A 115,343-nucleotide genomic window follows, 5' to 3' on the forward strand; every position below is an offset into this window, starting at 1 on the left:
TGTGCCATCTTAACAAAAGATGTCGTAGGGAGATTAGGATTTCTCAGCGTTGTAACAAGATTATCATTAATATAGAAACTTGCCGTCTGATTTTTGTTGTTTTCAAGACGGAAGGAAATACGCTGCCCAGGAGATGGTTGACTCATTGCTGCGGTATAAGCATCAGATTTGCTATTATTAAGGAACTTGTGCCAAGGATTAGATCCCCATTTTTTCGAGTAAGAAACACCACCCTCCATATAGTCTTCACCAAAACCAAAGTAAAAATTGAAGTAATCTGCGCCGTTGTTTGTTACTGAATAGTTCTGAGGAAGAACTAAATCGCCTTTAATACCTGTCAAATCAGTACGTGATGATCTTACAACTACAATGTTATCAGATGGACTTAAAGCCATTTTACATCTCTCCCATTATTATAATTCGTTGCGTTTCATTACGTTATATATAATTAAAAAAATATAATTTAAGAATATATTAGGTCGATTTTGCAGATTTCGAGTTTAGAAGAAACTTATGCCCAGGAAGAAGGATTTACTGCCACCATGTTATACACAAGATTAGCACTGCCCAAATTGACAGGCTGGCTTCGATCAGAAGGTTTTGCCTTAATTTGCGAGGAACTTCCTGAATCAAGCATAACTCCAGTTGTACATCCTAATTCACGCAAAACGCCACGTGCATCAAAAACTTCAGCATTAGCAACATAAGCTAGCACAACCCGTTTATTCGATGGTTTATAGCCAATGAGTGTACGCGGTCTGGCTTGGCCTGGACCAAAACTTCCTATAGAATCCGTATGTTCTTCATCTCTTACCATGCTGTAGTATCGTCTCGAATTCAAATCTAGATCTAAATGGAGACTCAAGCCACCAATTGCCCAATTAATCCATCTAGTGAGGCCAGGATATTCATTTGGAAATTCAACTACATGACTTGAGCATGTAATATCTGCAGTGCTGTCTTCAGGGTTGTAGCAGAAGAAAGTACCTCGTCTATAGCCTTTTGGTGTTTTATGCCCCCCAGTTCTCACTGGATTACCTTGTCTCCCTACTGCAATGCCAAGTAGCTCTCCAGTAGTACCGTTAAAAAAAGTACCATTAACACCTGGGTAGGGGGAGGTTCTTACATTACCACTTATACTTTGTACTGAGACGTCTCTTACATCAGCGGAGATATAAGAAACATCATATAAACCAGCAATTTTTAAAGGTTCATTAAAAGTAGCTTGACCCATCTAAATCACACTCCTTATTATGAGTTACAAAGAGAGGGTAATCACTAATGAAAAGGTACCCTACCTTTTGTCAGCGACTCTTTGTATTTATATAATATCATACTACGTTACGTAACGCAATATAATATTCGAAACTTTTTTTCTTGTTCATCGTCTAATAAGTGTATCTATATTTGTAAGGAGTGGACTGATTTGCTTAAAAAATTCAAGATTTTGTGCTTATTGGCTTCAAGTATGTTAGTTTTTTCAGGATGTACCCCAAAAGAATCAGCTCTAAAGTCAAGTTCATATCAAACACAGACTGCCGAACACACAAAGACAGATACAAGTAATAAAATATCAGGTAATGAGATGGAAGGCGATGCTCCACAGAAAGAAAAAGAAGTACTCTATACTGCTGTTGACGATAAGGGAAATAAGGAACCTAATTCCCCCAAATTTAGAGAGGGGGTATTTATCAATTTTGACAACTACAAGAAGAGTTTTTTTAATGACGACATTATTGGTAAACTAAGTAGTAATTTAGATGCAATCGTCAAGGATAATAAGATTCAGTTCGAGAAGTACCTTTCAGAGGAGTTTAAAAAAGACCCAAATCATCTAGCATATTTTTTTGGTAATGGAAATAAATATATGTTTGATAATTTAGATACCATAGAGAAAGATGAAAATTCTGAGGTAATTAGGGTTGGAATTGTTTTTCGAATAAAATCTAAAAATAAGGTAGTAAATAGCGGAATTACTTATCATTTTACAAAAAACAGTTCTGGTACCTGGTTAATTCGTAATATTGATTAGATAATCAGGATGATTCTTTTCTTTATTCTATAGAACAAAATGTAACGGCACCAATATTTGTGTTAAATGATACCTTCGGCAGTATTGTTGCTTTTATGGTTGAAGGGGTACTTCTTGCGGGCTGACTTGCTTCCATATGAATCCTCTGTACTGGGGGGTTATCAACTTGTAAGCTCTGATACTCGTCTATTTTCTTGTCAAAAAGAACGAAATGATACAAATAAGATACGAGGAGTAAACAAATGAGAATAAGAAAATTTGCTACATTCCTAGCTTTAGCTTTCGTCATTGGCTGCGCAAACAATAATGGCGTTGCAATTGCCGGTACGACCAAATCAGCAGAAAAATCACAAAATGCTGCACCTACTCACATTTCACAAACATCAATAAATTTTAAACTTGTAGCACCTGAAAGTGATGGACAATTTCATGATGGGTTGCTGTTTTCTGAAAATGCAGATGGTACGCTCATGTATTATGATCCTAAAGGCAACAAGGCATTTTCCCTTCCTGATTATATTACACCATCTTCTGATTTCTACGATCAACGAGCAGTTGTCAAAAGCAAAAAAAACAATCTTTACGGATATATTGATACGAAAGGAAAGTTAACTATCCCTTTTCAATACGAAGAAGCTGGGACGTTTTCTGAAGGGCTAGCGTATGTTAAGGCTCCTGGTTCTAGTAATGTAAAATTAATTGACAGAGCAGGTAAAACCATTTCAAGCTTAAATGATAAATATGATTCTGATTATATTTTTACAAACCATTTGGCTTTAGCGTATGCACCAAAAGGAAATAAAATCGGGTATATAAATACATCTGGTAACCTCGTAGTCCCTCTTAAATATACTTTTGGCCGTGGGTTTTCTGAAGGGCTAGCGGTGATTCAAAACGATAAAGGTCTCTATGGCTACGTTGATACAAAAGGTATAGAGGTTATCCCTACGCAGTATAAACGAGCCTTAGACTTCTCAGAGGGTTTAGCTGCAGTTCAAAATGACAAAGGGAAGTGGGGGTTTATTGATAAAAGGGGGAAGGCAATAATCCCTTTTAAATATACTGGTGCCGACGGTTTTAGTGAGGGGCTGGCAAGCGTTAATAATGAAAGAGGGATGGTTGGATATATTAATAAAACAGGGGCGTTGGTTATTGGTTATCAAAAGTACAATAGTGCTTTTAAGTTTAAAGAAGGCATAGCCTTAGTCGGTATCGAATCCGGTTCCAACGGAAAGTTTGGGTATATAGATCATAAAGGTAAATTACTGACTAAGCTTGAATACAAAAAAGAATCTTCATCGTTTAATAATGGTTATGCTGTGGCTATAAAGACATCTGGAAATGCATTCATATTAAAGAAAATATAAATTAGTTTAGGATAAAGTCACCTGAACAGACCTACCAAATATTATAAGTAAAAAGGTGGAGCATATGAAACTGCGTCCACCTTTTGATTTTCTTGTACCAACTAATTGTGAGTGTAAAATTTCACATCGGGTAAAGCACTTGCTTTCCAGGACCAGTTTATTGTGGTACTGTTAAAGTTTTTACTACCCGCTTGAGCAACTTGTACATCTCTTATTTGGGTTATCGCTGTTCCTTTAGGTCTTACGACTACTACATGGCCATGTCCTGACGCTTTTAAAATGCCTATAGTTGGATAACCATTATTAGCTCTATTCTGAGCGTCAATGAAACTTACAGAGTACCAACCAGGAGTACCGTTACCGTATAATGCATCTGCCATATCATTTGCAGTACCTCCTGGTAGTGGGGTAGCAATAGATGAACTTTTCATTACATCTTGTGCAAAAACATTACAATAAGTAGTACCTCCAACTGGTTGATATTTTGAATCTTTCGCATCAACTTTTAAAGCATCAATTGCAGCAGCATAAATACTAGCACTTCTTACCATTGTAATTCCTCCTTAGAATTTTGAGGTAGGATCACAATAGGATAACAAAACATTTGGTGTATCCCTCACCTAATTTGTTTTGATTGTGTTCCTTGTCTACGTTTTCTATTATATTATATAGCGTGACGTAACGCAATATATATTTTGGTTTTATTTAATTATATTTTCTTTCATCTATTGACTAGGCATTAGCTCCAATCCTATAGAAAAGAATAGCGACAATACCACGTTGGCGTAGAGTGACGCTTTCGTCGGTATCGTCGCTTTTTGAGGTTTAAAGGGAACGATGGTTCTGGGGTACTTCATATATTCATTCATTAGCTATAATTATTCAAAATAACAGAATGGATGGGGCTTTCTGTAAACAAAATCTTTATTCTATCCGATACATACATAAGAATGGTTGGCTGTTAAAAATAACCTCTTAAACTCACAATTTGAATTGTGTGGTAGCTAAACACAAGGTAGCTGGCGACGTACCTTGTGCCGCTGGGAAGGAGATATGAAAGCATTTGGACGTACTGCAAAACGGAATAGGGTATGAAAGTCTACGCTTATACGGTCCTTTTCAACCTCAGCATATGGAACAATTGCGAATTACCAGGGCCGTTAACGATCATGTATTCCTATATGTGAGCGGCATGCTGTCGGAAGAACAGGGAGCCGCGTGCATTGGACAGGACATGGAGCAGGAACCGATTGTCATACGTCAGCTAGATGAGCAAGGGCAGTCGCTTAGACGTTTATTTCATGGATTAATTACACGCATGTCTGTGCACTGCATACGGGGAGTATACACTTTTGAACTGGAGGCGGCTTCGCATTCCTATCAAATGGATACCAAAACGAAAAGGCGCTCCTATCAGGATATTCACCGTACTTATGATGATCTAGTCACTACAATGGTTCGGAAGTACATGTATGGGGATGCCATTGATACGGTGACTAATTATGCTAAATTAGGTACTTTTGTTTTACAATATGAAGAAACCGATTGGGCCTTTTTAAAGCGTCTTGTCTCTCGCTTTGGTTCGGTACTTGTACCGGAGATCACGGCTGCATCACCTAAGATTTTCTTTGGAATGCCAGAAGGCAAGCAGTACAAGGTGGAACGAGATGTATTTTACAGGGTACGGAAAACATTTCATGAGTTAGATACAGGAAAACCAGGGAAACGTGTTGGCGCGTATGTCACCTATACGATTGAAAATCTGCAATACTATGCGCTGGGTGACTTGATTACGTTACCCATTGGACAAGGCAAAGAGCTGGTCGTTGTGAGGGCAGTGACAGAGTTAAAGGACGGTTTACTCCAAACTCGTTACGATCTCCAAGCCGAACAGGATATTCAGTATGCTCGGTATGAAAATGATCAAGCCATCGGGATTTCACTCACGGGAACGGTGTTGAAAGTACAACAGGATTTGGTACAACTTCAACTGGAAATTGATCCGAAGCAAGACCCAGCTAAAGCTTGTTGGTTTCCCGTAGCCACCCGTTATGTAGCGGAAGAGCATAGCGGCTGGTACGACATGCCTGAAATTGGGGAACAAGTGGAGCTGTATTTACCTACACACTGTGAACAGGAAGCCTATGTGACCGATTCCTTACGACAGCATCGCCACGCCAATGGACAACCAGATGTGAAGGTATGGAAACACGTACAAGGCAGCGGCATCGAAATGTCTGAGCAGGAGCTGATCCTGTCCACTTCCGATGGGTTTTCGATTACACTACATGAGGATACGGGCATCACTGTCAACAGTCCGGGGAATGTACAGATCCAGGGCGGTCATGTAAAGCTGGATGCAAGTCAGGAACTATCACTGGAAGCTGGAACTGCACTATATTTAAAAGGTGGAGCCAGCAGTATGGTGCTAGATGGTGAGACAGATACCAAAGCTCCAGTGATTTATCAGGAAGGTACGGTAAAAGCTCCAGTTTTCGTAGCTGATCTTCCTCCTGTACCTGAGCCTCCATTGATGAGTATTAAAGCCTATGAAGCGGCTCAAACTGCAGCAACAGCCAAAGCTCCATCCAGCAATACTCCTACCGCGAAAGTCACAAGTCCAGCGGCGCTTCAGCAGGCCAATGCTTTGCTGGGTACAGTATCCAAGCTATTAGGCTCTATTCCAGCAGTCGGGAAAGTAGCCAGTGTGATGTTGAATACATCGGGTGGAATAGCAGGTAAAGTGGCGGCAACGGTTTTACAAGTATCCGCAGCAATCCCTGTTCGGAGCAAAGGAACGCCTACCTTGGGAGCTTCTAAAGAAGCGGGTGTACATCCGTTGAAACATTTGGCAGGTCTGGCGCTTCAAGGATTGATTAGTCAGTATGAGCATGAGCAAGCGAAACAAGCCTATTATAGCAAGTGGATTTTAGGCAAAGTATATACGAGTGCACGCCATGTGGCGCATTCCGGTGGCCCCCTAGAGTTCGTTCAAAACTTGCTGAAAGAATCGAATGCTATGACTCATGCCTATCAGCAAATTCCTGCGGATTTGAGACAACGCTGGAGGGCGAACTATGACAGTTACATGGCTCAACAGTCGAAGCCGAAGCAAGAGAAAGAATCTCAGTCATGGTGGGATCTTATGGCGGAAGTCCAGCTCCAGAATGCGGAAAATGAAGCCATTATGGCGAAGCAGATGGCGAACGAGTTGGAGTATGCCGCAGATGTGAGTGGAGAAGTTGTATTAGGAGCAGCAGCAGCGGTTGTAGAAGATTATTCGTTTGGATTAATGAATAAGGAATATACCTCAGATCATCCGATGGCGCGTAAAACAGGTGAAGTGATCGGACATTCTTTGACAACTGTAGCCGGAGCCGTAGAAACGGTTGGTGCTGTGACGGAAGGATTCTTAGGTGGTTTGGTAACAGCTTCAGGAGTAGGGGCACCTGTAGGCGTCCTTGCTATGGCACAATCTGTCGTTTTGGGAGCACATGGGACGGCGGTAACGTATACGGGAGCATCCAATAGTGTGGAAAGTGCTAAGGACCTTTATCGAATGTCTAAAAGCGAGGGTCTAAATAGTTCAACGCCGTCTAAACCTTCTAGTGCGAAGTCAGGCAAGAGCGAAGGAACACCTAGCTCACAGAAACCGAGCAAACCAAACGAGAATCCGCCCGGAACTAAGGGGATGGATAAAGCTCCTAATAAGACTTCTGCCGATAATCCATTTGATGATGCAGGGAAACTTAAACCGAATGTGAAGTATAAAGCTGGTGAGCACCAATATGATTATGAAACAGATCATCTGGGGAGAATTGATAAGTTTAGTACAGATGATTTAAAATTAACTACAAGAGAAGAACGTTTACCACATAATCCGAAAACGCCAGGCAAAGAGCCAGGCGACCATGCCGGTCATTTAGCAGGAGATAGATTTGGTGGTTCACCAGATCTGGACAATTTGGTTTCACAGTCTAGTAATATAAATTTAAGTCAATACAAAAAAATAGAAAACCAGTGGGCTAAAGCCTTGAAAAATGGAAAACAGGTGAAAGTCGACGCAGAAGTTAAATATGAGGGGGATAGTTTGCGACCTTCCGAATTTAATGTACAGTATGAAATAGATGGTGAAGTTTTCGTCAAGAATTTATTGAATTGAAAAGGAGATTATTATGACTAAAGTTTTTGAAGATAGTTTTAGTGAATTACAAGCAGACATGGTTTCAATTTGTATGGAATATGTTGGAGATAAAACTGAAAAAATCTTTATATACTGTTCATTTGAAGAAAGAGTTATTTCAAACGATTTTTTTTATTGTATTAATGGGAAAGTTGTTAAGAAGCATAAGCTTAATGATGCAGTAGAGGCTATTACAGAAAATATGGAATATAATACTTCTGTAGAGCGTCAAAAGGCTGTTATGAATATTATTAATGATGATATTAAAAAAATATACAAGTTATGTAATGAATACAAAAGAGAAATGCCTACAGAGATTAAATTAGTCTATGATGTAAGGGAAAATAGTCTGAAAGCAGAGTATAAATATGATTTAGTATATTCCAATGATCCAGTTAAAACTGCTGATGACATTGCTATGGAGTGGTTTGAACAGATCGAAGCGGATTTTAACAATAAATGAGTCTTGTTGTATATATTAATCGGTGTTACCAGAAATTTTTTTGTGAATAGATCACAACTACAACAACAAGATCATGCAGACAGTATAATCAACAAACCAAACACTAAAAAAACTTGGTAAACACACTTGATAAGCTTTCAAAGGTTCATTCTAACTTGAACGGTTAAGAGGAATGAGCCTTTTTGCATGTCTGTATACGAAGAGGAAGCAAACAATGGCGAAACTCTATATGAATAAGCTTGAGGGAATATTTGGTCAGGAGGACGTTATAAGAAAAGTAGAGCCTTCAGATGGAAGTACGCCATTACATGTGTTTTTTTACTATGATTTGCCTGAAGAAGGTATGCTAACAGCGGTGACGTATGGTTTATCTGATGGTGAATTTATAGGCTGGAAGAACGCGAAGCCAGAACTAATCATAAGTCTAGAAACGCAAGATGAAAGTTGGGGGCTGGCTGCTGCTTATTTTGCTGCTGAATTTAGGGGAGTACAGGCATTCTCGTATGCAGATTTGTTTACTTTAGATGAACCTATATCACAAGAGTCTGATATGACGGGTTATTTTGTTTTTGCCTCTGCAATACTAGAAAAAGAGGACGCGGTGATTGAACTGCCCGATAAGACAATACAGTTAGTTGGGATGTATCCTTTGTACAAAGAGGAATTTGATCTAATGAAAAGAATAGGGATCAAAGATTTTTGGCATAGCAAGGACTATGATATATACAGTGTTAATAGGGTTAATCTAGCAAAGTCGAATAATTAAAAGACCTTAAAGGTGGAGAAGGCTCCTCTAACATCCAGAATAATTTTATGACTGTCTTCGAATTGGACTACGTTTTGAGATGGCCGAAAGCAAAAGCAGGGTGTACCTCTGTACCTCTTTTCTTTTGTTGCAGAGATTGCCTAGTAATTAAAAACATACTTAGAAAAATATAATGACAGATTAATTTCAATAGGGCTAAACCCACTATGATAAGACTGATCATAGTGGGTTTTCATTATGTACTCGGTATGGGACTATAACTTAGGGATGAAATAGAAGAGATAAAGCCAATTCAATTTCAAAACCCAAAAAAAGGGAGACCATAATGAAGCCTATAATGATAACTAAAGGATGGAATAAACATGATCTTTGGAAGGGATGTATACTTTCATCTATTGCGCACGCAATTATGGTGGCCCATTACCCTGAACTGTCCTATGAACATTCTTGGGATGGAATGAACTACAGTGTTATTGACGGAACAGGTGGGAGAGCAACAATTACATTCAGTGAAAAGTATTGTGTTGCAGCATTCAGAAATGACAATGTTACTCGTTCTGATGTTACAGCTGCTATTGATTATTTTAAAGGAGCACCCGATGAAGTCGTGGAGCTAGCTAAAAACGAAACTTTGGAGTATCTGCTGGAAGAAGGGGAAGATGGTGTGCCCATCCCTTCCATTACTACAGCTTTCTGGGGGGACCAGGATAATATGGTCTCTATAGATAACGTAGTAAGAATCATTTTAAATGGTGGCTATCTTTTAGAAATACAGTTAATGGAATATGATTCAGCGGTTGAATCTTGGCGAGATTATTATGAGATGACGGATGAACAAGTTGAACTTCTTAAATCAATATACACGAGAAAGGTTAAAGATTTAAGTAATGACATAATATTAACCAAGAAAGAAATTGAAGCGATTGGAACGAGTGATCCTGAGGGATTGAATGAAAGCGAAACTTCCTTTGGAAAAATTGGAATACGTTGGGGTGATTAGCGTGGGGTCTTTAGTAGGGATGAATTATTTGACAGTAATAACACGGTGTGAGAATATTGTTTTATAGAATTCCAATATATTGAAACATTATGGGAGGAGTTATGTATGAAAAAAATCGATAAGAGCCATAATAAATTGTTTGACCAGTTTGTAACTGAATACAGTAAAACAAATAATTTAACAAAAGCTATTGTAAATGAATCTATTGATCATATAAAAGCTATAGACACATATTTCCCTCAGATTGAAGTGTACTTCAAGGATGGAGAAGTATATACAGTAAACCAATCAACAGAGAAAGAAATAGCGTGGGCTAAAGGTAATGATTTTCTTCCAGGCCAGACAGGTTTTGAGGATAGAAATAAATCTAAATAAAATCCGTTAATCTAGCAGGTCGTTTGCTGAACTAACATTAGAACTGTAACTCCCCTCGGAAAACGAACCCCTTGTCCATATAAAACCACATTGGTCAATGCTGGACAGGGATTTTAGATGATTACATCCAGAATTAAACGACTCAATACTTATGGTAGAGAGGTCTGACTCCAAACATAGCTTTTTTGAACCTAAGTGGTCTGTCAGTTGCTCTTAGGATCAAATAATTCCAATAGGGGATGATATTTTGAGAACATTTTTAGAGTTGAGAGAGTATTCGAAGCAAAATTTACAGAACAGGGATTTATCTTTCAGACACGGTAACGCAAGATTTCAAGTATATGATAAGAGTGAAATCCAACTAAATATTTCGATTAACAATAGTCTGCCAGTTATTAAATTTGAAGAACGATGTCAAGACTTTTTTACTGTGGCGGTAGCTACTGATGAGAAAGGTATAATTAATTATGCAAAAAGCAGAAAGTTTTCAATGAATGACAACATTATTGAATTAATCAAAGAGTTTCCTGATGGGTTTTTAATTGATGATGTTGTATCTGCTTTATTAAGCATCAAATTTGAACAAGGTAATATTGCATAGTAAATCATTTGAAGTTATGTTGTGATATGCTATCGACATTATCTAATCACAATAAAAGTGAGGGCGGGCGAAGCTTCGCTGGAAGGTTTTGAAGTTAAGATTGGGGTAATAAATTACGGCATGGAGATTGACGGTATGCTTGGATTTGACTTCATTCATGCAGTTGGTTTGGTGATTGATTCCAAAGAATTGACTGGTGGGGTACTCTCCTAGAGCTAAGAAACCTCACCAAACATCCTCATCACAGCACATCCAATTGTCGACTTACCGTGCCACGGTTCAGATGTTAGAACCCTTGTCCAATTAAAACCATAGTGGTATTGAACAGGGGGTCTTCATACGAATGGTTAGTCTTTAGAACGGCATGTTCTGAAAATTATATTCCTTTACTAACCTTGATGCATAGGAAATACTTACACCATGATTTGCCCCGATTTTCTTAATAATGAAACGCTGAACAAGATTTAAATAAAACGGCGAGTAAGGAGAACCGAGATGAAAAGCTTACTGCTAGTTATTCATCTCGGTTTATTTCAATTGAGGAGGATTTATAGCTACAGTTTAGGAAATAAACTGATTTGCTCTTCGTTCTTTTCCTTTTTTTTTCTACGGTTAATTGCCAATGTATCAGGAAGCCAGTGATTATTTTTACGGCGAATTTTTTTGGTTTCGTCCGTAAATAAAGTATTTTTGGTTGATTGTATGTCCAAGATGACATCTTTATGAAAATCAATATCTTTAAAACGTTCCTGTATTGTTTCCACGGGACCAATTTCGCTTCCAATCCATCTTCTCTTGAGAATTTCACTAACAATGAATGTTGTACCACTACCACCAAAAGGATCAAATACTGTATCGCCTTCATTTGATGCCATAGAAATGATTCTCTCCAACAATTTTAGTGGAAGTTCATTACTTGCACGTGTCTTATATTTGCTATGCCTTACTGGTGAAATGTCATACCATACATCAGTTAGATTAATACCAAAAGGATGTAGTTTATCTTTATATCCTCCATAATCCCGGATGTCACCTCCGCAATGTCTGCAAACCTCCAAAGGAAGCCTTTCTCCATTAAAAGTATTAGGTTTCTCACCTTTTGTATAGTAGAGCAATGCATAATGTGATGGATATAACTTATTCTGAATTGGCAATCTATATTTAATATCTGTTGCAATCCAGTGTCTAAATGTTAGGTGTTTGTTGAGAATCTCTGAGATATGAGTGGCCCAAGCAGGTAAATTCCAAATGAAAAAAGATCCGCCCTCTTTTAGTAAATCAATACAACCTAGTATCCACTTCTCAGTCCATTCTAAGTACTCAGTTTTTGAGAGCTTGTCATTAATCCCCGACTCATAACTTTTGTTCAGGTTGAAAGGCGGATCAGCAAATATAAGGTCCACTGATTCGTTAGGAAGCGAGTTTATGAGTGGGATACAATCCTCTTGAAAAAGCTGGCCTAGTTGCGTTTCGAAAACAGGCTGAAAATTTGGTGTACTGCTGTCTGTCTGTTGTTCCCCGAGTTTAAGGATCTCCAATATTTGTGAAGAGTGTTCGGCTATAAGATTTTTAAGTCTGTTGTTTATATATCCTATGCGAAGTTGCAGCTCTACTTCACTGAGTTTCGATGTAGCCAAAATTTTATCTAAATCTGTTCCATGAGGATAAACCATCTCTTCCGCATAGTACTTGAGTTTTCCTAGTTTTACTCCAGAGTTTTTAGCGAATTCCTTTAGTTGTTTGTCAGATGTAATACCTAAAGCTTTATAAAAATTATTGTTCGTCATTAGAAAACCTCCGTAGATGTTATTGTAACAATTTTTGTTCGACAAGTCATTGACACCATATGACAAGAGCAGTATTATGGAATCCTGATGGTAATATTAAACATGCGGATTCCATGATGGGGGTATTTGATATGATAATTAAACAAACAGTACCATTGATTGAAAAGAAGGGATCTAACGAGTCTTTAATTACTAATCTTGTGAAACAAATTCAGGCCTCTATATCTCAGATGGTACACCCTGCAGGTTCAGGACAATTTCTTCTTTATAACGAGCGAAAAGGTAACGGAGTAAAGCCTATAAAAGACACGTTCTTACTTGATTTATTGCGGTATAATTGGATACTGGAGCACCGTGTAGATGTAGGAGTGACTAATACAAGGCCCGGTCCTATTGACGCTGTTTACCCTATCGGAAACCAATACTTTGCTGTCGAATGGGAAACGGGTAATATTAGTTCTTCTCACAGAGCTATTAACAAGATTGTGACAGGAATATTAAGGGGACAATTGCTGGGGGGAGTATTGATTCTTCCGTCAAGAAAAATGTATGACTACCTGACTGATAGAGTTGGAAACTTCCGAGAACTTGCGCCTTATTTTGATGTATGGAAAATGGCTAACTACGATGTGCAGGAAGGCTATCTGTATGTGATAGAAATAGAACACCATGGATTAACAGATGACCCGAGATATAGAATTATTAAGGGAACGGATGGCAGAGCTCTTGTGTAGATTTTATAACGGAGGAGTATAAAATGGGTATTCTTGAGGTAAATCAGATCAAAGCAAAACTTCATGAAAATTATGATAGTATTCTTGAATTGGGAGACTTGTCTTCTCAAAGAGGAGAGGAATTGGAAAGGAATTTTTTATCACGTGCTTTAGCAGCATATAGTATTAATATTCTTTATCCTCATTCAGATCAAACAGAAGTCGTGAAGTATATAGTCGATGGACCAGATGATAATGGGATTGATTTAATTTTCTACCATAAAGAAACTAATGAACTTTGTTTTACTCAGTCTAAGTTTAATAATAATGGCGACTCGGAACCCGATTTAGGTGAAATAAAAAAGTTTGTTACTGGGGTAAAAGACTTAATTAATGTTAAATTCGATAAGTTTAATGAAAAAGTAAATAATATGAATGATGAGATTACAGCATTTTTGAATAAAAGCGGATTGAGGTTTAAAATTATTCTTATTTATACCGCAATAAACTTGTCCACGCATGCTCGGCGTGAGTTTGAAGAGCTACTTGATGAATTAAATGATTTTAGACAAGTAGCTGAAGTAGAAATTATTAATCAAAAAAGAATCCATTCTTCTTTAAGTGATCTAAGCGTTGCTCGGAATATAGATGTAGAGGTTCAGCTAAAGCAATGGGGTCGTTATGAAGGTGAAATGGAATCTTTCTATGGACAAATTTCAGCTGATCAGTTAGCCGAGTGGTGGGAAAGTTACGGCAACGGTCTTTACGAATATAACCTTCGGAAGCTTTTGGGAACTACTGATATTAATAATGAAATGAAAGAGACGTTAGAAACTGAGCCCGAATTATTTTGGTATTATAATAATGGAGTCACTTTAGTTTGTGAGGAAGTTGATAAGAAACGAGTCTACGGAAATACAAGAGACTTAGGTTTATTTGAGTGTAAAGGAATCAGCATTGTGAATGGTGCTCAAACTGTGGGTGTCATTGGAAAATTTGGACAGTCCTCAGAAGAAAACAAAGAAACCTTAAGAGGTGTTTATCTTCCATTTAGAATTATTTCAATGCAAACAGTTGATGAAGAAGGCTTGCGGTATCTGGATGAAAATTTCGCATCAGAAGTTACCACTAAAAATAACAGACAAAACAAAATTGATAACAGGGATTTTGTGGTACTTGATCCAATACAGAAAACAATTGAGAATACTTTGGCGATTGATGGAATAACCTACCATTTAATGCGGGGCGAAGGAGAAGATATAAGTTCAAAAGACAGTTTCAATTTAAGGGAGGCAACCAGAGCCTTATCATTTGCTAAGGATATTGATGCCACAATATTAGTAAGTAGAGAAATTGGCGTTATTTACTCTGACTTAAATCATGCAAGATATAAAAAACTGTTTAACCCTGGTATAACAGGTTATTACGTTTGGAATTGTGTCCTCCTTCAAAGAAGGATTGAAGACTCTATTAATTCAACAATTAAACAATTAGGTGACACTGATAAGGCTATAATGATTCATGGGAAGGAGCTTGTCAGTAGGCTGATGTATGATCTAATAGGAACAAAAAATATTAGCAAGAACGAAATTGGTATAAAGGAGATCGAAGAAAAGATTGATTTTAAAGTCGAAGTTCAAAAAGTACTTGAATTAATTCTTCCTAATATTTTGACGTATGAAAAAAGTATTGTTAATATTTTCAAAAGCCCGAACGATATTAGATCGCTTTATGACAAGGTCTTTACACAGTTAGGTCATGGAAATCAAAAGATTGACACGCAACCTATAAACGATGGTGAGTTTGATGTCTCTGAAATTGAGTCATTACCTCGAATTGAACGTGTTGCCCTTATCAAATTTTACAACAAGATTAAAGAAGATGATTTAATAGCAAAAAAATTCTTTAAAAGATGGATCAAGGAGATTTACGACCCTCGCTATCATAATTTCACCTACAGTTCAAATATACAATTCTATTTTACGGACGAGGAAAAGCAAGCAAAGGAAAGATTTTTGTTCAGAATTGCTTATTACACAAAGCTAATTGTTTCTTTCGAGTTTAACGTATATGGTTCCCTATATAAAAGTATTCTTTTTGAACAATCAGATTTTGAAGAGTGGGCCAGAGAAAATACTGACTCTAAAGGTAGAGTTGTAATTAGTACTGTAGAAGATATTGAAAAAGTATTAGATATAGCTAAGCAATTTATTTTAACCAAAAGTCTGATCTAAGTTGGAATGAAAAGTCAATTCTAATTATTGCTCTTCATCTAAAAGGTGTTATTTTCTACTACTGAACTAAGCCACCTCCCCAAACATCCTGATTATTACAACCCGCCGAATTGTGGATTTCCGTGCTAGGTTCGTATGCCAAAATCCCTGTCCTAGAAAGGTTTTTAGCCAATTTTCACGACAGGGATTCATTGCCTCGCGATTCGATTGCTTGAATCCTTAATTGTGGTACTGTGGATGTTGTTACTAGATCGGAATGGCTTCCAGACAAGTTAGTGAGGGTGAAATAATAATGTTTATAAAATTTGTAGAGGCAGGATTATTCTTTTGCACCTTGGTTATTTCACTGGTGTTGTCGATTTTTCTTCATGAACTAGGGCACTATTTTGCATATCGTTACTATAAAGGAAATCCACATTTTGGCTATTACGGAAAATGGGCGAAAATAACAATTTTTGTTACCCCAATTTATGGCGACGACTTTTATTGGAATTTATATAATCGTGATCGAAAGAATGCTTGGAAAAAGCAAATTGTAATTAGTGGTTCTGGATTGTTTACTACGCTTCTAATTGCACTTACTACACTAGGTTCAGGGATATATCTTTTACTGTCAGAAAGTAAACCGTCTGAATTCCTAACTTTTATATTGATATCTGTTGGCTTTATAAACATATTTATATTTTTTGCGAATTTTCGCTCTATATCTTCTGATGGATATAAAATAATGATGGCGCTCAAATACCGTCAGACCTATTTAGAGCATATTGAGCAGATCGGTTATCAATTTACATTTGACAATTTGAAACCTGCGGTGGAAAAAATTCGCGCGAAGTACGATGAGTCTAATTGTTAGTTGGATTTGACAGTGCTTAGAGATTTAGAAATATGGATGCAGGTACACTAATTATAGAATTCAGTTACCTTGTGAGATGTATGGAAAATCGAAATAGATACTATATAGATGTAGATTATGCCACCTCTCCAAACCTCCTCAGCATTACAACCCGTCGAATTGTGGATTTGCCGTGCCACGGTTCGCCTCCATTTGAGTAAGACAAGAAAGCCATCAGCCCGTGATTCTGGTTGGTGGCTTTTTATTATGGCTCTAGTAATTGAGTTGAAAGGTTTTACACAACTTGTAGCTTAAAGGTGTCTCTAAGTGTTCTGGCTGCTTTTCTTTTCGAAAAAGTGTTGACACGGATAGAAAAGTATTATATCTTTATATCAAGATAAATAAATTAAAGATAAAAGCGATCATAAAATTTTGAATAGGGGGGTATATACATGATCACCATTTTAGAAAGAATTAATCAGCTTGCAAAAAAAGCAAAAGAAGTTGGGTTAACTGAAGTTGAAAAAACGGAACAAACGGATCTTCGTAAAGAATACCTTCAAATCTTTCGGGGCTCTGTACAAAGCATTCTCTTGAATGCTACGATCTATGATCCGAATGGAGATGATGTTACTCCTGAAAAACTTAGAAAAGAACAGGCACGAATCGCTAAACAATAGATTTAATTTTATCTAATATCTCTAATTTAATAATCTCTAAATAAATATAATATGGAGAGTGATTTTTATGTTGGCAAGTGGATTGTTATTGATACGTTTGGTGGTAGGATTGTTATTGGTGGGGCACGGAGCTCAGAAACTTTTTGGCTGGTTTGGCGGTTATGGTCCAAAAGGTACCGGCGGTTGGATGGAATCGATCGGCATTAAGCCCGGGGTGTTCATGGCAGTGGCTGCTGGGTTGATGGAATTGTTGGGAGGAGCTCTATTTGCTGTAGGATTGCTCACTCCACTGGCTGCATTGTTGATTACGGCGACTATGCTCGGAGCAATTTTCAAAGTACATGGCCAAAATGGGATCTGGGCAACGGCTAATGGCTATGAATATCCGCTAGTTCTTATTGCAGTTGTAATCGGTATTGCGTTGACAGGAGCAGGTTCATATTCCATTGATGCAATACTTAGATAAAACATGATGTTTAGGTCATTAAAAGTCATCAACAACAAAAAATAAAGGTTCCTACGATTAAAGGAGGGTTTCATATGTCACTTCAAACTACAGGTATCCATCATATTACTGCTTTTGCCGGTAATCCGCAGGAAAATGTCGACTTCTATGCCGGAGTCCTGGGACTTCGGTTAGTGAAGAAAACGATCAACTTCGATGCTCCTGAGGTTTACCACTTGTACTTTGGCAACGATGCAGGGAGTCCTGGAACGATCATTACCTTTTTTCCTGCACCAGGAACTCTCAAAGGGCGAATCGGAGGTGGCCAGGTGGGCATAACCTCGTATGTAGTACCCCCAGGTTCACTTGATTTTTGGCAGCATCGTTTGCAAAGCTTGGATATTCAAGTTACGAAAACGAGCCGTTTTTCTGAACAATATCTCCAATTCGAGGATAATGAGGGTTTACGTCTTGAGCTTGTTGAACGTGAAGAGGGAGCGAATAGTACTTGGTCTTACGGTGGCATTTCAGCCGATAAAGCAATTAAGGGGTTTGGAGGTGCCGTGCTATTTAGTGTCAATCCACAGAGAACGATGGATGCATTGGAGAGCATACTCGGATTTACGAAAATCGCTGAAGACGCCGAATATGCGCGTTATCAGTCCGTAGGAGAAATCGGCAACATCGTGGATGTCCCACTCGCCAAAATGGGTTTAGGCTTTGGTGGAGCAGGCACGGTACATCACATTGCATGGCGTGCAAAAGATTTCGAACAACATGAAGAATGGAGAAGCGCAGTCCAGCATTATGGCTATCAGCCGACTCCAATCATAGACCGCCAATATTTTAATGCTATATATTTCAGAGAAGCGGGCGGCATCCTATTTGAAATTGCTACAGATCCACCGGGATTTGCTAACGATGAACCTGCTGAATCTATGGGGCAGAAATTAATGCTACCAGAGTGGTATGAACCGCAACAGGCTCAAATCGAGGCGAATCTGCATCCTATTAAAGTGAGAACATTAACGGAAAAACAAAAGTAAGTAAAAGTTGCATACGACTCTTCCATAAGATAGCTTGCCGAGTTTGGCCTGCTCTCATATGGAGGAGTCTTTTTATTTCGGGAAAGATTCATGTGTCTCGGGACCTTCCGGCCTCTTGCTATTCCACCAGCTTTTCAGACTTCACTAGCATTTCTCGTAATACGTGAGCGACTCGACTTTTCCGGTTCGCTGCTTTCTTTTTTATCAAGTGTAATGACTTTTTGTATGCATGAGTATGGCTTTGATCGTAGAACTGTTTGGCTGCAATGTGTAGTGTTCTTCTTAATAACAGTGCTGATGAGCGTGTTAACCTAGAGCGGAATCCCCTGCGCAATACCCGCAACGTATTTTTGTAGGTCTCAAAATCCTCGGATGGAGGGATAAGGGCAAATAAATTTAACGAGGAGTCATGGAATCCGTAGGTTTCATACATGATTCTCAGATTTTCCGTATTTAACACGTTACCTCTAAGATAGGTTGGATGTTCCTGATGATATCCGACCACCTCTTTGATGCAATAAAAAGGAATCTTCAAGCGATGTAGTCTATAGCCAAGGTCCCAGTCCTCGAGTCCATAGAGCACAAACCGTTCATTGAAACCTCCAATACGAATCAAGTGACTGCGTTTGATGGCTACACAACGAGTAACCAGCAGCATCCAGGGGGCTACGTCCGTTGAGGCAAATTGTTTCTGCGTATTCGGAGGAACCCTTGTGGGACTAACTACTTTAGACAGTGCACCCGTTTGGTGAAGGATATCTTCTGGGGTTATGATCGGAGTAATTTCGTTTGCTGCTTCATAGTCAGCATTCCATAAGTTGGACTGCGTAAGTATGTTGCGACATTGTTCTTTTTCTTCAGGAGAAAAGTCAGGGTAATAATGGGTAAAAGCATCGTCCCACGAGTGAGGAATGCCTGAAAGCACGGACTTGGGATATTTACGGTGATAACGGCTCACGATCCTAATAAATTCCGGTAATACTACAAAGTCAGCGTCGCAGAAGATGATGTATAGCCCTCTTGCACGGCGCAGTCCCAAATTTCGAACGGCAGATCGACCGCGTTGTTCCTGATGTGACACATAGATAAGAGGATAGGATGCTTTGAAGTCTTCGACCATTTCTCTCGTTCCGTCTGTAGAACCGTCATCAGCTACAATGACTTCGAATAGTTGCTTTGGATAGGTTTGTGTCTCAAATGAAGCGAGTGTAAGCAACAATTGCTGGACTCGATTATAGGTTGGAATGATGACGCTGTAGCGGATAGCCAATATGATCTCCCCCCCACCATTTTTATTAGTGAACGTATGAACAAGATAAATAATAACAATGTATTCAAGGATTTTAGCCTGGTCTAGTCAAACATCCCTCAAGGTTCGAAACAGGCTTGGTCTTATCGCGGAAGTTAAGGTGGGAGTTCTGTATTTCCTGCTAATTTGCAGGTACGTTCAGTGGTGTTATGTATGTATAATCATGGTATTATGCATAGAGATGTAAAGTAAAAGCGCGGGCGTTTCCTATCCGCTGAAAGCCCACTCAGCATACAGAAACAAACATGAGATGAAATGGGCAAGTTATGGTAAACTATATGGAGTTATAGAAGACCTGAAAGAGGAGTACTATATGACACAATTTGTCTATAAGCAAATTATTGACGATCTCAAGATGAAAATCTTTGCTGGAAAGTTTGCAGATATGAGATTGCCAGATGAACGTAGTCTTAGTGAGACTTACCAGGTTAGTCGTAGTTCAATTAAACGTGCTCTGACTAAAATGGAGAATGTCGGAATTATTTTTAAAAAACAAGGTTCCGGGACATTTATTAATCCATTATACATAAGAAATGAATCTATCTTTAACTACGAAGGCTCTAATCTAGGAGTCACTGATAATTTTCAAATGCATGGTAAAAAGCCAAAAATCAAAGTACTGAGTTTTGGGGTCATTCCGCCAACAGAAGAATTACAGCGCGATTTGTTCTTGGAGACTCATGATTTTGTATACAAAATTGTCCGCTTACGTTTGTTTGATGATGATCCTTTTATGATTGAAACAGGCTATATCCCTATTAAAATTGTTCAGAATTTAAATCAGACTATTATCGAGGGGTCCATTTTTAATTATTTGGAAGACTCGCGGAACTTGGCCGTCACCAAATCTTTTTTATCCATTTTTGCAGAACCGTCCCAAGAGAATGATCAAAAGCTGCTACATTTAAATGAAAATGAGCCTGTAGGTATTATGGAAGGTGTGTTCTTTTTAGATAACGGTACGCCATTTGAGTTTTCTCATATGCGATTTCATTACAAATATTTAAAATTTAATACCTTTGTATCGGTTCACTAATGATAAGACTGGAGAATTCTCCGGTCTTTTTTTTATAATTTTGAGAAAAGGATTGGAGCCTGCGATTGCAACGGTTATTACAAATTTTATTGGTTTATACTTCTATATATTTTAATGTAAGAGCTTTTTTACTGTCTTTTTAATTTATATTTCATAGTATGTTCAAAATTTCACAAAATTGGACCGTATCACTTGTGAAAAAGGTTGAATTTAATCGGCGCGGCGTTATGATGTACATGTAGATGAAATTTCCGGAAATAAATTACAAACAATACTACTTAGGGAGTGGACACCATGTCATTATCACCCGTGTTAGCAGATTATTCATCTAAAACATATTTAGAAAAACTTGATGCATATTGGCGTGCAACGAACTACATTTCGGTAGGTCAGCTTTATTTAAAAGATAATCCTTTGTTGAGAGAGCCTTTAAAAGATTCAGATGTGAAGGTTAAGCCTATTGGACACTGGGGCACAATTCCAGGACAAAACTTTATTTATGCACATCTAAATCGTGTTATTAATAAATATGATTTGAACATGCTTTACATTGAGGGCCCTGGTCACGGCGGTCAGGTTATGGTTTCAAATTCATATCTGGATGGAAGTTACACCGAAATCTATCCGCAAATTACGCAAGATATCCCAGGTATGAAGAAATTGTTCAAACAATTCTCTTTCCCTGGCGGTATTGCTTCACATGCTGCTCCTGAAACACCTGGATCTATCCATGAAGGTGGAGAATTAGGCTACTCCCTTTCTCATGGTGTAGGTGCCATTCTGGATAATCCTGATCTGATTTCGGCTGTTGTTATTGGTGATGGCGAAGCTGAAACGGGTCCACTAGCCGCTTCGTGGTTCTCTAACAGATTTATCAACCCGATCACGGATGGTGCAGTGCTGCCAATCTTGCACTTGAATGGCTTTAAGATTAGTAACCCAACGATTATGTCTCGTCAATCGAAAGAAGAATTGACCTCATACTTTAAAGGTTTGGGCTGGGAGCCATTCTTTGTTGAAGGTGAAAATCCGGATCACATGCATCCAGAAATGGCGAAAGTATTGGATACGGCCATCGAGAAAATTGAAGCTATTCAAAAGAATGCGCGTGAAAATAATGATCTTACTCGTCCAGCGTGGCCGATGATTGTATTCCGTTCACCTAAAGGCTGGACGGGTCCAAAGGAATGGGACAACGTGCCGAATACAAATTCATTCCGTGCCCATCAGGTTCCAATTCCGGTTGATCAAAAAAATATGCAGCACGCACCTGCTTTGTTAGAATGGTTGAATAGCTACAGACCAGAGGAATTGTTCGACGAAAACGGTCGTTTAAACTCTGAGCTTGCTGAAATTCTGCCCACAGGCGATAAACGTATGGGAATGAACCCTGTTGCGAATGCGGGGAACCTCATTAAAGACTTGAAATTGCCGGATTTCCGTAACTATGCGCTGGATAATTCCGTACCTGGTAAAGTGATTGCGCAAGATATGTCGGTTTTAGGGAAATACGTTAAAGATGTGGTTGTCTTAAATGAACAAAATCGTAATTTCAGAATCTTCGGACCGGATGAAACAATGTCTAATCGCTTGGCTCCTGTTTTTGAAGTAACCAAACGCCAATGGATGGACCAAATTATTGAACCTAATGATGAATTCTTATCATCCTATGGTCGTGTAATTGATTCTCAATTATCCGAACACCAAGCTGAAGGATTGCTAGAAGGTTATGTGTTAACTGGTCGTCATGGTTTCTTTGCAAGTTACGAAGCTTTCCTGCGTGTGGTTGACTCAATGATCACCCAACACTTTAAGTGGCTGCGTAAAGCAACGGATCAAGGATGGCGTGCAGATATCCCATCATTGAATGTCGTAGCAACTTCAACGGTGTTCCAACAGGATCATAATGGGTATACACACCAAGATCCAGGTTTGTTAGGTCATTTGGCTGATAAAAAACCGGAATTTATTCGGGAGTATCTGCCAGCGGATGCCAATTCCTTGTTGGCTGTTTTCGACACCATTTTAAACGACCGTCAAAAGATCAATTTGATTGTTTCGTCCAAACACCCACGTCCACAATGGTTTAGTGCTGATGAAGCGAAAGAATTGGTGGATAAAGGGTTGAAGATCATTGACTGGGCAAGTACAGATCAAGGTGGAGAACCTGACCTTGTCATTGCTTCTGCTGGCACAGAACCAACGATTGAAAGTTTAGCTGCAATTTCTATTTTGCATGAAAAACTGCCTGAATTGAAGATTCGGTACATCAACGTGGTAGATTTGCTGAAACTGAGAAGTCAAAAGCTAGACCCGCGTGGATTATCTGACGCCGAGTTTGATCATTTTTTCACAAAGGATAAACCAGTAGTTTTCGCTTTCCATGGTTACGAAGGTCTGATCAAAGATTTGTTCTTTGATCGTCACAATCATAATTTACGTGTACATGGTTACCGTGAGAACGGCGATATTACGACACCATTTGATATGCGTGTATTGAATCAAATGGATCGTTTTGACTTAGTGAAGGAAGCTGTTCTCAACTTACCTGACGCTGGGAAGTACACCAACATTGTGGATGAAATGGATGCTACGGTTAAGAAACATCATCAATTCATTCGCGAAGAGGGCATTGACTTGCCAGAGGTAGAGAACTGGGTATGGAAAGGCTTGAAATAAAAATTAAGACGCTTCAACTTTGTGTTGGACAACCAAGCAATTCAGCATGAAGTGGAATATATGATTTGGTAGCGGTATACGAGTGCCTGACTCCTTGAATTCAAGTATGATTTCAACGGGGATCAGGCACTTTTTGATGTAGCATACAGAGAATTTAATAGGAAAGTCACGAACTGGTGGGTAATAAGTATAGGAGGAACCGAGTCATTTGCTGTATTTTTCTGAGCATTAAAGGTGTTGCGGTATAAGAGAATAGTAAAGGAGGCTGTTAATATGAACGATCCAATTCCGGAGAAGGTATTGAATGATGGCACTAAGGTGCCCGTCATTGGATTTGGGACTGCTGGATTGAAGGGTGCAGATGGAGTCAAGGCAATTACCAGCGCGATTGATGCAGGTTACCGTCTGATCGACACAGCGTTCAACTATGAAAATGAGGGTGCTGTCGGGAAAGCGGTCCAGCAGAGCTCTGTGCCCAGAGAAGAATTGTTGATTTGCTCCAAACTACCAGGTCGCCGACATGCTTACCAAGAAGCCATTGTAACGATCGAAGAGTCATTATATAGAGGAGGTCTGGACTATTATGATCTGTACCTAATCCATTGGCCGAATCCCCAAATTGATCGATATGTTGAAGCCTGGCAGGCGTTAATTGAGGCGAAGAAAAGGGGCTATATCCGTTCCATTGGGGTGTGCAATTTCTTGCCCGAGCATAATGAACGTTTAATTCGGGAAACAGGTGTCACGCCGAGCTTAAATCAAGTTGAATTGCACCCATTATTTAATCAGGAACATCAGCGTGCAAAAGATGCTGAACAGGGCATCGTGACGGAATCGTGGAGCCCCTTGGGTCGTGGTCACAGTATGCTGGAGAATGAAGAGATTGGGAAAATTGCTGCTGCTCATGGTAAAACGAATACACAAGCGATTTTACGTTGGCATATCCAACTTGGAGCAATCCCGATCCCGAAGGCCTCTTCTTTAAAACACCAAACGGAGAATTTGGATATTTTTGATTTTGAGTTGTCTCCAGAGGAAATGAACATGATTTCGGCATTTAGCAGTGAGGATGGACGGATCTGGGGGCAGGACCCCAAGTCCTATGAAGAACTATAATCAGGAACAATAAAATAAAGGGGTTCAAAAATCTGTAGCGGGTTTTTGGACCCTTTGCTTTTATCATAAAACGAACACACATCCGAAAGTGATCAGTGGGTCAGTATATAGAGCTATAATGAACATTTTTTACTGGATTTGATGTATGATATGGTGGAATGTAGTCCTTTCGAAGGAGGTCATCATGGGAATTTTGTCGAGGTTTAGGGATATTATGAAAATGAATGTTAACGCCTTAATGGATAAGGTGGGAGATCCGGAGAAAACCATTGACGATTATATGCGGAATTTGAACAGTGATCTAGGCAAGGTGAAAGCGGAGACGGTATCAGTATTGGCTGATGAGAGAAGGGCGAAAAGAGCACTGGATGAATGCAAAGCCGGGATCAAAAAGCTCCAGCATTATGCCAGTAAGTCTGTGGAAGCTGGTAATGAAGAGGAAGCTCGAAAGTTTCTGGAGAGAAAAGGTTTGCAAGCGGAGAAATTGGAACAATTACAAACGTCCTATGATGTAGCTTCGACAAACGCCGTAAATATGAAGATAATGCAGGAGAAGTTGGTGTCCGATATGGGGCAACTAGAAGCGCGGCACGCTGAACTTAAAGGGAAGATGGCGGTTGCCAAAGCACAGCAAACCTTGAATTCTATAGGTAGCAAGAATTCTGCTTTTGAGGTTATGGAAGAGCAGGTGAACAGAGCGTATGATGAGGCGATGGCTATAGCTGAGCTTCGGGCAGGAACGAAGGACGACCTGGATGCTTTATTTGCACAATACAAGAAGAGTACGAATACAGAAGATGAATAACAAGTATCTACATGAAGAGGTGAGCAGATGCCGGTTATCGAATACAAATGCCCCAACTGCGGCAGCGGTATGGTCTTTGACAGTGAGACAGGGAGGTTATCCTGTCATAGTTGCGGAAGAGAGGACAATATCGAATCTATTCCTGATCCTCTGATAAATCGTATTTTTTCAGAAGATGAGGCTCATGAGTATCATTGTAATAACTGCGGAGCGGTGATTATGACCGAAGTGGAGACGAGTGCAACGGTGTGCAGCTTTTGTGGTTCTGCCGTGGTTCTCGGGGATCGACTGACTGGGAAGCTGGCTCCAGCGCAGGTTATTCCTTTTTCAATCAGTAAGGAAGAAGCCATAGCTGCTTTCAAAAAATGGTGCAAGAATGGCCGTCTGACGCCGAATCGGTTCATGATAGCAGACCGAATCAAGGGAATAACCGGGATGTATGTGCCTTTCTGGTTATATGAATTACATAATAAAATTGAGGTTCAAGGTGAAGGTACCCAAGTGCGAACCTATACGAGTGGAGACTACGAATATACGGAAACGAAGCATTTTGATGTATATCGGAAAATCCGTTTGAATTATGTAAAGGTTCCGATTGATGCTGCGGAGAAAATGAACGACGAGCTGATGGATAAATTGGAGCCATTTCCATACGATCAGCTAAAACCCTTTAAAATGCCATATCTAGCAGGTTATATTGCAGAGAAATACAGTTATAACGAAGAAGAGCTTTTCCCGCGAGTGAAAGAAAAAGTGAAGGAATATATTGATGCTTATATTCATTCTACGGTGTCAGAGTATACGGCCGTGAGTTATACGGAAAAGCAAATTGATACTACATTAAAACAAGCGGATTATGTCCTGCTCCCCGTGTGGGTCATACACTATGACTATAATCAATTGGAGCATACGTTTGCTATGAACGGACAGACGGGCAAGGTAGTCGGTAAGCCTCCGATTAGCAAGTTCAAGGTGACGGCTTGGTTTGCAGGCATTTTCGGAATTACTCTCTTTTCATTAAGGTTAATCACTTGGTTGATGATGGGAGGAGAATTCTATTGAAAAGACATAGAGCCATTGTAGCCGTTTTGTTGTTCTTTGCTGTTTTTCTGGCGCTTCCTATGGAAATGAAGGGCGAACCAGCAACGACAGAAATGAAGTCATTGATTTATGACGAAGCGGGTTTGCTCAATCAGGAAGAGTATGATGTGTTGAACACGATGGCTAATCAATACGGAGCGGAAAGAGAAACGGACATTATTATTTATACAACCCCCAATCCCGACAATATGGATGTTATGAAAATGACGCAGGACTTTTATGATGACCATGGCCCAGGGTATGACAGAGCTCATGGGAACGCGGTTATTTTAACGATGGATATGAGAAATAGAGAGGTATACTTGGCTGGATTTTATAAGGCAGAACGGTATCTGGATGATGACAGGCTTACTAAAATACGCCATGAGATTAGCCCGGATCTGACGAACGGCAACTATGGGCTGGCATTTCAAAAGTATATTCTAGGCGCGCATAAATATTTGGCGATCCGTCCAGGGGTGAACCCAGACAGTATATTTTTTAAAGGCTGGCTTCATTTGGCGATTGCACTGGGATTGGCGGCGATGATCGTGGGCAAGATGGTTTCCAATTCTGGCGGTCGGGTTACGGTAAATCGACAGACCTACGAGGATGCGAACGCTTCAGGAGTTCTGGAGCATCGAGATCAGTATCTTCACACAACGACAACGAAACGGAAGATTGAAAAGAGCAGCAGTAGCAGTAGCTCAGGCGGTGGTGGCGGAACTACCAGCGGCGGTCATTCGCATAGCGGCAGCAGAGGATCATTTTAACTGAGGATTTTGCAAAAATCCTAAACGGAAAGGATGGATACAGTATGGGATTCTTCAGAAATCAATTTGCAAATGTTGTAGAATGGGAAGAATTTAGAGATGATATGATTTTCTGGAAGTGGAGTAATCGTGAAATTAAAAAAGGAAGTAAGTTAATTATCCGCTCCGGTCAAGACGCGATTTTTGTAAATAACGGCAAAATAGAGGGTATTTTTGAGAATGAAGGGTCATATAACATGGACTCTGACATTATTCCATTTTTATCCACCTTAAAAGGGTTTAAATTTGGTTTTAACAGTGGCATGAGGGTAGAGGTCTTATTCGTTAATACGAAGGAGTTTACTGTCAAATGGGGGACGCAGAATCCAGTGCTGATCCCGACTCCCCAGCTGCCAGGCGGGATGCCGATCCGTGCCAATGGCACATTTAATTTTAAAGTGAACGATTATGTTACGCTCATCGATAAGATTGCCGGAGTGAAGGACAGTTATCTCGTTGAGGATGTTAAAATACGCATTACTTCAGTATTGGATCAGTTATTGATGAAGTGGATCAGCAGAGAAGGAAAGGACATGTTCAATCTGCAGGCGAATGCTTCTGACATTTCAAAAGGTATTCAAGAAGATCTGGATATGCAAGTGATGGACAACGGTATGACGATTACTGGCTTTCATGTGATGAGCTTCAATTATCCTCAAGAAATCCAAGATATGATTACGAAGACAGCCTCTCATGAAATGATCGGTAATCTGCAAAAGTACCAACAAGTGACGATGACGGACGGGATTGCATCGGGTAATGTAAAAGGCGGCGGTGCAGCTTCGGATATGGCGAGTATGATGATGGGGATGAATATAGCAAATGAAATGATGAAAAATTTGAACCCGAACCCAAAGCCTTCGGCTGAGACTCAGCCTACACCTGCTGGTCCCCCTTCATCTGGAGACGGGAATAAGCCCAATTTTTGTCCGAATTGCGGTACAAAAAACGAAGGAGCTAACTTCTGTCCGAATTGTGGACAAAAATTGAACGGATAACATAGCTACGGCCAAGCTTCTTTACAAGTCAAAAGGCAGTTATCGCAGAGTATCTTCTGTGATAGCTGCTTTTTTATGTAGTTCGTTCAAGTATTTTCTTTATAAATCTGATTTATTGGATTGAAAAGGGTACTCAGGATAAGGTACTATAGCTGTATGGTATGTATTTATATTAACTAATTAGTTATTACATTAATAAACTATAGGTATAGGAGCAACGAAGATGACCAAATTCCAAGATCAAATCATTGCGCGTTACAAGTTTGATGATGCAGAGAACGTCGGCAAAGATAGCTCAGGGCAAGGTAACGATGGGGTTGCTTCAGGCACAGTAACACCCACAATTTCCCATGCTACCGGTAGAGCGGCATTGACGCTTGAGGGAGGCCCCAACGGTACCTCGTATATCCAGCTTCCTTCCGATCTATTCAAAGATGTAAGCGATAACACCGGTGTGACGGTTACTGCTTGGGTCAACTTCGGCAGATTCACAGATATGTGGGAACGTGTTTTTGATTTTGGTAAAGCCCATACAGGGCCATATATGTTCATGACACGGAATCTGCGCGGAACCCTTTTCACCGAGGCGGATTTGTCCGTAGACCCGGGAAGAGGTTTTGTCAGGGATGAGTGGATGCACATAGCCCTGTCTGTGATCGGCACGGAAGGCGGCACATTAAGCAGTGCAGGTCCGGTGGTATATGTCAATGGTGAGGTGGTAGCGGACGGTTCCATCAGCCAAACCTCTAGTGGTAACTATGCCAAGCTGCGTAAATGGTTCGAAACGTTTACAGACTCGTCCAACTACAGCAACAATTTTATTGGTCGCTCTCAGCATGCGGCGGATGTAGACTTTGCCGGCTCCGTTTCAGACTTTCGAATTTATAAAGCAGGCTTGTCGGCAGATGAAGTCATTGAGGTCATGTGCGATTCGTTGACAGATGAAGAGATCGTGAAGCTTGCCAGAGATAAATATTTGTCCTTTCCAACGGCGATTGTGACCAAGGACTTATCTCTGCCAACCGTTCTGATGGGCGGTAGAGTAGAAGTGACCTGGAAGTCCAGCGAGCCTAGTATACTCTCTGACAATGGTCAGGTGCAGGCGATTACCTCCGCACAAGGGGTTACCGTCACAGCTTTATTGACGAAGGGCCTAAGCCAGATTGAAGAAAGCTTTGAAGTATCCGTTCTTCCTGAACAGCTACCTCCGTACACGCTGACCATTCATGGAGATAAGGAAGTAGTGGATGTCAGCGAAGTGATGTACGGCTTGTTCTATGAAGATATCAATAACGCAGCAGATGGCGGGATTTATGCAGAACTCGTTCAGAATCGCTCCTTCGAATCTTTCGAGTTCGATACGTATTCCCATGCTTCCGGTGAATGCGGCTGTTCTACAGGACGGAACCGCAACCCGTTGTTCGCTTGGTCTGGTGATACGGACAAGATGACTCCACAACATAGCGGTGGATTAAATGAGTTTTTAGGCGCAAAAGACAAAGAAGTGAACTCTTATTATGTGACGGTAGCGGATGGTGCAACGATTCGGAACAAGGGTTTTTCCGACTCTAACCAGAATTGCGCCATGTCCATCCAAGAGGGTGCCAAGTATGAGTTTACCATTTGGGCGAAGGCCGATTCAGCGGGCACAATCACATTGCAACTGCAAGACTCGAATGAAAAGGCTATTAGTGATTCGGTTACGATACAGGTGGAAGGCGGTAACACGTGGAAGAAGTACGGCATCGATTCCAAGCTTGTGCTGACAGGCTCAGCTACGGTTCTCGGGCAGCTGGCGCTTACATTTGAAGGGGACATTTCGGTTGATATGGTTTCTTTATTCCCACAAGATGTATGGGGCGCAGGAGAGGAAGAGCAATCCCCATCGGCACATGCTAACTTCCAGGGAAATCCTAACTACCGATTGAGAAAAGATTTGGTGAACGCACTGGTCGGCATGCATCCGAAGTTTCTGCGTTTTCCAGGTGGTTGTATTTCCGAGGGTTCGTTTATATGGGAAAACGTATACGATTGGAAGGAATCGATTGGGGATATCGAGCTACGCAAGGAAAACTTTAATGTATGGGGCTATATGATGACCATGGGCCTTGGTTATATGGAATATTTCCAGTTGGCAGAAGACCTGAATGCAGTACCGCTTCCGGTTATGGCCTGTGGCGTTCTCTGTCAAGCCCGTTCCGATTACGCTCATCCGGCTGGAGGCGCATTAAGAGAATACTATATTAAGAACTTTACGGATCTGATCGACTTTGCGATTAGTGTGGATTTTGAACATAATGAATGGGCTGCTATGCGTAAAAAAATGGGCCATGAAGCACCGTTCGATCTGCGTTATTTGGGTGTGGGTAACGAGAACTGGGGCACAGAGTTCTTTGCCAACTTTGAAGTGTTCAAGACATCGATTGATGAGTACATGGAGAAAAACTATCCGGGTTATGAGCTGCATATCATCTCTACGGTTGGCGCTCAAGCGGACGACGATGCCTATCAGCAGGGCTGGAAGTTCCTGAGCGGTAATATGAAGGGCTCGGCTAAGGTTGCTTTTGCTGATGGTAACCAGGTGACGGAAGAGACTGTTACCTGGTATGAGAAGCAAAAGGACTATATGGACACCATTGCAGACGAGCACTACTATCGTTCTAACGAATATCTGCTGAATAACGTGGACCGCTATAACTACTACTACAGAGCTTATAACGCGGACGGTAGTATCAATTGGAAAGCGACATCAAAGGTTTTTGTCGGGGAGTACGCCTCAACCGATAAAAATACATTGGCAGGCGCTGTAGCAGAGGCAGCGGTGATGACGGGCTTCGAAAATAATGCCGATGTCGTTCGGTTGGCTGCCTATGCACCGCTGTTTAACAAGGTGCTGACAGATGGAACCTACAGATGGACTCCAGACTGCATCTGGTTCGATGACGAAACGGTGTGGTTTACGCCGAACTACTATGTACAGCAAATGTATGCTAAATATTTGGGAAATAAAGTATTGCGCACTTCTTTCTCTACTTACAAACATGGCAAGCCAACGGATCTCATTCCTCAGGGTGGCATTGAAATCGCGACAGGCAATGCCGACGTTATGATTAAGCGTGTCACCGTTACCTCTAACCAGGACGGCAGTGTGCTGCTGGATCAAGATTTCGCCCAGGAATTAAATTCGGCCTGGCAGGTCATTCCTGGTTCCGTGGGCTACACAGTGGAGGAAGGCAAGGGGCTTGTGCTCAAAGCTCAGGATAGCGGTCTGAATGGTCTGTACATCTTGAACGACAGCTGGAGCAATTACAAGGTAGAGGTGATCGCCTCCCGCATTTCCGGCACGGACGGTTTTTATGTGGGTGCGGGTCTCACGGATATTTCTGCGGAGAAAAAGGACGTTGTCGAATACGCGATCGGCTATGGCGGCAAGGCTACCGGCGTGAAGGTTTACAAGCAAGGCATAGAAGGCTACACATTGGGTGACTACTCTTCCAGTATAGCCGCAGGTAACTTGAGAGCGGCCAGCTATGAAGAGTTGGCCGACAACACGGACTACACCATAACAGTGAACTATGGCGGTGAAACAGGCAGCAACCTGATTTGCTCATATACCGACGGCGTGACAAACAGTAAAGTGCTGGATTATAAGCTGGAGGCTTACAACAGAGACGTGTTCAACTCGGTAACCCAAGATGCTGAGCATGTATATGTGAAGCTGGTGAATGCCGACAACGTGGATAAGGTAATACAGCTGAATCTACAAGATTTGAGTGTTGAGTCCATCGCTAAGCTGGTTACACTAACCGGCGATTCCTCGCTTGTTCATGTACCTAACGTGAACAAGAAGAATGATGAGAAGGTAGTGCCTACCGAACAGCAGATCACGCTTCAGACGGATTCTGTTCTCTTAGACTTACCAGCCAACTCGGTAAATGTGTTGGTGCTGGATCTTAAACCTTTTTCCGCTTAAAAACAAAAAGGGGTGTCCCAAGTAGCCGTTTTATGGCTTTTGGAACACCTCTTTTTTTATGAATAGAGCCGGAATGTTGAGTTGATTTCCCCGACAGGCATTACTGCGTGCTTCTGTTCACCAATTCACGTGGGTTAATGCCATCGTCTATCGTTAGCGGGGTAGGGGCTCCCGTAGCGATTCGCTCCCAGGGTACCATTTTAAAATTCTGATTTAACTTTTTGCCATTTTGAAGATTTTCGTCATCTTGTGCAACGAAGATACCATGAGGGAAATTCCTACCTAACCCGTAGCCAAGAACATCAATACCGTCTGTGACAGACGTACCGTCAACGATTGGGCTTGCGCTGATCGTGAAGTTGCTTATATATGCATTGTCGCCTTGTCGTTCATAGATCGCATAGCTACTGTTTCCTTGGCTGGAGGCCATAAGATATCCTTTGCCATCTTTACCGTAATACAATGTAAGTCCCTCTATGTCATCGTGAAGTCTGCGCCCATCTGCAATATCCACACGTCGCAGCGGCTCGGTTGAACCGTCTGGCTCGGCACTATACTTCCAAATAGCGTAATCCTCTTCAGCGATGTAGATCGTGCCATATTCATCATCAGCAACCATGCCTTCGGATTGCGTATTCAGCTTGAACTGGCGGACAAGCTTACCTGCAATTTTGCCGCTTCCGTCGTCAGTCAGCTCATATTGCTCAAATTCACCCTCTTTGCCCAAAACGAGCGCGTAAAATTTATCTGTCTTGAGGCTATGGTATAAGCTGAATCCGTACACTTCTTTCATAGATGCTTTAATAGGTTTGCCAACCACGTTGGTCAGCTTTCCTGATGCACCGTCAATGGCAAAGATATCGATCGTGTTGTTGGTTCGATTGGTCGCGCCTGCGATATCGATTTTTTTTCCGCCCAAGGTGAAACCGTAACGAAGATCCACGTTATTCATTTTTCCAACCTTCATGTTTTGCAGTTGCTTGCCTTCCAGATCATAGACTAAAATCCCGCCGCCTTTATTGGTTGCTAAAATGCTACTTTTCTCTGGATCGGCCGGGTTGAGCCAGATGGCAGGGTCGTCGGCTGCGTCTTCTCCATCCTCCACAGCTTCTGTTTCAGCAGAAGGGATCACTTTATAGGTGGGGACTGCGTCCTTAGGATCTGCATATTTGTTGTTCTCTGCTTCAAGCGCTGTAAGAAGTTTTGTAGGAAGATATACAGTTCCATTCATCATCTTAATTTCCTGGTCCGCTTTTCCGGTTAGTCCAGCTAGACGATATTCCTTCTCACCCACTGTAAAGGTTCCGACAATGCCATTTTTCAGTTTGACCAAAACAGACTGGTCATCACTATCCCATGTAATGGTCGCCCCCATTTTATCTGCCTGTGTTCGTAGTGGTGCATACCCGGACGGCTGAATGTTTGCCGCATGGGTCAGTTCTGGTGATATCAGAACCCCCGTTAACATGGCTAATAATGCTAGTTTAGTTGACTTCATATGTATGCCCCTTTTCTGAAGTGCAAATGATATAACCGACTCAGTATAAAGCGAGAATATCAAAAGGATACAATGAAAATGTAAAGAGAATGTAAAGGAGGTGTAAGCATTCAATGGACTGGTTTCCAGTATTGCTGTCTGTAATTCTTCGGAGACATTCCGAATTTTTCTTTAAAGCATTTGGAGAAATAGCTTGCTTGGGAGAAACCCGTTTCCTCGGTAATTTGTTGGACAGACCAGTCGGTTTGTAGCAAAAGACTACGCCCTTGATCCAGTCGATAATCCATTAAATATTCAAGCGGTGTGCGCTGGAAGGCGACCTTCATACATCTAGCGAGATAGTTCTGATGTACGTGAAAATGGGTCTCCAAATCTTTATTGGTGATTGTATTTTTGTAATTCTGTTTTAGGTATATTTCGATCTGTTCCGCCAACTTAGAGGAGCTGTCTTTATTATTCTGATCATACTCCAAACTCTGAAAAACATTCACAAACGTCTGTTGGGCCTCCCAGAGTGCCAGTTTTCTAGGTTTTAAAGTAGAGGCTAGTAAATAGTCTAATTTCGAAAATAGCTCATGTGGATTCACCACTTTTTGAATTTTAGGCAAATGAATGGTCGTATGTTCTGAATGAAAATGCAGCTCGGGAATGGGAGTGCTGGGTATAATAGGATTGGACGAGGATTGTGCGCACCACATGCTATTGGTTTGAAAATGGAACCAGTAAAAGGAGGTTTGTTCTGTACATGCCTCAATGGGAAAATGATGTTTATCCGGTTCAAGAATGAGAGCGTAATTTTCAGTTACCTTCCACACTTCGTCCTCTTCGCCAATGTGCAGCAACCCTTCTTTAATGATTATTACGTCAAAATAACCCAGATTATACCTATTTGGATGCCAATCCCCTTTTTGATATGTAGTAAAATTCCCCTCAATGAAATAAGGCAGCGGAGGGACAAGGAATGATAGAAAGTCTGTTTTGCTCATGGAAGCCAGCTCCTTTGTGTGTGAAATCGTATAAGTTTTAGTTAAAGATCGCGATTTTTTTTATAAATTCAGGTTGATAAAATAAGGACTGTAGCAAGGGAAGCTCAGGTTAACTTGTACGATATTATCATTACTTTATCCTTATTTTTTCAAAAATGAAAGCGTTCTATTTTCAGGAAGGGATGTTTATCCAATGAAAACGGCAAAGCCAGTTAAGCATGTCACCGTTGATGATTTATTTTGGAAAAAGTATAAGCAGGTTGTGGCGGAAGAGGTTATTCCTTATCAGTGGAAAGCATTAAATGATGAATTACCAGATACAGAACCCAGTCATGCGATTGAAAACTTTAGGATTGCAGCCGGGGAATCCAGTGGGGAGTATTATGGAACCGTTTTCCAGGACAGTGATCTTGCCAAATGGCTGGAGACGGTTGCCTTTAGCTTAAGGGATCATCCGAATCCCGCGCTTGAAGAGCGGGCTGATGAAGTGATTGAATTGTTGGGCAGAGCTCAAGCTGAGGATGGGTATCTGAATACGTACTATCTGCTTAAGGAACCCAATAATCGCTGGACGAACCTAAGAGACAATCATGAGCTGTATTGTGCAGGGCATTTTATAGAAGCGGCTGTTGCTTATTATGAAACGACGGGCAAAACGAAGTTTCTTCACATTATGGAGAAATACGTAGACCTGATTCAGCAGATTTTTGGTACGGAAGAAGGGAAACGTAAAGGCTACCCGGGACATGAGGAAATTGAGTTGGCCTTGATCAAATTATACGACGTAACGGCAAAGGATCAATATCTCAAATTAGCGCAATATTTTATTGAACAGCGGGGACAGCATCCTATTTACTTTGCAGAGGAACAAGAAAAGAGAAAACATATTCAAACAGAGCCCACCTGGAATGATGAGAACAACATTAATTTTGGTTTAGGCTTCGAATACCAGCAAGCACACCAACCTGTGCGGGAACAAAAAGAGGCAGTCGGCCATGCAGTAAGAGCGGTGTACCTGTATATTGCAATGGCGGACTTGGCCGCGAAAACAGGGGATGCTTCCCTATTACAAGCCTGTGAAACGCTGTGGGATGATGTAACGAATCACAAAATGTACATCACCGCAGGCATCGGATCTACTGTAAATGCGGAAGCGTTCACTTGCCATCACGATCTTCCTAATGACAGCATGTACTGTGAGACCTGCGCCTCTGTAGGGCTGGCCTTTTGGGCCAATCGTATGCTGCGTTTAGCGCCAGACCGGAAATATGCCGATGTGCTGGAGCGTGCGCTATACAACGGGACGATTAGTGGGATGGACCTGGATGGGAAACGATTTTTCTACGTGAACCCGCTGGAGGTTAATCCCTTTCAAAAATCCAGAAAAGATCAAGAGCATGTAAAAACAGAACGGCAAAAATGGTTTTTCTGCGCCTGCTGTCCGCCCAATTTGGCACGAATGATTGCATCGGTTGAGGACAATATGTACACCCAAACGGACGATACGTTGTATACGCATCTGTACATTGCCAGCAAGGTGAACATGACTTTATCTGGTCATGAGGTTGAAATTACACAAACTCATCATTATCCATGGGATGCGGATCTAACCTTTTCGATCCATGTAACAGAGCCAACTCCCTTTAAATGGGCACTACGAATTCCAGGGTGGTGCAAGCAGGCAGAGGTAAAGGTGAATGGGGAAACCATATCATTAGATCGTCTGGAAAAAGGCTATATCGAGATTCAGCGTACTTGGAAGGACGGAGATGTAGTTACCCTGCATTTGGCTATGCCGGTTGAGCGCATTCGGAGCAATCCGCTGGTCTCCATGAACCAGCAGCAAATTGCTCTCCAACGCGGACCAGTCGTGTTTTGCCTGGAAGAAGTGGATAATGGAGCGAATTTGGCAGGATTAAGATTGACGAAGGATAGTCTTATTACGGAAGAGTTCAGCGGAAACCTGCTGGGTGGCATTGTAAAGCTGACCATAGAGGGACACCGGGTAAAAAATTCGAATGCATTATACAGCTCGGAGCCCCCTGAATTTGTTCCTCAACAAATTACCGCCATTCCTTACTACGCCTGGTGCAATCGGGCTAAAGGGGAAATGCGTGTATGGGTTTATGAATCATAATTCATTCGCATGGGGAGAGGAAAGATCATGAGTACGAGAATTGTGAGTACAGAACCACCGGAAAAGGCAACCAGTACCGTTCCTTTTCATCGTAAAATCAGCTATTCATTAACGGATACGGCCGGCAATCTGTTGTACTGTGTCATTTCCAGTTATCTATTATATTTTTATACAGATGTATTCGGTCTTTCTATCGGGATTGCCGGGACATTACTATTTATCACCCGTTTTATTGATGCTATTGATGCCCCGATTTGGGGCATCCTGATTGATCGAACGAAGTCAAAATACGGCCAGAGCAGACCCTATTTTCTATGGTTAGCAATCCCGTTCGCTGTGTTCATGGTCCTTACGTTTACGACGCCCAATTGGAGTGAGTCGGGCAAAATTGCATATGCCGCCATTACGTATATCATAGCCGGCATCCTGTACACAGGAATTAGTACGCCGATTACGTCTATTCTGCCTAACCTGAGCACCAATTCTAATGAACGCGTCGTCTTGAACTCCTTCCGCATGGTAGGGGGGAATGTGGGCTTCTTCATTGCCACGACGTTTACGTTACCTTTGGTTGCTTTCTTTGGACAGGGGAATGATCAAAAAGGATTTTCCTTAACGCTTGTTTTATTTGGAATCATGGCGATTATTATGTTTTTCATAGCGTTTGCCGATTTGCGAGAAAATGCAGCAGTGAAAACGAAGTCCGTTCCCATTGCTAAAAGCTTCACAGCGATCAAACGAAACTGGCCCTGGATGCTCGTTGTAGCTGCCAACTTGTGTTACTGGATTGGTTTGAATATTCGTTCAGCAACGCTCATCTTTTATCTGCAATACAATCTGGACAGTAAGGACTTAGTACCTTTAATCAATGGACTGACCTCCTTACAGTTGATCTCGATGGTTCTGATTCCGTTTTTTGCCAGAAAATTAAGTAAAAATGCGATTATGATTATCGGATTGATATTAGCTGCGCTGGGTCAAGTCGTGATTTTAATGGGAAGTACAGACTTAACTCTCATTATTATCGGCTGGATTATTGGTGCGTTAGGATCAGGCTTTGCGTGTTCTATGCCGTTTGCGATGTTGTCAGATACAGTCGATTATGGGGAATGGAAAAATGGTATTCGGGCAAGTGGCTTTCTGACCTCCATTGGAAGCGCATTCTGTATTAAAGCGGGTAGCGGAATTGGCGGATTATTGCCAGCATGGATCATGGGCAGCACCGGTTACATCGCTGGGCAAGTTCAAACCCCTACGGCGTTGTCTGGCATTCAGTTTAGCTTTATCTGGCTGCCGTTTATCATCTTCTTGATCGGAATCATTCCTATGTTTTTTTATAAAAAGTTCGAAAAGAACGAAGCTTCTATTCAACAAGATTTAATTGCGAGAAGATCATAGGCATTCTTTTAACAAGGAATTAATGACATATTAAGACATTACAATGCTGCTGCAAAACCTGTTCACTGAGCTGAGCAGGTTTTTCTGTTATTTTCTATTCAAATGTGAGCAAGACCATTGACAGGATTTTCTTTTGGAGCAATACTTCTATGTAGAGAAAAGTGTACAGAATCAAGAACTAGACACATCTAGCCTTGCAACTTTATACATTTTTTCGCCATGAAGGCTCTTCTGTTGAAGGGTTTTTTTCAATTTGAGAAAAAGAATGTGATGATATGAGTCAACTGAGTGTAAGGATGAGAACACATGGCTTTCTGAATAAGCATTTTTCAGGAGAGTCTATTGATTATCGACAGATGATTGCGCTGTTTATCCCGCTGCTGATTGATCAGGCTTTTATCGTGGGTCTTAATTTGGTGAACACGGCCATGATTAGCTCGTCGGGGATGGCGGCAGTCAGTGCTGTAAATATGATCGATTCTTTGAATATTTTTCTGATTAATGTGTTTGTCGCAGTGTCTACCGGGGGAACGGTTGTCGTGGCACAGTATAAGGGGAGCGGTAACGACCTCATGGTCTCTAAAGCCGCATCCGGCACCATTTCCTCCGTTTCCTTGCTGGCTTTATGTATTAGTTTGTTTATGATCGTGTTGTACAATCCGATTTTGAGTGTTCTGTTTGGTTCCGCCTCGCCTGATGTATTAGCTAACGGTAAGGTATATTTACTGGGAAGTTGTATGTCTTTTGTGGGGATTGCAATCGTTGAGGCGGTGTGTGGAGCGCTGAGGGGGATCGGGAAGACGAGGGCATCGCTGGCTCTTTCTCTCATCATGAACCTCTCGTACGTGCTCCTCAATGTGGTATTCATTAATGTATTGGATATGGGTGTGCTGGGCATGACGATTGCCGTCAATGTGTCCAGATATGCAGGAGCAGTGTGCGCGCTGATCTATTTGGTCAGGGTAGATGATGACTTGCGTGTTCAGCTTAGAGATATGCTTTACTTTAATCTGGCCATGCTTAAAAAGATTTTGTTTATCGGGCTTCCCTTTGCAGCGGAGCAGATGTTTTTTAATGGGGGGAAAATTTTAACCCAAATTTTCATTGTGAGTCTGGGAACCAATGCGTTGGCGACGAATGCCATTTGCTCATCCCTAGCTAACGTGTTCCAAATCCCTGCGAATGCTTTGGCTCTTACGATTGTAACCGTGGTTGGTCAATGCATGGGACGTCGAAATGTCGAGGATGCACGCAAGTTTACCAAATCGTTTATTTGGCTGTCGTCTTGTTCGTTTATTGTAATGGGATTAATCCTGATGCCTTTGTTTGAGCCGATGGTGGGGCTGTTTCATCCGCCTGCCGAAATCGTAGATGACATTTTTGTTGTCATACTGATTAATACGTTGGCTCAGATTCCGCTTTGGTCCATTGCCTTTATTACACCCTCTGCGTTAAGGGCAGCAGGTGATTCAAAATTTACGTCCCTCACCTCAATGCTGTCTATGTGGTTGTGTCGGGTGGTGCTCGGGTATATTTTGGGCATTGTGTTTAACCTGGGGATTGTTGGTGTCTGGTTGGCTATGGATATTGAATGGGGCGTGCGGGGGATCGTCTTCCTTTGGCGCTTCCGGGGCAACAAATGGGTCCAGCATCGTTTGATCGACTGAATAGGTCCACTACCATAAAATTGACTTCTGGATGAAGGCATTTTACGGTAGTGGATTTTTTTATTTTCCTATACTTCGTTCAGACCCCTTACTCCATCCTGATCCCTATATTGCCTAACTGCGCTCCCTGCTGCATACGGTGGAAGGCTTGCGCTGTGTCTTGTAAAGGAAATACGCTATCTATAATCGGATGGAGTGCATGGCGCTCCATGAACTGAAGCATAGCTGCGAATTCCTCGCCACTGCCCATAGAGGTGCCGATGATGCTGATTTGAGGAAAAAATATAGACCGCAGTGGAATCTTTACTTGATCTCCTGAACTTGCGCCAAATGTAACAATCCGACCGTTTGGCTTGAGGACATCCAAATATTTATCGAACGTAGCAGGACCGATACTGTCAAGGACCAGATCCACGGTGTCTCCGTTCATATTTTCTTTCCATCCGCTATGGCTGTCGAATGCATGATGAGCGCCATGGGCGAGGGCAGCCTGCCTCTTTGCTTCGCTGCGTGATGTGACGCTGACCCGTGCACCTGCCGCTAAAGCCATAAGCATGGCATACGTGGCTACACCACCGCCAATACCGGGAATGAGGACGTGCTCACCCTCCTGCAATTGGCCTCTTGTGAAGAGCGCGCGGTAAGCGGTCAAAGCAGACAAAGGCAGTACCCCTGCTTCTTCCCATGAAAGGTATGCTGGTTTACTGACGGCATTTTGGACGGGGATGATAACCGATTCAGCGAATGTCCCATCCGAGGGTCCGCCCAGAATGGCTGGAACCAAGGGAACATGATGCGTATTCTCCCATCCGATACAGGGATTGATCATTACATCGGTGCCTACCAGCGAGGTTGGGACGCCAGCACCCACAGCCTCGATCACACCTGCTCCATCGGATCCGAGAATGAGTGGAGCATCGTTGGCAGCTCGATCTGCCATGAGGAATAAGTCTCGATGGTTCAAGCCTGCGGCTTTGAGTTTTACCCTCACCTCATCGTTCCCTGGCTGTCTGTCCGTAACGTCTGTATACATCAGACCCTCAGGGCCGTTTTTGCTGGCATGTATCACGGCTTTCATTTTAAAACCTCCCGTGGTGCGAATTTAGATGCAATTGCATGTATATTGAATTGTACAGAGCGGCAAGCATCCGGTAAAATGAACAAAATCGAACGTGAGTATCACAAATGATCATACCAAGCAGGTGACGTATACATGGAAAGCAGTGATTTGAAAATTTTTCGGGCCGTCGCTCGCGAGGGCAGTATCACGAAGGCTGCGCAAGTTTTGAATTATGTACAGTCCAATGTGACCTCGCGGATTCAGCAGCTTGAGGCACAATTGAACGTACCGCTATTTCGCCGATCTAACCGGGGAATGACGTTAACGCCAGCAGGAGAGAATCTGCTGAAATATGCGGATACCATACTGACCTTGCTAGACGAGGCTGTAAAGTCCACTCAATATTCAGACCAGCCCGCGGGACCTTTGCGACTGGGCTCGATTGAGACGGCGGCGGTTACGCATCTGACCTCTTTATTGATGGAATATCACGCTCAATATCCTGATGTCCATCTATCGCTTATGACAGGCAGCACCCATGATCTCGTACAAAAGGTATTAAATTACGAATTAGATGGAGCGTTCGTCTATGGCCCCGTCGATGATCCGCATATAGAGCATGTTGCGGCGTTTGAAGAGGAGTTGGTACTCATCTCGGAACCGGGAGAAAGTGATATGAGCAAGTTGCTTGCCAAGCCTATGCTGTTCTTCGACGTAGGCTGCACGCATCGTACAAGAGCGGAAAGCTTTCTGAGCGAAGCAGGTGTGGATGCGTATCAGGTTATGGAGTTTGGGACATTGGAAGTCATTTTGGGTGGTGTAGCTTCTGGCCTGGGAGTGTCCATGCTGCCACAATCGTCGATTGCAAAGGCAGAGGAGGCGGGAAGTATTGCTTCTCATCGTTTACCTGAGGAATATCGTAAATTAGAGGTGTGGTTTGTTCATCGGCGGGATTCGGTTTACTCCAGTGCACTGTCAGGCTTGCTCCATTGGATGAAAAAGGATGCTATACTTAACTAGGATTAAATTGACATCAGGGGTGTATCATTTGGAAGAACCTAATTTATTGAAAAATCCATCTACAGTAGCTCCGGGAGAATTTGTGAGGAATGGCGGTTATCAGCGACGAGAACCGGATAAGATGGCAGTATTATCAGAAACATACGGTGCCTCTATCTTTTTCAGAAGATGGGCGGCTTGGATGATTGACTTCATTCTTATCGTCTTTGGGTACGGAGGGCTGGTATATTTTACAGCGGAAAAAGTAGCTGAAGCGGAAACCCCAAATATGGGTATGGTAGTGATGCTCTTCCTGATCGGCTCCTTCTGCTATTATCTGTTACTGGAAGGACTTACAGGCTATACGCTGGGCAAGTTTGTACTTCGTATTCAGGTTGTGAATGGAGAAGGAAGGCCGCCAGGCATGGTTAAATCCTTGATCCGCACTCTCATACATCTGGTGGATACGAATCCGCTGCTTTTCATGGGACTGCCCGCCGGTATATGTGTGCTGGTGACACCTCGGAAACAACGGATTGGAGATATGGCTGCGAATACATATGTGGTTAAGGTAAGGGATTTGGGAAAGGTGGGCAGAAAGAAAACCGGGATTATTGCAGGAGCAATCATCCTGACGACGATCATTTCAATGGTTTTTGCTGTATCTTTAATTTCTATGCTCATTACGCAAATCATGAAGCCTGAGGTATTTACCAGTAAGGATAGCCAGTTTGCGGTTACGGCTCCCTGGAATTGGTCACGAGATAATAGGATTAATGAGGATGCGGACATCGCCATTAAAAATGAATTTACCGAAAGATATCTGATTGTATTGTCTGAACCGAAAAGCGATTTTGACAGCAGTATGACTCTTCAAGAATATAAAGGAATCATTGAGGATCATTTGGTGTCAGGAATTACGGACCCTGAATTGGGGACCGCTTCAGATATGGTGGTGAACGGATATCCTGCCATTGAGTTTACCCTAAAAGGAAAAATAGATGGGAATCTGGCCATGTATAACGTGACCACGATTGAAACACCTTCGCATTATCATCAAGTGCTTGCTTGGACCTACGCTTCCCGCTATGGTCGAGCACAGCAAGAGCTGCGCAAGATTAGAGACAGTTTCCGCGAAATGAACATGCTGTGAAGTGAACATGAAGCAATGACGATGAATCGAAGTTATAAGGAAGTAAGTGGAACAAGCAGACAGCTTATAGAAGCGTCTGCTTGTTGTTTTATAAACTTCCTTTAAAAAAACGAACATCAAAACGCAGTAGGCGGAATAGTAGATTTATATAGATAATTTGATCATACAATAGAGTGTCTAATCACTCGTAATCCAGCTACTTTCGCCACTTTGCCTTGTGGATGGGCCTTGAATTGAATCGTAACTTCATTCTTGTGGTTCGTCACAGATAGAGGAAGCTCATAGACGAACGTTTCGAATTTATTCATTTCCTCAGACTCCAGCTTGCCTTCCCCTAAAATCAGGCCATCCGCAGTGATGTCAAAGTCACTATGGGGACGGCTCAAGTCCTTCAAATAAGTAACCGCCAATTGGACAGGATCATCCGGAAGCACCTTCATGACAAAAGAGAACCAGCCCCCAGGCCAGGTATCGCGATATTTGCGGTTATAGATGGACCCTAGACCTACATGCTCTCCAGTAAAGGCATGATCCCGTTCAGGCTGCATTTCGGCAGGCTGCACAACGTCCACTGTAAGTCGTTCCAGCTCTAGCTGATACGCTAACGCGGTACGATATTCTGCCTCGGTTGCTGTCCATTCGTCCTTGGAAAAGAGATCCCAATAGACGGTATATGAACGATCATACATCTGATAAAACGGACGAAGCTGCAAGTCTCCGATATAGCCTAAGTCGGTCATATGGAATGTATTAGGCTCGTTCCCGTCAGCAATCAGCTTCGTTGTCAGGGAATCGGTCGATCCGATCAGAACAGACGCAAGCAGACGTTCCTCGTTGGACTCCTGTTCAACAGGGCCAAGGTCCCCAGCCAGTACAAGCGGGCCGTACATAAAAGCAATTCGGTGTGGATTATCCGGCATTTCCTCGACTCTCACGGTCATAGGAATATCGTACTCGATCGTATCCCCATTGCTCCATTCCCGTTCCATTACAACGTAGCTGGTAGGACAGGCCTCTGTGACGTACTCTTCCCCGTTGATTTTAATCAGCATCCCTTGCTCCGCCCAGTGCGGGCATCTTAGCTTGATTGCGAAGGATTTGGGCTGCTTGCTGATAACGCGCAGCGTTCCCCGTCCATTTTGCGGAAAGAGAGTGTCTTGTTTGAGCTGTACGCCCATCTCGTCCCATGTCACAGTAGAAGGGACATATTGATTGACATAGATCGCTTCTGGCGTGTGAAAATAAATTGCAGTGCCGTACATGGAGTGACTTTCCATACCGGACCCGACACAGCATGTGAAATCCTCATATTGAGAATTAAAGGACTTGTGTCCTCCCATTTCCAGCGATACAAAATAGCACACACGTCCATCTACAGGCTGCTGTGAAGCTAGAATATGATTGAACATCGCTCGTTCATAGTAGTCGGCATAGGCTGCATAGGCGTCCCACTCGAACATATGTCTTGTTAATTTCAGCATATTGTAGGTGTTACAAGTTTCACAGGTACCTTCGCCCAAACGGTCATTCAGCTTGCCAGGTTCACCGAAATGTTCATTATAACTATTGCCGCCGATCACGTAGGAATGCTTGTGAACCACCCGATCCCAGAAAAAGCGAGATAGGTCCGCATATTGCGGTTTCCCCGTCATTTCAAATTGCCGTGCAGCGCCAATGATTTTGGGGATTTGCGTATTGGCATGTCGCCCTGCCAACGTATCTTGGCTATCTGCGAGATCATTTAACACCTCTCCGTGATAAAGGCGTTCCGCCAGACTCAAAAAGCGTTCTTCTCCCGAATGTTCCGCCAGATCGGTCAGCACCTCGTTCATACCGCCAAACTCGCAATGCAGCACCTGCTGCACCTGATCATCGTCCAGTCCTTGAAGTACATCCTCCAGCCAGTTGCCGAGTTTGATTTCTATAGACAGGGCCTTGGGATGATGCGCCAGCAGATGTGCATCACGCAAGCCCGCAAAAAGTTTGTGCATGGTATATAGCGGCACCCAGCCACCGTTCAGATCAAAGCCCTGGGAGCGGATATCTCCGGCTTTTACTTCCTCGAAAATCTCTTTCCCACGTGGAATGCCGGAAATGTATCCGTTTCCATGACTGTTTTGGCATATTTCCAGTTCGTCGACTACATAGTTCACGCGTTCCAACAGTCTTTCGTCGTCTGTGGAGGCAAACATCAGTGCACAGCCGGACAGGTAGTGACCGAGTGTATGTCCGCTGATGCCACGCGCTTCCCAGCCTTCATAGTGAGCCGCTTTGGGCTCCAGTCCCGCATATTCACGAAAGCGCGATAATAAACGATCGGGTTCCAAACTCAGCAGGTAGGCCGTATTCAATTCCATCGCATGTAAAAGTGGGCTGGAATCAATTCTTACTTTATGCAAGTCAAAAGCTTTAGCTTTCAAAATCATCGCTCCTTAGCTAAGATGAAAGTGTATATTTCTCCACTACATTAGCATTGGAATCGCGGTATGTCAGTAGCTTAACCATACAATGGGTGGACAAATCCGAACATGAATCTAAAGAGGCGATAACATGACCTATCTAAAAGTAAATGTAGATGCTCCGATCCAACTGATCTCGGCAGGCGAGTTTGTTTCCGAGGTGCCTTGGAAGCATATGAGTCGCTCCATTGATAATTTTGAGCTGATCCTGGGTGTCCAAGAGACGGTATATATACGAGAGGAACGGGAGGATTTTGAAGTAGGCGAGGGAGATATTCTATTGCTTTACCCCGGTCGTACGCATAAAGGATACCAGGAATCGTTGCCGGGTGTAAAATTTTATTGGTTTCATTTCGATGTTCCCGCGACCCCGAATGTACTATCTAATGAGGAAATGAAGTAGGAAACAAGTGCTATGAATGGACTTTTGCAGCGTCATGGCAAGATGCGGGATATCTATTTACCGCAATGTGTACAGGCAGACAACGGGGATCGGATTCATATTATCGTCAATCAGATTTTGCATGTAGCCAACTCACATTATCTTACGTATCACAGTGCCAATTATTTGTTCACCTCGCTGCTGATCGAGATATCAGAACTGGCGCTTAGCCGCTTGCTTTCCAATCCTGCTCATTCACAGGGGAATGTGAGTTTTAACAAAATTATTGAGTGGACCCGAATTCATGCCGAAGAGCCGCTGACCGTGACGGATTTAGCTCGAAAATTCAATTATAACAAGGATTATATCTCTCGTTTGTTCAAGCAAAACACAGGTATGCGCCCCTTGGAGTTCATTCACAGTATTCGTATCAACAAAGCCAAAGAGTTGATTTCCCGTACAGATATGAGCATTAAGCAGGTTGCCGAAGAGGCAGGCTATACCGATGAGAAGTATTTTATGCGTTTGTTCAAAAAGAGAGCCCACATGACTCCTTCCCAATACCGGAATGCCTATCACAAAACATTTATGAACAATGTCTAGTGCATTTCTACTAAAAGTTGGGTGCCACCGTCCATAGGAGGCAACTGGTGCAGTATTTGGTCAATTGACGGAGTCACTTAATATGGTAATCTGAGGGAAGGGTTTAAATGGTAGCAGGCTATGTTATTACTTGATGAAAAAGGGGCGAGCGAGATGCTACAACCACCATTAAAGGATGAACTGACTCGAATACTGGAAGGGTATTCACTGGATGAAGAGTTAAAAGAAGAGATTCATCAGGAGGCTCAAGCTGCTATACAATTTCATGTGGAGAATGAGGAAAACTACGAACACATTGGAAATAGTCGGATCGCCGGCTATCCAGATCTGCCACCCACGATAGAGTGGCCTTGTAATTTAGACGGGGAATATTATACGTTTATTGCTCAAATTAATTTGAGTGAGCTGCCTTTTTCACCATTTGAGGGATTGCCTCATCAGGGCATACTATACTTTTTTCTTGGGCTGGATGAGCCCGCCTATGATATTGACCATAAAATCTTTTACTATAACGGTGACAGCAGCGCTTTGCACAAAACATTACCGCCCGCTGGGTGCGTAGAGGTTTCGGCAGAGCAACGAGATTTCACCGCCTATGCGATTTCCTTTCAGCCGATTATTACCATTCGGTCGGAGGGTGAGCTAGGAGATATTCTTGTAGATCAGTACGAAGAGCTGTATGAGCTTGTATGTGAACAAAGTGACACGGTGTGGGGGCAGCATCAATCTTTTGCAGGGAACACCCGGCGGGATGCTTATCTACGCCGAAACGGGCTTGAGGGTCTTCTGTTTAACTGGCATAAGAGTGAGAGTCAGATTCATAAGGAAATCGAGCAAGCTACGCATAGGGGGAGTACGGATTATGCGGAGCATTTACGATCCGAAGTGCTGCCTCAGCTACAAGAATATCAAACGAATCGGGAAAAGCACGATCAGGCTTCGGAAAATTGGCATGTTCTGCTCTCGGTCTCTTCTTTGGACGAGGTTGGTATGTGCTGGTGGGACGCGGGGTATTTGGAGTTTTTTATAGATCAAAGGGACTTGAAGAACCTTGATTTCACGCGAACGTATGTCAATCTGGCTACGAGCTAGCTAAAGTTCTAGACTGGGAAAATAAAGTATTAGACGGACGTTGCTTCATTCAGCTCACGGGCAGGTTAGTTTAACTCTAGAAATAAGAAAAGGGAACAAGCGTTCTTTACATGTGTTATATATGAGTATATAATCAAAACGAACCGGAGATCTGTTTTTTTGATAAAACAATGTAGATTCTTCTTGGTGTAAGAATTTTATAAATAACTCAATTTTGGAGGGTCTGTATGCCATATTGTAAAGTCAAGAATGCCAATATATATTACGAGGAAATTGGTAAAGGCAAACCGATTATAATGATTCATGGTTTTACACCAGACCATCGGTTAATGAGTGGGTGCATGGAACCGATATTTGAAGGTAATTCCGATTGGCGTCGTATCTATCTTGACCTGCCTGGAATGGGACAAACAAAGGATTACGATCAAATATGTAATTCAGATGATATGCTAGAAGCAGTTATAAATTTTATTGAAACTCTTGTCCCAAACGAGGATTATCTCATAGCAGGCGAATCGTACGGTGGATATATTACAAGGGGAATAATTAATAGACATAAAGATCGTATTGGTGGAGCTGCTCTGATTTGTCCATTAATTATTCCTGAACACAAAAGAAGAATACTGCCCGAGCATTTTGTTGTTCATTGTGATCGCGAGTTTATGGGCACCTTAAGTGAAGAGCAAATAAGTGATTTTAGCGCAAATCAAGTCGTTCTCAATGAATATAATTGGAAAAGGTATTCTGAAGAGATAGTGGCAGGTTGTAAGATCGCTGACTACGATTTTCTTAGCAAGATTCAAAGAAACTATGGGTTTTCCACCAATATAGATAAATTAGTTTTTGATAAACCAACAGTATTTACTCTTGGGCGACAAGATGCAGTCGTTGGTTACATAGATGCTTTTAGAATTTTAGATAATTATCCTAGAGCAACCTTCGCCGTTTTAGATCGAGCAGGGCATAATCTTCAGATTGAACAGGCTCTATTATTTGAGTCACTTATGCGTGAGTGGCTTGAAAGAGTAACAGAGTTTGGATTTTAGTTTGATATTAATCCATGAACTAACGGGAAACGTTGATTCAATGAAACAACGACAACCTAGGACTTTATTTTCTGCTGACAGTATGATTGGAATGATAAAATGCAAAGGCCCTTCTGGCTTTCCATCAGGGAAGCAGCGGAAGGGCTTTTGTTATATATACTTGCCTATACGGGGAGTTTATTTATATCCGCTGCACGGTGAACTCGAATTCCAGCATTTGATCGGCTGTAATTTGGTATTCTTCATGTACCGGGGCTCCCCAGCTATCGTCGCCGCCTACGCCCATTTGCTTGCCAGCTACGGTGACAACGGTATAGTACACGTTGGGCAGCTCATACAGATGGTATGCACTTTCCAACTCGAACGCTGTATACGGCGAAATGTTGCATTCCACTGGTGCGGTAGCAGGTGCAGTAATGCGAATGCCCCGCTGGGAATCATCAGTAATATCGACACGGCGCACGCCTGTACGATTGCCGGATTCCTGTGGCACAACATATCCGGACACGTTATCCGCAGCTTCGTTCCGGAATACGCCAAGTCTAGCACCGAAGGCCCGGTCGATGTAATTCTCATCTGGTCCCATCGCATACCAGTCCAGATGACGGTAGTCCGCTGGAACCTTGAACGAAAGGGCAAAGATCGGCAGGTTAGGCAGTCCTGAGACGCCTTCATAAGTCGATTTTACGTTCAGACTGCCATCTGCGAAGACGGTATAGGCTACCGTTACCTGTGCGTCCGCATGAATGCTCAGCGTGTAGCGGAATGCAACAGTTACACGGTCTGTCTGCTCTTCCGTGACCTCGATGCCCACGCATTTACGTGTCAGACTTGCAGCGAACCAGCCACTGGCTTCAAAGCCCAGTGCGGTTCCCCGATCATTGTCTGTGGTCGCCCGCCAGAACAATGGAGCAGGAGGTGTAGCGATCATCTCACGTCCGGCGTAGCGAAGTGAAGTCAGGCTACCTGCTCCTTTGGAGAACATGATACTGAAATCTGCACCGTGAACGCCAATATTTACATCGCCATGCACCACTCGTAAGGCACCGACCGTAGGGAGCTGCAGCGGATTTGGATCTTCCACGATGAAAATATGCTGTCCGAAGGCCACTTCGTGTCCAGCCTCAGCCCAGAGCGTCGCTTCCTTCAAAACCAGAGCGGTGTGAATGACGTACTCACCGGGCTTCTCGTCTGTGCTTGGGAACGTCAGTGGAATATACGCTTCGGTCTGAGCCGCCACATCCACATGAATGGCATTACGTGCGATCTCTTGGCCCTCATGCAGCAGGCTGTATACAAGCTCGTAGTCCCCCGTTCCTTCGAACAGGTTTTCATTGCGAATGGTTACACCGCTGCGATCCGGGGTGAGCTTCAGATTTTGATACAGGAATTTGACCTCCTGCATCTTCGGCGAAACCTTCCGATCTGCATAGACAATTCCGTCCGTACAGAAGCCATAGTCTGTAGCACGGTCGTCAAAGTCGCCGCCGATCGCGAGGTACTCGCGTCCATAGCGATCTTTTTTCATAACAGCCTGATCAATATAATCCCAAATAAAACCGCCCTGATATAGCTCGTATTTGTTTTCCAGCTCGGTATACTTGTGCATGCCGCCTACGGAATTGCCCATCGCATGCATATATTCGCAACTGATATACGGCTTTTGTGGATTATCGTTTAAGTATTGCTCGATATCTGCAGGCTTGGCGTACATCCGGCTCTCCATATCGCTAGTATCATCGTACGTACGGTTATGAAACACGCCTTCGTAATGCACTAGACGGCTCGGATCGGTGGTTCGGAAATAGTTAGCTACATTGCGCAGCACTTCGCCTGCATACGACTCATTGCCGCAGGACCAGATCAGAATGGACGCGTGGTTTTTGTCCCGTTCCAGCATGGAAATGGCGCGATCCATGACGATATCTTGCCACTCAGGCAGATTGGCAGGAATATTCCACGATGGCTCGACGGCACCGAGTTTTTGCCAGGAACCGTGTGTTTCCAAGTTCATTTCATCAATTACATAGACTCCGTACTCATCGCATAGCTCATACCACAGAGTCTGGTTTGGATAATGAGAGGTGCGGACAGCATTCATATTGTTCTGCTTGAGCGTCCGAATATCCCACAGCATATCTTCACGGGAAATCGCACGTCCGGTGCGAGCGTTAAATTCATGGCGGTTCACACCTTTAAAGACGATACGTTTGCCGTTCAAATGCATGACCTTGTTGATCAACTCAAATTTACGGAAGCCGATTTTTTGTGGAATAACTTCCACGAGCGATCCACTGGCATCATAAATTTGAATGAACAACGTGTACAAATAGGGTTTCTCCGCGCTCCAGCGCTGCACTTGCTCCAAGGTGGCTGATAGCGAAGCGGTGCCATCCGTAAAGTCAGCTTTCAAAGAAGCTACAACATGGCCGACAGCATTTTTCACATCGACAGTTGCATAGGCAGTTGCTGGTTTTTCCAAGGTCAATTTCAGCTCCAGAAGGCCCTGTGTGTAGGAAGCATCCAGATCTGCCTTGGCATGCAGGTCACGTACGTGAACCGTAGGGATGGTATAGAGATATACGTCTCTGAAAATACCGGAAAAACGCCAAAAGTCTTGATCCTCCAGCCATGCCCCTGTACTTCTTTGATATACCTCTACCGCCAGCTTGTTTTCGCCAGCTTGCAAGAACGGTGTCAGTTCAAAGTCAGACGGCGTGAAGCTGTCCTCGCTATAACCGACAAATTGTCCGTTCAACCATACATAGAAAGCCGACTCGACGCCTTGGAAAGAAATGAACACAGGCTGCGCGTCGGAAGCCATATTTTCCGGCAAAACGAAGCTTTTGATATAGCTCCCGACCGGGTTGTGATCCTCCGGAATATGGGGTGGGCGAACGTCCGAATGTCCGTCCCACGGATACATCGTATTCACGTACTGCATTTGGCCAAAGCCTTGCGTCTGAATGTGACCCGGCACCTGAATATCACTCCAGCCGCCGTACTCAAAGCCAGGAGTATAGAACTCTACCGGACGGCTGGCTGGATTTGTTGCATAGTTAAACTTCCAGCTCCCATTCAGGCTATGACGCCAAGCCATATCAGCTTGCTGCTCCGCTTCCTGAAGCGTAGCGTAATATTTGTGATCGGAATAGGCGGGCAGCCGATGTACAGCAAATTTGGTTACGTCGGTCAGCCAGTCCAGACTAGGGGGTTGGATGGTCAAGGCGAACACTCCTTATTTTTAAAATTGAAATGAAGAACGTACACAGAAATCTGTTATTTTACCGAACCCACCATGCCCGCTACAAAGTGTTTCTGCATCAGGAAAAATACCAGTGCAGTCGGAAGTGTGGACAGGACAATGGCGATCATGATGACACCGTAATCCGGTGCATAGCTGGAGCCGAGGTTCGAGATCAACAGCGGAATCGTTTGATTTTCCGGCGTTTGCAGCACAATCAGAGGCCAGAGGTAGTTGTTCCAACTGGACATGAATGTGATGATCGCGGCAGCGGCATAGGTTGTTTTCATTGTAGGCATGTATACCCGGAAGAACAGACCCAGCTCGGACAATCCATCCATACGACCTGCCTCCAGTAGATCTTTGGGAAACATCTTGGTGCTTTGACGGAAAAAGAAGATCAGGAACGCCGTAGTTACGGTCGGAATGACGACAGAAGAGAGCGTATCAATACCGATCCACGGTATGACATTAGAAATGCTGCCGAACATCCGGTAGAGCGGGATCATGATCGCCGCAAACGGAATCATCATAGACATCAGCAGGATATTGAAGACAACGTCTTTCGCTTTACTTCTGTAAATTTCAAAGCCATAACCAGCCAATGACGCGATTAGCATAGCCAGCAGCGTAGTTGAGATGGAGACTTTTGCAGAGTTACTGAGTGCGGTAACGATGTCCACTTTTTCAAGCAAATTGTGCATGTTATCCATCAGATGGGAGCCAGGCAGCAGCTTGCCCTTGGTCACATCGACCGACAGGTTCGTGGCGCTGGATAGCATCCACAGGAACGGGAAAATCGAAACGAACGACACAAGGATCAGAAAGGCGTACGTAAATGCTCTTTTTGTTTTCATCATTTTTTCTCACCTGCCACTTTGAACTGGATAATCGACAAGATAATGATCATAATGACGATGGAATAAGATACGGTCGCCGCATAACCAAAGTCGGATGAATACTTGAAGGACAGATTGTAAATATATTGCGAAATTGAAGATGTCGCGTTCCCTGGCCCACCTTTGGTAATATTCATAATTTCATCGAAGAGTTGGAGTGTACCAATCGTTGATGTAATCGAAGTGAACAGGATAATCGGCTTAAGCAGTGGAACCGTAATGCTGAAGAACTGTCGGATCGGGGAAGCTCCGTCAATACGGGCCGCTTCGTAGATGGAACTGTCAATGTTCTGAAGACCGGACAGGTAAAAGATCATATTATAACCAGTCCAGCGCCATGTGATCGCGATAATAATCGTAACCTTGGCCCAGAAAGGATCTGTAATCCATTGGATGGGCGTGCCAATCACGTGCAGATTCAGCAATAAGGAGTTTACCAGACCGTCGGACGAGAACAGGTACTTGAAGACAACGGAATAGGCTACAAGGGATGTGATACACGGCAAGAAGATAGCGGTGCGGAAAAAGCCCTTGAATTTCAGGTTTTTATCATTCAACAATACCGAAATGAACAGAGCCAGAATGACCATCAAAGGCACCTGGAAAATTAAATAGATAAACGTATTCTTCACGGCGGTTATAAACATTTTATCGGTGAAGAGTCGCTTGTAGTTATCAATGCCGTTAAAGCTCAGATTAGACCCTGTACCTGTCTTAAAGGACAAGATAAGCGCCTGAATCATCGGATAGAAATAAAAAGCGGCGATCATGATCACTGCGATGGATATGAACAACCATCCTGTCATACCTGCTTTGAGACGTGTTGTAGTTATTTTGGGCGCGGCTGTCTTCATACCATGTCAACTCCCTGTGCAGCAATAAAACCTTGAACTCGCAAGCCCAAGGTTTTAAGTGCTTTTCGTTTTATTATTTAGCCTTGGCTAGATGGACTGTCTTATTTAAGCTGTGCTTCCGCTTGTCCTTGAGCATCTTTCAGAACTGCGTCTACATCTTTTCCGTTCAGATAGTTTTGAATTTCAACGGTCATGATATCCTCAATGGCATACGTGTGCAGACCATAATTGACTTTTGGAACTTGTTTAGTCCATTCTGCAAATTTCTTATATACTTTGTCGCCTCCGAAGTACGGATCCTCCACGTCATAAGCTTTACCGCTGGAAGCTGCGTTCAATGAACCGACAATTCCAATTTTGCTCAGCATATCTTGATACAGCTCTGGATCTGTTCCGAATGTCTCTTTCAAGAAATCAGCAGCGGTATCTTGACCGTCCGAGTTGAGGACATACCAGGAGCTGCCGCCGAGGCTGGAAGCATTCACGGATTCAGGTATATTTTTCAGCTTAGGGAAAGGAACAACGGCCCATTTACCGGATTGTGAAGCTTCAGCTTTGATCGAAGGTGTAATCCAGTTTCCTGTAGGTACGGAAGCAACTGCACCGCTGTTGAATGCAGCCAAGAACTGACTCCAGTCGGCATTCATTTTAACAATGTTGGCGTCGAACAAGGATTTGTACGTCAAGAGCGCTTCTTTCAGAGCTGGATTACCAGCCAGGTTTGGTGTTTTACCGTCTTCTTTCAGGTACCATGAACCTGCAGTTTGGATCATACCGCGGATCAGACCGAGGTCATTCGGATCTTGAGTCAGCATTTCTTTGCCTGTTTTTTGTTTTACGGCTTTACCAATTTCAATAAATTTGTCCCAATCAATATTGGTCAGGTCCGCTACTTTGTAGCCAGCTTGTTCCAGATAATCTGTTCTTACATACAGTCCCATAACACCGGAGTCAAATGGAACACCGTACTGCTTGCCATTGTAGCTAGTCGGTCCGATTTTATAATCAGCGAAGTCGGATGCTTTGATCGTGCTGCTCATATCATGGAAAGAATCAGGATAGGCTTGCAGGAAGTTCTGTGCCCGATAATCCTCGATCAGAACCACGTTCGGCAATCCTTTGGTAGATCCGGAGTTAAGGCCGGCATTCATTTTTTGTACGATATCGTTTTGAGCATATTCAACAATGTTTACGGTTACATCTGGATGTTTCGCAACGTAGCGATCTTTTGCCAGCTTCAGGGCTGCGATATTAAAGTTCGGGTCCCAAGCCCAGACGGTGATTTCTTTTTTGCCTGAATCTGTTGTAGTAGCTGCTTTCTCGGAATTGCTGGAGCATGCGGATAGCAAGATCAAGCTTGCAATCAGCAGAAGGAAAGTCATTTTTTTCATTTTGTTCAACCCCTACTCTTTTTTTATATGTTGCTTGCTAGTTCTAAATCTCTTGAATGAAAGCGGTTACCTTGTTTGTAAATCTAGTGTACCATCCATACTTTGTCGGTGTTAGGAATATCTTTATACGGATTGGTCTTATTATTATGATTTATGAAAAAAGGTACCGCTTACATTAGTATTTTCTTTTGATTTAGGTATTTTTTTATGATCATGAACTAAAGACAAAGAAGGTGGAACAAGAACGGAGTGGGCGGAATGGTGCTGTACAAGCGTAGCGGTCGCCTTTGTACCCGGATTTCAACCTTTATAACTTGACTAAAGAAATCTGGGTACAACAGCGATGGGAAGCACCATCCGACCGCGTAGTGGCGCTTCGTGTACATCTATTTGGAGTCGTTTGATCTCACGATCAGTGGCAACGTCATTCTTACTTTGGTGCCCTCGCCTTTTTTACTGGAGATGGTCACGCCGTATTCTTCTCCATATAAAAGGGTAATGCGGTTGTGCACATTCTGGATGCCGATGCCTGTGAACAGTTGGCGCTTGCTCTTGGGATTTGGTAGTCCGTCTTGCGCTGTATGCCCGTCCAAATCCATACCGTCTCCATCATCGACCACCTCACAGATCAATGTATCCTCCGTTTTGGACACCAATATATAGATGTGGCCTACATTTTTTTCATTAAACGCATGGAAAAAGGAGTTTTCGATAAAAGGCTGAATGATGAGCTTGGGCACATGGTACTCCAGACAATCGGGTGATACAAAATAATTCACTTGTACCCGTTGCCCGTAGCGCACATGGTTAATGAACACATAATTTTGCATGTTGGCCATTTCCTGCTCGATGGTGATTGTTTCACTCACATTGCTGATTGTATTTTGCAGTAAGGAAATGAGCGCATTGATCGTTTCGGCGGCTGTTTCCTTGTTTCCTTTGAGTACCAGCATTTTGATCGAAGCCAGTGTATTGTACAGAAAATGCGGATTGATCTGCCGTTGTAGTGCAGCAAGCTCTGCGTTTCGTTGGCCTTTTTGCGTCTCTAAAAGCTTACGGATATAGTCATTTAGTTCATCCAACATGTAGTTGTAAGCATGACTTAATTGTCTAACCTCATAGCTGCCTGTTACCGGGATATAATTATCAAAATTTTTCTCACGTATGGTCGACATTTGCTTCACCAGTCGAGTCAGGGAACGAATTAGTCGACGGGATATCAGAAAAACGATCACCAAAGCAATCAGTACGATGGCAATGCAGATCCAGACAACGGATTTAACGTCAATAATTTGCCCAATCGCGGCTTGTCTGTCGATCATGTTCACCAGATAAAAATCAAATGAAGGGATATAGTTAGAAAGGAGGATACTCTCCTTATTCATCACATCCGCATTAATGTAGTTCAATCCCTGTTCATTGATTTTTGTGGCATAGCCTAGCAGCTCACTGGAGCGTTGTCCGATCAGGTCCTGGCGGTTGCTTGATACAATTAATCCCGACTTGTCCAAAATAAGCACATCATTGCCGTTGCTCGTGAAATTGTTGTAGAAACGGCGAAATTCAGGCTCTCGGATAGCGATGTAGATCATGCCGTACAGGGTGCCACTGGTCCGCTCCATAAATGGTTTGGAGGCGATGATATAGGGTGTTGGCTTTTGCGCGGTGGTATTCATTTGTTGCTGAAATAATTCAGTATCCAATTGATACATAAGCTGTGCCGGTCGTGCTACACTTTGGGCTGTAATCGCACTGCTTTTAAGCTCTTCCGCAGTTACAGGCCAATAGGAAGAGTCGGAGTAAAAGCTCCGACCGTTCAGACCTGTTACAGCGACACCGACATCATAGGCATCGACGTTCGATTTAATTTGCCTCATTTGCTGTGCCATTCCGAAGTAAATCCTCGCCGAGTTAATCGAGTCAGATTGGCCGCCAGTCAGATAGTTCTTGACCGTTCCATTTTCCGAAGCATGGGTTACGGCATTCACGATAGAATCATTGAAGGATTCAAAGCTGGATTGGATCTGGCTGAGTACCTTGGCATTTGTAATACTGAATGTCTCAGCAAAAAGTCGTTCAGACATCCGAATCGTCACCAAAGAGGTCAGCAAGGACACTGCAGTGATGCTGACCACCATAACAATAAAGATTTTGAAGAACAGACCTTGATATTTGATCTTATGGATATATCTTTTCATATTCAATCTCTTTTCTGCTGGCAGATGTGGCTTACTCTCTAATAGAGATGCTCCCGGCGGTACTGACTGGGCGAGCAACCCTTCACTTTTTTGAACACTTTGGTAAAATAGCTGGGGTCCGAATAGCCTACCGTGCTGCTAATATCCGAAATGGGCATCGTCCCCGACCGTAGTAACTCTGCTGCTTTTTCAACCCGAATTTTGTTCAGATACTCGCTAAAACCTTCTGTATGGTGTGCCGTAAAATAACTGGACAAGTAGGAAGGGTTAAAGTGGAAATATTGCCCAAGTGTCGTCAAATTGAGCGTTTCAGCATGATGCTCCTCAATATACTCCAGCAGTTTTTTCATGCTTGCGCTGCTTCCTTGCTGCGTTTTAGCCATGATCTGTCTGTTCGCTTCCTCCAAAAAAGTCTCCAGAAGGCGCACGGCTTCATGTACATGAGGGGCATCATTAATTGTTTTGAAATAGGAATATTTCGCCGCATCCAACTCCTTCATATCATACCCCTGGTTCCCGAGCAAAATCGTAATGTTGAACACGATATTTCCGAGAAGCGATTTGAATTCAAAAGCGGTAGAGGTATAGTTACCGGACATGGCGGCTACATAGGATCTCAAATCCTGAAAAGCTGTATCAAAATGCTCACGCTTCATCTCTTCTGTAAACTGTTTTAAGTTGAACGAGCTGTTCACCTGTACAGGCTGAGGAAGTTCGTCTTCTATGAGCAGCGCTGTTCCTGGGAAATAAAAGCGGTAACTCAGCAGTTTTGGCAGTTCATCCTGATAGACGACACTAATCTGATTGAACTCATCAAATAAATGGCTAACTGCCCAGCCTGTCTGTGGATCGACTCGCTTTGTCTCCTGAGCAACTTCCCTAACCGCAGCCATCCAGGCGTCTACTTCCCGTGGATCAAGATTGGCTAAAAACACAGCCGCATAGGCATCAGACGGCAGTTGTCGCAGTACGATGCGCTCACAGGCAGAGGATACTCGATCTGTAAGCTTGGAAAATAGGTCCGAGGCAGAGATGGAGCGCCCTTTATCCTGCTGTACCGACTGTTCTATACCTATGAGCGCAAAACGAGTATAAGGGAATGCTTGCTTCAGCAGCTCGGCGTCATAGTCCATGCTATACCCGGAGATCAGCTTTTCGATCACATGATCTATCGTAATTTGACTATTCCCGGCATCTGCTTGATATTGAATGGATGGAATTTTGCGAGCGGTTCTCTGGAGCACTTGGAGCAACTCATCCGTGTCTAGCTTAGGCTTTAAAATATAGTCAGCAACCCCTTGCTGAAAGGTGGATCGCACGTAATTAAACTCGCCGTAACTGCTAAGTACAATGACTTCGATATCTGGATAGTTCTGTCTGACTATGCGCGTCAGCTCCTCGCCATCCATGATCGGCATTACGATATCTGTAATGACAATATGAGGGCGCAAGGTTTCAATCAGCTCCAATGCTTCTTTCCCGTTAGAAGCTTCACCTACAATTCGAAATCCATACTGTTCCCACGATAAATGGTGTTTAATTCCTTGCCGTACCAATATCTCATCATCCACAATCAAAATGTTGCATAGCTCATTCATGGCAGCACTCTCCGTAATTATACCTATTCGAGGATTTTGCAAAAATTCTGATTCAAAAAAGACCTCCATCACGTGGACGTCATATCATCTGAGGCACATATTTGATAACGCTTCCAACTTAGCTTGAATCTAAAGCATTTAACCTTTACATGCTAACATAAACCACACGGGGATTCCAAAAAAAATAGTCCGAATGGCATATAAAACACAAAAAAGGCAGCCGAGAAAACCTCGACAGCCTTAAACAACCGGGATTACCTTATACAGTACCCCAAGTCCGATCTCCTGCCAAATATTTTTCAGTCAAAATAGACAGCAGTTGAATGCCAACCTCATTGTGTCCTCCCTCAGGAAGGATCAGGTCAGCGTATTTCTTGGAAGGCTCAATAAATGCCTCATGCATCGGCTTAACCGTAGTCAGATAGTGATCGTGGATCGAATGGATGGTGCGGCCGCGTTCCTCAATATCGCGAAGAACCCGACGGAGAATACGCACATCAGGGTCCGTATCCACAAATACTTTGATGTCAAGCAGACTGCGGAGCTTTTCGTCTGACAGTACGTGCAGACCCTCCAACATAACGATATGATTTGGCAGAAGCTCTACCGTCTCGTCCGTGGAGCGGGCATGAACCGTAAAATCATACACGGGCGCTTGTGTCGCTTGTCCTTTTTTCAGACATTGGAGATGCTCAATAAGCAATTCGTTGTCAAAGGCAAACGGATGATCATAATTGACCAAAGCACGTTCATCATAACTCAGATGTGAATGGTCTTTATAATAGTTATCCTGAGATATGAAAGTCACTTTATTAGATCCCAGACGCTCAACGACGGCGCGTGCTACCGTCGATTTACCGGAACCTGTACCGCCGGCAATACCAATAATAAGCATGGCGTTTCACTTACCCTTCCCTAAATGTATCCCGATACAACTCAAGTATTGTAGCACAATGCACACTTTTTTTCATCACTGTTGAACTTTGTATTTCTTCCATTTCCGTATCTTGGCTCTGAATGTTTTAAACGGTGCCACCGAGTTGATGTGAATCCATCTTGCCATGGGCCAGTTTGGATTCGTACCCGTCCAATTGTGAACGCCTTGAGTGAAGAGCTCTTCGTGGCTAAGTGTGTCGATCCAATCCAGCCACTTTTGCTCAGTCAACTTGAACATATCGCGTAATTCGCGTAAAGATTGGTGGGAGTAAGTCTTGTAAAATGATTGATATAGTTCGCCTAGTCTGTTCCATTTATAATTGGGGGCGGGCATGATGACGGTTTTTCCTTCCCGTTCGTCTCTGTCCCATGTCATGACAAGATGAAGCCATCCGAGCTGGTAGGCAATCATCTCTGCGGGTGTTTTATCTACTTCAGGGATACGAATATCTTTTTGGCTCTCGTCGATCTCCTGAAACTCACCGTCAAATCGTAAGTAGGAGGCATGAATGGCTTCCTTTAACTCCGATTTGGAAGCGTAGTCGTAGCTGGACATCTCATCGCTCCTTTAAATGATATGGATGATACTCACCCCTTTATATGTACCATTCCCAATATGACAACTGTATGTCTTATTCAAAAATAAAAAAATATCGTTTTTTGTGATTTTATGAAACAGAATTTGGCGTGTTCACGAAACAGGATGCAAAATTAATTGAAAGATTAAGACAAAAGATAAGTAATTAGACATATTTTAATATATATTTAAATGCCTATAATTATTGGAGTATAGCGTTTGAGGGCCCTCATTGGTGTTGGGATATTATTCTCTTCATCAGTACGTTATATACCGTTGGGAATATCATGTCCGATGAACGGTGCAACCTTTGCTTTAGTATTCATGAATCTAATAAAGAAGGGGATTGTTATATGAAATCGAGTTTGCTAAGAAAATGTGCAAGTGTAATGTTAAGCAGTACGTTGGTACTGTCTTTATCATTACCGTTGCTAGGTCATGCACATGCGGATGGGAATTTACAGATAAGTGATGATTTTGAGCAGGGAGAAGCTCAAGGCTGGACCGCGGATTCGGGGAACTGGTCTGTGGTCAAGGATGGGAATGGCTCTACATACCAGCAATCTAGTCGAAGCGAAAGCCATTCCGTTAAAGGTAATGCCTCATGGACGAACTACAGCGTGCAAGCAGATGTATATGTAAATGATTTTAATGGCTCCAATCGAGTCTACGTTGCAGGTAGATACACAGATTCCAACAACTTCTACGCAGCATCGTTGTACAACAAGAAAGACGGAGCGCTTGAGATTCGAAAAAAAGTCAAAGGCTCTATGAAGACACTGGCTACCAATAAAAAATACAAACTGGACACGAATACATGGTACAGAGTCAAGCTGGAACTATCCGGTTCGGAAATCAAAATGTATGTCAATGATCAACTGGAGCTGTCCGCAACAGACACCAGCCTCACTGCTGGAGCCATTGGTTTGGTAACCTCCAAAGCAGCTGTCGAATTCGATAATGTGATTGTATCCGGTGCTTCTTCTGAGGTAGATCCAGGAACATTGCCTGTGAAACCAACACCAGGTACAGAAAAACCGACTCCTGGAGTGGACACTGATGTAACCTCTAAAAATAACTATAATTTGACTGGCTTTTCGTATGGGAATACAGGTGGTGGCAACATTGCAGATACAGATGCCAACTACAAAAAGGTTTACAACGCTGTAGATCTCAACGAAGCACTGAAGAAAGGCAGCAAAGTTAAAGTGATTGAGATTATGAACGATCTTGATCTCGGTTGGAATGAAATTCCTAGTGCTGCCAAAGTAATGCCTTTTAGTGCCAACAATCCTGTACAGACACATCCTGTTCTGAAAAAGACAGGTGTGAGCAAAGTCTATATCGAAAATATGAATGGGGTTACGATTTTCTCTGCCAATGGTGCGAAAATCAAACATGCCGGTTTTGTCATCAAAAGAAGCTCTAATTTGATTTTCCGTAACCTCGAATTTGATGAACTTTGGGAGTGGGATGAAGCAACCAAAGGGAACTATGATAAGAATGACTGGGATTATGTTACCATCGAAGGTACAAGTTCCAAAGTATGGATCGACCATTGCACATTTAACAAAGCCTATGATGGTCTGATAGATGTGAAAAAAGGTAGTAACGGAGTTACGATTTCCTGGTCTTTGTTCAAAGGAGATGACCGCAGCTCCAACAGCTGGGTAACCCAACAAGTCAACGCGATGGAAGCAGACAAGTCTTCCTATCCTATGTACGCTTATCTGAGAAGCAGCGCAGTAGGCATGAGTAAAGAAGATATCATTGATATTGCTGCCGGACAAAAGAAAGCGCATTTGATCGGTGCTACGGAAATGGCTTCCGACAATGCAGATCTGGAAGTGACGCTGCATCATAATTACTACCTGGATATTCAGGATCGCATGCCTCGTCTGCGTGGTGGTAATGCTCATGCATATAACATCGTTATGGACGATGTCGGATTGGCCAGAGCCAAAAAAAGAATTACTTCTGACATGGCTAAAGCAATTGCCGCAAAGGGATACCATTTTGATGTCGTGGGTAATGGTGCAATTTCAACAGAAAACGGCGCGGTATTGCTAGAAAAGTCTTATTTAATTGATGTGTTTTCTCCAGTGCGTAATAATCAAAAAGATCCTAACAAAGCCGATTACACAGGTAAAATCAAAGCCGAGGACGTTATCCTTTCGGATAACGGTACCGTATTCAGAGGAGGCAGTGACGAGGCGAATAGCCCGTTAGCCCCTTATCCTGCGAAGGCCAAGAGCTTCTCTTGGAATGGGTTCACAACGTTGCCATACAGCTATACAGCCGAAGACCCTGCTAACCTGGTTGCTCAATTGCAGGCCAAGGATGGAGCGGGTGCAGGCAAGCTGAACTGGTCGAGTGAAAACTGGCTCAAAACGGTGTACAATACGTCCGTTACAAAAAATGCAATAGTAGAAGAAGATTCCGAATAGGTAGGCCATATAAAAAAGCAACCAGGACAGATATGCTCTGTTTCTGGTTGCTTTTTTGGTTACCCACGTTTAGGCTGCGTTCGGTATGAGCTTAACCAATAACGACAAATGAGGATACGCCAGCAGGTACGGATCTAACGCGGAATAATACTCCATCATCTCTAAAAGTACGCAGAATATAAGGCTGGTTCGTAGGTGTGCGGACTCTGTTGAATCGGGCAGTACCAAAGCGGTCGAAGCCTGCAGCTTGGACAAAGGTTCCATCTAAACGCCGGAGTGTTGCAAAAAATCCAGACGTGTTAAAGGGTACACCATCATTGTTAGCCCAGATAACTGTAAATCTACGAAGGGTTTGTGTTGGACTCACATTGCGATATCTCGTAACAGGAACCTTTCTGCCCGTAGATTTCAGCGTTTGTGGAGGACGAATGGCCACTTCAAATCAACTCCTTTGTTGTGATGTGATAGTAAATGCACACAAAGGAGTTTTGGACCGTGCTATAAACTACTGCTTCTTAAAAATAGGTATATATTGAACTTGGGACATCATTATGCCCACTCGCGCCGTAGCGTAAAGAGGTCTTTTAACGCGTCTGTAGACAGCTCAGTAATCCAGCCTTCGGTACTGGTTATGATTTGGTCGCTAAGCTGCTGCTTGCTCTCCAGCATTTCATCAATGCGTTCCTCGAGCGTGCCCAGCGAGATAAATTTGTGCACCTGTACATCCTTCGTTTGTCCCATCCGATAGGCTCGGTCTGTGGCCTGATTTTCAACAGCCGGATTCCACCAGCGATCAAAGTGAAAGACGTGGTTGGCGGCCGTCAGATTTAGGCCCACTCCCCCGGCTTTGAGCGACAAAATAAACACGGATGGCTGCTCGGCAGGGGGGAGGGTGTGAGATTGGAATTGATCAATCATTCGGTCACGCGCCGTTTTGGACGTGCTACCGTTCAGATAGAGCACAGGCTCCTGCAGCTCCTGAGCGAGTACCCGCTGGAGCATCTGCCCCATACCAATATACTGTGTAAAAATAAGGCAGCGCTCACCCTCCTCCCGCAGTTCCTTGACCATAGCCAGAATGCGCTCTAGCTTGGATGAACGGCTAATGACCGTCTCAAGATCGGACGGACTATAACCGGAAGCCGCTGCATCCGGGAGAGCCTCCTTGGTTAAGAGGGCTGGGTGGTCGCAAAGCTGCTTCAACTGGGTAAGGGCGGATAAAATGGCTCCTTTCCGTTCAATCCCTTCCAGCTTCTGCATCCGTTCCATCAACTCTTTGACAATCTGGTCATAGAGCGCGCCCTGCTCAGAGGTCAGATGAATGTAGGTTTTCATCTCATTCTTGTCAGGCAAATCAAGCTGTATAGCAGGGTCCTTCTTCTTGCGCCGCAGCATGAAAGGCTGAACCAGCTTTTGCAAATCTAACGTGCGCTGCTCGTTATGTTCCTTCTCAATAGCATTCATAAAACGATTGCTAAAGGCGCGTGAGCTGCCCAGATAACCTGGATTGATAAAGTCATAAATGGACCATAGCTCGGACAACCGATTTTCAATAGGTGTCCCGGTCAACGCAATCCGGTGACGTGCAGGAAAGCTGCGCACGGCTGCGGATTGCTTGGTTTGCGCATTTTTAATGTTTTGCGCTTCATCCAGGCAGACCGAATCCCAGGTCATGCTTTGTAGTAGCTCTTGATCCAGGGTTGCCGTAGCGAAGGAGGTCAGGATGACATCGGCCTGCTCGACTTTTTCGCGGAACAAGTCTCCCTGCTCCCGCTTGCTTCCATAGTGCAGCATGACCCTTAATGAAGGAGCGAAGCGGCTGAGCTCTTTCTGCCAGTTGCCCAGCACCGACGTCGGGCAAATCAGCAGCGAACTGGAGCGGACACCCGTCTCAGCGGCAATTTCCTGTAAGTGCAGTAAATAAGTAATAAACTGCACCGTTTTACCAAGTCCCATGTCATCGGCCAGACAGGCCCCCAGTCCAAAACGCCGTAAAAAGGCAAGCCATGCGTACCCGTCCCTCTGATACGTCCGCAGCTCGGCTTGCAGCCCGTCCGGCACGTCCAATGCAGGCCATTCCGACTGCCGTCCGAGCTGGCTAATCAGCTTCAGCAGATGGGCATTCAGCTCGACTTCCAGCCGGAAGCGTGCCGCATCCTCCGGCTGCTCACCCGAGGCGTCGCCTTCAGGATCGTCGGCGTTGCCGAGCAGGTGCAGCTGCAGGATGTCCTGAAAGGACAATCCCTGGGCGCTGTCGATCCCGGCCATGGCCCGGCGGATCTGCGCCAGCAGCGCAGGGTCGAGCGCGATCCATTGCCCGCGGAAGCGCACCAAGCGCTCGTTGCGAGCGACCAGCTCGGCGAATTCCGACTCGCTCAGATCGGCATCACCGATGGCAACGCGCCAATCGAACTGGACAATCGAGTCCAGTCCGAACAGCGAGCTGCCCTTCGTGCGCTCTCCCGCCCCTTCGCCCGGGCGTACCTTGGCCCGCAGCTTCGGCTTCTTGCGGGTAGCTGCCTCCCACCAAGCCGGGAGCAGCACTTGCCAACCGCTTTCCAGCAGACGCTGGCTGTCGGTCGTCAGGAATTGCCACGCCGCTTCGTCGGAGAGCGGGCGATTCAGCACGTCATCGCGGCTTCCGGCACGCTGCCCGGCAGGCAAAATCGAGGTCAAGCCTTCTAGCCACCCGGCTGAGCGCTCACGGACATGTGCTGTCCAGGCATCGGGCCATGAGCCGGATGCGTACCCATCATCGGCGAGCTGTACAGGCACCAGCAACGCCGGGTCTTGCTTGTCCTGCAACACAAGCTTGAGCTGCCAGGACGGTTCGTCGTCCTCCAGCTCTGGCTCCAGCAGTTGTAGAAGTGGCCGAAAGGGCGCGGTATCAGCTTTCCAGCCGATGGCAATGAGCCAGGCCCGCGCGTCTAGACCCGCCGCGGCTGGGCGGTTGGAGGCGAAGAGAATCGGATATTCTCTTCGCAAATCGGCGGCTTCCGCTTCGGTGCCGTACCAGCGTTGAAATATGGCAGCCGAGAACGCCGCTATCAGCCCATCCTGCTCGTCCTTCTCCAAGCGATCGAGCAAAGCAAGCTCTGCCGGCTGGATGTTTTCCAGTGCTTCCGCATCCCATTCCCATTGCAGCTTCCCCGCCTGGAACGCCGTGAAGCTGGGTACATAGGCTTTCGCTTCAATACAGTGAGCAAGCGAAGGGATCAGCTGAAGCCATGGGGCATGGGCCTCGTCCCAGATCCATTCGATATGCTTTAGAAGCTCGCGCTCTGCCAGAAAAGGAATCACCTGCTCCGAAGGCAGCAGGATAATATCCGTGTCTTGAACATGTTGAATCTCCAGCTCGGTGCCATAAAACGAAGCCTCATGCCAAGCAAACAAACGCTGCTTCAGAATTTGACCGGAAATGCTATAGTTCATGGAGGAATCGCCATAGATCAGCGCGTCTCCATAGGTAGTTAATTGGATATGCACGGTAATCGTTTCGGTATATTGACTCATGATAACAATTTCCCTTTCCGCAATTCCTCCTGTAGCGCCCGCAGGCGGCTATGACGGCTGGTGAAGGTCGTGAAGAACAGCTCCCAGCGTGATTCTTGCTTCATTTTCTTGTACAGCTTGAACAGCCGCTTTAACAGCTTGACTGCTGCTTTATAGCTGGATCTGTTTTTTTCTAGCACATAGCGTTCTACCGCCTGATGGTAAAAGGGGAGTAGTAACTCAGGCGCGTTCTTTTCAATGGGCTGTAACACGCTCACTCGAAAACTCAATGGTTCACTGCGTATGCTTAGCTGATAGTCGATCCATGACCGCCATTTCTCGTGAGCAAGCAGTGCCTCTTCATACATTCCCCCGGCAAATGGAAGCATACCCACCAGCGTGTCCCACATGTCCTGCTCCGCTTCTGGAAGGTGCTGCAAAACCAGATCCCAATTATGCATATAATCCTGTAAATGGTCATCCCGATGACTGTGAAGCAGGGGACCGATATGCCGCAGTCCGTCCTTGAGGCGTGCCCAATTCTCAGCTTTACGCAACGCCTGTAAGAACAAAATCAATTGGTTGGAAGAGATTTTTAGTGGAAAAGCTCGTTCCGCTTCCTGAAGAAGTACCCAGGCTTCATTATCCTGCGATTGGAAAATATGCATCCAGCTGCGAGCCAACATCCACGGAAGCCTTGCTAAAGTAGTGCCGAGATCCTCCTCAGCCGCCTGCAAATGCTGTAATTCCTCCGTATATATGCTGGAGCCCTGTCTTGCGGGATGCACCCAGTACAGCCAAAACTGATAATACGCGTCTGAAAAATAAGTACCGTTACGCGATTCTGTCAGCATTTTTCGGCGTAAATAGGCTAAGGTTTCTGCCATACGGGCTTCTTGCATCGGTTCATCGGTCAGCTCCAGTGGACTCTCAAAATCACGCTCGATCGCTTCTTTAAGCTCATCGGCAGCAATTTGCGTGTAATACCCCATATAGGTATGAGAGGGATAGCCTGGCATGGAAGACTGAGGTACCAGCTTTTCCAGCACACGCAGATGAGCAAGCAGTCCGTATAGCTGTTGCATGCCAGGTGAAAGCGGTGGCTTCACAGCATGGATCGAGGCTAAAGCGCTTTGGACAAATTGGGAGTTTTGTGTGTTCACACGATTAAGGGCGATACACTGATCGAACAGATCATGCCACTCTGAAATGGGCATGTCCGGTATTTTACTTGCAGTTTTACTGAGGGCGTTTCTTGTTGTTTCCTTGTGATCCGGTGAAAGATTCGACCGGGAAGGAGGTGTGTTACGCGTGTCAGCTTTTGTCGCCAATCGAGTGAATCCCGCCGAATGAGCGTTCACTAAAGCATGTACAGAACGTTCCTGTTCATTCGCGTAATTCAGTAGTACGGCGATCATATGCTTGCAGTTGGTGTGGACAGGGCATGTACATCTGCTGGCAGCAAAAGCGCTCAAGTGGAGATCCACCTCGTATAGCTCGCTTCCATCCACGACAGCTGCGATATGGTCGGCATCAGGCATAACGAATTCTTTTACCTTTCCTTGCTTAAAATATTGGAAACCTCGTTTGATCGTCACATCATTAAAATGGTCAGCCACGTTTTGAATAAGCTGTTGCCACTGTATATCATCCATAAGATAGGTTGGTTTCATATGCATTAGTCTCCTAAGAGAAAATAGTTAATCCGATGACTGCTTAACTCTTCTATTATAACAGTTCGCGCACGTAAATTGAGGTGGAGGGAGCAGATGGGAAGTTTCAAAAGAATAACATGTTGGGGAAAGTAAAAAGTCCCTTACGTTATAACGTAAGGGGGCCTGAATTATCAGCAAATTTGGGGGGGATCCCCTTACTGTTTGCCATCCGGATTGCCTTTTCGGTGGAAGACCATGGAGATAATAAGAAGCACCAAGGGTACTGCTGCGCCCATAATAATTCCAAAATAACCCGATATTGTATCGAAATTTCCTATCTCAATAAAGCTTTGGGGATATATGCTCAGGGAAAATATTAAAATTAACGGGAGAAAGCAGATAAACCTGTTCCACTTTTGGGTGAGTTGGCTGATTCCGGCTACCATATAGAAATAATAATTTGCGGCGGTCATAAAAATTTTGATCGTCCACAAAATGATAAATAATATTTCAAACCGTTCCAGGAACGAGCCGGGGAATTCAATTTGCTGTGCAAAAGAAACGACCGGCCATTGCAATCGGGAAACTTCCTCAACCGACATACAGCCAACGACCATCGTTACCATCAAGAGATACAAACCCATTGCAATCGAGTAGCCAATCCACCCTGCCTTCCATGCTTTTTGTGGATTGACCATCACATTAGTTAATATAAGGAGGGATTCAAAACCTATTGTCGAGAAAGGTATAACCTTAAGAGATTCGAAGATCGGATGCCATCCTTTATGGAAAACAGGGCGCAAATTATCAAGATTAAAATGATTGATATTGAGGATGATCAACAATAAAAAAACAATAAGGGTTAAAGGAAAAAAAAGCTCGACCAATCGAACCATTGCATGGAGACCGCCCCAGGTCAAATACCCAATAAGCAGAAGAAACGGCAAGAGAATCATGCTTAATGGCGTTCTTTCCAATGCAAGACCTTTGAGGAATTCCGCCATCATTCTGCATACAAGAGAGCAGATCATCGTGCAGTGTACAATAAATGCAATATTGATGAGCAGGCCGATAAATTTACCTGCGATCACAGGATTGAGCTCATAGAACGTCTTCCCTGGAAATATCTGGCACAATTTAACGTTGATAAAAACGACGCCTACCCCAAGCAGACTTGCCAGCAAGAGTCCCTGCCACACGTCGGGCGTTTGAGTCTTCTCCGCGATGGTTCTTGGTAAACTGACAATTCCCACAGCATACACGGTCGAAGTGACTGTAAGTAAGGCTTGAAGGGTAGAGATTTTTTCCTGTTTCATGGAAGGTATGTTGGACATTACGCTCCCTCTCCTTTTGTATAAGCACCTGTTCGGTCAATCTGTACTTCAGCCTGAACGTCGATCGGTATTTGACTGAATGTATCTTGCCAATTTTCCTTTACCCGATCCCAGTAAGCGGGATAGTTCACTTTTACCTTTGTGCCGAAACCGACTACATCTGATCTCATTTTTTTTTGAAGCGTGTTTAACGATTGGGATATGGTCTGTTTGATTTCTTCTTGCGTCGCTTCTTTAGCGGTTCGAATGAACGGTTCCTTCAAGAAATCAGTATAAATATCCAAGTTTTCATTTAATTTGATGTTTGTTTTAATACGAACCGTAAAGGAAAGATCCTGTCCGTTGAGGTGGGGGATAAGTTTGCTGTGGGCATCCTCAACTTCAAAGACCATGGATTGTTCCGACTTCGGGTCCTCTGTTTTAATAATTGAACCCCGCGTTTTTCCCAGCATCCAGTTGATCCCGATGACTTCCTCTTCATCTAGCCAATTAGCCAATTTCTTCGTTTTGCCACTGACCAAGGCTGCGCCTGAGAAGTGGTTGCCCTCATTGGTTTCTAGGCATTGAATGACGAAGTCAGCTCCTTGTGAAATATGGGTGGAAATTTCTCCTAATGTTATTTTATGAGGTATTTTGGAGTTGAAATCGCTATTTTTAGCCAATGCTTCAAGGTCAATGGAAGGTATCTCTTTATGTTTGCCGATCTTATTGAGCGCTTCTTTCGCACTGCCCTTTACGATCATAACAAGTGATTTTCGACTCGGTTTATAGGAACGGGTAAACGTATCTAACAATTGGTCGATTCTTGTTTTTTGTAAAGCTTGGTCACTAATCAAAATTAAGCGAATAAAACTATATAAGGGAGCACGGGACACTAGCTTTGCCTGTTCCCTGGAAGCAGTCTGAATGGAATTTTTGTTAAAGGTTGTTACGTTGCTATACATATTTTTTTTGGATTTCTGCGCTATTAAATGCTGGTAGGTAAGTTCCAGCATATCCTCCTGATCCGTATCAATGGCGACGCCCTGGATGATACTCAAGTTATCGATTTCTCTGCTGTCCCAACAACCGGTGAGGAGAGCACATGCGATCCATACGGCAACGCATTTTTGCAACCATAGGATTCGACGAGACAGATAGATGAAAGCGATCATAGGCTTACTTCCTTTTCTTGTTAGATTGTGTTTCGTCCTGTGTCTTTAGCATCATAGGACGCTTTTTGAGGTATTTAAAAGGAGCCCGAATTAAAGTATCTTGTTGATCTCTTAGCCGAATTGGGGCTAGAGGTGACATGTAAGAAACTCCAAAACTTTTGATCTGGACCATGTGCACACCTAAACAAATAAAGGCTAAAATCACGCCATACAGCCCATAAATCCCTGCAATCATCATAATGGGGAAACGAAGAAGGCGAATTCCAATACTTCCGCTGTACTGCGGGCTCGCAAAGGATGCAATTGCGGTGAGACCCACGATAATAATCAGGAAAGCACTTACGACCGCTGCCTCAACAGCTGCTTGTCCAATAACAAGACCGCCTACAATACCGATGACCTGTCCTATCCCTTTGGGTAGCCGCAGGCTGGCCTCGCGCAATATTTCCAATGCCACTTCCATAATTAGAGCTTCCACAAAAACGGGAAAAGGAATTCCATCCCTTGAGGCAACGATAGACATCACCAGCTCAGGCGGGATTAATCCAGGATGGAAAGAAATAAGTGCAACGTACAGCGAAGGCAGGAATGTTGCAATGAACAGAGCTATTAAACGAAGTATACGAAAGAATGTTCCTAAAGGAAATCGCTCGTAATAATCCTCTGGGGATTGGGCCAGCATCCAGAAGGTCATGGGAGCGATCAAAACAAAAGGCGTGCCATCAAGCATAATGACAACTCTTCCAGACATTAAAGCAGCTATAGCTTTATCCGAGCGTTCAGAGGCTTGAACCTGAGGGAACGGAGACCACGAATGTTCCTCGATCCATTGTTCAATAATCCCGGTATCGGAAGCATCGTCCACATCAATCGTTTCGACTCTTCGCTTCACTTCCTGAACCAGCTCCGGATTTGCGATATCCGATATGTACAAGATCGCTAATTTTCGGGAAGATCTTCTTCCTATAGTTATTTTATCTATTTTAAAACTGATATCTTTGATATGCCGCCTTACCATTGCCAGGTTGCTTTCCAAATCTTCGATGAAACCTTCCCTCGGTCCCCTCACCAAAATCTCGGTGCTTGGTTCCTTGACACTTCGCTGAGGAAACTTGCCTGTAGCAGCAAAGAAGGCTTCATCGGTTCCTTCGATCAGCAGACAGTATTTCCCGATAATACTTCAATTACGCACGCCTCAAGGTCTGTTCCTTCTTTCATATCGATCGTAAAAGCCGTCTGCTGTACCAGTTCTTCCTTCAGTTTTTGCGGATTAACTTGGGAGTGATTTTCACGGATTCCAGTCAAAATGAGCGGCTTAACGATTTGTTCGTTAATCATACTTGTATCCGCGATGCCAGAGAGATAGACCATAGCTACATGAACTCCCGTTTGCCCCACATCCATCTTTTTGAAGACGACATCAGGAAGATGACCCAGGGTCTTTTGTAGATGGTCCAATTTCGCCTCGAGTGATCTTGCCATGACTCGTCCTCCTTCAAAAGCTTAAATCACGATATACATGTAATATGTGTAAAATGGTGATATATATTCATGGAATGGTAATCTAACGTGTTCGACGATGGGGGAGCTGAAGAAGCGAGAGACAGAGGGAGTTTTTTTGAGTATATGTAAACAAAAACGAACACCAGTGGTGTCCGTCGTTGGTCATACATATGAGGCGAGGGTGCTTTATCCCCGTGATAACGCCATATAAACTACTCCGAGTGGAGGTCACTTTTTGAACTCGTAGAAATGTGCCTCCAACATGCTCAGAGAAAGCTCGGCAGTCGTGGCTACCACGATATCCGCACCTTGCATTTGCGAAGGTGTCCCTACACCGACCGCAAACATCCCGGCGCCCTTGATCGCCTGTATGCCAGCCTGTGCGTCCTCTATACCGATACAATCGGCAGGCTGAACGCCCAGATTTGCAGCTCCGGTGAGGAAAATTTCCGGGTCAGGTTTGCCATGCCGAATGGCGGTAACATCCACCACACTGTCAAAATAGTACGCTAGCTCCAGTCGCTCCAGGATAAACGCTGCATTTTTACTTGCAGAGGCCAGAGCGATGCCGATTCGGGCTTCACGAAGTTCTGTCAGAAGCGCTTTAATGCCTGGAAGAATGTCCGAGGGAGTTACAGCTGAGATGAGCCGCTGATACTCCGTATTTTTCCGTGTGGCTAGTTCTTGCTTGCCTTCTTCTGAAAACGTATCGGACAGGTTACCGCGCGCCAGTATTTTGTCGAGCGATTCCGTACGGCTGATTCCTTTTAACTGTTCATTGAATTCCCGATCAAAAGGGATGCTGAGCGCTGCCGCCAAGCTGGCCCATGCCTGAAAATGATATTCGGCGGTATCTGTAATGACTCCGTCCAAGTCGAAAATGACTGCCTTCATTTGCTTTCCCCCCTGTCTGCCCGATTTATGAAATGCTGTTTGTCATTAACGTTTGCCCACTGGTAATGTGCGTTGGCTGTCCATACAGCTCCAGCGTCAGCGGTTCTCCGTCCAACAGGGTTATGTTCACTTCATTTTCCTGTACGAGAATACTTAATAAGCGACCGCGATAGTTGATTTTAAACGTATACTTGTTCCAGTCTTGAGGCAGGAAGGGGGAGAAGCTTAATGTTTCATTATAGGTTCTCATCCCGGCAAATCCCTGTACAATCGCCAGCCAGCTTCCTGTCATGGAAGTGATATGAAGGCCGTCTTCGGTATCGTTATTATAGTTATCCAGATCCAGACGGGCCGTCCGCTTATACATCTCGACTGCTTTTTCCTCCATTTTGAGTTCGGCGGCCAGCACGGCGTGTATAGAAGGAGACAGACTGGATTCATGAACAGTCATGGGCTCGTAAAATGCAAAATTGCGCGCTTTTTCCTCCAGTGTGAACTGGTCTCCAAAGAAATACAGTCCTTGCAGCACATCTGCCTGCTTAATGAAGCATGAACGCAGGATTCTATCCCATGACCATTTCTGGTTTAGTGGAAGGTTGCTGGGATCAAGGGCGGATACAGGCTGCAAATCCTTATCCATAAAGGTATCGTGTTGTACGAAGACTTCCTGCTCCTCATCATAGGGATAATACATGTGAGTGACGATATCCTGCCAATGTGCAAGCTCATCAGCCGTAACTGCCAGGCGCTGCGCTTTCTCAGTCGAAATTTGAGGCAAGACCGATAATGTATATTTCAAAACCCATGCAGCCAGCGTGTTGGTATACCAGTTGTTATTGACGTTATTTTCGTACTCGTTTGGCCCGGTAACCCCGTGAATCATATACTGCTGCTGACTTTTGGAATAATGGACCCGATCGGCCCAGAAACGGCTAATTTCGACCAGTACATCTACGCCGTAGTCATGCAGATAGGTCAAGTCACCCGTATAGTTGGTGTAATTGTAAATGGCATAGGCAATGGCACCGTTACGATGAATTTCCTCGAAGGTAATTTCCCATTCGTTATGGCATTCCACACCTGTAAAAGTGACCATAGGGTACAGTGCACCCCGAAGTCCTTGCTGGGTCGCGTTATGCTTGGCACCCTCAAGTTGTTGGTAGCGGTACAGCAGCAGATTTCGGGTTACATCCGGGTCTGCGAGCGCCAGATACATAGGTACGGCATATGCTTCTGTGTCCCAATAGGTGGCACCGCCATATTTTTCACCTGTAAAGCCCTTGGGACCAATGTTCAGACGGGCATCTTCACCGTAGTACGTAGAGAACAGCTGGAAAATGTTAAAACGTATTCCCTGTTGGGCCTCCGTATCTCCCTCTATTTCTACATCTGCTTTGTCCCAACGTCGGGCCCAAGCTGCGACATGCTCTTGTTTAAGAGAAGTGTAGCCTTTGTTCACAGCTTCTACGGCGATGCGTTCAGCTTGTGGAATCAGTGCGTCCTTTTCCATATCCCGTGAAGTGGTAACAGCCACAAATTTTTGCAGCTGGATACTGTCGCCCGGAGCGACGCTGTATTGATAGTGGCGAGCAGCATACAAAAAGCCCTCTTCCGTCGTCTGCTGATCCTGTCCCTCGGTCACAATACCCATGGTAGCGTTTACGGTAAAGCGCGGAATACCGAAGGGATTATCTATAGTTGTTGTGGACAGGCTGATGAATTGTTCCTGAACCTCTCGGGCCTCCTCCAGCCAAAAAACCTCATCATAGTTCGTGTCTTCATTCTTCGTATTGCCGTCCAAATAGGGGACAAGCTCTATAGTTAGAGGTTGCTCACTTATATTCGTTGCTTGGTAATCAATCAGGCATAGCTCACGAGTGGTGATGCTCAGAAAACGCTCCGTAGTGATACGAACCTGATCGTTCACGGTGCAGGTGCGTCGCAGGATCCCCTGTTTCATGTCCAACTCCTGCACAAAATCGCTGATGTGTGCCGTAAATAAGTCTACTTCCTCTTGGTTTACGAACAGATTGATGCCGATGAAGTTCATGGCATTGATGACCTTACCAAAATACTCAGGATAGCCGTTTTTCCACCAGCCGACCTTTGTTTTGTCGGGGAACCATACACCGGAGATATAAGTTCCCTGATGATGATCCCCTGAATACGTTTCTTCGAAATTGCCGCGCATGCCCATATAACCGTTGCCTATGGACGTTAAGCTTTCCTGTAATCGCATGTGTGTGCTATGTAGAGCGTGTGTTGTCAGCTTCCAACTATCTACGTCAAATAATCGGTTGTAAACCATGAGTGCGTACCCCTCTCGGAAAATGAGATCGTTGTTTTAACGAGACCAATATATGAGCGAGTTCAGTATATAGTGCAACCGTTTGCCCTGTCAACGCAAAAAAACTGATTTTATGGATATCCACAAAATCAGTTCTTGTTCATTTCTTAGAGATTCATAGTACCTGGCTGGATTTGCGCTCCACGATTCGGTGGGGCACGATGATGTGTTTGGTCAGTTCCTTGGGGTCCTCGATTTTTTCAATCAGGCTTTTGGCTGCCTGATAACCCAGAGTAAAGATATCAATATCCACGGAAGTCAGAGGGGGATTCATCAGCTCAGCCAGCATTAGATTATTGAAGCTCACCATGGATAACTGCTCTGGCATGGACACGCCTAACTGAGCAAGCATTTTCTGTACGGCCATGGCTACAAGGTCGTCGCTAACGATCATCGCAGTAGGCGGCGGGGTAGCCTGCAATAACGCGCGCATGTCCTCCAGATTAAAGGGTTCTCTGACCACGTATTCCCTCGGTAGAGGCAAGCCAGCCTCTCGTAGCGCATCTTGGTAGCCTCGGAGTCTTTCAAGATTCACGATGTGTTCCTGATCACCGCCAACATAAGCAATGCGCTGATGATTCAGCCCAGTCAAATAAGTGACCACATCCTTGGCGGCCTGGTAGTTATCATTGTCTACATGGGTGGTTTCGCTGACAAACTGTTGAGGCTTGCCGATTACGGTATAGGGAATTTTTTCTTTGTGAAGATACTCCACGATGCTATCCTTTTGCTTGGAGTACAGGACAATGTAGCCGTCAACGCGTCCGGTCCGGGTCATCAGCTTTACGCGGGATAGCAATTCATCACTCGTTTTGCCTGTGACAATCGACAGTGTATAGTTGTGCTCGTTTACCCATTCGCTGATCCCGCGAAGACTTTCCGGAAAGAAAGGATTTTGAAAGATCGCCACATCCGATTCAGGCATAATAATGCCTATCGACTGTGTGACTCGGTTAGCCAGACTCTGAGCTGAATAATTGGGTTCATAGCCAAGCGCCTTCATTTCTTTACGGACACGTGCCTTGGTAGCTTCGCTGATTTTGGGGCTGTCTTGAATGACGCGGGATACGGTGGAGGTAGCAACATTAGCACGTTTTGCGACATCTTTGATGGTTACTGCCATCGTCTTCGTCTCCTTTTGCTATCTCAAGCAGGAAATATTATGTTCTATCATACGATATTGCTCGAAAATCAACAAATTCGCGGTTTTTTCGAGTATTTCTATCATTATTACCCAAGATATTTACAATTAGGGTATTGCTAATAGAAAGCGATATCATTATAATAATTGTGCAACCGATTGCATAATATTTTTTGAGTACTACCCATGCTATACATACTATAAGGGATGGAGACTGAACGAGCATGAAAAAACTTCTATCATTTGATTTTTGGCAAAAGCTTGGGAAGGCACTGCTTGTGGTTGTTGCAGTTATGCCGGCGGCCGGGATTATGATTTCGCTTGGTAAAGTAGTGGCGATGTTGGCTGGTGATATTCATTTCTGGTTGACCGTCGGCGGGGTCATGGAGAATTTGGGTTGGGGTATTATCAATAACTTGCACATTCTATTTGCGGTAGCGATAGGTGGTTCCTGGGCTAAGGAACGGGCGGGCGGGGCTTTTGCGGCTTTAATTGCCTTTATTCTCATCAATATTTCAACAGGGACGATTTTGGGCGTATCATCGAAGATGTTAACCCAGGAGGGAGCAACCACCCATACACTCTTCGGTGCATCGATTCCGGTCAGTGGTTATTTTACCTCTGTCTTAGGAGCACCTGCACTTAACATGGGCGTGTTTGTCGGTATCATCTCCGGATTCGTCGGAGCGGTGGTATTTAACAAGTACTATAATTACCGCAAGCTGCCGGACGCTTTAGCCTTTTTTAACGGTAAACGTTTTGTTCCTTTTGTCGTGATTTTATGGTCTGTCATCGTAAGCTTGATCATGTCTGCCATCTGGCCATTTGTCCAGGGGGGGATTAATCAGTTCGGCATTTGGTTGGCGACTTCGGGAGAATCGGCTCCTTTTGTAGCGCCATTTGTCTATGGTACACTGGAAAGACTACTGATTCCTTTTGGGCTTCATCATATGCTGACCGTTCCTATTAACTATACTCAACTTGGAGGCGTTTACACGACGCTTACAGGTTCCGGGGCAGGAAGCGTCGTTGCCGGGCAAGACCCGCTGTGGCTGGCTTGGGCAAGTGACCTGAGTGCGCTTCGTGGTACCGATCCGACAGCCTACAATAGCTTGTTGGAAGGCGTGACGCCTGCCCGCTTCAAAGTAGGACAAATGATTGGTGGAGCAGGTATCCTTATGGGACTAGCGGTGGCTATGTATCGCCGTGTAGACAAAGACAAACGCGGCAAGTACAAGTCGATGATCTTTTCGGCAGCCGCAGCAGTCTTTTTAACAGGGGTAACGGAGCCACTGGAATTCATGTTTATGTTCGTGGCGCCTGTGCTGTATGTGGTTTATGCTATTCTTACCGGTATTGCGTTCGGAATGGCCGACATCATACATTTGCGTTTACATTCATTTGGTATGATTGAACTGCTGACCCGAATGCCGTTGTCTATAAACGCGGGGTTGGTGCAGGATATTATTAACTTCGTGCTGACTTGTGTGGTGTTTGCGGTAGCAACCTACTTTATCGCTTATTTTATGATCGGTAAATTCCAAATGGCTACGCCGGGAAGACTGGGGAACTATACGGATGAGGAGCCTCAAGGGACTTCCGAGGCAGGGAGTACGAAGACAGAGGGTGTGGCAGCTACTTCCACTCAAAATCAACTGGCTACGGATATCATCAAGACACTTGGGGGTGAGCAGAACATTGTCGAGGTGGACGCTTGCATGACCCGTCTGCGTGTGACGGTGAAGGATACAGATGCCGTTGGGGACGAAAAGACGTGGAAAGCGCTGGGTGCCTTGGGCTTGATAAAAGTAGATAATGGGGTGCAGGCGGTTTACGGACCGAAGGCTGATGTGCTTAAATCAGATATACAAGACATACTCAACAGGTGATTACTTTGAAGTTGTTAACCTTAAATACACATGCTTGGATGGAAGAAAACCAGCACGATAAGCTAAAGCAACTGGCTGCTTTTATTGATGAACAGCAGTTTGATGTCATTGCTTTACAGGAAGTGAACCAGTCCATGGAAGAGGCTCCTTTGTCAGCGGACGATTTGGGCACTTACCATAGCGCAGATCCTGAAGTTGTCATTAAGCGTGATAACTATGCGTATGTGCTGAACGGGCTATTGTCTGATAGCTATCATTGGACGTGGGCTCCCGCGCATGTTGGTTTTGCCAAATACGACGAGGGGTTGGCGATTCTGTCGAAAACACCGATTACAGCTACGGTGAACGAATATGTTTCCTCGCTACAGGATTATGACAACTACCGCTCGCGTAAAATTGTCGGCATTCAAACTGTGGTGGACGGAGTGCAGGCCTGGTTTGTAAGTGGACATTTTAACTGGTGGAATGATGAAGAATCCTTCCGTGGACTATGGGATCGTACAACCAAAGTGCTAAATTCTTTTGCTCCGACTCCTGTGTTTATGATGGGTGATTTCAACAACGCGGCTGAAGTGCGCGGAGAAGGATATGACTATGTACTGCAATCCGGCTGGTCGGACACCTATCCGAATGCAGCAGTACGTGATGATGGCCACACGGTGATTAAAGCTATTGCTGGCTGGGAAAGTAATGCGAAGCCGCTCCGCATTGACTTTATCTTCTCCAATAAGGCAGCACAGGTACAATCCTCAACCGTTGTACTGAACGGAAAAACAGGACCAGTTGTATCGGATCATTTTGGGGTTGCGGTTGAGTTGGAGCTGTGATGAAAAGAAAGGAGGCCAGTTGCTTATGCAATTGGCCTTTTTCTTATAGATTTTGACTTGAAACGAATAACATATTGGATAACCATAGCAATCAACACCAAAATCAAATTGTAGTAAAAGGGAGTGTTGATGCTAAATCGTTCCATGAGTGCCCCTGCGATGATCGGAGACACAATGGCCCCCAATTCGGACAAAGATACGACATTGCCAATAAATGAGCTTCTATTCTCCTCAGGAATAACGTCCCCTAGTTGTGAGTAAAAGGAATCCAGATAGCTGGCTCCTCCTACACCTCCGATGAACATCCCTAAGTATACGATCCACGGTTCTGTGAACCAAAGAAATAAGATGATTTCCACCATGATCAACAATAGACCGAGGATACAAAGCATTAGGCGATCCTTAAGTAGATCAGATATTTTGCCAATAAAGGGCGCTGAGATGAAGGTCGATATGCCGATAATTGTAAAAGCTAAGCTAATTTCTGCGGGGCTCCAATGGAGCTTGTAGGTTGCATATATGGAGAAGTATGTTAAAAATATAGCGAATGCACTCATTTCAAGAAAATGAACGGTAGAATAGACAAGTAACTGTTTCGTTAACATGGTTTTTCCTTTGGGTTCTAGATGGGGCGAATGCTGTTCTTGTGGCTTTAAGGGAGAACGGAGGAAGGTCATTCTTGAAACGGCAACGAAGGATATACATGAGAAAATAGCAACGAAATAAAACGGAATGGATAAAGAAAAGTAAGAAACAATAGCTCCACTCATAAGAGGCCCCAAAATCATACCGGCGCCTTCACTGCTGCTGATATATCCATTGAGCGTACCTCGATTCTCTAGGGTGCTCATATGGTTGATCGTGACTCTTACAAAGACGGTTAGCCCTATAGCTACCAAGCCCTGAAGGAGTCTCAGTATGGATAAAATGATGAAACTTGTTGCAATTGGAAACAGGAGCATACAAGCGATTTCAGCAATAAGCAAGCTCAACCCCAAGCATTTTGCGCCAATCTTTTCATAAATTCGTCCTGCCAAGCCTCCACCAAGAAATCTCCCCACATAAAACAGAGAAAATAAAATGCTCATGCCGAGTACGGATATCCCGAATTGCTCTACATAAATAGCAAAGAGTGGAAGGATCATACTTCCACTCATGTTAGCAATAAGGCTGATCACGATCATACAGGCGATATTACGATTTAAATATAAGTGTCTCACCATAACCTCGAAACCTCTCTTTGATCTTGCATCATGGGAACCGTTATTCGGATTGCACTTGATTACGGATGAACGGCTTCAAGTCGAGTTAGCGGTTTCCCATATAAGGTACGCGAGCGAGTTCCTCGCGGTGCCTAAATCCCAATGCAATGATGGAGGTATGAAGCGGCGGATGGAAGGAATCTTGATTAGAGCGGTGGTGTTGCCTTTAAGCTGGAAAGCCACCTCCTGGTGGTGGCCAAGCTCCATAGATCCGGCGTAGCAGTACGATTTCACCCAAATGATATGAATTGTGGGAAGCGATATTCCGCAGCAGTCCTGCTTTCGTTTCACCTGGGAAATGAGCTAGTGAATCATCCAGTTGCGCGGTTTCGGCAATCTGCACAGCTTGATCTACGCCCTGTAAAAATTCGTTAATGAGAGCCTGCCATGCCTCTTCGCTTTGCGGTCCAGTCTCTTCGGGCCAGCTTTCCATGACATTGCCCGGAAGCTGGGGCTTCCGTCCTTCCAAATGCTCCAGCATAAATTGCTGCCAGTAGATCATATGCTTCAGCAGTTGATAAATGCTGTAAGGCATTTCTGCATTTTTCTTCCCTGCCAGCTCGACGTCAATGTCTGGTAAAGCCCGAGCTACTCGAATATGTCCACGTTCCCCGACCAGTGATTTAACCAGCGCTTGACCGAATAATTGATTGGCATCTGACATGTATGATCATCCCTTCTATGGAGAGTTTGTTCTAGCTTAGTCTCATTTAACGATTATACAATTATATTTTGTAAAATGTAAATGGATGCATGGTTTAATGTAAAGGGTAGAAATGTTTTTAATAAAGTGGTTGATAATTGTTCTCAATTAAATTACAATAATATTGTTTCTATAGAAACAATAAACGACGGCTGTATATGTTGTTTAATATATACGGGAATGTTAAGGGGAGCTTTCTGTATGTATATATTGTTTCGTTTGAAACAATTAGGTGGTGGAAATAAAGATTTTAGATAGGGGTGTGAACATGGATTACGAAGTGATTGTAGTAGGCGGCGGACCTGTTGGAATGTGGTTAGCTGCTGAGTTGGCATTAGCAAACGTAAGCGTATGTGTAATTGAACGTTTAGAGGAGCCTAGTGGCCAGTCGCGTGCGCTTACGCTACATCCACGGACCCTTGAGATGTTTGATATGCGCGGATTGAAGGAGCGGTTTATGAAGTGCGGCAGACCTATACGTACGGGTCACTTTTCAATGCTGAATACCCGCTTGGATTTTTCTGTGCTTGATAGTTCTTCTAATTATACGTTGTTTATTCCACAGGTGATCACAGAGAAGGTGATCGAGGAGCATGCGCTCAAGCTGGGAGTTGTCGTTCATCGTGGCATGGAAGTGGTATCTGTGCGGGAGCAGGAGCAGGGCGTAGAGGTGGTGAGTGTATGCACATCTGGACCACAAGCCAATGTATCGGTAATGACAGCTGCTTATGTTGTAGGAGCAGATGGGGCTGGGAGTATCGTGCGGAAACAAGCCGGGATTGCTTTTCCGGGCACGGATACGACTCTGACCGCTATATTGGCGGATGTAGAGTTAGCCAATCCGCCTGAAAGTGGCGTGCATTCCGAATATAGTGAACGAGGTGGAGTGATGATTGCCCCCGTGTATCCAGATATTTATCGGGTTATTTTGACTACACCATGAATGATAGAGATTCCGAAGGACGTGCCTGTGACGCTGGAAGAAGTGCAGACAGGACTGTATGATCTGCTCGGTACAGATCTTGGCGTATCCAATCCTCGCTGGTTATCTCGATTCGGGAATGCAACGCGGCAGGCGCAGACCTATCGTAAAGGGAGAATCCTGCTAGCAGGTGATGCTGCGCATATCCACTTCCCGGCAGGTGGACAGGGAATGAATGTTGGCTTGCAAGAGGCGGCAAATCTGGGATGGAAGCTGGCCGGAGTGATTCGTGGCTGGGCTCCAGACACGCTGCTGAGTAGCTATCATGACGAACGTTATCCGGTTAATACGCAGTTCTTACGGAATACCGAGGTTCAGACCCGCTTATTGGACTTTACGCCTGCTGTATTGGCACACCGCCAATTGCATGAGGAATGGTTCCGCCATCCGGAAATTAATCAATCTATGGCAGAGCAGATTAGTGCACTGGATGTATGCTATCCAGCGGCTAGCAATATACCGCAGCATCCACTGAACGGGAAACGGTTTGCTGATTTTGAATTGCATTTGCCTGACGGAATGACAACGTATGCTTACGATCTTCTTCATGAAGGCCGCTTTGTACTTCTCCATCTTGCACAGGATAATGAGGTATCGAATGAGTTTCACCATAGCTCACTTTCACATATTTCATATGTGGAGGCCGTAGCCGAGGAAGTGCCCGTGGGATGGAGAGATGTGCATACGGTTCTCATCCGTCCGGATGGGTATATCGCTTGGGCCATTTCTATGAAACAAACGGATATATTGAGTGTGATTAAGGAAGGCATTGCCACATTGGTATAAAGGGGAAAGGGTATGTTCATAACATGACCATATTGTTTCTTGTGAAACAAATGTGGGCTATAATGAAAGGAGGAGTATGCCAAAGGAGTGACTACTTGTTCGTATGGAAAAGGCGACATCGGTTCAGCATGTCTATGATTTGCTTATTAAGATGAATCATCAGTGGGAGCAGCATCAGCAAAGAGAGAGCATGACCTTTCTCGAAGAAATCCGCGAGCACTTTGATGGAATGACTTCGCTCAATATGACGGATGTACACGTTATGGATTGTATCGGGCAGCATGAGCCGATCAATGTTACAACCTTAGCGCAACGAATGGAGCTGAGCAAAGGTACCGTTTCGAAAGTCAGCACCAAGCTGCTCAAGGAAGGCTGGATTCGCAGAACCCAGCTGAACGACAACAAAAAAGAAATTTATTTTCGGCTAACCCCGTTGGGAAAAAAACTCTTTCTTGTACATGAGCGACTGCATGCTGAGGTACAGCAACAGTTATTTCAATTTTTAAATCGTTACAGCTCAGAAGAACTGAATGTCTTGAAACGTCTGCTGTCCGATGGTGTAGATCTCTTGGAAGCTATGGAGTGGCAGGGAAAGAGTCTGGATTAAAGAGATATCTAATCATCAACGATGGGCACCTGTTTTATCTCCGAGTAATAGATACATGAGGAGATGCAGGTGCGTTTTCTCTTAATGCAATAGTCGTTTTGCTTCCATATAGAGCACCTGTACGAACTTTTTCGTATTAATGCGGGCTTGGGACAGTGAAGGCTCCACATTGTTTTGTAGCTCCAGCATTTTTTTGCGGATTTCTGTAAAGTCAAAAAATTTGGATGCATAATTTTCAAATTTAGGATGGGTATAGTCAGTCAACCCGAGCGATACTATATGGCTTAGCGTCTGGAAAATAGCGCGGCGGACACGCTGCTCCGATGCTTTAATTTCCTTACTCAGCTCTACTGCTGAGGCTGAAGCCCCTAACCGTTTGGATGCTACATTAGCAAATATATCCTTCAACGGCGGGAACAGATAGGGAGACAGATTGCCTGTTTCCTCCTCATACTGGTCCAGAAATTCCAGCATGTCCAACAAATCCATACTCCCAGCTTCGCCGATCATTCCCATCTCGGAGAGCAGAAACTGCCCGGAAGTTACGATGTTTCGGGTCGGTTCAATCGTTGCCGTTGGGTTATTCGATGTGAACATCGACAACCCTTGAAGCGTCCGCTGGATATCCGTAATCGACTGCTGCATGCGCAGACGCTCAGCCACCTTATGAATAACTGCAATAATCTCCAGTCGATTCAAAGGCTTGGCCACATAATATTCAATACCGAGCGAGTACGCCTCGCCGATCATGTTTTTGGATTCGATGCGAGAAATCATAATGATTTTGCCGCTGAATTGATCGCCGAGTGCACGCACGGTCTGAATGCCGTCACGAAGCGGCATCAGCAAGTCAATTAGCAATACATCAATCCGGTTCAGCTCCAGCAGGCCGCTATTCACATAGGAACCATCCTCCGCTTCCCCGATGACTTCCCCTAGACCTTCGTCTTCAATAATGTCTGCCAGCATAGAACGAATCCCTTGATCGTCATCCACAATATAAAAACGCATCCGGGCTATCTTCCTTTCTCCGTCAGTTTCCGTAAAGGCAATGTAATTCTAAAAGTGGTCTGTAATCTATCTGTATTCTCTTCCTCAATCTGTTGTAGTTCAATCGTTCCTTCAAGGCTCTCCGCGACCTCACGTACATAAAACAATCCCATACCGGTCGACGGTTGTCCTTCCTCATCATACTTGGTCGTATACCCTGGTGTGAAGACCATTTCCCGTTTCCGCTGAGGAATACCCGGACCGTTGTCGGTAACACTAAATGAAGCTATATCCTCTTTTCCCGGAAGACAGCGAATAGAAACGTCAATCCTTCCGTCGTCCCTCATGGCTTCAACCGCATTGGCTGTCAGGTTATTAATAAGTGTCAGAACGGTATAAACATGTAGCTTGGGCAACAAAGGATCGACATCTAGGGTAAAACGAATAGACTTGTCCAGTGATTGGGCGTACTTGCTGTTCGTTCGGATGATGAGCTCCCCAAGCTCTTGAGAAGCCATGTAATGCACTCCGCTTTCGGCATCAATCAGCTTGGACAAACCAGCAAAAATCCGCTGGCTGTCTTTTTTAATCTCGTGAACCTGTCCGGAAATACGAAGTGCCTGTCTGGCGTAATGTTCTCTATCCTTTAGAGATTCATCCTGTTGCAGTTCACGGTACAGCTCGTAGCTTTCACGAGTGATTTGTTCTGCATGTGACAGCGTTTTGCCTAACTGGACCGACTCCTCATACAAGTCTGATACAAGAAGTAAAATTCGCTCCGTCTGCTGTCTTTGTGCCTCTTCATGCTGGACCGATTGATTTAACCGAATCATATTATAAAACCCAAGCACGAAGAAGCTGCGGATCATAGCCATAAAAGCTACTTTACTGATCTTAATGATGTCCCAGAAATCGCCGTCAATACTCCACCGAACGCTAAGTTCCGACACACTTGCGGCAACCTCAATCCCTACAGAGAGGATACCCACACGGAGTGCGCGGTAAGGCTCAGCATTAATGTTAAGGAGCTGGAAGAGCAGACCGTAGACCATGTAATAAAAAAAGGTAGGGCCATGCAAGATCAGCAACTCTTCGAAGAGAAGACTGGACTGAGTGTAATGATTGAGTAAGATGCGAAAGGCGACTACCGCTATCCCTGCAAGCACTCCCGATAATGCAGGCGGAATATGACGAATAGATAACAGAAAGAAAAAAAATACAGGCGTACCAAAGCTGAGACGGAATGTATTAGCGAACGGGTGAATATTCAGCTCACCTGCGAGCGGTACAAATACAAGCATGAGCAGGAAAAGGAGCGTGTTCAACTTCATTCATATTCACCTCCTGGGTATTCAGTCAGAAAGGCAATGTGAGCTAAATTCACAGGCTCGTCGTTAAAGTTTGTGAATTTATAGAAAAAAATAAATGCAGCTGTAGATAATTGTCGGTTTTTATAGATCAGATTGTAGTATAAATAACATCATTTGAATATTAAGAACAGCATACTGCAAAAATATACAAATCAGCCAGGGGGGGACACGAAGTGAAAAAGATTAATTTGACGATGCAAATCTTTATCGGTCTGGCTTTAGGTATTATTATTGGTGCCTTATTTTACGGCAATTCAGGGGTGGAAGTCTACTTAAAGCCAATCGGCGATATTTTCATCCGCTTGATCAAGATGATTGTCGTGCCTATTGTGATCTCAACGCTCATTATCGGCGTTGCCGGCGTGGGCGATATGAAAAAACTAGGTAAACTTGGCGGAAAGTCCATTCTGTACTTTGAGATTGTAACGACAGTCGCCATCCTGTTCGGACTGCTTGTTGCCAACCTGGTTCGACCTGGTGACGGCGTGGACATGTCCCACCTGGCGAAGAGTGATATCCATTCCTATGTGGAGACTGCAGAGAAGTCAGGCCATAGCTTTATAGATACGATTGTGCATATTGTTCCTACCAATGTTATTCAAGCTCTGGGCGAGGGAGATATGCTCGCTATTATATTCTTCTCCGTACTGTTTGGACTAGGGGTAGCGGCGATTGGTGACAAGGGCAAGCCTGTGCTGAATTTCTTTGAAGGCGTAGCCGACGCCATGTTCTGGGTAACCAATCAGGTCATGCGCCTGGCTCCGTTCGGAGTATTTGCACTGATTGGAACGACAGTGGCCAAGTTTGGGTTGGCTTCATTATGGCCGTTATTGAAGCTTGTTTTGTCGGTGTACGGCTCCATGGCGCTGTTCATTGTGATTGTTTTCGGAATTATCGCCAAGCTGTGCGGTACCCGTCTCTGGACCATGATTAAAATTTTGAAAAGTGAGCTGTTGCTTGCATATTCGACGGCCAGTTCGGAAAGTGTTTTGCCTAAGATCATGGAGAAGATGGAGAAGTTCGGATGTCCTAAAGGAATTACGTCCTTTGTCATTCCGATTGGGTATTCTTTTAATCTGGACGGTTCCACCCTGTATCAGGCACTGGCTGCGATTTTCATTGCCCAAATGTATGGTATTGATCTGCCAATCACGACACAGATCACGCTGGTACTAGTATTAATTATTTCTTCCAAAGGTATTGCAGGTGTGCCGGGTGCTTCCTTTGTCGTTTTGCTCGCTACGCTTGGAGCAGTGAACCTCCCGCTGGAGGGTTTGGCTTTTATCGCTGGTATTGATCGCATTCTGGATATGGCGCGTACGGTAGTTAATGTATTAGGTAACTCGCTTGCCGCTGTGGTCATGTCCAAATGGGAAGGCCAATATGATAAAGAAAAGGGCGAGGAATACGTTGCTTCAATTAAATAAGATATAACGAACTGAATAGTTGACAGAAAGAGCACTTTTGCGCAGTAATGCAAAGGTGCCCTTTCTGTTTCCAGACTTGTTAGAATTCTTCCTTTTTCGACATTTTTCGATGTTTCCTGTATGGAATTATAGGTATATGGACATGAAAAATAAGTCTTAATGCCTATGTAATTAAAGATTTAATTATAATGATTCTTAATAAAATTCCGATATTAAATTATACCATTTTATATATTGGCTTAGAAGGGAAGATCATATATGTTTCTCAAGAAAAATGAGTCTCAATCACTTGCTCCTTTAGTAGAAGAAAGCCGCAAACTTTCACAAAGAATACAGCAAAAAGATTACTCTGCTGCAATACAGGTTTCCTCAGCTTCTCCTGAGGTTCAAGAAATCGCAAACAATGTTAACCAAGCGATAGAGTCCATGAAAAATGATGCTCAACATGTTGATATCCGTTTGAAGCTTGTTACCAAGGCTATAGAGATTGGCTTATGGGACATGGAGGTCATTGCGGGTGATCCTGTCAATCCAAGTAATACGTTCACATGGTCAGAAGAATTCCGTTCTATGCTGGGGTATCAGAGCGAAAAGGACTTCCCTAATGTATTAGATAGCTGGTCATCTCGGCTGCATCCCGAAGATTATGACAGGTCTTTGGCAGAATTGTCTGATCATTTACTGGACTTTACGGGAAAGACCCCTTATGACGTACAGTATCGCTTGAGGCTGAAGCATGGAGAATATCGTTGGTTCCGGGCTACCGGAACGACGATCCGTGACCAGCAGGGAGTGCCGCTTCGGATTGCAGGCGCTCTGTTGGATGTGCACGATCAGAAGATTAAGTCTGAGGAGCTTCAGGCATTGGTTACAAGATACGATCTCATTAATCGTGTTTTGGTGGAGGCTCCTTACGATGTAAACATTATTGGAGGAGACATTGAGAATCCGGATAGTATATTTTGGTGGTCACCGCAATTCCGGGCTACGCTGGGCTTTAAGGATGAGCAAGATTTCCCAAGCAAGCTTAGCAGTTGGGCTTCAATTCTGTATCCTGAGGACGCCGAAATGGCGATTAAAGTTTTGAATGATCATTTAAATGATTATACAGGGCGCACACCTTATGAAATGGAATGTCGTTTGGTGCGTAAGAATGGTGAGCATCGCTGGTATTATTGCAGTGGAAAAACATTGCGCGATAGCAAGGGAGTGCCTATTCGGATTGCGGGTACCATTCGTGACATTACAATAGAAAAGGAAAAGCAGGCTATTGCGGATGAACTCACGCTCAAGATCCAGCATCTCTCCGATTCCATTACGGAAATGGTGAATGGTGTTAATTCGGTTAGTAACCAAGCGCAGGAGCTGGCTACGGCTCAGGAGCAATCGACAGACGCAGCGAATCAAGCCAAAGTCAGTGCAGAAGAGACACAAAACATTTCCAACTTCATTAAAGAGATTGCAAATCAAACGAATCTGCTGGGTCTGAATGCTGCCATTGAGGCATCGCGTGCGGGCGAGCAGGGGCGGGGTTTTGCGGTAGTCGCAGATGAAGTGAGAAAACTCGCTATTCACAGTGCTGATGCGACCGGAAATATCGAGACCAGTCTGGACGAAATGAAGACACTCATCGAGCGGATTTTGCACAATATCGGGAACATGTCTACGCTGACACAGACACAAGCCGCCCTAACTCAGCAAGTGAATGCATCTACGGACGAGATCAACAGCATGTCCAAAGCTTTGTTGGATTTCGCGAGAACGATGTAAGGCTTCATGTAGAAATGAGGCCGGGCCTTAGGCGCGGTCTCTTTACTGTTTTTGGAAGATGAACTATACTTTTCGAGAATAGATCTAAAAATCACCTCATAGTAACTTTATGTGGAAAAGAGGAATATACTTGAGCTTACTTAGTTCAATATTGGTCGGAATTGTAGCTCTGGAGCATGTGTACATTCTAATATTGGAAATGTTTCTGTGGACGACTCCGCGGGCGATGCGTACGTTCGGCACCTCGAAGGAGCTGGCGGAAGCAAGCAAATCCCTGGCAGCAAATCAGGGGCTGTACAATGGCTTTTTGGCAGCCGGATTGGTGTGGGGCTTGTTCTATCCGGAACCTGTAATCGGGCGGCAAATCCAATTATTCTTTGTCATTTGTGTGGTAGTGGCTGCGGTATATGGTGCATTAACTGCCAATAAGTCTATTTTATTAAAGCAAGGTCTGCCTGCCATCCTGGCACTAATCAGTTTGTGGATACTCTGAGGACACCCTTAACGGGTGTCTTTTTCTAGATTCGATCACATAATGTCTGGAATGCTAATGACAAGGGGAATAAACAGTTTTTGACCGATTGTAAATCCGACTATTCCAATTTATAATAAATTCATTACATACTAAGAGGACACGGGGGCTAGAGCGATGCGTCGTAATTTGACTGGTGTATTGGTATTCATTGTATTGATGTTGGTTGTAAGTGCATGCTCCGGCGGGAATTCTGGATCTACGTCTGAGACGAATGGGAATACGCCCGGCACAGCTACCACAACAGCTGATAACGGACAGCCTAAAGATGGTGGCAGCCTAATCATTGGCGTACAAGCTGATCCGGTGGTGCTGAATCCGAATTATGCGGGTGATCGGGTAAGTCTGACGATAGACCAGGCGATATTCGCACCATTATTTCAAGTGAACAATGGCAAAAAGACATTTTATTTGGCAGACAGTCTGACTCCTTCAGCAGACAAGCTGACTTATACACTAAAACTGAAAAAAAATCTGACTTGGCATGATGGCGAGAAGCTGACAGCTGACGATGTTGTTTTCACCATTAACAAAATTTTGGATGAGAAGCAGCACAGCTTTTTGAGAAGTAATTTTATGGTTAATGGCAAACCGGTTCAGGCGAGCAAGGTTGATGATACAACGGTGGATTTCAAACTTCCTCAGCCAGCTCCTGCTTTTGAGGCAGCACTGGTACAGGTATCCCCGATTCCGAAGCACATTTTCGAGAATGAAGCGGATATTGAGAAAAGTACAAAAAACAACTCTCCGGTTGGATCAGGTCCTTTCAAATTTAAAGAGTACAAAACCGGTGAGTACGTTACACTCGAACGGTTCGATAACTATGTTGGCGGAAAGCCGCATCTGGATTCAGTAACATACCGGATTGTTAAAGATTCAAATGCTGCGAATTTGGCCCTTCAAAATGGTGAGATTAATGTAAACTATCTCGATCCGCAAAATGTGGAGACCATTAAAGCAACAGATAAGTTTGACATTTTCCCTTACAGCGAAGGTCGCTTGGCTTATCTGATGTTTAATGAAAACAGTGATACGAAGCAGCTGAACAAAAAAGAAGTGCGTCAGGCGCTTTCTTATGCATTAAATCAGGATGAGTTGATTCAAGTTTCCTATGGCTCCAAGGATTATGCAGACACTGCAAAATCTGCTCTGACACAGGACGTACTGTATCACACGAACGACGTTGCATTTTTTAATAATGATGTGAACAAGGCAAAAGAGCTGCTGAAATCGGCTGGAGCTGAAGGACTGAAACTGCGCATTATCATTCCGGGCGGTAACAAGGTACAGGAAGCACAAGCACTCTATATCCAGCAGAAGTTAAAGGACATAGGCGTTCAGCTGGACGTGAACAGCATGGATTCATCGGCATGGTCGCAAAAGTTCGTCGATACGAATGCCAAGGACTTTGATCTGGCGATCAGCGGCTACATCATGGGGTATGACCCTGACGCGTATCGTATTTTGTATAGCACCGGATCGTCCTCCAACTATTCGCATTATTCAAATAAAGAAGTGGATAAACTGCTGGAAGAGGGCGCGGGTGAGTCGGATACGAATAAACGTGGAGAAATTTATAAAAAGGTACAAGAGCTGCTGGCTGAGGATGCTGTCATCTATCCGATTGCTTACACCAAGACTATTGTAGCCTTCGACAAGCAGTATGGCGGTATTGATCAGGCTGTGCTGAAGCCGGTCGTGATTTTCGAGGATTTGTCCAAAATTTATCACAAATAAGACAGGGTTTTCAAAAATAAGCTGGGCTAACCAGCTTATTTTTTTCGAAAACAGCAAGGGGAAGGGAAACGTATGAGACAACTCATCGCCAGAAGGTTGCTGCAAGTTATACCGATGCTATTTTTTGTGTCCATCGTCTGCTTCGGCTTGATCAAGCTGGCCCCAGGTGATCCGGTTCTCTCTTTTGTTACACCGAATATGCATCTGGAAGACATTGAACGAATGAGGCATAGCTTGGGGCTGGACCAGCCCGCTTACGTGCAGTACATATTATGGCTTAAAAAGAGTCTAACGGGTGATCTCGGCTACTCGCTAATTAATCACCAGCCCGTGCTGGATCAGATTCTCGACCGTCTCCCGGCTACAGCCGGGTTAATGGGCGCATCCATCATACTTGCCGTGCTGGTTGCCATCCCACTTGGTTTGACGGCTGCGGCGAATCGGAATCGCTGGATCGACAAGCTCATTAATCTGATGTCGTACATCGGGATTTCTGTTCCGCTGTTTTGGCTCGGTATTTTACTTATTTATTTGTTTGCGATTTATCTGCATTGGCTTCCGAGTACTGGGATGCGTACCATCGGTACGGACTCGGTGCTGGATGTGATCAAGCATGGGATTTTACCATGTTTTGTACTGGCCTTCGGTTTTCTGTCTGTGTATGTGAGGTACATCCGTTCCAGCACAATTACGCAGCTCAAGGAAGAGTACGTGCAGATTCAATACGCGTTCGGGTCTGGAAAAAGACTAGTTTTGTTTCGACATGTGCTCAAGCATGTGCTGCTGCCCATCATTACGCTGCTCGGAATGTCGGTTGCGGACTTGGTGGCTGGAGCCATTGTGACGGAGACGGTATTTTCCTGGCCGGGCATTGGCTCGCTGGGCATGACGGCGGTAAAAGGGATGGATTATCCTGTCATCATGGGGATTACTTTATTCTCCGCTCTGCTGCTGATCCTGGGTAATCTGCTTGCGGATATCTTGTACAGCATTGCGGACCCGAGAATTAAATCAACGAGGTGAATTCATGAATCGGAGCAAATGGCGCAACATCGGGATCGAGCTGATGACGAGCAAAATGGGCGCCGTCGCCCTCATACTATTGATTGTATTTTCGCTGGGGGCGATTTCCGCATTTTTATCGCCGCAGGACCCGAATAAGTTGAACGTGCTGGAGCGTCTCCAACCACCGGGAGCGGCACACTGGTTTGGAACGGATGATTATGGGCGGGACTATTTTACAAGAGCACTGTACGGCGGACGTGTATCATTGCTGGTAGGCTTCGCGTCCATGATTATTGCGACCAGTATCGGTGCAGTGGTAGGTATTGTGAGCGGGTATTTTGGAGGATGGATCGACAATCTGCTTATGCGGGTTTTGGAGCTGATCATGTCGATTCCGTCTTTCTTGGTTATTTTGCTGCTGAGTGTGTTTTTGAAGCCGGGCGTCGGCAATATCATTGTCATTATCGCCTTGCTCATGTGGATGAACATTGCCCGGGTGGTCCGTGCAGAGACAATGACGTTGCGTGAACGGGAGTATGTACTATACGCCAAAGCTTCGGGACAAAGTACGTTTGGTATTATTATGAAGCACATTGTACCTAATCTGATTCCGGTAATTATCGTAGGGGCGACGAACAATATCGCTTCAGCAGTTATGATGGAATCGTCACTGAGCTTCCTCGGCTTTGGTGTTCAGCTGCCGAATGCTACGTGGGGCAGTATGCTGAATAATGCCCAAGGATATATTGCACAGGCCCCATATATGGCATTATTCCCGGGTTTGCTTATTTTACTGACTGTGTTGAGCTTTAATGTTTTGGGAGATGTGCTGCGTGTAGGCTTTGAACCCAAATTAGTAAAACGATGATTTATAGTTTCATAGATTCATAGTACAGGCCCATTACAAATGGCTCCAGGAGCGACAGGAAGGAGCGAAAACACGATGACAGAACATCTACTGTCCGTCGAACAGCTGGAGGTCTCCTTTTTCACTCGTGAAGGGGAAAATCAGGCAGTTCGAGGGGTTAGTTTTCACATTGATGCTGGAGAAACGGTAGGAATCGTAGGAGAATCCGGCAGCGGCAAAAGTGTTACAGCGAAAGCGATCATGTCGATGATTGCCCCGCCGGGCAAGCGGCTGAACGGCGATATTCGTTATCGGGGACAAAGTCTGACCGCTCTGACGGAAAAGCAATGGCGCAAAATACGTGGAAACCAGATTGCGATGGTCTTTCAGGACCCGATGACCTCGCTGAATCCGGTCAAAAAGGTTGGCTATCACCTGATCGAGGTGATTCGCAGACATCGAGGACTGAGCAAGGAAGCGGCTACGCAAGCAGCTGTAGAACTGCTGCGACAAGTAGGCATTACCGAGCCGGAGCGCCGAATGAACCAATACCCGCATCAATTCAGCGGCGGGATGCGCCAGCGGGTGATGATTGCTATGGCGCTCTCGTGCAGCCCGGAGCTGCTGATTGCAGATGAGCCGACTACAGCGCTGGACGTAACGATTCAGGCGCAAATCTTGGAACTGCTCAAGACGCTGAAGCAGCAATCCGACATGTCGATTGCTCTAATCACCCATGATCTGGGCGTCGTCGCCCAGGTGTGCAGCCGTGTCATCGTCATGTACGGCGGCATGGTGATGGAGGAGGGACGCGTGGACGATATCTTTTATCGTCCGGGCCACCCGTATACGCAGGGCCTGCTGCGCTCTGTGCCCCAGCGTACGAACGGCTTCCGTGAGCGGCTAGTGCCGATTGAGGGCACGCCGCCGGACCTGCTGAACCCGCCATCGGGCTGTCCGTTCATGGAACGGTGCCCGCACGCGTTTGCCCGCTGTGTGGAGCGGCCGCCGATGATAGAGCTGCGCCCGGGTCAGCGAGCAGCCTGCTGGTTGAACGATCCGGAAGCAGGGCCTGCTGGAGTCTACGAGACGCCCGAAGCGGGCCATACGGAAGGGGGGAATAACGGTGAGTGAAGCAAATAATGTATTGAGTGAGCATCAGCCATTGGTAGAGGTACACCAGCTTAAGAAGCATTTTGTGACCGCAAAGGATTTGTTAGGGCGTAGCTCTGAGGTGCTCAAGGCGGTAGATGGCGTGAGCTTTCAAATCAAGCGTGGCGAGACGTTCGGACTGGTCGGTGAGTCAGGTAGTGGGAAATCAACGGTTGGACGCTGTCTGACACGGTTATACGATTATACAGAAGGTACGGTACGCTTTGACGGCCAGGATATTTCCAAGCTGAACGATAAACAGCTCAAGCCGCTGCGTCGGCGCATTCAGAGCATTTTTCAGGACCCATATTCCTCTCTTAATCCGGGTATGAACGTGCTTGACCTGATCGGTGAGCCGATGGATATTCACAGATTGCATCAGGGGAGTGAGCGTAAGGATGCCGTAGTGGCTTTACTGGAGAAGGTAGGGCTGAAGCGAGAGCATCTGTACCGCTACTCGCACGAGTTCAGCGGCGGGCAGCGCCAGCGGATTTCCATCGCTCGTGCTCTGTCCGTGAACCCCGAGTTCATCGTCTGTGACGAGCCGATTTCGGCACTCGATGTGTCCATCCAGGCGCAGGTCATTAACACGCTGGAGGATCTCCAGCAGGAGTTCGGGCTGACGTACCTGTTCATCGCCCATGACTTGTCGATGGTGCGGCATATTTCAGACCGAATCGGTGTGATGTACCATGGGCGACTGGTAGAAGTAGCTGATGCAGATGAATTGTATGAGCAGCCCGCTCATCCTTATACGCAGGCGCTGTTGTCCTCTATCCCTGTGCCTGATCCGAGAGCAGTCGGAGAGCGCGAGGGACTGGGGGGAAGCTTGGCCCAACCAGACGGTTCATTAGTATGGGACAAGGATAACAACAGTGCAACCGAGCTGAGAGAAATCAGTCCCGGCCATTATGTAGCATACCCGGTTAACCGTTAGGGTTAAGATCGGTTGTACGATGTGCATGACCCAAAGGAGGCAAAAAACGATGACTGAATCGACGAAAAGAGTACGTATTTCCCAATGGGACGCGCTCTTGCTGGAATCATTACGCTCTTTAGGCTGGTCCCAAGAGGAATTAATCCGTCGGGTGCAGCAAAATGAGCTGCCAACGGACGGACCATCCGATTTTGATTATACAGAGCTTGTCACTGGGCTGGCGTCCCAAGAGCCGGAGGTGTTTGTCAGCGCGGTAACGGATGGATATCAGATCAAGTACAATACGATCCGGGGCATTCGTTCGTGGATTGCCGTTGCGTTCGGGCGGGAGCCTGAGCTGTCCCTGGAGGAAGGAAGCGAAGCCGTTACATCCGAACTGACGAAGGCTGAGTATGATCGGCTTGGGCGGGTACTGTCATTAGGCTGGGTCATCCAGGAAGTACGTCCCGCGGAGGGCGAGACTTCAGGATTATACCGAATTGTACCTGCTTCACAGACGCATTAAATCCTGGGGATGAAGTAATATACTTTACCAGAAATTGAAACGAGCTGACGTGGAGGCCAGCTCGTTTTTTTATTGCAATTCTTCTTCATCTTTTTTATTCAGCATAACCAGACTATTGTGAATGATCCGTGTCATGCAGTAAAAGAAGGCCATTCTGGTGGTTTGCATAATAGCTCCCAACAACATGGACATCGATTCCATTTGGGAAAAATGTAAGATAAGAATCCGGTTAATAATTCCTTCACCAAACCAGACAAAATATAGCGGAACAATCATCTTTTGAATATAACGAGCTTTACGCCCCAATTCGGGGTGGAGCGCAAAGTACCTATAAATATGGGTGAATGTATTGGAGAATCCCCACAAGTTAATAAAAGGAATCATGCGAGCAATGGCTCCCACGGTACGAATCGGATAATCGGAATGTTTTTGCCGGATGGCTTTATGTACTTGAACTAGCCAGATCAGATAGGTTACAAAACACATGTAGTACAGAACAAAGCTAAAGACTGTAAATTTTTGCTCCAATTCGTATAGATGATCATAATAAAAATCATTTGCGTAAATATACACTAACGTAAAAATAAGGATAATAAATTCACCTATAGTGCCCACCGCTAGCAAGGCTTGGTGTACGCTGCCAGCTGTCTTGGATGGAAATGCTTTGGAATCTGATTCATTCAAGATGTACTTCCTCCCAGTCTAGTTGCTTCAAATACACGATAGCATCCTCCAGTGTTTCTACGGGGATAATGCGCAGCTTGAGTCCATGTTCCTTTTGGACTCGGGCAGCCTCTGCTTCGTTGCCTTCCTCCCCATACCATTCATAATCTGCCGGTACGAAAAATAGATCAACCTTTGCCGCCTCGGCTCCCAGCAGTTTTTGCTCCAGCCCACCGACCGATCCGACATCCCCGTATTCTTCCATCGTGCCAGTGCCTGCAATTTTGTGACGTCCGCCATCTGAAAAGTCGATGTTATTGGCTTCCTCATACAGTCCGATGCCTGTCATCAGACCCAAGGAATTCCCCGCAAGATCCTGCAAATGAGTCAATAGCTCCGCATAGCGAGCATCCTCCAATTTGCTAAGATTCGAGAAAGGTGTTGAATCACCACCTGTTTCGCTGTCTACACTTAATTCCGTCGCTGCATGTACAGCTTGCATAGCAGAATATTTTAGCGTGTCCGTCTCTGAAAGGTCCTTCAAATAAGAGTCCACTTCATCAGGGGCAATGGGTTCAAACTTAATCGCACCCCCGGATACATTTTCACTGGAATATACATTCCAACGCTCCAGGAGATTGTTAGCAATACCCGTTTGAACAGACGAAAAAAACACGCTTCCCTGAACGCCAAGATCTTTGACCGGATGCATTTCTCCTTGCAAAATATACTGTGCAGGCATAGGCCGTGTTCCAATAAAGGCGGCGATAGCCGGGATCAGCAGCAGCGCGAAAATGAGTATACGTTCTTTGTTAATGCCAAATATCTTTTTGAGGAGATATGGATTACGGCTTGGCACCTCATTCACAACCTTTCCAACTGTTCTCATACGGATATCATCGGTTGAAAAGATTAGAAAGGTTACATTTTTCACCATAAATGACCGATAAGAGTATAGTAGTATTCATATTTTATGGTAAATGAGGAAAGGGGATCTTTTAAATCTGATGAGTGAACAAGAAATACATGTGGGTGAATGTGGAGGTGGGACGATCACCGCTGAGCCGAACGCAGCTCCACTACGCCCACGAAGAATTGTTTTGACGTTGTTTACAGGATTTGCTTTATTGATCCTTGGTTTGTTTCTAACGCTAATCACGGGTATATTTCCTATCAGCTATACAGAGGTATTGGAAGTGCTTTTTTCTTCAAATCCCGATCCCACATTAAAGGAAGTTGTATATCAAATTCGTATGCCATTTGCATTGGATATGTTGTTGCTTGGTGGATGTCTGGCTGTTTCAGGCACTCTTTTACAATTACGAACAGCTAATCGCTTTGCATCACCAACCTTAACCGGACTTATGCCTGGGGCAATGGTAGGGCTATGTGTTGTCCTTTTACTTGGGATGGACATAGATTCCTTTGGTAGTATGGCTCTTTGTATTGCAGGAGCAGTATTTGGGGGATTCATTGTATTTACATTGAATAAAATCCGTTTCATTCGAGGACGGTCTGCGGGAGTTCATTTATTCATAATTGGTTTCATTATTGATGTTGTCCTTCGTTCAGCGTCGGGATTTATTATGTTACTTGGAGAATATGGAGGATATCAGCAAGAGTGGGCAATCTCTCAGGGAGGTTGGGGAATAAGAGAAGGATCATTCACGTTTTGGCTTGCATTGCTTACAATTCTCGTTGCGGGATCTGTGTTTGCATTCCCCAAGCAGCTAAGTCCGTTATACCTTCCATTTGCGATTGTGTTGACCGCCGTTACTGTGTGGGCATGTGGTACCATCGGATATATAGGACTTATTGTGCCTTATTTCATGCGTTGTATGATCGGAAACCGTCCACGGCTTCTCATTTTGGGCTCCGTCTTTTGGGGGGGCGGTCTGTTAATGCTGGCCAAAGTCATTTCCGCTAGAATCAACGAGCCGGTTGGGTTTCCCGTAACCCCAGTACTGGCCTGTATCGGCATACCCTTTTTGATCTTTATGGTGTGGAGAGAATGGAAAAGAAGCTCTCTGCTTGAAAGCAGTAGATTCTGAACGACATTTGCCAGACCACTGGCACTGTTATCATAGGTGCTCCGCCAGATCATCAGACGCTCATTTTTTATGCTATATTTTATACATAAGGAAAATTTGAGAGTTGAGGTGCAGCATGACATCAATGAATATTGTCGAATCATCCGTCAAACCAGGATTAATGGCTTTTCAAGCAAGTGCTGAAGATCAGGCTGAGGTGCAGGAGTTAATTTTGAAGACGGCCAGGTGGCTGCACAGCAAAGGCTCTACGCAATGGGGACGCTTACTAAAAGGAAAAGATGATCACAACCTAGGCGGCGCTATTGCACGTGGAGAAGTGATTATTTTCCGAGCATCAGAGGATCATGGCTTGGCAGGCGCAGTGATCTTGCAGCAGCAGCCCAGTGCATGGGACCGTAAGTTGTGGGGATTAGACGAAACGGATTCTGAGGGAGGAACCTCAGTATATCTGCATCGTTTGGTTGTGGATCGCGATAGCACCGGGAAGGGTCTAGGCCTTGAGCTGATGCAATGGATTGAACAAGGTATCCACTTTACAGGCAAGGATCGAATCCGTTTAGACTGTATTGCGGGCAATGACAAGCTTAGCGAGTTTTACAGACAATGCGGTTATACGTATATAGGCGAAACGAACGGCTATAATACTTTTGAAAAGATGCTAATAAAGATTTAGAAAACTGAATTATAGCTCAAGGAATACGAAAGAAGGAAGCAGGTGATCTGCATTCTTCTTTTTTTGTTGTGCAGCCTTTACTTTCCCTTGATCGCTGTCATATCAGAGTCCTCCAAAAGAAAAAAATTATATGAAAATGAAAATGGGGATATCGTGTCTCACCCTTTTACATATGATGATAGGGAAGTTTTGTAAGCGTTTTAAAATAGGAAGGCATACAACCAAGTGAAGCTACAGGAGGCGGTTAAAGTGGACGATTACATGAGCTGGATAAAGATTGGATTTTTCCTCATCGTTCTGTTTTTACTTGCAGCGGCATGCAGTACCTCTCCCAAAATAGAGAACACAGACGGGCAAAAAGTGCGGCTTACGATGCAGGTTTGGGGTAATCCTGCGGAGGTAAAGGTGTATCAGCGGGCACTCGATGCATTTGAAAAGGAAAACCCGAATATCGAGGTTAAGCTGGTGCCTGTACCGGGAGACCAATATGAGCAAAAGCTGTTGACACAGCTTCAGGGAAGTCGCGGACCGGATGTGTTTTATTCGTATGAACCGACGATTGCGCGTTTGATCGGGGCGAAGCAGGTACAGCCTTTGGGTGAGTTTTTAAAAAGTGATGCAAGTGATGTGAAGGCTGAGGATTTTCCAGAAGGATTGTGGGGACCGGCAAAGCGTGATGGGGAAATCTATGGGGTCACTCCCGACTCAAACCCGATGGTCATGTATTACAACAAAAAGGTATTCAAGGAAGCAGGCGTGAAGACGCCGCAAGAATACTATGACGAAGGCAAGTGGAACTGGGATGCCTTTGAGGAGGCTACTTCCAAGCTGAAGGCAGCCGGAAAACAGGGTTATATTGCGGAAAACTGGTGGGCTCACTGGTATTCATGGGTCTGGTCGAATGGCGGTCAGATTTTTGATGAACAAGGCAAATATGTGCTGGACCACAATGAAAAGGGCAAGGAAGCCTTCAGTTTTATGTACGATATGGTGAAAAGGGGAAATGCCGTATATCTCGGATCACTTCCCAAAGGGCAAGGGGCTGACGCGATGTTCATGTCCAATCAAGTCGGTATGCTGGCGGCGGGAAGATGGCTGGAGCCCTTGTTTAGTCCAAATAAAAGCCTCGACTTTGATTATATCTACTGGCCATCCAATACCGGAAAGAATGAGCCCGTTGCCATTCCGGTTGCCTATGTAGCTGTAAATAAAAATAGTCCGCATGTACAAGAGGCCATGAAGCTGGCAGCATTCTACGTCTCTGTGAAGGGGCAGGAGGCGCGGCTGGTTGAAGGTGGGAATGCCATGGGTACGCTTGCTGCCGCAGATGAGAGCATTATGAAAAAGGCGACCATTGAGCATTCAAGCTATTTGACCGAGGGACGTAACATAGGGCATGCTCATGGATCTGCTTTGGCCTATGATGCTCAGGTGCCGGGGTTGAACTCGGATATCACGGAGACAATCGACCTGATGTTCTTGGGCAAGCAGGATGCTGCGGCAACCATTGAAAAGTTGAATCAGATCATATCCAAGGCGGTCAAGTAGGCACGGGATGACCCGTGACCGGGGAGGAAGGTGACTAGATGCCGAAAAAGCATCAAGCGCTGTGGGGGCCTTATAAACAAGCAAGGAACGTCGATATTTTTAATGGTCATGAGATTACCAATCTTCCCGTGAGCAGAAATTATATTAATAACCTGCTTGAGGTATACTCAGATGATGTATTGCCGTGAATATTATGAATCATCAGAGAGGCATGCCCAAATGAATGGAGGGTGCCGCGAAACAGCTAATTTACAGCTGATTTGCGACACCCTCTTTTAGTTGTCCGGACGGAAATGTACTCGTATTTCATGCTGTTTACGTCATCAACATACTATCTACGCCAGTCCATTGAAATTTCTTCTGTACTATTTGATAATCTAGACACAACAAAAGAAACGATTGACTCATATTCAAAACTACGAAAGGAGAATGCGAGTGAAATAGACTTTTACGTTATGACGTCTTGGCAATCACTCAGGGCGAGGTGCGGCTGGCCCAAGCCCAATTGAGCAGAGCCAATTCAGCGCTACCTCATGCAGCACGTTGATGTTGTCTACCTGACAGTGTTCTAATCCGCCAAGTCGTCTATCCTCTATCGGGAAGAACGTCTTGTTTTTCGAACCCGCTTGCTCATAATTTTTCAAGGCTTGTGTCAGCGGATTTGGCTGAACCAATATCTCTTCCGCTCCGTGCATTACAAGAAGCGGACATTCTATCTGGTGGAGCACGCCCTCAAGATCATAGGCAAAACGCGGATTACCCGCAAAGTCCTCCAAGCTTTTTGCCCCCAGAATTCTCATGCCATGTGCGGCCAGACTCGGTGGCATCCATTTAAGCATTGCATCCCAATCAAAGGCGTGCGTACCGCCGTCGGAGATGACGGCAGCAATCCTGTGATCGAACGAAGCGAATCGCAAAGAGTCGTAAGCTGCAAAACTCTCACCGTGCACGATAATCTTATCGGGATCGACTTCCGGCCGCGTTAGAAGAAAGTCGATTGCTCGGGAATGGAAAGCCTCACTGTCCGCTCGTCTTCCTTTTCCCTTTTCGTACAGCGAGAGGCCGGTGCCAGGCTGGTCATAGACCAGAAAGTTATATCCACACGAAATAAAAGCGGGACCTAGCCAGAAATAGTTTTCAATGGACCACTCGTCGCCACCGTTGAGAGCAAAAAGGGTCGGCTTCGGACCTTTTATCCAGGAAGGGGAGAAGAAGTAACCATCCAGCTTGACATCTTCGTAATCGATTTGGATCTTCTCCGGTTGGACATCGAAGTACTTTCCGGCAGCTTCGAAGAGTTCATTTACTTTCTTAAATACACGGATTTTCTCGGTGTCATCATCCATCACCGAATATTCCGCAATTCTGTAGTAATTGCAGGCACGAATGTAGCAGTTTCGTGCTGTATACCAGTTTCCAGCCGTTTCGGCCTCCTTGCCGTGTCTTTCCAATGCCTGAGCCGTTATGAGCCATTCCCTGTGCCACGTGTCCTTGTCATCGGGGTCGATTTTTTTGCAGGCCTCGTAGATCTCGGTGACGTCCGTAGCACCGAGGCTTGCCATACCTAAAGCTTTGGTGACTTGGTATGACATCATGTAGTGATTGGGCCAACGGCTGAACTCAATTGACATTGTAACATCCTCCTTTTCCAGTTCTAGTGATTGTAGTTTTTTTTACTACAAGTAATTTTTACAACACAAAGATAAAGCTTCGTTAAAAGAAAAATAAATGTTTGTAAAGAGAATATAAAAAACTATAAACCGCTGAAAAAATAAAAAAGGCTGCTGCCTGGGTGTTCACACCTGGCAGTAGCCTTTAACTCCTGTAGTAAAAGAAAATGTGCACAAATAAAATCAGTGTTGTGCGGCCAAGGGAAGACTGAATCTTATCCCCAAACCGCCATATTCGGAAGGGTAGGCGCAAATTTCGCCCCTATGATGTTCAATAATGGATTTACAGCTTGCAAGCCCCAGCCCCAGTCCGCCCTTTTGGATTTGCCGCGATTTATTCACAGTGAAAAATTTGAGGAACAGAGAAGATATATCCTTTTCCGGCACTCCAATTCCATTATCCTCGATTTGAAAAAAGGCATACTGTCCTAGCGGGTATCCGGTCATATACACTTTCAGCTTACTTTTCCCTCCATATCTTACAGCATTACTAAAGAGGTTGCCGAAAACCCGACGTATCATCGGTTCATTGACCATCAGCAATATATTTTCCGTAAATGAATGGCGGCAAGTAAGCTCGTTGTCAAGTCCTGCCAACTCATACTCATATTCAAGGGCAATGTTTTCAAATAATTTTGATGCTTTTACAGGTGTAGCTACCATAGATTCCAACTCCAATTTTTCTTTGGTGAAGCTGGAAAAATCATTGATGAGTTCAACCATATATCCTGACTTCTTTTGAATCAAATCATAATATTCCTGCTTTTCAGTTTCTGGTAAATCCTTGTGCGTAGCCAGCAGTTCAGTAAAACCATTAATAGATGTCAAGGGTGTTTTCAAGTCGTGGGCAATTGCCGCGATCATATCGATCTGCTCTTTGTGCGCGAGTTGAAGCCGGTGCTCCATCTTATTGAAGTGTTTATAAAGTTCTCCGATCTCGTCATTACTTCTCAGAGCTAGCGGAGGCAGTGGATGTACAATATTTACTTCTTCAAGCCTGGTATTCAGAAGCTGAATGGGTTTCTCTATGCAAAAATGAATATAGATAATTAGAATAATAAATATGAAACAGGCAATTGCAAATATGGGCAGGAGCAATGCTATATATCGCGAGTCCAGCAATGAACTGCGTATAGGGGAATATACTGCAAAGACAAGCTTCAGGTACATTCCAATAGAAAACATGAATGTTATTAACATCAGCAGGAACAAAAGAGGAAGCTTTATTTTCAGTTTCATACTATTGCTCTCTTTCCGTGTATTTATATCCTATGCCCCATATTGTTTTAATAAAGTCATATTCAGGACCAAGTTTCTTACGGATATTTTTTATATGAACCGTTACGGTATTTATTTCTCCGTATTCGTCTCCCCAGACGTTTTCATATATCTGCTCACGAGTCAATACATTATTGGGGTGGCGCATGAGGATAGACAGAATCTGAAATTCCTTCGTTGATAAGTCGAGCTTCCTGCTATTCAGGAATGCTTCAAACGTCTTATCGTTCAAAATGAGCGGAGAATCCGCCTTTTCGTTACTGGGACTAAGTTCATCCCACTCTCTAAAAAGCCTGTCCACTTTTCTGAAGTGAGCCTTTATCCTGGAGACAAGCTCCTGAATACTGAAAGGTTTGGTCATGTAATCGTCTGCTCCTATTTCGAGCCCGACGATTTTATCAATGTCCTTATCACGCGCACTTAAAAACAAAATTGGAACATTATAAGAATTTCGGATACTTCTGCAGACATCAAGTCCATCCATATCAGGCATCACTATATCAAGAACGATGAAATCAATGTGATTTTCTTCCAATGCGGATAAGGCTTCTTTCCCAGAATATGCCGAAATTATTGCAAATTGCTCGTATCTTAAACTCTTTGTGATGAGTTTTACGATTTCTTCATCGTCGTCTACAACTAATATCGTTTTTAGCATATTTATACCTCCCAGCCGCTTTAAGTGGACTGAATTTATAAAACAAGAGCCGCATGATCCTCTCGCATTGAAAAAAGTAGCGTTCAAAGCGTCTCTGCGGTCGAGCTATGCACATATTCCAGCTTGAAGACCTGCATATAGCTTTTGACGTAATGTCCGGGAGTGTGTCTAATCAAAAGGCGGTGTGAAAAGGCTGAAAACCATCACAAGTTTTGGTTTTCAGCCTTTTCCGATAAAGTCCATCCGAGCTACGCACTCCACATGACTTTGATAGGACTCAAATGGGAAGATCATGAAACATGGTATACCTCAAATGGGTATTCCGCTCCAAATCCCTTACTGATTGAAATCAGTAAGGGATCATGGCTCTATAGTAACAGCTATTATCGTAATGTAAAGGGAGATGTAACGCACATTTTGGATTACACCAACCCTTCGGGTTTTAAAACTCCGAGAACCTTTGGAACAGGAGATGCCGATTTTTCGTATGGCTACTCCTTTTTGTATTTTTTTCGGTACTGTAGCGGGGTGTGCCCGGTAAGATGCTTGAATACACGACCAAAGTGAGCAATGCTGTCAAAACCCGTTTTTTCAGCAATGGAAGTCACTTTCCAGTTTGTTTCTCTCAAGTACACACGAGCCTGCTGGACCCGCACATCCTGAAGATATTCTACTAAGGTAAAACCTGTTGTCTGCTTGAAAATACGGCACAAATACGTGCTGCTAATATAAAAATGCTCAGCCAGCTGATTTAGCGACAGGCTCTCGGCATAATGAGCATGCAGGTATGCAATGACTGAGTACACGCGTTGCTGCTTTTCGCTACGTTCCGGTGCAATGGTATCGGCAGTGGCTGATTGTATGCGTCGGATGCGGATAAGGAGCTGGAGTAGCAAGCTTTGGAGATATAGTTGGCGGTAGGCATGTTCTTGGTAGTATTCATCCAGCATTTGCTGGAATAGATGCTCCAGCTCGCATTGTTCTTCCGCGGAGGGGCGAAGCAGAAAGCTTTTTTCTGGCAGAAGAGGCTGGTTCTGATCGCTGGAGGGAGAGACAGTCATTGGCGAGGCTGCAAATTCTTCATCAAAGTTAATCAAAATCCGTTCATGGCTGCCGCTACCCTTGTTACTTGTACGGTGAAAATCATGTTTGCTAATCCAAATCAGATCGCCCTTCTGGAGCGCGTATACCCGCTGATTAATGTAGTAGTAGCGCTCTCCTGCCAGCAAATAATAGATTTCGTGCGCTTGGTGGACATGGTCGGCGGACATGCTGAATGGCACCGTCCGTAGCGCTTGCTCAATGGCAAAGCGGGGTGTAGCGATCATATCGATAGTCTCCTTTAATGAAAGAATACATAAGGATAATATATGTATATTTTTTGGGAAAAATCATAATAAAAGCGAAGATTTCGCTCTTTCTTATACTATAAAATAAAAGCAATTCATGTAAAGGGTGTGAGCCAATTGGCTAAAATCAAATATGCGCTTGTGGGTACCGGAGGAAGAGCCGAATTTTTTTACGGTGAAGTTGTTACGGTTTTCAAAGATACCTCGGAGCTGATCGCGTTCTGTGACGTCAATCAGACGAGAATGGATTATGCCAATCGGCTGTTGCAGGAGAAATACGAGCATGAGCCGATTCCGACCTATAAAGCTCACGAGTTTGATCGGATGATCGCGGAGACGAAGCCGGATATCGTCATTGTCACGACCATTGACCGGGTGCATCATCGGTATATTATCCGGGCGATGGAGCTGGGCTGTGATGTCATTTCCGAGAAGCCGATGACGGTGGATGAGGACAAATGCCAAGACATTCTGGATGCCATAGACCGCACGGGACGGAAGCTGCGCGTCACCTTTAACTACCGCTATGCGCCGCATAATACGAAAATCCGCGAGATTATTATGGACGGAACGCTCGGAGAGGTGCTGTCAGTCAATTTCGAATGGCTGCTAAATACCCAGCATGGCGCGGATTATTTCCGTCGGTGGCACCGGGATAAGCGCAATAGCGGCGGTCTGCTGGTGCATAAATCGACGCATCATTTTGATCTGATGAACTTCTGGCTTGGCTCGAAACCGGAGACGGTGTATGCGATGGGAGATCTGAAATTTTACGGCCGGGAAAATGCGGAGCAGCGTGGCGTGACGGAGTTTTATCAACGGGCTTACGGCAGCAAGGCAGCGGAGAATGACCCCTTTGCGCTACACCTGGACCGTAATGAGCATCTAAAAAGTATGTATCTGGATGCTGAGCATGAGGATGGCTATGTGCGGGATCAAAGCGTATTTGGCGACAATATCAGCATAGAAGATACGCTGAGTGTCATGGTGAAGTATGAGAACAAGACGGTGATGAACTATTCGCTGAATGCTTACATGCCTTGGGAGGGCTTTATCATCGTATTTAATGGCACGAAGGGACGGATGGAGGTTCGGGTATCCGAGCAATCCTATGTTAATTCCGGTGGCAGCAAGGCAGATGAGGGTGCGCTAAAAGAGAAGACCATCACGATCTATCCTCACTTTGCAGCACCTTATGAAGTTGAGGTAGAAGAAGGCGTAGGTGGTCATGGCGGAGGAGATCCAGTTATGCTGCGGGATATTTTTGATAAGCCGGCAGAGGATCGGTTCCATCGTGCGGCCTCACATATCGACGGTGCATGGTCCATTTTAACTGGCATCGCCGCCAACCGCTCTATGCGTACAGGTCAGCCAGTGAAGGTGGAGGAACTGGTGCGTTTGTAATGAGTAGTAAATTTAATACCGAATAGACCCCTCTAACTAGATTGAACAGAGGGGTCTTATTTTGGTATTCAAATATAGAATGCACCTTACATCTTACGGCACTTTATTTTATTATTTATCGGCAGTCAGTTCCCGGGTCCCCAGTTGTTGTACAGGACGATGGTTATCGGGGAAAATGGCAGCAAACTGGTTGATTTGGTCTGCGGACATTTCAATAGGCTGCTCCAGCACTGTCCAATTTACATGTTCTGTGCATGGCGGGGTAGTCAGCGATCCGTTGTAGCGAACGGAGTGCAGGTCTTTTGGCAGCAGCGCAGCGAGATTTATTTCTTCATCCAGAGCCGCTTCTTGGGAAATATCCTTCGGCAGTTTGGACCAAATGCGGTTGAAAGCCTTGTTTTCTTTGCCACTTTGGATAAGGACCCCTAAGACAGCTGTGCTTCCGTTGTCGCTTTGATGGACAAAATGAAGCTCCATTTCAGCATTTTTACCATCAATTTGATGTTCGCTCGGGTGGTGAAAGTGAAACTGCTTTAAAGTGAATTTAGTACCGTCCAGCATGATGTTATTGCTGGCATCGGCAACATTGATTTGCACAGTGTGCCCATTATTCAAAATGGATGCTTTCGTTTTAGTGTAATGAACTTGCAGCGGTTGCTGTGTTTGCGATGCTTCCAGATGGGTATGCTCTATATTGACAGGAGATTGTTCGTGGCCGTTACCACAAGCAACAAAATCTTTTTCCAGCTCTCCCCAATGTTCCGGTCCCTGATCTCCTTCATAGGACCAGTGTGGGCCTTTCTGAACAACTGCATGAGCGTTGTTAACTGATGAGGATGAAGTGCTAGTGGTACTAGAAATGGCGGGCTGTGAATTGCATCCTGTTACCGATACAGCCAAGATAATGGCAAATATGCTGAACAGGCAACCTTTCCAGTTTTTTTTCATGTTTCTTTATCCTTCTTCCAAAATAGAATATGTGAAACTTTTTACATTGTAAATTATTGTACAAAGTTCCTACAAGGGTCCAAGGACTTAGAAAGAAGCGTTTTTGGATTAAATAGTTTTAAGTTAGATTTATATTTGTCCTTTTTGGGCAAAAATTACTATAATAATGAGTGTACATTACAAAATAATTCCATATCTATTTAAAGGAGAGATCTACATGAAAGCAGCAATTGTTACAAAAGACAAGAAAGTCAGTATAGAAGAGAGACCTTTGCGTTCCTTGAAGCATGGAGAAGCGTTAGTCCAAGTTGAATACTGCGGAGTTTGCCACACAGATTTACATGTGAAAAATGCAGATTTCGGTGATGTCACAGGCAGAGTTCTAGGGCATGAAGGTATTGGAAAAGTCATTGAATTAGGTGAAGGAGTAACCAGTCTTAAAATTGGTGATCGCGTAAGTATTGCCTGGATGTTCGAAAGCTGCGGTCATTGTGAATATTGCCTAACTGGGCGGGAAACGCTGTGTCGTGAAGTTAAAAATGCCGGATATACGGTAGACGGTGCAATGGCAGAGCAATGTATTGTCACAGCTGACTACGCGGTCAAGGTACCAGATAGTCTTGATCCTGCCGCTGCAAGTAGTGTAACTTGTGCAGGGGTTACAACATATAAAGCAGTTAAAGTAAGTGAAATCAAACCAGGCCAATGGATCGGTATCTTCGGCATTGGCGGCTTGGGTAACCTGGCGGTGCAATATGCCAAAAATGTATTCAATGCTAAAGTTGTAGCCTTTGACATCAGTGATGAAAAACTAGAACTGGCCAAACAAATTGGTGCTGACTATATCGTTAACAGCATGAAAGAAGATCCGGTCGCTCGTGCCAAGGAATTAACAAACGGTGCTGGTCTGGATGCAACCGTGGTTACTGCTGTTGCCAAAACACCTTTCAACCAGGCCATCGACGTTGTAAAAGCTGGCGCGCGTGTTGTAGCTGTAGGTCTTCCAACCGATAAGATGGATCTGGACATTCCTCGTCTGGTTCTGGACGGCATTCAAGTTATTGGCTCCTTGGTCGGCACTCGTGAAGACCTTAAAGAAGCGTTCCAGTTCGCTGCAGAAGGTAAAGTCGTCCCTCTTGTACAAAAACGTCCGCTCGAAGACATTAATGAGATCTTCGAGGAAATGGAGCAGGGCAAAATCCAAGGACGTATGGTTATTGATTTCACAAAATAAAATGAAATCGAATTGGTAACCCTTGGAATTTAGAGAGAGGAAGCGCCTGCTGATGTATTGCAGGCGCTCTTTTTGGCTTTACAGCTTATTCAGAATGTTATCTTCCAAAACCGCAGATTTATCCCCATATTCTTTGATGATATGTCTTTCTCCCCAGGCACAAAGAGAATCTAAAATGCTTTTCAGACTACATCCATATTCACTAAGCTCGTACTCCACTTTGGGTGGAACCTGATTATAGCTAATCCGATTGACAATGCCGTCTTCCTCTAATTCACGAAGCTGCTGAGTCAGCATTTTTTGTGTTATGGAAGGCATCATCCGTTTTAATTCGCTTGTCCGCATCTTTCCATGTGTCAAATGACACAAAATCACGCATTTCCATTTCCCCCCGATCACCTCTAACGTCGCCTCAACAGAGATATTGTATTTTTTCTTCCCCAATGCCGATCCCTCCATGTGTATCGCTTTCTGTTATACATACCTTAACAGCCTGTTTTAATCAAAAAGAACTTTATTTAGGGTACTTTTTGGTACCTATATCACTAAAAAGTACGTACTGTTCATAATTGCTTGAATAACTCATAATAACATCTGTTGGTTGAAGATTTCTATAGATAGGAGGGAAAAACATGTCGCCAGAATCAAAAGGAAGTATATGGCCATTACTGGCTCTAGCCGTAAGCGCCTTTGCGATTGGGACAACTGAGTTCATCAGCGTGGGACTGCTTCCCCTCATTGCTGAAGACTTGCACATATCTGTAACGATGTCCGCACTAACTGTAACGCTGTATGCATTAGGAGTTACCATCGGGGCACCTGTCTTGACCTCATTAACATCAAGTGTTCCCCGTAAAACGTTGCTGTTGTGGATCATGATTATATTTATTGCAGGTAACAGCCTTGCTGCGGTCTCTAGTGGAATTGCCTTGCTGCTGATTGCACGTGTGATCTCGGCGTTCGCCCATGGGGTGTTCATGTCCATCGGTTCCACCATCGCGGCCGATCTTGTGCCGGATGATCGTCGAGCGAGTGCGATTTCCATTATGTTCTCCGGGTTGACCGTAGCCACAGTCACAGGTGTACCTTTGGGTACCTATATTGGGCAGCAATGGGGTTGGCGGGCTGCATTTATGGCGATTGTGGTCGTCGGTGTAGTGGCACTCATGGCCAATCTGATTCTGCTGCCATCTACACTGCGCAAAGGGAACAAGACTCCTTTCCGCGAGCAGGTCAAACTGGTTACCAATGGTCGCTTGCTACTTGCATTTATCATTACAGCTTTGGGGTATGGAGGCACATTTGTGGTGTTTACTTATTTATCTCCATTACTCCACGACATAACCGGATTTCAGCAAAGTACGGTAACGTTTATTCTTTTGCTGTATGGAATTGCGATTGCCATCGGGAATGTCATTGGCGGAAAAGCAGCAAACCGTAAGCCGCTTTCAGCTTTGTTTTACATGTTTCTGATTCAAGCAGTGATCCTTTTTCTCCTGTTGTTCACGGCACCTTTTAAAACGGCAGGACTGATTACGATCTTCTTTATGGGATTGCTTGCGTTTATGAACGTGCCCGGGTTACAGGTATATGTAGTCATGTTAGCCGAACGGTTTGCACCCAAAGCTGTCGATGTTGCCTCTGCTGTTAATATTGCTGCTTTCAACGCAGGGATAGCCATCGGAGCTTATGTAGGCGGGATTGTAACGGATTCACTCGGTCTCATTCATACAGCCTGGATCGGGAGCATTATGGTTTTCGTTGCGGTTCTGCTCACAGGCTGGAGTCGTATGCTCGAAAAAAGGGATACAACCACCATTGCAGGTTAAAGCTTTTAAAAAATAGAGAGGAAGATACAAAATGACACAAAACTTACAAAGCACAACATTGTTAAACAACGGAGTTCGTATGCCTTGGTTTGGCATCGGGGTATTTAAAGTGGAGGAAGGTTCGGAGCTGGTCGATGCTATAAAGGCTGCTGTAAAGCATGGCTACCGCAGTATAGATACAGCTGCAATCTATGCGAATGAAAGCAGTGTAGGGCAGGCTATTCAGGAAGCCCTTCAGGAAAATAATCTGTCCAGAGAAGAACTGTTCGTCACGTCCAAAGTGTGGAATGCAGATTTAGGCTATGAAGAGACACGAGCAGCTTATGAAGCCAGTCTGGATAAGCTGGGTCTGGAATACCTGGATCTATATCTGATTCATTGGCCAGTTCAGGGAAAGTATAAAGAAGCTTGGAGAGCGTTGGAATCCTTGTATAAAGAAGGACGGATTAAGGCAATTGGAGTCAGCAACTTCCAGATTCATCATTTGGAAGATCTCATGAAAGATGCTGAAATCAAGCCAATGATCAATCAGGTGGAGTTCCATCCACAATTAACCCAAACCGAGCTGTTGCAATTCTGTCAAAAGAACGACATTCAAATGGAAGCCTGGTCCCCGTTAATGCAAGGCCAATTGCTGGATCATCCGGTACTGCAAGACATAGCGACCAAGTATGGTAAATCGGTGGCGCAAGTGATTTTACGCTGGGATGTGCAGCAGGGAGTTGTCACCATTCCCAAGTCTACCAAGGCGCATCGGATCGTCGAAAATGCCGATATTTTTGACTTCGAACTGACGCGCGAGGATATGGATCGAATTCAGGCGTTAAATGCCGATCTTCGGGTAGGTCCAGATCCGGATAACTTTGATTTTTAAAATTACGTTCATCATGAGACGCCGTTTCCTTCTTCACTGAAGGGACGGCGTTTTGTGCATGATGGGTCTGGAGCCACAGCAATCCAATCCCGCCATATGGTATTATAGGGTTATGTGAAAAGAGACGTTTTGGAAGCTTGTGAATACGAAAAATCTCCGGGGGACTTCATGAATAAGACAATTGCAGATATAGCCCAAATGGCTGGTGTATCCAAGAGCACGGTATCCCGTTTTTTGAACGGCGGGTCTGTCAGCGTGGATACGAAACGAAAAATTGAAAAAGTGGTTAAAGCCACGGGCTATGTGCCCAATGCCTTTGCCCAGAGTCTTAAGGCGAAGCGGACCAACATTATCGGCACCGTTGTGCCGCGTCTGGATTCTTTTGCGACATCCCATACGCTGATGGGGATTGATGAGGAACTGCGTTCTCAGCATTATCAGATGCTGATCTCCAATACGAGCCAGGATGTACAGCGTGAAATCGAAGCCATTTATGAGCTGGGCCGACAAAAGATTTCGGGTATCATTTTGCTGGCTGCTCAAATTACAGACGACCATCTGACCGCGATTCGTGACATCGGTATTCCAGTGTTGCTGGTGGGCCAGCAGCACGAGCAGCTTCATAGCCTTATCCATGATGACTATCGTGCAGGATATGATATTGGCACGTACGTTTTGTCTCAGGGACACCGCGAAATTGCCTACGTTGGTGTTACTGAAAAGGATGTTGCCGTCGGTGTGCAGCGCAAGGAGGGCTTTAGGCAGGCTGTACGCGATGCATTGCCTACTGAGTCTCGTACGGACGATGCGATGCAAGCAGCAGGGTATGATATCAGATACTATGAGACCGGATTTAAAATGTCCGATGCACGAATTGCTGCATCCGCTATTTTGGACAATTTCAAGCCAACGTTAATGGTGTGTGCTACGGATAATATTGCGCTGGGCGTAATCAATGCGGCTTATTCCAGAGGGATTGTCATTCCGTCGGATTTGTCGGTAACTGGCTTTGGGGGATACGATATTACGGAGGTCATTCACCCTGCGCTGACAACCGTTCAATATCCGTATATGGATGCTGGACGTGTAGCAGCGCAAAATATTATGCGGCTGGTAGAACATAAATCGGTAGAAAAAGTGACGGTCATGAATTATTCCCTTATCGAAAGAGAAAGCGTTGACAAACGCTGAACAAGTGGATTATAATTTCTTCGAAACCGGTTCCATAGTATACGGACATAAATGGAATCGGTTGCAAATCCATGGATGAGCATTTTTTTAATCGTATGGGAACCGGTTCCGAAAGAATATTTTTTTCACTAATTTGGAACCGGTTCCTGAGGCGAAGTTTTAATAAAAATGAGGTACAACTATGAAAATGACAAGAGAACAAAAGTATCGAATGATCGAGCAGGCAGAGCCCGGTGAAATAGCCAGCTTGGAGGAGAAAGTGGAGCAATGTCACTGGCGGCAGGGGTTTCATATCCAGCCACCGACAGGTTTGCTCAATGACCCTAATGGCTTTTCGTATTACCAAGGTGAATACCACTTATTTTATCAGTGGTTTCCACTCGGAACGGATCATGGGATGAAATACTGGTATCATTTGAAATCCAGAGATTTGGCCACATGGAATAGTGCGGGTATTGGCATTGCACCTGGGGATTATTTTGATTCACATGGGGCTTACTCAGGCAGCGCACTGGAGCATGAGGGCAAATTATATATGCTGTATACGGGAAATGCACGAGATGAAGATTGGATCAGACATCCTTATCAATGCATGGCTGTTATGGACGAGAACGGTCGCATTACTAAATGGGAGCACCCCGTTATTTCCAATGTGCCAGAAGGGTATACAGACCATTTTCGTGATCCCAAGCTATGGAAAGACGGCGATAGCTTTTACTGTGTGATTGGTGCCCAAAGAACGAATTTAACAGGCTGCGCCGTCCTCTACCGATCAACCGACCTTCATTCATGGGAGTTTGAGGGAGAATTGTGCACAGGGCTGGAGTCGTTTGGCTACATGTGGGAATGTCCGGATTATTTTGAACTGAACGAAGCAGGTGTCTTGATCTTTTCTCCTCAGGGCTTGGAGCCTTCCGGGGATGAAAATCACAATATTTATCAATCGGGCTACGTAATCGGCAAGCCGTTAGATACCGGTACAAAAATACTGGAGCACGGCGCATTCCACGAGCTCGACAGAGGCTTTGACTTCTATGCGCCACAGACGATGATTGACCCGCAGGGGCGGCGTATTATGGTGGCATGGATGGGTCTGCCGGATATCGACTATCCCACAGATCCGAACGGATGGGCTCATTGTCTGACATTACCAAGGGAGCTTACGCTTCATGAGGGCAAACTCTTGCAGCGGCCAATTCCTGAGCTGACTACGCTACGCAGAAATCGTGAGGATCGGGTAGCTGACACGTTATTCTCAGAGAGCAAAACCTATGAAGGATTTACAGGTACGGCCTATGAGCTGATCTGTGAGGTAGATCTTTTAAGCGCTAAGATGTTTGGTATTGAATTCCGTGCGAGTGAGACTGAGAAAACGGTAATTAAATATGATGCCATCAGTCGCAAACTTGTATTGGATCGTTCGCAATCAGGTGAGCCTGTAGCCACTTCGTATGGTGAGATACGGCAGTGTTCATGGGATAAAGATCATATCAAACTTCATTTGTTTGTAGATACGTCTTCGGTTGAGATTTTCGTCAATGATGGGGAAGAGGTGTTCACCAGTCGTATTTTTCCGCATCCAGAGAGTGACGAAATACGCTTTTTTGCCGACAAGGGAGAGGCTCTCTTCCAGGCGGTGAAATGGGATTTTACATGAGTAGGCTAAAACATCAAGTGGATCGTTAATCATCAAACATAACGGAATCAACGAGAGGATGAACATCATGGCGGAGAACAGAGAAATAGCTAAAGAAGTGATCCAGGCAATCGGTGGGCAAGAAAATATTGCATCTTTTGCTCATTGCGCGACGCGCTTGCGGATTATGGTGCATGACAAGGAGAAAATTGATCAGAAAAAAGTTGAGGAGATCGACAAGGTCAAGGGTGCTTTCTTCAATTCCGGGCAATATCAGATTATTTTTGGTACAGGTACGGTAAATCGAATTTTCGAAGAGGTCGAAAAGCTTGGCGTGACTGGTTCATCTAAAGAAGAGGTGAAGAGTCAGGCGAAAAAGGAAGGGAACGTCTTCCAGCGCTCCATCCGTACCTTTGGTGATGTGTTTGTACCGATTATTCCTGTGCTGGTCGCTACAGGGCTGTTCATGGGGCTACGTGGCTTGCTCACTCAGCCGCAAATTCTCGCTCTACTTGGCATGACGCCACAGG

At 44.5% G+C, this 115,343-nt stretch carries 92 protein-coding genes and 2 pseudogenes (2 of these 94 only partly in view); 56 read left to right on the top strand and 38 right to left on the bottom strand.

The window, feature by feature from the left end:
• Together ACYCS5_RS15855 and ACYCS5_RS15860 are read right to left on the bottom strand one after the other, a co-directional pair.
• On the bottom strand, nt 1-395 hold the 5' portion of the coding sequence (locus ACYCS5_RS15855) for a hypothetical protein (protein ID WP_459759755.1). The gene continues 181 nt to the left of window position 1, outside the view; the window shows 395 of its 576 coding nt (coding positions 1-395); it begins with the start codon at nt 393-395; the stop codon falls past the left edge of the window.
• A gap of 116 nt (nt 396-511) precedes the next feature.
• Nucleotides 512-1,234, bottom strand: coding sequence for a phosphodiester glycosidase family protein (locus ACYCS5_RS15860; protein ID WP_459759756.1), 723 nt, complete (start codon nt 1,232-1,234; stop codon nt 512-514).
• Nucleotides 1,235-1,426: 192 nt separating this feature from the next.
• On the opposite strand from ACYCS5_RS15860, the gene ACYCS5_RS15865 reads away from it, so the two are divergent.
• Together ACYCS5_RS15865 and ACYCS5_RS15870 are read left to right on the top strand one after the other, a co-directional pair.
• The gene (locus tag ACYCS5_RS15865; RefSeq protein ID WP_459759757.1) at nt 1,427-2,032 is read left to right on the top strand and encodes a hypothetical protein; all 606 of its coding nucleotides are present in this window, start codon (nt 1,427-1,429) and stop codon (nt 2,030-2,032) included.
• A gap of 242 nt (nt 2,033-2,274) precedes the next feature.
• On the top strand, nt 2,275-3,399 hold the full coding sequence (locus tag ACYCS5_RS15870) for a WG repeat-containing protein (RefSeq protein WP_459759758.1): 1,125 nt from the start codon (nt 2,275-2,277) through the stop codon (nt 3,397-3,399).
• Nucleotides 3,400-3,500: 101 nt separating this feature from the next.
• On the opposite strand, the gene ACYCS5_RS15875 is transcribed toward ACYCS5_RS15870, so the two are convergent.
• A complete protein-coding gene (locus tag ACYCS5_RS15875) occupies nt 3,501-3,950 on the bottom strand; it encodes a hypothetical protein (protein WP_257127139.1) in 450 nt (149 codons plus the stop codon).
• Nucleotides 3,951-4,462: 512 nt separating this feature from the next.
• Between ACYCS5_RS15875 and ACYCS5_RS15880 the strand changes: the two genes are divergently transcribed.
• The 6 genes from ACYCS5_RS15880 (at nt 4,463) to ACYCS5_RS15905 (ending at nt 10,787) form a co-directional block, all read left to right on the top strand.
• Nucleotides 4,463-7,561, top strand: coding sequence for a DNA/RNA non-specific endonuclease (locus ACYCS5_RS15880; protein ID WP_459759759.1), 3,099 nt, complete (start codon nt 4,463-4,465; stop codon nt 7,559-7,561).
• 13 nt (nt 7,562-7,574) lie between these two features.
• Nucleotides 7,575-8,045: a DUF600 domain-containing protein gene (locus tag ACYCS5_RS15885; RefSeq protein WP_102998384.1), complete on the top strand. Its 471-nt coding sequence runs from the start codon at nt 7,575-7,577 to the stop codon at nt 8,043-8,045.
• 214 nt (nt 8,046-8,259) lie between these two features.
• Nucleotides 8,260-8,811 carry a suppressor of fused domain protein gene (locus ACYCS5_RS15890; protein ID WP_459759760.1) on the top strand — a complete coding sequence of 184 codons (552 nt, stop codon included), beginning with the start codon at nt 8,260-8,262 and terminating at the stop codon, nt 8,809-8,811.
• A 325-nt stretch (nt 8,812-9,136) separates the two neighbouring features.
• A complete protein-coding gene (locus ACYCS5_RS15895) occupies nt 9,137-9,811 on the top strand; it encodes a hypothetical protein (protein ID WP_459759761.1) in 675 nt (224 codons plus the stop codon).
• A 105-nt stretch (nt 9,812-9,916) separates the two neighbouring features.
• A complete protein-coding gene (locus ACYCS5_RS15900; RefSeq protein ID WP_459759762.1) occupies nt 9,917-10,186 on the top strand; it encodes a hypothetical protein in 270 nt (89 codons plus the stop codon).
• Between the two features lie 247 nt (nt 10,187-10,433).
• Nucleotides 10,434-10,787 carry a hypothetical protein gene (locus ACYCS5_RS15905; RefSeq protein WP_341071487.1) on the top strand — a complete coding sequence of 118 codons (354 nt, stop codon included), beginning with the start codon at nt 10,434-10,436 and terminating at the stop codon, nt 10,785-10,787.
• A 554-nt stretch (nt 10,788-11,341) separates the two neighbouring features.
• Here ACYCS5_RS15905 and ACYCS5_RS15910 read toward each other — a convergent pair.
• Nucleotides 11,342-12,574: a DNA-methyltransferase gene (locus tag ACYCS5_RS15910; RefSeq protein ID WP_341071489.1), complete on the bottom strand. Its 1,233-nt coding sequence runs from the start codon at nt 12,572-12,574 to the stop codon at nt 11,342-11,344.
• 59 nt (nt 12,575-12,633) lie between these two features.
• Here ACYCS5_RS15910 and ACYCS5_RS15915 point away from each other — a divergent pair, with 59 nt between their 5' ends.
• From ACYCS5_RS15915 to ACYCS5_RS15940, 6 genes are all read left to right on the top strand, one after another.
• The gene (locus ACYCS5_RS15915; RefSeq protein WP_459759763.1) at nt 12,634-13,308 is read left to right on the top strand and encodes a hypothetical protein; all 675 of its coding nucleotides are present in this window, start codon (nt 12,634-12,636) and stop codon (nt 13,306-13,308) included.
• A gap of 23 nt (nt 13,309-13,331) precedes the next feature.
• Complete coding sequence (locus ACYCS5_RS15920; protein WP_341071491.1) at nt 13,332-15,521, top strand: AIPR family protein; 2,190 nt, start codon at nt 13,332-13,334, stop codon at nt 15,519-15,521.
• Between the two features lie 256 nt (nt 15,522-15,777).
• Nucleotides 15,778-16,377 carry a hypothetical protein gene (locus ACYCS5_RS15925; RefSeq protein WP_459759764.1) on the top strand — a complete coding sequence of 200 codons (600 nt, stop codon included), beginning with the start codon at nt 15,778-15,780 and terminating at the stop codon, nt 16,375-16,377.
• Nucleotides 16,378-16,808: 431 nt separating this feature from the next.
• Nucleotides 16,809-17,036 (top strand): DUF896 domain-containing protein, encoded by a 228-nt coding sequence (locus ACYCS5_RS15930; RefSeq protein ID WP_449292501.1) that lies wholly within the window; start codon nt 16,809-16,811, stop codon nt 17,034-17,036.
• Between the two features lie 67 nt (nt 17,037-17,103).
• Entirely contained in the window at nt 17,104-17,502 is a 399-nt protein-coding gene (locus tag ACYCS5_RS15935) for a DoxX family protein (RefSeq protein ID WP_029516933.1), read from the top strand.
• A gap of 74 nt (nt 17,503-17,576) precedes the next feature.
• Nucleotides 17,577-18,527, top strand: a complete 951-nt coding sequence (locus ACYCS5_RS15940; protein WP_459759765.1) for a ring-cleaving dioxygenase — start codon at nt 17,577-17,579, stop codon at nt 18,525-18,527.
• Nucleotides 18,528-18,645: 118 nt separating this feature from the next.
• On the opposite strand, the gene ACYCS5_RS15945 is transcribed toward ACYCS5_RS15940, so the two are convergent.
• A complete protein-coding gene (locus tag ACYCS5_RS15945) occupies nt 18,646-19,797 on the bottom strand; it encodes a glycosyltransferase (protein ID WP_459759766.1) in 1,152 nt (383 codons plus the stop codon).
• A gap of 352 nt (nt 19,798-20,149) precedes the next feature.
• Here ACYCS5_RS15945 and ACYCS5_RS15950 point away from each other — a divergent pair, with 352 nt between their 5' ends.
• From ACYCS5_RS15950 to ACYCS5_RS15985, 8 genes are all read left to right on the top strand, one after another.
• The gene (locus ACYCS5_RS15950) at nt 20,150-20,872 is read left to right on the top strand and encodes a GntR family transcriptional regulator (RefSeq protein ID WP_459759767.1); all 723 of its coding nucleotides are present in this window, start codon (nt 20,150-20,152) and stop codon (nt 20,870-20,872) included.
• Nucleotides 20,873-21,166: 294 nt separating this feature from the next.
• The gene (locus ACYCS5_RS15955) at nt 21,167-23,551 is read left to right on the top strand and encodes a phosphoketolase family protein (RefSeq protein WP_069010176.1); all 2,385 of its coding nucleotides are present in this window, start codon (nt 21,167-21,169) and stop codon (nt 23,549-23,551) included.
• Nucleotides 23,552-23,824: 273 nt separating this feature from the next.
• Nucleotides 23,825-24,667, top strand: a complete 843-nt coding sequence (locus ACYCS5_RS15960; RefSeq protein WP_340884011.1) for an aldo/keto reductase — start codon at nt 23,825-23,827, stop codon at nt 24,665-24,667.
• Nucleotides 24,668-24,851: 184 nt separating this feature from the next.
• Nucleotides 24,852-25,472, top strand: coding sequence for a PspA/IM30 family protein (locus ACYCS5_RS15965; RefSeq protein WP_340884012.1), 621 nt, complete (start codon nt 24,852-24,854; stop codon nt 25,470-25,472).
• A gap of 27 nt (nt 25,473-25,499) precedes the next feature.
• Nucleotides 25,500-26,534, top strand: a complete 1,035-nt coding sequence (locus tag ACYCS5_RS15970) for a TFIIB-type zinc ribbon-containing protein (protein ID WP_069010173.1) — start codon at nt 25,500-25,502, stop codon at nt 26,532-26,534.
• On the top strand, nt 26,531-27,325 hold the full coding sequence (locus tag ACYCS5_RS15975; RefSeq protein ID WP_318628141.1) for a TPM domain-containing protein: 795 nt from the start codon (nt 26,531-26,533) through the stop codon (nt 27,323-27,325). The genes ACYCS5_RS15970 and ACYCS5_RS15975 overlap by 4 nt, the downstream gene beginning before the upstream one ends.
• A 44-nt stretch (nt 27,326-27,369) precedes the next feature.
• On the top strand, nt 27,370-28,362 hold the full coding sequence (locus tag ACYCS5_RS15980; protein ID WP_029516925.1) for an SPFH domain-containing protein: 993 nt from the start codon (nt 27,370-27,372) through the stop codon (nt 28,360-28,362).
• A 223-nt stretch (nt 28,363-28,585) separates the two neighbouring features.
• Complete coding sequence (locus ACYCS5_RS15985) at nt 28,586-32,335, top strand: alpha-L-arabinofuranosidase C-terminal domain-containing protein (RefSeq protein ID WP_340884017.1); 3,750 nt, start codon at nt 28,586-28,588, stop codon at nt 32,333-32,335.
• 100 nt (nt 32,336-32,435) lie between these two features.
• On the opposite strand, the gene ACYCS5_RS15990 is transcribed toward ACYCS5_RS15985, so the two are convergent.
• A complete protein-coding gene (locus ACYCS5_RS15990; protein ID WP_459759768.1) occupies nt 32,436-33,833 on the bottom strand; it encodes a phytase in 1,398 nt (465 codons plus the stop codon).
• A 110-nt stretch (nt 33,834-33,943) separates the two neighbouring features.
• The gene (locus ACYCS5_RS15995; protein WP_069010168.1) at nt 33,944-34,819 is read right to left on the bottom strand and encodes a helix-turn-helix transcriptional regulator; all 876 of its coding nucleotides are present in this window, start codon (nt 34,817-34,819) and stop codon (nt 33,944-33,946) included.
• Nucleotides 34,820-35,012: 193 nt separating this feature from the next.
• Between ACYCS5_RS15995 and ACYCS5_RS16000 the strand changes: the two genes are divergently transcribed.
• The 3 genes from ACYCS5_RS16000 to ACYCS5_RS16010 all read left to right on the top strand — a co-directional run bounded on the left by ACYCS5_RS16000 (nt 35,013) and on the right by ACYCS5_RS16010 (nt 40,021).
• Entirely contained in the window at nt 35,013-36,956 is a 1,944-nt protein-coding gene (locus ACYCS5_RS16000; RefSeq protein WP_459759769.1) for a glycoside hydrolase family 127 protein, read from the top strand.
• 27 nt (nt 36,957-36,983) lie between these two features.
• Complete coding sequence (locus tag ACYCS5_RS16005; protein WP_029516920.1) at nt 36,984-38,354, top strand: glycoside-pentoside-hexuronide (GPH):cation symporter; 1,371 nt, start codon at nt 36,984-36,986, stop codon at nt 38,352-38,354.
• 275 nt (nt 38,355-38,629) lie between these two features.
• Nucleotides 38,630-40,021, top strand: coding sequence for an MATE family efflux transporter (locus tag ACYCS5_RS16010; protein WP_459759770.1), 1,392 nt, complete (start codon nt 38,630-38,632; stop codon nt 40,019-40,021).
• Between the two features lie 88 nt (nt 40,022-40,109).
• On the opposite strand, the gene ACYCS5_RS16015 is transcribed toward ACYCS5_RS16010, so the two are convergent.
• Nucleotides 40,110-41,099, bottom strand: coding sequence for a zinc-binding dehydrogenase (locus ACYCS5_RS16015; RefSeq protein WP_459759771.1), 990 nt, complete (start codon nt 41,097-41,099; stop codon nt 40,110-40,112).
• A gap of 135 nt (nt 41,100-41,234) precedes the next feature.
• On the opposite strand from ACYCS5_RS16015, the gene ACYCS5_RS16020 reads away from it, so the two are divergent.
• Nucleotides 41,235-42,101 (top strand): LysR family transcriptional regulator, encoded by an 867-nt coding sequence (locus tag ACYCS5_RS16020; RefSeq protein ID WP_165149324.1) that lies wholly within the window; start codon nt 41,235-41,237, stop codon nt 42,099-42,101.
• Nucleotides 42,085-43,233: an RDD family protein gene (locus tag ACYCS5_RS16025; protein WP_049816965.1), complete on the top strand. Its 1,149-nt coding sequence runs from the start codon at nt 42,085-42,087 to the stop codon at nt 43,231-43,233. Before ACYCS5_RS16020 ends, ACYCS5_RS16025 begins: the two co-directional genes overlap by 17 nt.
• A 161-nt stretch (nt 43,234-43,394) precedes the next feature.
• Here the strand turns inward: ACYCS5_RS16025 and ACYCS5_RS16030 are convergent, their stop codons facing one another.
• Nucleotides 43,395-45,653 carry a beta-L-arabinofuranosidase domain-containing protein gene (locus ACYCS5_RS16030; RefSeq protein WP_459759772.1) on the bottom strand — a complete coding sequence of 753 codons (2,259 nt, stop codon included), beginning with the start codon at nt 45,651-45,653 and terminating at the stop codon, nt 43,395-43,397.
• Nucleotides 45,654-45,783: 130 nt separating this feature from the next.
• Between ACYCS5_RS16030 and ACYCS5_RS16035 the strand changes: the two genes are divergently transcribed.
• From ACYCS5_RS16035 to ACYCS5_RS16050, 4 genes are all read left to right on the top strand, one after another.
• Nucleotides 45,784-46,095: an AraC family ligand binding domain-containing protein gene (locus ACYCS5_RS16035; RefSeq protein ID WP_459759773.1), complete on the top strand. Its 312-nt coding sequence runs from the start codon at nt 45,784-45,786 to the stop codon at nt 46,093-46,095.
• 12 nt (nt 46,096-46,107) lie between these two features.
• Nucleotides 46,108-46,677, top strand: a complete 570-nt coding sequence (locus ACYCS5_RS16040) for a helix-turn-helix transcriptional regulator (RefSeq protein ID WP_459759774.1) — start codon at nt 46,108-46,110, stop codon at nt 46,675-46,677.
• A 120-nt stretch (nt 46,678-46,797) separates the two neighbouring features.
• Nucleotides 46,798-47,769 carry a YwqG family protein gene (locus ACYCS5_RS16045; protein ID WP_459759775.1) on the top strand — a complete coding sequence of 324 codons (972 nt, stop codon included), beginning with the start codon at nt 46,798-46,800 and terminating at the stop codon, nt 47,767-47,769.
• Nucleotides 47,770-47,996: 227 nt separating this feature from the next.
• Nucleotides 47,997-48,815 carry an alpha/beta fold hydrolase gene (locus tag ACYCS5_RS16050; RefSeq protein WP_254327292.1) on the top strand — a complete coding sequence of 273 codons (819 nt, stop codon included), beginning with the start codon at nt 47,997-47,999 and terminating at the stop codon, nt 48,813-48,815.
• 181 nt (nt 48,816-48,996) lie between these two features.
• On the opposite strand, the gene lacZ is transcribed toward ACYCS5_RS16050, so the two are convergent.
• From lacZ to ACYCS5_RS16090, 8 genes are all read right to left on the bottom strand, one after another.
• Entirely contained in the window at nt 48,997-52,041 is a 3,045-nt protein-coding gene (gene lacZ, locus ACYCS5_RS16055) for a beta-galactosidase, LacZ type (protein ID WP_459759776.1), read from the bottom strand.
• Between the two features lie 53 nt (nt 52,042-52,094).
• Nucleotides 52,095-52,919: a carbohydrate ABC transporter permease gene (locus tag ACYCS5_RS16060; RefSeq protein WP_013308300.1), complete on the bottom strand. Its 825-nt coding sequence runs from the start codon at nt 52,917-52,919 to the stop codon at nt 52,095-52,097.
• Nucleotides 52,916-53,812, bottom strand: coding sequence for a carbohydrate ABC transporter permease (locus ACYCS5_RS16065; RefSeq protein ID WP_013308301.1), 897 nt, complete (start codon nt 53,810-53,812; stop codon nt 52,916-52,918). Before ACYCS5_RS16065 ends, ACYCS5_RS16060 begins: the two co-directional genes overlap by 4 nt.
• Nucleotides 53,813-53,913: 101 nt before the next feature.
• Nucleotides 53,914-55,203, bottom strand: a complete 1,290-nt coding sequence (locus ACYCS5_RS16070; protein ID WP_039274127.1) for an ABC transporter substrate-binding protein — start codon at nt 55,201-55,203, stop codon at nt 53,914-53,916.
• Nucleotides 55,204-55,589: 386 nt separating this feature from the next.
• On the bottom strand, nt 55,590-57,401 hold the full coding sequence (locus ACYCS5_RS16075) for a cache domain-containing sensor histidine kinase (RefSeq protein WP_459759777.1): 1,812 nt from the start codon (nt 57,399-57,401) through the stop codon (nt 55,590-55,592).
• Nucleotides 57,402-57,439: 38 nt separating this feature from the next.
• On the bottom strand, nt 57,440-58,999 hold the full coding sequence (locus tag ACYCS5_RS16080) for a response regulator transcription factor (protein WP_459759778.1): 1,560 nt from the start codon (nt 58,997-58,999) through the stop codon (nt 57,440-57,442).
• Nucleotides 59,000-59,258: 259 nt separating this feature from the next.
• On the bottom strand, nt 59,259-59,894 hold the full coding sequence (udk, locus tag ACYCS5_RS16085) for a uridine kinase (RefSeq protein WP_013308305.1): 636 nt from the start codon (nt 59,892-59,894) through the stop codon (nt 59,259-59,261).
• Between the two features lie 75 nt (nt 59,895-59,969).
• The gene (locus tag ACYCS5_RS16090; protein ID WP_029516908.1) at nt 59,970-60,491 is read right to left on the bottom strand and encodes a ClbS/DfsB family four-helix bundle protein; all 522 of its coding nucleotides are present in this window, start codon (nt 60,489-60,491) and stop codon (nt 59,970-59,972) included.
• Nucleotides 60,492-60,865: 374 nt separating this feature from the next.
• Here ACYCS5_RS16090 and ACYCS5_RS16095 point away from each other — a divergent pair, with 374 nt between their 5' ends.
• Nucleotides 60,866-62,959 carry a pectate lyase family protein gene (locus ACYCS5_RS16095; RefSeq protein WP_459759779.1) on the top strand — a complete coding sequence of 698 codons (2,094 nt, stop codon included), beginning with the start codon at nt 60,866-60,868 and terminating at the stop codon, nt 62,957-62,959.
• A gap of 91 nt (nt 62,960-63,050) precedes the next feature.
• Here the strand turns inward: ACYCS5_RS16095 and ACYCS5_RS16100 are convergent, their stop codons facing one another.
• From ACYCS5_RS16100 to ACYCS5_RS16140, 9 genes and pseudogenes are all read right to left on the bottom strand, one after another.
• Nucleotides 63,051-63,395 (bottom strand): hypothetical protein, encoded by a 345-nt coding sequence (locus ACYCS5_RS16100; RefSeq protein WP_016820169.1) that lies wholly within the window; start codon nt 63,393-63,395, stop codon nt 63,051-63,053.
• 113 nt (nt 63,396-63,508) lie between these two features.
• A complete protein-coding gene (locus ACYCS5_RS16105) occupies nt 63,509-66,472 on the bottom strand; it encodes a DEAD/DEAH box helicase (protein ID WP_459759780.1) in 2,964 nt (987 codons plus the stop codon).
• Entirely contained in the window at nt 66,469-68,124 is a 1,656-nt protein-coding gene (locus ACYCS5_RS16110; protein ID WP_459759781.1) for an SWIM zinc finger family protein, read from the bottom strand. Before ACYCS5_RS16110 ends, ACYCS5_RS16105 begins: the two co-directional genes overlap by 4 nt.
• Before the next feature lie 197 nt (nt 68,125-68,321).
• Nucleotides 68,322-69,422, bottom strand: coding sequence for a GerAB/ArcD/ProY family transporter (locus tag ACYCS5_RS16115; protein ID WP_459759782.1), 1,101 nt, complete (start codon nt 69,420-69,422; stop codon nt 68,322-68,324).
• Nucleotides 69,423-69,439: 17 nt separating this feature from the next.
• Nucleotides 69,440-70,594, bottom strand: a complete 1,155-nt coding sequence (locus ACYCS5_RS16120; protein WP_165149296.1) for a Ger(x)C family spore germination protein — start codon at nt 70,592-70,594, stop codon at nt 69,440-69,442.
• Between the two features lie 4 nt (nt 70,595-70,598).
• Nucleotides 70,599-72,076 (bottom strand): annotated as a pseudogene (locus ACYCS5_RS16125) (spore germination protein).
• 249 nt (nt 72,077-72,325) lie between these two features.
• Nucleotides 72,326-72,991 carry a beta-phosphoglucomutase gene (gene pgmB / locus ACYCS5_RS16130; protein WP_165149292.1) on the bottom strand — a complete coding sequence of 222 codons (666 nt, stop codon included), beginning with the start codon at nt 72,989-72,991 and terminating at the stop codon, nt 72,326-72,328.
• A 25-nt stretch (nt 72,992-73,016) separates the two neighbouring features.
• Nucleotides 73,017-75,299 carry a glycoside hydrolase family 65 protein gene (locus ACYCS5_RS16135; protein WP_459759783.1) on the bottom strand — a complete coding sequence of 761 codons (2,283 nt, stop codon included), beginning with the start codon at nt 75,297-75,299 and terminating at the stop codon, nt 73,017-73,019.
• Between the two features lie 154 nt (nt 75,300-75,453).
• Nucleotides 75,454-76,461 (bottom strand): LacI family DNA-binding transcriptional regulator, encoded by a 1,008-nt coding sequence (locus tag ACYCS5_RS16140; protein WP_459759784.1) that lies wholly within the window; start codon nt 76,459-76,461, stop codon nt 75,454-75,456.
• Nucleotides 76,462-76,703: 242 nt separating this feature from the next.
• Between ACYCS5_RS16140 and ACYCS5_RS16145 the strand changes: the two genes are divergently transcribed.
• Both ACYCS5_RS16145 and ACYCS5_RS16150 read left to right on the top strand, forming a co-directional pair.
• Nucleotides 76,704-78,368: a PTS transporter subunit IIBC gene (locus ACYCS5_RS16145; protein WP_459759785.1), complete on the top strand. Its 1,665-nt coding sequence runs from the start codon at nt 76,704-76,706 to the stop codon at nt 78,366-78,368.
• A 5-nt stretch (nt 78,369-78,373) separates the two neighbouring features.
• A complete protein-coding gene (locus tag ACYCS5_RS16150; RefSeq protein ID WP_459759786.1) occupies nt 78,374-79,195 on the top strand; it encodes an endonuclease/exonuclease/phosphatase family protein in 822 nt (273 codons plus the stop codon).
• A 23-nt stretch (nt 79,196-79,218) separates the two neighbouring features.
• Here ACYCS5_RS16150 and ACYCS5_RS16155 read toward each other — a convergent pair whose 3' ends face one another.
• Both ACYCS5_RS16155 and ACYCS5_RS16160 read right to left on the bottom strand, forming a co-directional pair.
• Nucleotides 79,219-80,418 carry an MFS transporter gene (locus ACYCS5_RS16155; RefSeq protein WP_459759787.1) on the bottom strand — a complete coding sequence of 400 codons (1,200 nt, stop codon included), beginning with the start codon at nt 80,416-80,418 and terminating at the stop codon, nt 79,219-79,221.
• A 205-nt stretch (nt 80,419-80,623) separates the two neighbouring features.
• Nucleotides 80,624-81,121: a DinB family protein gene (locus ACYCS5_RS16160; RefSeq protein ID WP_039274097.1), complete on the bottom strand. Its 498-nt coding sequence runs from the start codon at nt 81,119-81,121 to the stop codon at nt 80,624-80,626.
• 307 nt (nt 81,122-81,428) lie between these two features.
• On the opposite strand from ACYCS5_RS16160, the pseudogene ACYCS5_RS16165 reads away from it, so the two are divergent.
• Nucleotides 81,429-82,928 (top strand): annotated as a pseudogene (locus ACYCS5_RS16165) (monooxygenase).
• Between the two features lie 103 nt (nt 82,929-83,031).
• A complete protein-coding gene (locus ACYCS5_RS16170) occupies nt 83,032-83,535 on the top strand; it encodes a MarR family transcriptional regulator (protein WP_049816963.1) in 504 nt (167 codons plus the stop codon).
• Nucleotides 83,536-83,616: 81 nt separating this feature from the next.
• Here the strand turns inward: ACYCS5_RS16170 and ACYCS5_RS16175 are convergent, their stop codons facing one another.
• Nucleotides 83,617-84,546, bottom strand: a complete 930-nt coding sequence (locus tag ACYCS5_RS16175) for a response regulator (protein ID WP_013308322.1) — start codon at nt 84,544-84,546, stop codon at nt 83,617-83,619.
• Between the two features lie 5 nt (nt 84,547-84,551).
• On the bottom strand, nt 84,552-85,856 hold the full coding sequence (locus ACYCS5_RS16180) for a sensor histidine kinase (RefSeq protein ID WP_029516894.1): 1,305 nt from the start codon (nt 85,854-85,856) through the stop codon (nt 84,552-84,554).
• Nucleotides 85,857-86,068: 212 nt separating this feature from the next.
• On the opposite strand from ACYCS5_RS16180, the gene ACYCS5_RS16185 reads away from it, so the two are divergent.
• The 9 genes from ACYCS5_RS16185 (at nt 86,069) to ACYCS5_RS16225 (ending at nt 95,807) form a co-directional block, all read left to right on the top strand.
• Nucleotides 86,069-87,322 carry a cation:dicarboxylate symporter family transporter gene (locus ACYCS5_RS16185; protein ID WP_069010145.1) on the top strand — a complete coding sequence of 418 codons (1,254 nt, stop codon included), beginning with the start codon at nt 86,069-86,071 and terminating at the stop codon, nt 87,320-87,322.
• A 258-nt stretch (nt 87,323-87,580) separates the two neighbouring features.
• Nucleotides 87,581-89,092, top strand: coding sequence for a methyl-accepting chemotaxis protein (locus ACYCS5_RS16190; protein WP_029516892.1), 1,512 nt, complete (start codon nt 87,581-87,583; stop codon nt 89,090-89,092).
• 130 nt (nt 89,093-89,222) lie between these two features.
• Nucleotides 89,223-89,585, top strand: coding sequence for a DUF1304 domain-containing protein (locus ACYCS5_RS16195; RefSeq protein ID WP_013308326.1), 363 nt, complete (start codon nt 89,223-89,225; stop codon nt 89,583-89,585).
• 156 nt (nt 89,586-89,741) lie between these two features.
• Nucleotides 89,742-91,361, top strand: coding sequence for an ABC transporter substrate-binding protein (locus ACYCS5_RS16200; RefSeq protein ID WP_459759788.1), 1,620 nt, complete (start codon nt 89,742-89,744; stop codon nt 91,359-91,361).
• A 72-nt stretch (nt 91,362-91,433) separates the two neighbouring features.
• Nucleotides 91,434-92,384, top strand: coding sequence for an ABC transporter permease (locus tag ACYCS5_RS16205; RefSeq protein WP_029516889.1), 951 nt, complete (start codon nt 91,434-91,436; stop codon nt 92,382-92,384).
• A 4-nt stretch (nt 92,385-92,388) separates the two neighbouring features.
• Nucleotides 92,389-93,234: an ABC transporter permease gene (locus ACYCS5_RS16210; protein ID WP_459759789.1), complete on the top strand. Its 846-nt coding sequence runs from the start codon at nt 92,389-92,391 to the stop codon at nt 93,232-93,234.
• 75 nt (nt 93,235-93,309) lie between these two features.
• Nucleotides 93,310-94,347 carry an ABC transporter ATP-binding protein gene (locus ACYCS5_RS16215; protein WP_241113454.1) on the top strand — a complete coding sequence of 346 codons (1,038 nt, stop codon included), beginning with the start codon at nt 93,310-93,312 and terminating at the stop codon, nt 94,345-94,347.
• Entirely contained in the window at nt 94,340-95,302 is a 963-nt protein-coding gene (locus ACYCS5_RS16220; protein WP_049816962.1) for an ABC transporter ATP-binding protein, read from the top strand. The genes ACYCS5_RS16215 and ACYCS5_RS16220 overlap by 8 nt, the downstream gene beginning before the upstream one ends.
• A gap of 49 nt (nt 95,303-95,351) precedes the next feature.
• Nucleotides 95,352-95,807 (top strand): hypothetical protein, encoded by a 456-nt coding sequence (locus ACYCS5_RS16225; protein WP_069010140.1) that lies wholly within the window; start codon nt 95,352-95,354, stop codon nt 95,805-95,807.
• A gap of 69 nt (nt 95,808-95,876) precedes the next feature.
• Here the strand turns inward: ACYCS5_RS16225 and ACYCS5_RS16230 are convergent, their stop codons facing one another.
• Both ACYCS5_RS16230 and ACYCS5_RS16235 read right to left on the bottom strand, forming a co-directional pair.
• Nucleotides 95,877-96,491 carry a hypothetical protein gene (locus ACYCS5_RS16230; RefSeq protein ID WP_069010139.1) on the bottom strand — a complete coding sequence of 205 codons (615 nt, stop codon included), beginning with the start codon at nt 96,489-96,491 and terminating at the stop codon, nt 95,877-95,879.
• On the bottom strand, nt 96,484-97,359 hold the full coding sequence (locus tag ACYCS5_RS16235) for a hypothetical protein (RefSeq protein WP_318628170.1): 876 nt from the start codon (nt 97,357-97,359) through the stop codon (nt 96,484-96,486). The genes ACYCS5_RS16230 and ACYCS5_RS16235 overlap by 8 nt, the downstream gene beginning before the upstream one ends.
• A gap of 118 nt (nt 97,360-97,477) precedes the next feature.
• On the opposite strand from ACYCS5_RS16235, the gene ACYCS5_RS16240 reads away from it, so the two are divergent.
• The 4 genes from ACYCS5_RS16240 to ACYCS5_RS16255 all read left to right on the top strand — a co-directional run bounded on the left by ACYCS5_RS16240 (nt 97,478) and on the right by ACYCS5_RS16255 (nt 100,930).
• Nucleotides 97,478-98,521 (top strand): iron ABC transporter permease, encoded by a 1,044-nt coding sequence (locus ACYCS5_RS16240; protein WP_165149259.1) that lies wholly within the window; start codon nt 97,478-97,480, stop codon nt 98,519-98,521.
• A gap of 115 nt (nt 98,522-98,636) precedes the next feature.
• Complete coding sequence (locus ACYCS5_RS16245; RefSeq protein WP_459759790.1) at nt 98,637-99,194, top strand: GNAT family N-acetyltransferase; 558 nt, start codon at nt 98,637-98,639, stop codon at nt 99,192-99,194.
• Between the two features lie 249 nt (nt 99,195-99,443).
• A complete protein-coding gene (locus ACYCS5_RS16250; RefSeq protein ID WP_459759791.1) occupies nt 99,444-100,742 on the top strand; it encodes an ABC transporter substrate-binding protein in 1,299 nt (432 codons plus the stop codon).
• Between the two features lie 38 nt (nt 100,743-100,780).
• On the top strand, nt 100,781-100,930 hold the full coding sequence (locus ACYCS5_RS16255; RefSeq protein ID WP_165149244.1) for a hypothetical protein: 150 nt from the start codon (nt 100,781-100,783) through the stop codon (nt 100,928-100,930).
• Nucleotides 100,931-101,212: 282 nt separating this feature from the next.
• Here the strand turns inward: ACYCS5_RS16255 and ACYCS5_RS16260 are convergent, their stop codons facing one another.
• The 4 genes from ACYCS5_RS16260 to ACYCS5_RS16275 all read right to left on the bottom strand — a co-directional run bounded on the left by ACYCS5_RS16260 (nt 101,213) and on the right by ACYCS5_RS16275 (nt 105,676).
• A complete protein-coding gene (locus ACYCS5_RS16260) occupies nt 101,213-102,373 on the bottom strand; it encodes an alpha/beta hydrolase family protein (RefSeq protein ID WP_459759792.1) in 1,161 nt (386 codons plus the stop codon).
• Nucleotides 102,374-102,595: 222 nt separating this feature from the next.
• The gene (locus ACYCS5_RS16265; protein WP_341038382.1) at nt 102,596-103,651 is read right to left on the bottom strand and encodes a HAMP domain-containing sensor histidine kinase; all 1,056 of its coding nucleotides are present in this window, start codon (nt 103,649-103,651) and stop codon (nt 102,596-102,598) included.
• A 1-nt stretch (nt 103,652) separates the two neighbouring features.
• Nucleotides 103,653-104,348, bottom strand: a complete 696-nt coding sequence (locus ACYCS5_RS16270; RefSeq protein WP_318628174.1) for a response regulator transcription factor — start codon at nt 104,346-104,348, stop codon at nt 103,653-103,655.
• A 491-nt stretch (nt 104,349-104,839) separates the two neighbouring features.
• Nucleotides 104,840-105,676 carry a helix-turn-helix transcriptional regulator gene (locus tag ACYCS5_RS16275; RefSeq protein ID WP_459759793.1) on the bottom strand — a complete coding sequence of 279 codons (837 nt, stop codon included), beginning with the start codon at nt 105,674-105,676 and terminating at the stop codon, nt 104,840-104,842.
• Between the two features lie 138 nt (nt 105,677-105,814).
• On the opposite strand from ACYCS5_RS16275, the gene ACYCS5_RS16280 reads away from it, so the two are divergent.
• The gene (locus ACYCS5_RS16280; protein ID WP_341038386.1) at nt 105,815-107,101 is read left to right on the top strand and encodes a Gfo/Idh/MocA family protein; all 1,287 of its coding nucleotides are present in this window, start codon (nt 105,815-105,817) and stop codon (nt 107,099-107,101) included.
• Nucleotides 107,102-107,212: 111 nt separating this feature from the next.
• Here the strand turns inward: ACYCS5_RS16280 and ACYCS5_RS16285 are convergent, their stop codons facing one another.
• Nucleotides 107,213-108,049 (bottom strand): carbonic anhydrase, encoded by an 837-nt coding sequence (locus tag ACYCS5_RS16285; RefSeq protein WP_341038387.1) that lies wholly within the window; start codon nt 108,047-108,049, stop codon nt 107,213-107,215.
• Between the two features lie 217 nt (nt 108,050-108,266).
• Here ACYCS5_RS16285 and adhP point away from each other — a divergent pair, with 217 nt between their 5' ends.
• On the top strand, nt 108,267-109,283 hold the full coding sequence (adhP, locus tag ACYCS5_RS16290) for an alcohol dehydrogenase AdhP (protein WP_029516874.1): 1,017 nt from the start codon (nt 108,267-108,269) through the stop codon (nt 109,281-109,283).
• Nucleotides 109,284-109,361: 78 nt separating this feature from the next.
• Here the strand turns inward: adhP and ACYCS5_RS16295 are convergent, their stop codons facing one another.
• Nucleotides 109,362-109,727 (bottom strand): winged helix-turn-helix transcriptional regulator, encoded by a 366-nt coding sequence (locus ACYCS5_RS16295; protein ID WP_013368959.1) that lies wholly within the window; start codon nt 109,725-109,727, stop codon nt 109,362-109,364.
• 188 nt (nt 109,728-109,915) lie between these two features.
• On the opposite strand from ACYCS5_RS16295, the gene ACYCS5_RS16300 reads away from it, so the two are divergent.
• From ACYCS5_RS16300 to ACYCS5_RS16320, 5 genes are all read left to right on the top strand, one after another.
• The gene (locus tag ACYCS5_RS16300; RefSeq protein ID WP_340953823.1) at nt 109,916-111,112 is read left to right on the top strand and encodes an MFS transporter; all 1,197 of its coding nucleotides are present in this window, start codon (nt 109,916-109,918) and stop codon (nt 111,110-111,112) included.
• A 31-nt stretch (nt 111,113-111,143) separates the two neighbouring features.
• Nucleotides 111,144-111,986: an aldo/keto reductase gene (locus tag ACYCS5_RS16305; RefSeq protein ID WP_039274230.1), complete on the top strand. Its 843-nt coding sequence runs from the start codon at nt 111,144-111,146 to the stop codon at nt 111,984-111,986.
• A gap of 168 nt (nt 111,987-112,154) precedes the next feature.
• Complete coding sequence (locus tag ACYCS5_RS16310) at nt 112,155-113,177, top strand: LacI family DNA-binding transcriptional regulator (protein ID WP_165149230.1); 1,023 nt, start codon at nt 112,155-112,157, stop codon at nt 113,175-113,177.
• A gap of 181 nt (nt 113,178-113,358) precedes the next feature.
• The gene (locus ACYCS5_RS16315) at nt 113,359-114,834 is read left to right on the top strand and encodes a glycoside hydrolase family 32 protein (protein WP_165149228.1); all 1,476 of its coding nucleotides are present in this window, start codon (nt 113,359-113,361) and stop codon (nt 114,832-114,834) included.
• 67 nt (nt 114,835-114,901) lie between these two features.
• A protein-coding gene (locus ACYCS5_RS16320; protein ID WP_029516869.1) for a sucrose-specific PTS transporter subunit IIBC crosses the window boundary here: on the top strand, nt 114,902-115,343 show its beginning. 977 nt of this gene lie beyond the right edge of the window; only the first 442 of its 1,419 coding nucleotides appear in the window; the start codon lies at nt 114,902-114,904; its stop codon lies off the right edge, out of view.

The organism is Paenibacillus sp. SEL3, assembly GCF_054602585.1.

Excerpts from the sequence above, each read along its gene's own strand:
- ACYCS5_RS15860 (WP_459759756.1), bottom strand. The coding sequence starts at position 1,234 with ATGGGTCAAGCTACTTTTAATGAACCTTTAAAAATTGCTGGTTTATAT.
- ACYCS5_RS15870 (WP_459759758.1), top strand. The coding sequence starts at position 2,275 with ATGAGAATAAGAAAATTTGCTACATTCCTAGCTTTAGCTTTCGTCATT.
- ACYCS5_RS15875 (WP_257127139.1), bottom strand. The coding sequence starts at position 3,950 with ATGGTAAGAAGTGCTAGTATTTATGCTGCTGCAATTGATGCTTTAAAA.
- ACYCS5_RS15885 (WP_102998384.1), top strand. The coding sequence starts at position 7,575 with ATGACTAAAGTTTTTGAAGATAGTTTTAGTGAATTACAAGCAGACATG.
- ACYCS5_RS15890 (WP_459759760.1), top strand. The coding sequence starts at position 8,260 with ATGGCGAAACTCTATATGAATAAGCTTGAGGGAATATTTGGTCAGGAG.
- ACYCS5_RS15895 (WP_459759761.1), top strand. The coding sequence starts at position 9,137 with ATGAAGCCTATAATGATAACTAAAGGATGGAATAAACATGATCTTTGG.
- ACYCS5_RS15900 (WP_459759762.1), top strand. The coding sequence starts at position 9,917 with ATGAAAAAAATCGATAAGAGCCATAATAAATTGTTTGACCAGTTTGTA.
- ACYCS5_RS15910 (WP_341071489.1), bottom strand. The coding sequence starts at position 12,574 with ATGACGAACAATAATTTTTATAAAGCTTTAGGTATTACATCTGACAAA.
- ACYCS5_RS15915 (WP_459759763.1), top strand. The coding sequence starts at position 12,634 with ATGACAAGAGCAGTATTATGGAATCCTGATGGTAATATTAAACATGCG.
- ACYCS5_RS15920 (WP_341071491.1), top strand. The coding sequence starts at position 13,332 with ATGGGTATTCTTGAGGTAAATCAGATCAAAGCAAAACTTCATGAAAAT.
- ACYCS5_RS15925 (WP_459759764.1), top strand. The coding sequence starts at position 15,778 with ATGGCTTCCAGACAAGTTAGTGAGGGTGAAATAATAATGTTTATAAAA.
- ACYCS5_RS15930 (WP_449292501.1), top strand. The coding sequence starts at position 16,809 with ATGATCACCATTTTAGAAAGAATTAATCAGCTTGCAAAAAAAGCAAAA.
- ACYCS5_RS15935 (WP_029516933.1), top strand. The coding sequence starts at position 17,104 with ATGTTGGCAAGTGGATTGTTATTGATACGTTTGGTGGTAGGATTGTTA.
- ACYCS5_RS15940 (WP_459759765.1), top strand. The coding sequence starts at position 17,577 with ATGTCACTTCAAACTACAGGTATCCATCATATTACTGCTTTTGCCGGT.
- ACYCS5_RS15950 (WP_459759767.1), top strand. The coding sequence starts at position 20,150 with ATGACACAATTTGTCTATAAGCAAATTATTGACGATCTCAAGATGAAA.
- ACYCS5_RS15955 (WP_069010176.1), top strand. The coding sequence starts at position 21,167 with ATGTCATTATCACCCGTGTTAGCAGATTATTCATCTAAAACATATTTA.
- ACYCS5_RS15960 (WP_340884011.1), top strand. The coding sequence starts at position 23,825 with ATGAACGATCCAATTCCGGAGAAGGTATTGAATGATGGCACTAAGGTG.
- ACYCS5_RS15965 (WP_340884012.1), top strand. The coding sequence starts at position 24,852 with ATGGGAATTTTGTCGAGGTTTAGGGATATTATGAAAATGAATGTTAAC.
- ACYCS5_RS15970 (WP_069010173.1), top strand. The coding sequence starts at position 25,500 with ATGCCGGTTATCGAATACAAATGCCCCAACTGCGGCAGCGGTATGGTC.
- ACYCS5_RS15980 (WP_029516925.1), top strand. The coding sequence starts at position 27,370 with ATGGGATTCTTCAGAAATCAATTTGCAAATGTTGTAGAATGGGAAGAA.
- ACYCS5_RS15985 (WP_340884017.1), top strand. The coding sequence starts at position 28,586 with ATGACCAAATTCCAAGATCAAATCATTGCGCGTTACAAGTTTGATGAT.
- ACYCS5_RS15990 (WP_459759768.1), bottom strand. The coding sequence starts at position 33,833 with ATGAAGTCAACTAAACTAGCATTATTAGCCATGTTAACGGGGGTTCTG.
- ACYCS5_RS15995 (WP_069010168.1), bottom strand. The coding sequence starts at position 34,819 with ATGAGCAAAACAGACTTTCTATCATTCCTTGTCCCTCCGCTGCCTTAT.
- ACYCS5_RS16000 (WP_459759769.1), top strand. The coding sequence starts at position 35,013 with ATGAAAACGGCAAAGCCAGTTAAGCATGTCACCGTTGATGATTTATTT.
- ACYCS5_RS16005 (WP_029516920.1), top strand. The coding sequence starts at position 36,984 with ATGAGTACGAGAATTGTGAGTACAGAACCACCGGAAAAGGCAACCAGT.
- ACYCS5_RS16010 (WP_459759770.1), top strand. The coding sequence starts at position 38,630 with ATGAGTCAACTGAGTGTAAGGATGAGAACACATGGCTTTCTGAATAAG.
- ACYCS5_RS16015 (WP_459759771.1), bottom strand. The coding sequence starts at position 41,099 with ATGAAAGCCGTGATACATGCCAGCAAAAACGGCCCTGAGGGTCTGATG.
- ACYCS5_RS16020 (WP_165149324.1), top strand. The coding sequence starts at position 41,235 with ATGGAAAGCAGTGATTTGAAAATTTTTCGGGCCGTCGCTCGCGAGGGC.
- ACYCS5_RS16025 (WP_049816965.1), top strand. The coding sequence starts at position 42,085 with ATGCTATACTTAACTAGGATTAAATTGACATCAGGGGTGTATCATTTG.
- ACYCS5_RS16035 (WP_459759773.1), top strand. The coding sequence starts at position 45,784 with ATGACCTATCTAAAAGTAAATGTAGATGCTCCGATCCAACTGATCTCG.
- ACYCS5_RS16040 (WP_459759774.1), top strand. The coding sequence starts at position 46,108 with ATGAATGGACTTTTGCAGCGTCATGGCAAGATGCGGGATATCTATTTA.
- ACYCS5_RS16045 (WP_459759775.1), top strand. The coding sequence starts at position 46,798 with ATGTTATTACTTGATGAAAAAGGGGCGAGCGAGATGCTACAACCACCA.
- ACYCS5_RS16050 (WP_254327292.1), top strand. The coding sequence starts at position 47,997 with ATGCCATATTGTAAAGTCAAGAATGCCAATATATATTACGAGGAAATT.
- ACYCS5_RS16060 (WP_013308300.1), bottom strand. The coding sequence starts at position 52,919 with ATGATGAAAACAAAAAGAGCATTTACGTACGCCTTTCTGATCCTTGTG.
- ACYCS5_RS16065 (WP_013308301.1), bottom strand. The coding sequence starts at position 53,812 with ATGAAGACAGCCGCGCCCAAAATAACTACAACACGTCTCAAAGCAGGT.
- ACYCS5_RS16070 (WP_039274127.1), bottom strand. The coding sequence starts at position 55,203 with ATGAAAAAAATGACTTTCCTTCTGCTGATTGCAAGCTTGATCTTGCTA.
- ACYCS5_RS16075 (WP_459759777.1), bottom strand. The coding sequence starts at position 57,401 with ATGAAAAGATATATCCATAAGATCAAATATCAAGGTCTGTTCTTCAAA.
- ACYCS5_RS16080 (WP_459759778.1), bottom strand. The coding sequence starts at position 58,999 with ATGAATGAGCTATGCAACATTTTGATTGTGGATGATGAGATATTGGTA.
- udk (WP_013308305.1), bottom strand. The coding sequence starts at position 59,894 with ATGCTTATTATTGGTATTGCCGGCGGTACAGGTTCCGGTAAATCGACG.
- ACYCS5_RS16090 (WP_029516908.1), bottom strand. The coding sequence starts at position 60,491 with ATGTCCAGCTACGACTACGCTTCCAAATCGGAGTTAAAGGAAGCCATT.
- ACYCS5_RS16095 (WP_459759779.1), top strand. The coding sequence starts at position 60,866 with ATGAAATCGAGTTTGCTAAGAAAATGTGCAAGTGTAATGTTAAGCAGT.
- ACYCS5_RS16105 (WP_459759780.1), bottom strand. The coding sequence starts at position 66,472 with ATGAGTCAATATACCGAAACGATTACCGTGCATATCCAATTAACTACC.
- ACYCS5_RS16110 (WP_459759781.1), bottom strand. The coding sequence starts at position 68,124 with ATGAAACCAACCTATCTTATGGATGATATACAGTGGCAACAGCTTATT.
- ACYCS5_RS16115 (WP_459759782.1), bottom strand. The coding sequence starts at position 69,422 with ATGAAACAGGAAAAAATCTCTACCCTTCAAGCCTTACTTACAGTCACT.
- ACYCS5_RS16120 (WP_165149296.1), bottom strand. The coding sequence starts at position 70,594 with ATGATCGCTTTCATCTATCTGTCTCGTCGAATCCTATGGTTGCAAAAA.
- pgmB (WP_165149292.1), bottom strand. The coding sequence starts at position 72,991 with ATGAAGGCAGTCATTTTCGACTTGGACGGAGTCATTACAGATACCGCC.
- ACYCS5_RS16135 (WP_459759783.1), bottom strand. The coding sequence starts at position 75,299 with ATGGTTTACAACCGATTATTTGACGTAGATAGTTGGAAGCTGACAACA.
- ACYCS5_RS16140 (WP_459759784.1), bottom strand. The coding sequence starts at position 76,461 with ATGGCAGTAACCATCAAAGATGTCGCAAAACGTGCTAATGTTGCTACC.
- ACYCS5_RS16145 (WP_459759785.1), top strand. The coding sequence starts at position 76,704 with ATGAAAAAACTTCTATCATTTGATTTTTGGCAAAAGCTTGGGAAGGCA.
- ACYCS5_RS16155 (WP_459759787.1), bottom strand. The coding sequence starts at position 80,418 with ATGGTGAGACACTTATATTTAAATCGTAATATCGCCTGTATGATCGTG.
- ACYCS5_RS16160 (WP_039274097.1), bottom strand. The coding sequence starts at position 81,121 with ATGTCAGATGCCAATCAATTATTCGGTCAAGCGCTGGTTAAATCACTG.
- ACYCS5_RS16170 (WP_049816963.1), top strand. The coding sequence starts at position 83,032 with ATGGAAAAGGCGACATCGGTTCAGCATGTCTATGATTTGCTTATTAAG.
- ACYCS5_RS16175 (WP_013308322.1), bottom strand. The coding sequence starts at position 84,546 with ATGCGTTTTTATATTGTGGATGACGATCAAGGGATTCGTTCTATGCTG.
- ACYCS5_RS16180 (WP_029516894.1), bottom strand. The coding sequence starts at position 85,856 with ATGAAGTTGAACACGCTCCTTTTCCTGCTCATGCTTGTATTTGTACCG.
- ACYCS5_RS16190 (WP_029516892.1), top strand. The coding sequence starts at position 87,581 with ATGTTTCTCAAGAAAAATGAGTCTCAATCACTTGCTCCTTTAGTAGAA.
- ACYCS5_RS16200 (WP_459759788.1), top strand. The coding sequence starts at position 89,742 with ATGCGTCGTAATTTGACTGGTGTATTGGTATTCATTGTATTGATGTTG.
- ACYCS5_RS16205 (WP_029516889.1), top strand. The coding sequence starts at position 91,434 with ATGAGACAACTCATCGCCAGAAGGTTGCTGCAAGTTATACCGATGCTA.
- ACYCS5_RS16210 (WP_459759789.1), top strand. The coding sequence starts at position 92,389 with ATGAATCGGAGCAAATGGCGCAACATCGGGATCGAGCTGATGACGAGC.
- ACYCS5_RS16215 (WP_241113454.1), top strand. The coding sequence starts at position 93,310 with ATGACAGAACATCTACTGTCCGTCGAACAGCTGGAGGTCTCCTTTTTC.
- ACYCS5_RS16225 (WP_069010140.1), top strand. The coding sequence starts at position 95,352 with ATGACTGAATCGACGAAAAGAGTACGTATTTCCCAATGGGACGCGCTC.
- ACYCS5_RS16235 (WP_318628170.1), bottom strand. The coding sequence starts at position 97,359 with ATGAGAACAGTTGGAAAGGTTGTGAATGAGGTGCCAAGCCGTAATCCA.
- ACYCS5_RS16240 (WP_165149259.1), top strand. The coding sequence starts at position 97,478 with ATGAGTGAACAAGAAATACATGTGGGTGAATGTGGAGGTGGGACGATC.
- ACYCS5_RS16245 (WP_459759790.1), top strand. The coding sequence starts at position 98,637 with ATGACATCAATGAATATTGTCGAATCATCCGTCAAACCAGGATTAATG.
- ACYCS5_RS16255 (WP_165149244.1), top strand. The coding sequence starts at position 100,781 with ATGCCGAAAAAGCATCAAGCGCTGTGGGGGCCTTATAAACAAGCAAGG.
- ACYCS5_RS16260 (WP_459759792.1), bottom strand. The coding sequence starts at position 102,373 with ATGTCAATTGAGTTCAGCCGTTGGCCCAATCACTACATGATGTCATAC.
- ACYCS5_RS16265 (WP_341038382.1), bottom strand. The coding sequence starts at position 103,651 with ATGAAACTGAAAATAAAGCTTCCTCTTTTGTTCCTGCTGATGTTAATA.
- ACYCS5_RS16270 (WP_318628174.1), bottom strand. The coding sequence starts at position 104,348 with ATGCTAAAAACGATATTAGTTGTAGACGACGATGAAGAAATCGTAAAA.
- ACYCS5_RS16275 (WP_459759793.1), bottom strand. The coding sequence starts at position 105,676 with ATGATCGCTACACCCCGCTTTGCCATTGAGCAAGCGCTACGGACGGTG.
- ACYCS5_RS16285 (WP_341038387.1), bottom strand. The coding sequence starts at position 108,049 with ATGAAAAAAAACTGGAAAGGTTGCCTGTTCAGCATATTTGCCATTATC.
- adhP (WP_029516874.1), top strand. The coding sequence starts at position 108,267 with ATGAAAGCAGCAATTGTTACAAAAGACAAGAAAGTCAGTATAGAAGAG.
- ACYCS5_RS16300 (WP_340953823.1), top strand. The coding sequence starts at position 109,916 with ATGTCGCCAGAATCAAAAGGAAGTATATGGCCATTACTGGCTCTAGCC.
- ACYCS5_RS16305 (WP_039274230.1), top strand. The coding sequence starts at position 111,144 with ATGACACAAAACTTACAAAGCACAACATTGTTAAACAACGGAGTTCGT.
- ACYCS5_RS16310 (WP_165149230.1), top strand. The coding sequence starts at position 112,155 with ATGAATAAGACAATTGCAGATATAGCCCAAATGGCTGGTGTATCCAAG.
- ACYCS5_RS16315 (WP_165149228.1), top strand. The coding sequence starts at position 113,359 with ATGAAAATGACAAGAGAACAAAAGTATCGAATGATCGAGCAGGCAGAG.